The organism is Hyphomicrobium sp. (assembly GCF_019753045.1).
GTDB lineage: Bacteria > Pseudomonadota > Alphaproteobacteria > Rhizobiales > Hyphomicrobiaceae > Hyphomicrobium_B.
In genome coordinates, this window is the sequence record NZ_JAIELN010000022.1 from 1 (window position 1) to 93166 (window position 93166).

The window sequence follows — 93166 nt, forward strand, 5'->3', positions numbered from 1 at the left end:
ACTCCCCCAGCGGTCCGCGCACGCTACATCGAAAGACTGGGGTTTCGCTAGACTTCACTCCTGAACAATAGACACCGGCGAAAATACTGTGCTTCAGTCGTATCCGGTTATCCTTGGAAGGATCGGTGACCCGATCGAATGAACTAGAAAAAGGCACCGACTATTCACAGGTCGGACCTCACTCAACCGCACTCCACGCTCACTGCACGAGAAATGTGAAACATGAAAATGCACGACGCCGACCTGATCCTTTTTCACGGCATGAAGCGCAGCGGCAATCACGCGGTGCTCGATTGGATGATGGACAACGTCCGCGGCATCAAGCACTTCAACAACGTGTTTCCGCTTCGGGTTGAACTAGAACAACCCGGCTCTTTCAAGTTCCCTGTGGTCCTTGGAGATGTCCTTCGCAAGCAGAAGCGGTGGTCGGATTTCTTTGCGAAAGCGCCGGCGCACACGATTTGCAGCATCGAAGACTGGGACTTCGGCCGAAATTACTTTTCAGGCGCAGAGCACACGCTCAACATTTTATTACTGCGGTCGGCTGAAAACCTGTTCTCGAGCCGGATCCATAAGGCCTTCAAGATGCACATGGCGGCTTATCCTCGCGAGTTCGACCATGTGATGCGCCGGGCCATGAACGTATGGGTCGATCACGTGGACGCGTTGCTCGAAAATAGCGGTCGGCCTGATTTCGTGGGCATCGTGTTCGATGATTGGGTGACGAAGCCAGCGTATCGCGATGCAGTCGCCGACCGGCTAGGCTTCAAAGCTGTCGTGCAGCCGAGAGCTTCACGTGCCAAGGAGGGAGGCGGAAGCTCGTTCGACGGTCACGCGGAGGTCGCCGGGACGGACCCAAGCTCGCTCTTGCAGCGCAGTCAGCGGTTGAGCCCTACGGAGCGCGATTTGCTGGCGCAAGTTCTCGCTGACGCGGCCATCGTCGAAGCCCAGCGCAAGTTGAGCGCATTTCTGCAGAGCGAGAAGCACCTCAAGGAGACGTCGAGCACTACCGATCATCAGGCGAATGCGTCCAGAGGTCCGGGAGCGGTCATATCTGCCGTTTTTCCTGCCGTTTTGGCCTACCCAAGCCTTGAAAGCTGGAGCTCGCTGATCATGATTTCCGGATAGAGCGGTGGCCATCACCATATTGCCCGCCGTCAAACGTCGTGACCGAATTGGTCTTGGTTCGAGACGCTGAAATCGCTTCTGCGGACGATGATACCGTTTCCGTCGCCGGAGTACCGGCGAAGCACGGGCGGCGACGCTCCATCGCGCTGATCTCGGCGGCGACGCTGATGTTGTAAGGGCGCTTTATTCGGGACGCTGGGCGCTGATCGGTCGCCTTCCGCGGCGCCACTCTAACCCATTGAAAGCATTGGCTGGGATGCCAGGATTCGAACCTGGGAATGGAGGAATCAAAATCCTCTGCCTTACCACTTGGCGACATCCCAATGCGGAGACGGGGCGATAGCAGTGTTTAGTCCGGGTATCAAGGTGCAGTTGCGGGCGGCCATTTGATGCACAAAGGGAAAACAATGCGATCCCGCGCTGCTCAATCGCAAGTCTGCAATGCGGACGGCATGATGGTCTGCGGGAAGACGTAGCCGCCCTCGAACGTGATGATGCCCTTCACCGTGTCGCTCTTGAAGCGCGCCATCCAGCCATGGATGCCCCGACTGCGAGTGCGTTACGAGGATCGCCGGGCGGATCTTATCGAAGGAGCGCGACGATGGCCTGGCGGCGCCGGTCATCGTGGCCATGCCGACGAAGAGCGCCGCGGTCGCGGTACTCAGACGTGATTTAATAGCGTGTCCTCGTTCGATCCCGAGGTATCTCCCTGTTCCACCCTTTAAAAATGCTGTCCGGGTCGTTGCATGAGGAACCTGCAACATTCCGCGAAGAGGCGCTTGCGGGACGTGATCGGGGTCGCTATAACCCCGGTCTCCCTGGTGCCCCCGCGGTGCCGGGGGAAGCCTTTATTAGGCTGACGGTCGGGCGGAGCGTAGCGCAGCCTGGTAGCGCACTTGCTTCGGGAGCAAGGGGTCGGAGGTTCGAATCCTCTCGCTCCGACCAGTTTCCCTCGAAACCATCGATATGGGTTCGTAAGATCGGCTTGCGGTCCGGGCCTGATGGGCTTTTCGGACTTCATTTCCGTTGTCGAGTTGGGGCTGCGATCCGGCGTCGCGCCGATTGCCTCTCCATCGGTGAATATCCTCATCTCACGATGGCCGGTTCGGGGACGGTCGCCATTTCTCTGTGATATCGTGAAAGCCAGCATAACCGCTTGGCCGCGCTAAGGATCTCGCATGAGGGGGTTGATTTCCCGCCTAGCCCGGCGCCTCAGAGGCTGGCGAAATCCGAGCGTCACGGTTTGCCTGATCATCAAGGATGAAGGCCAGTATCTACCGGAATGGATCGCTCATTATCTCGCTCTCGGGTTCGATCGCATCGTCATCTATGACAATGGTTCCAGGCCCGAGACGCTGGCTGTCGAACGCGTCTGCGCTCAACAGGACACGCGGATCACCGTCATCCCCTGGCCCGATGTTCCGTCGCAATTCTCGCAAATAACGGCTTACGAAGATGCGCTCGCCCGCTCAGCGACCGATTGGATCGCTTTCTTCGACACAGACGAATTCCTCGTTCTCAAAAAGCACGCCTCGATCCAAAGCTATCTCAAATGCGCGCCGGCCGATGCCGGGGCTGTCTGCATCAACTGGGTCATATTCGGCTCCAGCGGAGAAGCTCGTTATCGGCCCGAGTTGGTCGCTCGACGGTTCCGACGATGCTCGCTGACGGCGGACCCCAACCTACATGTCAAATGTATCGTGCGAAAAGCAGGCGCGAATCGCATGTCCCATCCCCACTCGCCCGAACTGAGGAAAGGATTCACATACGTCGATAGCGAGCTGAAACCCATCACGCTCGAACAGCGCGCTTTCAACGCGAACTACACGTATGAAACGGCGCAGCTCAATCATTACGTCTTGAGATCACATGAAGAGTTCCAGTGGAAAATGGAACGCGGGACCGTCGAACCGCGAGAGGGAGGATTCAAGAACCGGAAATTCGCCGACCCCGAATCCTTCTGGGCGAGGCACGATTTCAACGACACCGACGACCGATCGATCGATGTCTGGGTCGACAGGGCGAGCGAACTCCGGTCGAAGTTCAGCAAGGCGCTCGGCGAGCCTGATCATGTCACCGAAGAGCTCGCTGCTCCGATCTCCTCTTAGGTCTTCGGTTCCATTTCGTGCGGCTCTTTCCAGACGGAACCTCTCACTGAGCCAAAAACGCACGCGCGGAGTGATGGACGGGATTTGCCGCCCAATGGCTTGGGGCTCAAAGCGCCGGCGGCAAATTGAACTCTATCGATTCGGCGACGGCTAAAAGCTCCGCTGCACTTGACGCCGATCCTGTCGCTTCGGCGTCGATCCGCAATAATGCTTCGCGTACTTCCTCGACGGTGAATGTCCGCGACGGGCCTTTTGCCGTCAATTTCAGCCGCGAGAGAACGTCGAAAAGTTCGACCTCGTTGGCGATGCGCGTCACCCGGCCGGACGAAAATTCGGAGACATAAGCGCCGGCGGCGCTCGACCATGCCTTGCTCTCGTCGCCAGCGACAATCCAAAACCAGTTTTTGGGCGTGAATTCTTCCATCAATTGTATTGCGCTCCTGTCGCTACGCTGCCCGCCGAGCTTCCAGGGAAATAGCTCGCGCCGCCGCCACCTGTTTCGATTGTCCCGTTTAGTGTCGCTGAATAGCGGAGGCCCGTTGCACTTCCCGAGAACGTCAATGCGCGCATGAGGATGCCGCCAAGCCGCGTCGCCAATACGAACATAGATATCGCAAGCGTGCCCGTGAGCGTGATCGTCGTACTCTCGCATTGGATTTGACTTCCATCAGCCGCGACCGCGAAAGCGCCCGTGTTCCCTGCGATCGTGAAGGCACCCGTGCATTGAATTTTTGCGCCCGGGGCCGTCGCGTTGAGGCAGTAGGTGGCGCAAGCGCCGAAGATGACCGTCCCGAACTGCACCAAACCGGCCATCTGCATCCAAATACCGGAACCGCTTGTGGTCGTTTGCATTGTCACCCGATCGACGGTGAACGGGGCGTTGCCTGTGAAGCACGACGTGCTCGTCGTCGAGATCGTGACCTTCGTGGCGTCGGCACTCGTCGACGTGAAGCGATAGTTGGCCGGTCCGGCCTGCCCGACTTTCTGTCCGACAGTCACACCCGCCGTATACGTTCCGTCGCCGATGCTGACCGTGACCGTGAAGCCGTTGAAGTCGATCGTGCGGGCGACGTTTTCGGCTTTTTGGAGCGTTGCGAATGCGGAGCCTGTCGATAGGCCGTCATTCGTCGAGTCGCTGCCGGTCGTGCTGACGTAGTAAGTCCGGTTGGCTGTCAAAACTTCGCGCGGGCCGCCCAATTGGGGAAACGTGACTTTCCCCGTGGCACGATCGATCTTTATCGCTTCGCGCCACGTCGAGCCGTCGGCGCTGACCTTGAAGTGAAAGTCGTCGTCGCCGGTCAGGCCAATTTCGGCGCGGCCCGAATAGTTCGTTTGATAGAGCTGGCTCGCCGTGTCGCTCGCTGCGGCCTTGTTGATTTTCTGCTGATGCCCGTTGCCGGCGTTATCGAAGAGGCTGGCCGCGCTTTTGATGGCGAGCTTGTTCGTTGCATCCGCGGTCGCGTTGACTCCGATGAGCGGGACATTGCTCATGTCTCGCCACGTCCCATCCTCACGCAAATATCTGGCCGTTCCGGCAGTTGCGCCGGGATCCGGGACAAGACCTTTCTTGTGACTCGCGCCGGAGCCCATGAAGACATCGAGAACCGCCGTTGCCTGCGCCGCGCTCAAGTCTTCCGGCGAACCGCTCCCGGCGCTCGCACGGCCCTTGATCGTGCCTGACGACACATTGGCGAGATTGGAGTTGGTGACGGGTCCAGTGAGGCCGCTGCCGCCGCCTGAACCCGCAAACAGCGACCAGGCCCCGGCGTCGTAGATAACGAGTGCGCCTTCGTCCGCTACCCACGCGATCCAACCGTCCTTCGGTCTATAGAAGGCCCACGCGCCGTCCTGAAATGCTGCGATCTCGCTCGCATGGCCGGACCATGCGCCGGTCGGCGACGCGGCTATCAGGAACCTGTCGCCATTGGTCGGGGCCGACGGCGGCGCCGTCAGCGCCCGGTTTTCGACGGACAGCTGGACGAGGCAATCGAGCGCGCGAATCGCCTCGTTGTGCGTGACATGCTTCTGCGCCTGGGCGGCCAGTATATAGGGCAGTGCGAGGTTCGGCGTATCGTTCATGTTCACGCTAATGTCTGCAACGAGGCTCCCACGCAGGAAGATACGTGCAGGCGAATGGGCGGGGATAAGTTTTTTGGGTGAGTGCGCGGCGCGAGAGTCTTTATTTGGCGCCGGCGACTCCCCTCCGGGGAGCCGGCCGCCGGCGCGGCGTTAAGGCTCGGCCATTGGGCGTGATTGACAGTTTGAGCGGACCTACTAAACCGGGGTCTTCTCGATCTCCCCGGGCCAGAAATCAGACAAGGACTCGCTCGCCAATGAAGTTTCTGGTCACTGGCGTTGCCGGCTTCATCGGCTATTACACGGCGGCTCGTCTTCTCGACCGCGGCGACGAAGTCGTCGGTGTCGATAACATCAACAGCTACTACGATCCCGCTCTCAAGAAAGCGCGGCTGGCGAAGCTCGGCGGCCGAGAGGGCTTTTCGTTCCTGCATCTCGATATTGCCGATCGAGCGCCCATGAATGAGCTGTTCAGGGTGCAGCGGTTCGATAAGGTCATTCACCTCGCGGCTCAGGCTGGTGTTCGCTACGGCAGCGAAAATCCGAGCGCGTATATTGATTCCAATATCGTCGGCACAGCGAACATTCTCGAGGGATGCCGCCATAACGGCGTGCAGCATCTCGTGTTCGCGTCATCGAGTTCGGTGTACGGCGCCAATACCAAGCTGCCGTTCAGCACTCACGACAACGTCGATCACCCTGTGAGCCTCTACGCTGCGACGAAGAAGGCCAATGAGCTTGCCGCGCATGCCTATGCCCATCTCTACCGCCTTCCCGTCACGGGTCTTCGCTTCTTCACGGTCTACGGGCCGTTCGGACGGCCGGACATGGCGTACTTCACCTTCACGCGGAAAATTCTCGCGGGCGAGCCGATCGAGGTTTTCAACAACGGCCATCATGCGCGCGATTTCACGTATATCGACGACATTGTGGAAGGCGTCGTTCGTACAGCCGACCGGATTGCCAAGCCCGACCCGAATTGGAATGCCGCGCTTCCCAATCCCGCCAGCTCGAACGCTCCCTACCGGCTCTACAATATCGGCAACAACAATTCGATCGCGCTGATGGATTTTATCGGCGCGATCGAAAAGGCGACCGGGCGCGAGGCGAAGAAAGTCTTTCTGCCGATGCAGCCCGGCGACGTCGCGAAGACGTACGCCGACGTCGACGATCTTGAGCGTGATGTCGGCTTCCGGCCCTCGACACCGATTGCCGAGGGCATCGGCCGCTTCGTCGATTGGTATCGATCGTACTACGGCGTGTGACGCATCGTTCCAATGTCATCCTCGGGCTTGGGCCGAGGATCCATCTAACAGCAGGCGCAAACTGAACCATGGATCCTCGGCATGAAGCCGAGGATGACAATGTTTGGGGAGACGTGACGTCAGAGGCTGTCTGACAATCCGGCAATCCGGCACGCGATCAGAGGTTCACACCGCCCGAAACTTCGAGGCGCTGCGCTGTCATCCAGCGGTTTTCGTCAGCCAGCAGCGTTGCGATCATCGGTCCGATGTCGTCGGGAACGCCGACGCGCCCCAGCGCCGTCACCGATGCGATGTGCTTGTTGATTTCGGCATTGTCGCGCACGAGGCCGCCGCCGAAATCGGTTTCGATTGCTCCCGGCGCCACGACGTTGACGGCGATGCCGCGCGGTCCGAGTTCCTTCGCCATGTAACGCGTCAGCACTTCGATCGCACCCTTCATCGCGCCATACGCGGCATATCCCGGCATCGTGAAGCGCGCGAGGCCGGACGAGAGATTGACGATGCGGCCGCCATCGGCCATCAGCGGCAGCAGCTTCTGCGTCAGGAAAAACACGCCCTTCAGGTGGATGTTGTAAAGCTGATCGAAGTCGGCTTCCTTCATACTGGCGATAGGCGCATTCAAGCCGATGCCGGCATTGTTCACGAGATAATCGAAATTGTCGCGGCCCCATTTGTGTTTCAGAACCTTCTTGACCTCGGCGGCGAAGGCATCGAACGACGAACTGTCGCCGGTGTCGAGTTGCAGAGCGACCGCCTTGCGGCCGTGCTTTTCGACTTCCGACACCGTCTTATCGGCTTCTGCGCGATTGGAACGGTAGGTGAAGATCACATCGACGCCTCGTTCCGCGAGGCTCGTCGCGGTGTTCTGTCCAAGCCCGCGGCTGCCGCCCGTGACGATGGCGATCTTGGGACCCGATCCGGTTTTTGCCTGTGCCATTGCTTGCTCCTCAAAGGAAAATTTGTGAGCGCACTATCTATGTCGCGAAGGCCGTCTCCTGAATACCGGAACTCTCAAATTTCTTGCCTAATCCTCCAAGCGGGCTTGGGCAGCACGCGCGCCCACTCTATAATAAAGTCCAGTTCGGCATGAGGTTGTGCGCAGAGGAAAGGCTTCGCGATGCTCGATTTGAAGACGGCGCTTAGCAGCTATGCCGATGCGAACGGCGGCGGCGAAGGCGTTTTCGACACGCCGATTCCGGGCTTCACCTTCATGCGCACGAGCCGCGCCACGCTTCCGCGTCACATGGTCTACCGGCCGTCGCTGTGCATCGTCGCGCAGGGCGAAAAGCAGGTTCTGTTCGGCGAAGAGACACTCACCTACGGCGAGATGCAGGCGTTGGTCTTCAGCGTCGAAATTCCGGCACTCGGGTGGGTCTCGAAGGCGAGCGCGGAGAAGCCGCTTCTCGGGCTCATCCTCGAACTCGATCTCGGCATCATGCGCGAGGTGATGGAAGAACTCGAAGCGCCGCCTCAGCCCAATGACGACGGCGGCGTCGGCGTCTTCGTCAGCAATCTGGAAGGACCGCTTGCCGATTGCACGGCGCGGCTCTCACGATTGCTTGCGACGCCGAACGCCATTCCCGTCCTCTATCCCACGATCATGCGCGAGATCTCGTTCTGGCTGCTGACGGGCGAATACGGCGGCGAGTTCTGCAAGCTCGTCTTGCCCAACAGCCGGACGCGGCGGCTCGCTCAGGCGATCCAAGTCTTGCGCGAGGATTTCTCTCGTCCGATCCGGATCGAGCAGCTCGCGTCTGTTGCGCGGATGAGCCCCTCGTCGTTTCATGCGCATTTCAAAATGCTGACATCGATGACGCCGCTCCAATATCAGAAGCAGTTGCGCCTGCTCGAAGCGCGGCGGCTGATGGCGGCCGGCGACATCAACGTGGCGGGCGCTGCGTATCAGGTCGGTTACGAAAGCGCGTCGCAGTTCAGCCGCGAATACGCGCGCATGTTCGGCACGTCGCCGAAGCGCGACGTCGTCGATCTCAAATCTTTGGCGCTCGGGAGTCCGGTATGATGCTTGAAGCGGGCTCTGCGCCAGGTCCGAGATCGTCAGAAAGCGAAGAGGTCATGGCGGCGAACCCGGAGATCAGCACGACGTGCGCCATCGTCGGCGCGGGACCTGCAGGCCTTATGCTCGGCCTCATGCTCGCGCGTGCGGGCGTCGATGTGACCGTCGTCGAAAAGCATGGCGATTTCCTGCGCGATTTTCGGGGCGATACGATCCATCCGTCGACGTTGCAGGTGATGCACGAACTCGGTCTTGCGGATGAACTTCTGAAGCTTCCGCATACTGAAGCGCGTACGCTCCATGCGGAGGTCGACGGCAGGAACATCAAAATCGCGGATTTCTCCTGGCTGCCCACGAAGAACCGCTTCATCGCGTTCATGCCGCAATGGGACTTTCTCGATTTCCTGGCGCGCGAAGCCAAGCGCTATCCGAACTTTCGTCTACTAATGCAGAGCGACGTGACGGACCTCATCATCGAAGGCGACCGGGTCACCGGGCTTCGCGCGACGACAGCCGAGGGTCCGCTGACACTCCGTGCATCGCTCGTCGTCGGTGCTGACGGCCGCAATTCGGTGACGCGCAAGCTTGCAGGTCTCGAAGTCGAGAGCTTCGACAATCCGAGCGAAGTGCTCTGGATGAAGCTTTCGCACGCCGCCGGGGATCCGGCGCAGACCATGGGTCATGCGGGGCCGCGCCAGGGCTTCGTGATGATCGACCGCGGCGAATACTGGCAGTGCGGATATATCGTTCGCAAGGGAACCTATGCGGATATCAAGTCAGCCGGGATCGATGCATTCCGCAAAATGGTCGGGGCGGTGTCGCCGCTGCCGCCGGAACGGCTCGATGAAATTCGCTCGTTCGACGACGTGCATCTTCTGAGCGTCAGGATCGATCGCTTGAAGCACTGGTGGCGGGCGGGCCTTCTCTGCATCGGCGACGCGGCGCATGCGATGTCGCCGATCGGCGGCGTCGGCGTTAACCTCGCAATCCAGGACGCAGTTGCCGCAGCGAACATTTTGACCGCGCCGTTGAAAGAACGCCGTCTTTCCAACGCGCATCTCGCGGCTGTGGAAATGCGCCGCACATTTCCGACGAACGCCACACAAAAGCTGCAACTCATGATGCGCCGAGATCGTAGGAAACGGGAAGCCAAGGAGGCAACGAAATCCGGTCCACCTGGGTTTGTGCTCGGCATCGCCCGATGGCCCATCCTGGCGCATCTTGCAGGCCGTTTGATCGGTCTCGGGTTCCGTCCGGAACATGTGCGAAATCGAACGCGGCATTAACCTGCGTCGAATTTCGGGGTATTCGTCGTTTGCCGGTGTTCCCTATAAGCGGGCCATAATTCAACGAGGGGTCACGGGGTTTGGATTCACTTAATTTCAAAACAGAGATGGCCTTCACCTACGGCGCGCCGTCTCCGATGGGTCCGGGGGTCATCCGTCTCGTCGCCGACAATCCGAGCCCTTTCACTTTCAAGGGCACGAATACCTATCTCGTCGGCTCGACGTCGCTCGCCGTCATCGACGCCGGACCCGATAGCGCCGAGCATCGCGCGGCCATTCTGAAAGCTGCGGGCGGCCGGCCGATCACGCACATCTTCTCGACGCATGCCCATCGCGACCACGTCGACGGCATCGCCAAGCTGCAGGCGAAGACCGGCGCCGTGACCGCCGCCTATGCGCGCGATCCGTCCACGGGGAAAATGGCGCTCGAGAACAGTCCCTCGGGAAGCTACTTCGTCGACTACGACTTCATGCCCGATATCGCGCTCAATGGCGGCGACACGATCGCGGGCGCCGATTGGGCGCTGACGGCGATCCACACGCCCGGGCACGCGCCGGATCATCTCTGCTTCGCGCTCGAGGGCCGCCGCGTCGTCTTTTCCGGCGATCATGTGATGGCGTGGAATACGACCGTCATCGCGCCGCCCGAGGGGCGAATGGCCGACTACGTCGCATCGCTCGAAATTCTGCTCGATCGCAACGACGACGTATTTCTCCCGGGTCACGGCGACCGTCTCAACGATCCGCAGCGGACCGTGAAAGCCTATCTCTTGCACCGGACGTGGCGCGAGAAATCCGTGCTCGATGCGCTAACCGGCGGTGCGACGACTATTCGTCGAATTGTCCCCGAGATTTACCGCGGCCTTGCCCCGCAGATGATCCCGGCGGCGACGCTTTCCGTTCAAGCGCACGTCGAATATCTGATCGAGAAAGGTTTGGTCGCTTCCGATCTGCCTTTGACGCCTGACCGCGACCTTTCTCCGCTTTGAGCTTGTTCTTCTTCTCGACGGCGGCTTTGGTTTCCTTGTCGACGTCGGGAACGGAAGCTTCGAAGCGGCTCGCGACTTCCTTCAGGATCGTGCGCACGTGCGCGGCGTTGCGACCGAAGTCGTTCGAGCCGTAGCGCGACGCCGATCTGATATCGACGCGGGATGAACCGTCCTCGCCCAGCACGCGAATGACGATGTCGTCGACGAGGCCGAGAACGGGCGATTGGTCCGCGAGCTCGATGAAGCCCGGCGCGTCCTGCTCGTCCTCCGGCGGGACTTCGAGGGTCGTCTTCAGCTTGAGCTTGGTCAGCGCCTGCAGCACCAGCTCGTAGCTTTCCTCGGTCGAGCGCGGAAGGATCAGGCTTTTCAGATCGGGATAATGCTGGCGCTGGAGCGCCGCGAACTCGTCTCCCGGATATTCGGTCGGATTGGCGTCGGCCGCGCGCTCATCCTTCGCCTCGGTGAACTCCGGCGGCTCGGCGAGATCGGTCGAGACGTCGTAGATCGGCGGCCACTTGACGCTCATCGCCCAAACGCCTGCCGGAATGGCGAGCAGCCCAAGCGCCACGATCGCGCCGCAGAACACGCGCGCCGCGCCGAGCCTTCCCGTCACCCAGATATCGAGACCGGCGACGAACGCCATCAGGAGCGACAGCGCAGCGCTGAAGATGACGATGTAGGCGATCGTGAGCGCGACCGGCGTCGGCAGCAAATGGAGGCGATGCAGAACCGCCGTCACGAGGGCGGCGACGGCCGCGAACAGGGCGATGCGGCTCGTCCATTTCGCGAGAAATGACGGCGGCCGACCGGCCGCGTAATAGATCCGCGTCGACTGATAGCGGTCGCGCACCCGCCTTCTCGGGCGGCGTTCGTCGATGCGATCCGTTACCATTCAAGCCTCAAAACTCGAACCTCGCCACCGTTCTTCCTTATGGCACAAGCCGCGCCTTTTGTGGTCACTCAAGGATAGAGGCGGGTTTTCTGCCAGGAGTCGCGTGGGGCGTCGCGGCGGAAAACGATGCGGTCGTGCAGGCGATACGGACGGCTCATCCAGAATTCGATCTCCACGGGGAGAACGCGGAACCCCGACCAGTAGGCGGGGCGCGGAATCGAATCTTCCGGGAACTTGGCTTCGAAATGATGAACCTTGGCTTCGAGCACGTCGCGCGACGACAGCGGCCGCGATTGATGCGACGCCCAGGCGCCGATCCGGCTCAGCCTCGGCCGCGTTGCGTAATAGGCGTCGGCCTCGCCGTGTGAGACGAGGGAGACGGGACCGCGAATGCGGACCTGCCGCTCCAAGCTCTTCCAATGAAAGAGCAGACCGGCTTTCGGGTTTGCGAGCAGCTCGCGGCCCTTCGCGCTTTCGAAGTTCGTGTAGAAAACGAAGCCGCGATCGGCGCTCTCTGCGCTATCGAGGCCCTTCAGCAGCACCGTTCTCACGTTCGGCATGCCGCCTGCGTCGACGGTTGCGAGCGCCATCGCGTTCGGATCGTTCGGCTCGGATTTCTCGGCCTCCGACATCCACGCTTCGAACAGCAGGAACGGATCCTCCGCCGCTGAAAAATCCGGCGCCGCGACTGGGGCCGAGCCTTGGGTCGTGCTTGGGGCCGATTGGGAGGCGCTTTCGCTATCACTCATGTTGCATGCTCAATGCTTGATCTTAGTTTCCGCGGCGCGCCGTTACAGCACACAGCGACTGCAGGTGTTCAGTACCTTTTAACCATACTTAGGCAGAGTACCCTTATCGTCCTGTTGGGCGAAACAGAGTTCAGTCCGCGTAAGAAAGTAGCGTCATGTCCACAAATGCGTCTCTTTTCTCACTAGCCGCGGCCGGCGCAACGGCTTTCGCGCTGGTTGCGGCGATTTTCGTACCATACGGGTTCGCCTGGGCCGGAGACCAGCCCCTGGACCGGGCCCTCGCGGCGGCGGCTTGTCCGAAAACCGGCGCGACCGCCGACACACCCAAATTCACGGACATCAAGGTCGCCCTCAACCAGGATGACGAAGATGCGGCGCTCGAAAGCGTGCAGTTCGCCCTGACGGAGGTCGCCGACGGCTCGAGCTATGTCTGGCACCGCGCGCATGGCCGCCTCTCCGGCATCGTCAAACCCATCTCGTCGTTCAAGGACATGCGCGGCAGCGTCTGCCGCCATGCGATGGTCTCGCTGACCGGCCTCGACGCGACGAAGCAGACCGAAATCGTCGCCTGCCGTTTGCCGACGGGCATCTGGCAACTCGAATCCTGATTTTCCCCAGACTTACCAATCCTCCCAAACGAGAATGAAAAAGGCGGCGCAAGCTGCCTTTTTTATTTGGCGCACGGCGGCCGGCTCCCCGGAGGGGAGTCGCCGTGCGCGGGGTTGGGGTGAGAGAGGGTATTGGTGGGGTGATTAAACTAGGTTCAAAACCATCTGCCGCTCTTCAAGTTGTCTCAAAGAGGCTTCGATAACTGCGAGCTGCTTCATGATTTCGGAAAATGGCGGCGGAGTGCCAAACATCATGCCCTTCATTGCCTGATAGTCTACTTCCAGCATCTTTTTGACGGCCTCTGTTGGCACGATTGCAATCGTGTCAGGCTTGGCAAGGTCATAGCGTGCAGCGCCTCCTGGGAAGGTCATCGCAGAATGCGATACGACGTGGGCAAAAAGCTCTGCATCTTTGACAGCTTTTTTGCCGTGTTTGGTCGGTGCTATGCGTGCCACATCATAGAAATGACGAGAATAGCGGTTGGCGTCCATTGGCCTTTTTGATCCATCTTCGTGCGCGCACTTGCTATTGAAGGCGTGTATTGCGACCAATTTTTCAAGCATCGTGCGTTCAGGCTTAATCATCGTAATATTATTGATTCTGAAGTCGAATTTTTGTTTTCCCGTTAATGCGTCCTGGACATATGGAACCACCGACTGTTCTACAATTGGCACCAGTGCGCCACGCGCCCCGCCTTCAATTTTTATTTTCGGTTTCGCATAATCGTCGGCGTCACAGGCTGTCTCGTATGCGACCAACACCGCGCCTTCTGCTTCTTCGTAGGTTACTGTGCAATTCGGCAAAGCCTTGGTGAGCTTTTCGAGCAGCTTCCCTCGCATATGATCAGTGCTCTTGGTTTTCACTTCTTCGAGCTGCTTTTTGCGCTGTGTAGCGGACATCTTCCTATTCGGATCCGTCGGGTCGCTATCACCAGAAATTGCCAATCCGGCCCGTGAAAAGACAATGTCGATATCTTCAGAAAATCTATCTATTAGCCCGAATCCCTTAGATAGTGAGGTCCCACCCTTGAAATAGCATTTGGGCTGATACGGAGGCTCTTTCATCAGGATGTCGAGAACGCGACAGACCCAAAAATCCTTCTCGACATAAGCCGAGCGCAGTCCGCGTTTTTCAGCGACGATTTCGAAAATATCGCGACGGTCCCGTCGCGATATTTTTTCAAACCGCGAGTACTCTTGAGCTTTCATGTCACCGCAAGTGTCAGAACCCTAATGGGTTCACGCAATCTATTAGGAACCCGCTTGCTTTTTAGAGCACGCGCAATATTGGGCGTCATAGAATTGCGTAACTTCTCCACTGCGTCGTCGTCAAGATCGTCGCCAAGCCAATTAAGCGCCTGCACAATAGGCATTGCCGCCGTTCTCCGGAAATCCAACAGCCAAGCAGGTGCGCGCTTCAGCTCGATCGTGCGATTTCCTATCTCTCGCACACGACTTTGACCCGCCGTCAAATATGCCGGCCGCACTGACACCGCGGTCGTGACACCGAGCGCGTTCGCGGCAGCGAGATCGTCCTTCGCGACTGCGCCCAAGGCAGCGGCCACCGCATCTGCCGATGCGGGAACCGCAGTATCGAGAAGCTTGCTGTGCCGAGGGTAATCGTAAAGTCCCCGTGCAATCCGTCGCAATTTTCCTGCCTTCTCAAGCCGCGACAATGCTTGCCACACTGCTCCTTCAGAACCGAGATCGCGAAAATGCGCGGCTGTATACACTCGCGCACCACGACCGTGCCGCGCGACTCTATTCATAATTTTCAAAGCAATACCAGTCATTTGCTTTATCCTACTGCTTTTATTATGTCAGGAATCTATGTTTTTTTCCTTACATCGTCAAGGACCGATCGGACCTGTCCACTGAATGCTCCGCCAATTCCCCCCACTCAAAAAACTTATCCCCGCTCTTTCCGCCCCTCACATAATCGGCTCGCCCATCCGGCAAAGGGCTCGTGCGCAAGGCGTTGCGCCGGGCTCGGGTGGGGCAGCCCGACCCGGGGCGTGACGCGCGCTTCCGGACAAGGCGATCGACCGGTTCGCACAGGGTGAGAAGCCTGTGTGCGGAGCATCCCGCTGACGTAAAGTGATCGCGCTCGAGACCCTGTTCTCGGTCTGTCACGGAGCGGATCGGTTCCGAGACTTCATTGCTGCACGACCCAGCCGCGGAACCCGTCCGCTTCGTGCTTTTTTGATTGCGCACGGCGACTCCCCTCTGGGGAGCCGGCCGCCGTGCGCGCTTGATGTTGCGTCGTTCTTTATTGTGGGTGCCAACGCTCGGCCACCGCGGAGCAGGCCCCGGGGGCGGAAAAGAGACCTACGCGATCAGCGTCGAGAGGAAGCGTGGAAGCTCGGGATGAAATGGTGTCCGGCGCGGCCGCCGGTGACGGCGTTGGCGATGAGCGTTCCGAGAACGGTGACGATGACGCCTATGACGATCTGCGAGAACCAACCCTGCATGGCCCGACAATTCCCGCTCAAACAGCCCATAGCCCCAACTGCGCGTCCGGTGTTCAACCGGCGGCGACCGGGTTTCCGTCGCACGGCACGCGTGCTTTTGCGCGGCCGCGTCGCGGCGGAATTCGGGCGACCCAATTGGCGCGGGCTATTCCGGCTCGGTCTATTCCGGCGCGTCTATTCCGGTTCTGGGGCCGCCGGCTTGCAGACGAGATCGATCTGCGTGCACGTCGCGTCGCGCACGTCGATCAGCGGCTTGCACTCGGCGGTCGACTGCTCCTTCGTACATTTCAGAGCCTTCGCCGTCGCTTCCTTGCAGAGCGCCTTCATGTCGTCGCAGCCGTCGGCGCGGGCCTCACCTCCGCAAAGCGCCAGCGCCGCGATTGCCGCCAGGAGCGGCCGGGACGACTTCGTCTGCATTGCGCGTTCTCCCTCCCGTTGCTGCTCGTCAGCGGAGATTGGATTCGCTGTGCCGTTCAATTCGGCCGGCTGGATCCAGCCGAATGGCCATGCGAGGCATTCGAGCCACTCGCGCGTTGCCATTGACGCTGCGGAATGGGGATAACGCGGGGCGCACTTGCAGAACGAGACAAGAACGTGTAGCGTACATACATGATTTGTACCGTCATTCAGCGGGTTTCCGATCGGTGGTCAGCGTTTCGGCCCACGGTCCCCGCGCAGCCACGGAAGGCTTGAGACGAAACGCGATGCTTACCGAGAAACAGAGAGACCTCCTGCTCTTCATCCATGCGCGCATGCAGGAACGCGGCGTGCCCCCCTCCTTCGACGAAATGAAGGACGCACTGGATCTGAGGTCCAAATCCGGCATTCACCGCCTGATCACGGCCCTGGTCGAGCGCGGCTTCATCCGCCGCCTGCCGCACAGGGCGCGGGCGATCGAAGTGATCAAGCTGCCGGACAATCAGACTGGCGGGCAGACGGGCGCCCCGAATGGCGGGCAGAACGTTGCGGCTAATGCCGGCCAGCCCGCGGGCCACAATTCAGGTTACAGTTCCGGCGCGTCCGTCGCCTCCATGCCGCAACGCGGCGGCTTCCAGCCGAGCGTGATCGAGGGCTCCGGGCCACGGGCGAGCGTTTCTCCCCCGCCGCCGTCGCACATCATCGATGCGCGGACGGTGTCGATCCCCGTCATGGGGCGGATCGCTGCCGGTACGCCGATCAGCGCCATTCAAAACCACACGCACGACATCGCCGTGCCGCCCGATATCCTAACGAACGGCGAGCATTTCGCGCTCGAGGTCAAGGGCGACTCGATGATCGAGGCGGGTATCCATGACGGCGATACCGTCATTATCCGCCGCTGCAATAACGCCGAGAACGGGGACATCATCGTTGCGCTCGTCGAAGGCGAGGAAGCGACGTTGAAGCGGCTTCGCAAGAAGGGCTCGACGATTGCGCTCGAAGCGGCCAACCCAGAATTCAAGACGCGCATTTTTGGGCCCGACCAGATCGATATCCAAGGCCGGCTCGTGGGGCTTCTCAGGCGCTACTGATCTACACCGGGCGCTAGAGCGCCCTACGGGGAGTCGCCGGCCGCCGGAAGAGCATTCGTGAACTCCGTCTCGAAGTCCGGCTCCTCGCCCGGATCGCTCTCCGCAAGCGTTCGCGGCTCGGCTTCGGCTTCCGCGATTGACCGCGATGGCGTCGCGGCCGGTGACGTTGCGCCGGGTGTCTCCAGGATGCGGGGTTTCGGGAGGCCGCCCGGTGTTTTCCTTTCGGGCATGACGCTCCACGGGCGCTCGCCGCGATGGGATGCGACTGTCACAAGGCGCACGCGCGGCTCGGGGTTATCATCGCTTCGATCGATGTAGAGGGCGTAGGCGCCGTTGCGCCAGCGGTCGAAGACGTCGATGACGGTCGCGGGCACCGCGCAGTCTTCGGGCTTCGGATCGTTGATCACCAGCACATCGGCGTTGAGGCAATCGTCGGTCACGGCTGCCGGATGCCGGGCGACTGCAACGGTTGCACCTTTGACGTGGGCAATGCAGCCGACCGCGTCACACGAGAACGCGTCACCGGACTGCGCCTCGCGCGCCGTCCGGCCGTCGCCATCGTATTCGAGCCAGCGATCCAGGTCGTATTTCGCGCCCTTGTTCGGCAGTGCGGAGAGTTTTCCGGACGTATCACGCACGGCGATCAGGCCTTTCTGGCCGATGAGGATATCGGGGCGCGTCATCAAGGGCGCTCCGAGCAGGCCCAGAACGCAGAGCGCAACGCCGAAGAGGCGGATTCGCGTTTGCCAAAGCGAAAGCCAAATTCCGCCGGCGAGCATGAGGATGAACGCGAATGCCGGAATTTCCGGAAGGTGCCCGACGGCGCCGGGCAGCGCGCCGACCTTGTTCGCGCACCAGGCCATGCCTTCGATGCCCCAGCCCATCGGCTTCAGGCCGAACCATTCAAGTCCGAACGGCATCAGCACCATCGCCAGCAGGGCGGAGGGCATGACGATGATGTTGCAGATCGGAATGGCGATCATATTGCCGAGCACGGCATATTGCTGGCTCTGGTGAAAGTTATAGGCAGCGAGCGGCGCGACGGCCACGCTCGCGATGAGCGTCGAGGCGACGATCTCGCCGAAGAATTTCAGCACCTTCATGGCCGGGTGCGGCCTCGACTGACGTCCGAGAAAATTACTCAACGTTTCGTGCGAGGCTATCAGGGCCGTGACCGCGGCAAATGACATCTGAAAGCCGGCGTCCAGCAAGCTTTCCGGATAGACGATGAGGATCAGGAATGCGGCGAGAGCGACGTTTCGCAACGCCAATGCGGGGCGATCGAGAAGGACGGCTCCGAATATGATGAGGATCATCAGGGCCGAGCGCACGGTTGCAAACTGTCCGCCGGAGATCGCGAGATAGGCAATCGCGCTTATTATTCCCAGCGCCGCCGCGATTTTCTTGATCGGCATCGTCAGCGCAATCAGCGGAATGGCTGCGAGCAACAAGCGGACCGAATAGAATACGGCGCCGGCCGCGATCACCATATGCAGGCCCGATATCGACAGGATGTGGAAGAGGCCCGAATTCTTGAAGGCGTCATTCGTCGCTGCGGTTATCCCGCCTCGCTCTCCCGTGATCAGCGCCAGCGCGATCTCGCCGGTCTCTCCCGGTAGCGCCTGGCGAATGCGCGCGGCGATTGCTTGGCGAATGTTTTCGATCGAGCGGCGGTACCACTGCGAAAGAGTGCCTGTATCGCTCTGGCCCTCGATCTGAGGCGCCGCGAACGCATAACCAACGGCGCCGACGGAATCGAACCATGCCGTGCGGGCGTAGTCGAAGCCGCCGGGCAGCGGCGGTTTCGCGGGCGGCGACAGGTTTGCCTTTATCCGGATGAGGTCGCCGGGCGCCGCGGGCGAACGCGCCGACATCGTGCGCACACGAATAACGGCTGGCGTTTGCTCGGGCGAGAGGCCCGCGATGCTCGGCGATTTGATCGTGAGTCGCTGGCCGCGCGGGATCTTCGCTTCCACCATCGTCACGGTGCCGGTGATCTCGACGCCGTGGAGCGCCTTGGTGAGAACCGGCGCACGCACCGCTTCGACGCGCAGTTTTGCGATTGCAAAGCCGGCTCCGGCCAAGACAAAAGCCGTCATAATCGTTGCAGCGAGCGTTCCTCCGCGGACAGTCAGGCGCAAGATGAGCGCCAGCACGAACGGCACGCACGCGGTGATCGTTGCTGGCTCGATGGGTAATGCGAAGTAGGCCGCGATGCCTGCGCCCAGGCAAACCGGAGCCCAAAGAAAAAAGCTTTCACGCTCGGCTTCGAAAAGAAGCGCAGCGCGGCTGATCCCGCGCTCGGGGAGCGCCGGAAATCCGATCTCTCTTGCCGCCTCCCGACCGAATTCCGGTCCCGCCGCCTCGACCGACATGCCCCGCCCAACGCGCTGCCGAAGGCCGGTATTTCCGCCCTCTTAACTTGTCCCACCTCACATGCTACGAGCGGAACCTTATTCCCTCAATGGCAGGCGAGCAAAAAGGTCCAATGTCCGTGACCACTACACCGAGTGCGCCCATCGTACGATTTGCCCCCTCTCCTACTGGGTATCTGCATATCGGGGGGGCCCGCACGGCGCTTTTCAATTGGCTCTACGCCCGCGGCCACGGTGGACGGTTCCTTCTGCGCATCGAGGATACCGATCGCGAGCGCAACAACGAGGCCGCGGTTGCCGCGATCCTCGACGGCGTCAAATGGCTCGGCCTCGACTGGGACGGCAATGTCGTTTCGCAGTTTTCGCGGGCCGACCGGCATCGGGAGGTCGCGAAGGAACTCTTGAAGCGCGGGGCTGCCTACTACTGCTATTCCTCGCCCGCCGAGATCGACGCGGCACGTGAAAAGGCCAAGGCCGAGGGCCGGCCGCAGATCTTCCTTTCGCCCTGGCGGGATCGCGATCCGCAGGATGCACCGAAGGATGTTAAGCCGACGATCCGCCTCAAGGCGCCGCGCGAGGGCGAGACGATCGTCAACGATCACGTGCAGGGCCGCGTCGCGTTTCCGAACAAGGATCTCGACGACCTGATCATTCTCCGGTCGGACGGCAATCCGACGTACAATCTCGCCGTCGTCGTCGACGATCACGACATGGAGGTTACGCACGTCATCCGCGGCGCCGACCATTTGACCAACGCCGCACGCCAGACGCAGATCTATCAGGGCATGGGGTGGACGGTTCCGGAATTCGCGCACGTGCCGCTCATTCACGGTGCGGACGGCGCGAAGCTCTCGAAGCGTCACGGCGCGCAAGGCGTCGAAGAATACCGCGATATGGGCTACCTGCCGGTCGCACTGCGCAATTATCTCGTGCGCCTCGGCTGGAGCCACGGCGATGACGAGATCATCTCGACCGACGATCTTATTCGCTGGTTCGACATCGACGGCATCAACAAGAGCCCGGCACGGCTCGACTTCAAGAAGCTCGACGATCTGAACGGGCACTACATCCGCGCATCAGGGGACGAGGAACTCGAAGCGCACGTGCGTGGAATGCTGCCTCATCTCAATTTTCAGGCGCTCGTGGAAATCCCGTCCGATCCGAAAGCGCCGGCACGCCCCGACATCGCGCTCGCGCGCGAAGTGTTGCGCCAGCTTCCCGCGGTTTCGACGGGCAAGGAACTCGCAGATCTTTTCGCCGCCAAGGGATGGGGAAAATTCACGGCAGCCATTCCGTCTCTTAAAGAGCGCTCGAAGACTCTCGCGGAACTCGTTGGCGGAGCACTGTTCATCGTTGCGGAGCGGCCGCTCAAACTCGAGGATAAGGCAGCGAAGCTTCTCGGACCGGAAGGCCGCGCATCGAACGCCGAGATTCTCAAGCTGCTTTCGGCCGTTCCGGAGCAGGAATGGTCGGCGGCTTTCTTGGAAGCGAAGGTAAAATCCTTCGCCGAGGAAAAGGGGTTGAAACTCGGCAATGTCGCGCAACCGCTTCGGGCGGCGCTCACCGGACGGGCGGTTTCGCCGCCGGTGTTCAATGTCCTCGAAGTGCTTGGCCGCGACGAAAGCCTCGGCCGTATCGGCGACGCCGCCGGTTAATCCGGAATCGCGATCTCTTAACGATCCCTTGCCGCACCGCAAAAAATCCGTTAAATCCTTCAATAGCCGACTGCTTTTTTGAAGGCCGCCGACAGTTCTCCGGGCCGCCGACGTCCTGGTCTATGCGACGGGGAATGCGAAAGTTAACTTCAGACGTCGGCAGTGTCTTCCGGGGCGAAGGTGGCGAACATGAACATTCACGACAAAGCTTCCAAGGGCGGGACCAAGCCGAACGCGACATTGACCGTCGACAACAAGCAGGTCCAGCTTTCGGTGCGCTCTGGCACGATTGGCCCTGACGTCGTCGACGTCGGCAATCTCTACAAAGACACCGGCTGCTTTACGTACGATCCCGGCTTCACATCCACCGCGAACTGCAAAAGCTCGATCACCTACATCGACGGCGACAAGGGCGAGCTGCTCTATCGCGGCTATCCGATCGATCAGCTCGCGGAAAATACCAACTTCCTGGCGGTCTGCTATCTGCTGCTCTACGGGGAACTGCCGACCAACGCCGAGTTCATCAATTTCCGCAAGACCATTACGAACCATACGATGGTTCACGAGCAGATGACGCGGTTCTTCACCGGCTACCGGCGTGACGCGCATCCGATGGCGGTCATGGTCGGAACGGTCGGTGCGCTGTCATCGTTCTATCACGACTCGACCGACATCAACGATCCGGCGCAGCGCGAAGTCGCGAGCCAGCGCATGATCGCGAAGATGCCGACGATGGCGGCAATGGCCTACAAATATTCGATGGGCCAGCCCTTCATCTATCCGCGCAACGATCTCGACTACACATCCAATTTCCTGCAGATGTGCTTCGCCGTTCCGTGCGAGCCCTACATCGTCAATCCGATCATCTCGCGGGCGCTGGATCGCATCTTCATCCTGCACGCCGATCACGAGCAGAACGCCTCCACCTCGACGGTGCGTCTGGCGGGCTCGTCGGGAGCCAATCCGTTCGCGTGCATCTCGGCCGGTATCGCTTGCCTTTGGGGGCCCGCACACGGCGGTGCCAACGAAGCTGCACTGAACATGCTGAAGGAAATAGGCACCGTCGATCGCGTTCCTGAATTCGTGAAGCGCGCCAAGGACAAGTCGTCCGGCTTCCGGCTGATGGGCTTTGGCCATCGCGTCTACAAGAACTACGATCCGCGCGCCAAGGTGATGCAGAAGACCTGCCACGAGGTGCTCGATGCTCTCGGCCACGGAGACGATCCTCTGCTCAAGGTCGCGATGGAGCTCGAGCGCATCGCGCTTCAGGACGAATATTTCATCGAGAAGAAGCTCTATCCGAACATCGACTTCTATTCGGGCATCACGCTCAGGGCGATGGGCTTCCCGGTCGATATGTTCACTGTGCTGTTCGCGGTCGCGCGCACGGTCGGATGGATCGCGCAGTGGAAGGAAATGATCGAGGATCCGGAGCAGCGCATCGGGCGCCCGCGCCAGCTCTACATCGGACCGCCGCGCCGCGATTTCCCGGCCGCTTAATCCGCAACAACCGACAGCACGACTTGGAGCACGACCTGGGCCGCCGCGTCGCTCGGACTCGAGGCGGCGAGGCGAAGCTTTTCGGGCGCCAGGCTTAGTCCATGGAGTTGCGCAGAGCGTGCGTCCGTGTCGCCAAGAAGCGGCTCGATGGCGTTTGCCAGATTTTCGGCCGTGCACGCTTCCTGCAGATATTCGGGATAGACGTTCTTGCCGATCACGAGGTTGGCCAGCACTACGCTCGGCACCTTCAACAGGAAGCGCAGGTTCGACATGATCGCGTCGACCTTGTAGGCAACGACCGTTGGCGTGCCCGCGAGCGCAAGCTCAAGCGTTACGGTGCCCGATGCCGCGAGGGCAGCGCGTGCGAGGCGCATGGCGGCGTATTTATCGTCCGTGTCGACGATGTGCGGTTTCGGCGTCCATGCAGACGTCTTCTCGGCGATGCGATCTCTGAGGTGGCGGACCGCCGGGATAACGACCTCGATCGGACCCTTGGCGGATGAGACGCGCGCGACGGCCTCGCCGAACACGTCGATCAGACGCTCGACCTCTGATGTCCGGCTTCCGGGCAGGACGAGAAGAACCGGTCGATCCTGTGCAATTCCAAGGCGTGACGCGAGGCTCGTCGCATCGGCATTCTGGATCTCATCGAGCTTCTCGATCAGCGGATGGCCGACATATGTGCATGCCGGGCCGCCGAGGCGTGCGTGCGCTTCAGGCTCGAACGGGAGCAGCGCCAAAACGTGATCGACGTACGGGCGCATTTTCTTCGCGCGTCCCGGCCGCCAAGCCCAGACGCTCGGACTGACATAGTCGACGATCGGAATATTCGGCGCACGCTTCCGGATGCGCTTCGCAATCGGGTGCGTAAATTCAGGGCTGTCGATGATGACGACGAGGTCAGGCGCGAATGCGACGGCGGCATCGACCGTCTGATAGACGCGGCGCATGATGCGCGGAAGCTTCGGCAATATGGACAGCGGGCCCATGACTGCCACGTCTTCGATGGGAAAGAGCGAGCGAAAGCCCTGCTCCGCCATTTCCTCTCCGCCGACGCCCGAGAAGTCGATCGGACCTGAATGTTGCTTCTTGAGTGCACCGATCAGCTTGGCGCCCAACGCGTCGCCCGAGTGCTCACCAGCCACGAGGAAGATTTTCAAGGGCTTCGGTCCTGATCCGAGGTTTGAAGTGGCGACAAACATCGCGGACCTGTTTGCCAACTGAATGACTGGGGAAGATTTTTCAAGATGCGAGCCGTTTCCGGTGATCGCTACGCCGATCAGGTGAGCGCTGTGAGCCGCACCGATCAGTGCTTCGTCGAGCCGCTCATCCGATCCGACGACCAGGACGCCACGGCGGCGCGTATTGCTGCCGCGAAGCGTTCGCACGCGTTCGACGACGGTCGTGGGTGTTTCCGAGGCGCCGACTGCGAGGATGCGTCCGCCGTCGATGACGACGGCCGAACTGAGGCCGAACGATGAGAGCGCCGATAAAACGCCGCCCGCTCGTGCGATATCGGCTTCGGCTGAGGGATTGACTGGAAGTTCGCCGACGGCGCGGACGCGGTGCTTCTGAGCTTCCCGTGAGCCAGGCTTGGTTTCCTCGGCCGTGATGCCCTGGACGAATATCCCTCGCTCGTCGGCGAGCGCGATCATCTCAGAACGGTTGGCGGCGAGGACGTGATCGGCCATGACGGCGATGCCGCAAAGCCCGGCTGCGTCGGCCTGGGCGACCGTGTTCGGTCCGATCGCTGGTAGATCGACGCGAAGATCCTGACCGGGCTTCGGACGCTTGACGAGAACGCCGTAACGTTCGCGATCGCCTCGGGCCCGACGCGCTTCGGCGACGCGCTTCAGCATCCGATCGGTTCCCTCGGCGCCTTCAATTGCTTCGATGCGGCCGCGGCTCACGACCACCGCCTGACCGATATCGTATCGGCCGAGTGCGGCGACGAGATCGAAGCCGCGCGCGATGTCTTCGGCGTTCTCGGCCGACGCTGAGGCTTTCGTCAGATTGCCGTCGCCGACGAGCAGCTCCGGCGCGACTTCATCGACGCCGACGATGCGGAGGCCGAGCGCTTCGAATTGGGCCAGAACGCCCCGCAGGACGGCATCATCGCCGCCGGCCTTCAGAAGCTTCACCACTGCCGGCGCGAGACGCAGAAAAGCGAGATCGGGACGCGCCGTCGCGAACGATGGCCGCCCGTAGGCGCCAAGCAGCAACGCGTCGCTGATGCCAGCCCGCCGAAACGCTGCCATCGCGCGTCCGGGCTGAGCCCAGTTGACGACCGTATGTGGAAATGCGCCGAGCGCCGGATCGGCGGCGCCCTCAACCATGACGACGTGAACCTCGCCGCCGCGGCGCGTAACACTTTGGGCGACTTCGAGAGGAAGCGAGCCGGCGCCAGCGATGATCCCGATGCGGTTCATCGGACCGTCCATGGGCGGTTTCAGCTCTCTTCGCCGTTCTTCGGCGTGCACAGTGATCGCTTGCCGCCCTGGCGGATGAACGCGAGGATTTCCTGCACGGAGGCATGGCCCGCGAACTCTTCCGCGACGTCTTCCATGCGCTCGACCAGCGTGCCTTCAGCGGCGAACAGCAGCCGGTAGGCGCGGCGGAGATCGTGAATATCGTTGCGGGAGAAACCGCGCCGCTGCAGGCCGACGATGTTGAGGCCAGAAAGATATGCGCGATTGCCGATCGCCATGCCGTACGGAATGAGATCGTTCTCGAGGCCCGACATGCCGCCGACGAAGGCGTGGTGGCCGACGCGAGCGTACTGAATAACCGCAGCGCCGCCGCCGATGATCGCGAAATCGCCGACGTTGCAATGGCCCGCAAGCATGACGTTATTGGAAAAGATTACCCCATTGCCGACGTGGCAATCGTGGCCGACGTGGCTGTTTGCCAGGAAGGCGCAGCCGTTGCCGACGCTCGTCACCGAGCCGCCGCCAGCGGTGCCCGGGTTCATCGTTACGCCTTCGCGAATGATGCAGTCGGACCCGACGGTCAGCGAGCAGGGCTCGCCCTTGTATTTCAGATCCTGCGGCTGATGGCCGATCGACGCGAACGGAAAAATGCGTGTGCCGGCGCCGATCTCCGTCGTTCCGGCGACGACGACATGGCTCACGAGTTCGACGCGCTCGCCGAGCGTTACCTCGCGGCCGACGACACAGAAGGGCCCAACCTTCACCCCCGCGGCTAGCTTTGCCCCGTCTTCGACGACAGCCGTCGGATGGACTTCCACTTCAGCCATTTTGGCTCGCAAATGCGCGCGCATCGGCGGTGTCTGCCAGCATGGCGCTGATTTCGGCCTCGGCCACGGTTTTGCCGTTGACCTTCGCTTCGCACTTGAAGCGCCAGACGCGGCCACGATTGCGGATCTTGCGCACGTGGTAGTGGAGCTGGTCGCCCGGCAGCACGGGCTTCCTAAACTTGGCGTTGTCGATGCCCATGAAATAGACGAGCTCGGCCTTGTAGTCGTGGCCGACATTCGAAACGCAGAGAGCGCCTGCCGTCTGCGCGAGGCCCTCGATGATGAGCACGCCCGGCATTACGGGAAACTGCGGGAAGTGGCCTTGAAAGAACGGCTCGTTGATCGTGACGTTCTTGACGCCGACGCAGCTCTCGTCGGCATCCATGTCGTACATCCTATCGACCAGGAGGAACGGATAGCGATGCGGCAGGAGCTTCATCACCCGGTTGATATCCGCGGTGCCCAGGGTTTTGACCGCCGTTGCCTTGCCTTCCATCGTCGTGTGCTCCAAAAAATTATGCTCGATCGATCGAGCCTGCCGGGCGTCAGCCTTCTTCAGGCTCCGGCGTCCCGTCCTCATAGCTGCCTTTATCGCGCGCGACGAGCCGCTTGATCATGGCCTGTTCACGGGCGGATTCGCGCAGTGGCTTTGCCGGAGTGCCGAAATAACGGGCGCCCGGCGGCACGTCGTGCGTCGGGTGCGAGGCCCCGCCGACTTGTGCACCGCTTCCGATCTTGATGTGGCCCACTGTTCCAGACTGGCCGCCCATGACGACAAAGTCGCCAAGTTCGGTCGAGCCCGAGATGCCGCACATTGAGACGATCACGCAATGGCGACCGATGATCACGTTGTGCCCGATCTGGACCAGATTATCAATTTTCGTGCCCTCGCCGATGATCGTATCCTTAAGGGCACCCCTGTCTATGGTTGTATTTGCGCCAATTTCCACGTCGTCCTGGACGATCACCCGGCCGATCTGCGGCACTTTCAGGTGACCTGTGCGCCCCATGGCGAAGCCGAAGCCATCCTGGCCGATGCGGACGCCGGAATGGATGATGACCCGGTCGCCGACGAGCGCATGTGTCACGGTCGCCAGCGGGCCGATGAAGCAATCGCGACCGATTGTGACGCGCGCCCCGACCACCGCACCAGCCGCGATTCGCGTTCCCGCCCCGACCTGAGCCTCAGGCCCGATAATGGCGCCAGGCTCGATCATTACACCTGCTTCGAGGACTGCCGTCGGATCGATCGGCGGCGCGCCGGCTGTCGCCACCATCGGCTGCATGGCAGCCGGATAGAACAGCGCTAGGGCGCGGGCAAAGCCATGGTAGGGCTGCTTGGTAATGAGCGCCGTCGTTCCGGCCGGAACGCGGTCCATGATTGCCGGAATGACGAGACAGGCACCGGCCTTCGTCGCGGCGAGCTGGGACAGATACTTCTTGTTGTCGATGAAGGAAATATGGCTCGGGCCTGCTTCGGAAAGCGGGCGCACATCATCGATCTTGACCGCCGGGTCTCTGCCGTTCGCGATTTCCGCGCCCGCAGCCGCCGCGACTTCCGAGAGTGCATACGGCCCGGCACGTTCAAAGAATCCGGGATGCTCCATAACGCCGCCTCCGGTCCGCTTCTGTTTCAGATCTGTCGATGTTGGAAGCGTTGAATGAACGACGCGAGGGATGTTGGCAAGACCCTGACGAAAATAGCCCATTCAACTAGGTGATAACTCAATGAAAAAGAGCGGCGCTTTTGACGCCGCTCTTCAAAACTCAAGTCGCTCGGCCCTTTGGCTCAGACGTTAGAACTTCGTCTGAGCGCCGAAGCGGAAGAACTGCGTTTCGTCGTAAGCCTGCTTCGTCAGGACCTTCGCGAAGTCCATACGCAGCGGGCCGACAGGCGAGTTCCACATCAAGCTGCCGCCGACCGACGAACGGACGGAGTCGCTGTCAGCAAGATCGCCTGTGCCTGCCAGCGCCTTCCTGGCACCGCCCGTCGCGTCCCACAGCGAGCCAGCGTCGGCGAAGACCGCGGCGCTGATGCCGAGATCGTCCGGAACGTATGGGATCGGGAAGCGGATTTCGGCGGTCGCGGCCCAATACTTCTGGCCGCCCAGCGCGTCTTTGTTTTGGGAACCCAAGTCGCGCGGACCATAGCCTGAGCGGTCGAAGCCGCGGACCGTTTCGCCGCCCTTGAAGAAGGCGTCGAGCAATCGGACGTCCTCGCCGCCCCAGCCCTGGATCATACCGCCGATGGCGCGGCCGACGAAGGTGATCTTGTCGGCGATCGGGTAGTAGAAGCGGCCTTCCGCATTGACGCGCCAGTACTGAGCGTCACCGCCGAGGCCAGCGAAGTCGTTGGCGACCTCAATGTAATAGCCGCGGTTCGGGTTCGCCGCATTGTTGCGCTTGTCGTAGCTGATCGTGGTGCCGACCAGCGACGTCCAGTAGCCGGAGTCTCTGCAATTTACTTGGTTCGGATCAGTGCTCGTGTCTCCGCAAGCTTCCTTGATTGCACGCGAAGCATCGTCTTGGACGTTGAAGATTTGGTCACGCGAAATCGAGTACGCCGTCTGCATCCAGAGGCTTTCGGCGATCGGGAAGCCAAGACGGACCTGACCGCCCATCTTCTTCTGTTGGAAGCCGGACTGCTGGATGTAATTAAGCTGCTTGTAGAAGAGATCGAAGCCTGCGGACAGGTTGCGATCCAGGAAGCGCGGCTCGGTGAACGAGAAATCCGCCTGCATACGCTCGAATGAACCTGCGAGTTTCAGTCGAACGAACTGGCCGTTGCCGAACAGGTTGCGCTCGGTGATCGACACGTCGCCGATCACGCCTTCACTCGTCGAATAGCCGGCGCCGAACGAGAGTTCGCCTGTCGACTGCTCTTCAACAACCACATCGAGAACGACGCGATCGGGTGCCGATCCGGGACGCCGCTTGACGTCGACGTTCTTGAACAGGCCGAGCGACTGCAATCGCTTCTTCGCGCGGTCGACCATGAGGCTGTTGAAGGCATCGCCTTCAGCCAAACGGAATTCGCGGCGGATGACGAAGTCTTTGGTGCGTGAGTTGCCGATGATGTTGATGCGCTCGATGTAAACTCGCGGGCCTTCGTCCACAACGTAGGTGATCGCGATCGTGCGGCTCGCGGCATCCGGGATCGGACGCGGACGAACACGCGCAAAGGCATAGCCCTTATCCGCGATGTTGAGCGTCAGCCGCTCGGACGTCTTGTCGATCTGAGAGGCGTCATAGACGGCGCCAGCTTGCGTCAGCAGGTCGCTCGAAAGACCGTTGCCGTCAATGCCGGGCAAAGAGCTTTCGACATTGATTGCGCCGAAAGTATAGGGCTGGCCTTCGTCGATCGCGAACGTGATGAGGAAGCCCGAACCATCGGGATCGATTTCAGCATTCGCAGCCGTGACGGTCGCGTCGGGATAGCCGTTCTTGAGATAGTACTGACGAACGAGCTCGCGATCGAGATTCATGCGGTCAGGATCGTAGACCGCCGTGCCCTTCAGGAAGTCGAACCAGCCGGCCTGCGTCGTCGAGATGACGTCGCGCAGCTGGCTATCGGAGAACGCGTGGTTGCCCACGAAGTTGATGCCCTTGACCTTGGTCGCGTTGCCTTCGTCGATTTCGAAGACGAGGTTCACGCGGTCTTGCTCGAGCTGAATGATTTTCGGCTCGACGCTGGCAGCGAAGCGGCCCTGCCTGCGGTAGACGTCCAGAATGCGCTGCACGTCGCCCTGCGCCTTGGCGCGGGTGAAGACGGAGCGCGGCTTCAGCTGGACTTCACCAGTCAAGGTCTTGGTGTCGACCTCGCTGTTACCTTCGAAGGCAACCTGGTTGATGACCGGATTTTCCTTGACCGTGATGACGACGGTCGAGCCCTTGTAGTCCATCGAGACGTCGGCGAAGAGGCCCGTCCCAAACAGAGCCTTGATCGACGCATCGATCTTGGAGGCACTGTATGCGTCACCCGCACTGAACTGCAGGTACGAGCGCACCGTTTCAGGTTCGACACGCCGGTTACCGACGACTTCGATGTTCTTGATCACGCTTTGGGCCGACGCAGCACCTGAAATCCAGGCGGCGTCACCCATGGCGACCACCGGCGAGAGGACTACAAGCGCCAACGCAAGGCGCAGTCCCGCCAAGATGATCTTAAATTTCTGCATACGCGGAATAGCCCCCGTGTGCCGCCGACCCCCAATTTCACATGCGCGCTGTCGGCGGCAGCGTCACACTCATGCGTAGTGTTGTTTTTCGAGTTTTTCTTGTTCTTGTCGGTCGTTTCTTATGGTCGTTAAGGCTCTTAGTTCCCACCGCAGCCAATCGAAGTCTTCAACTCGGCCCCCCGATTCGAAGACTTAACCTGCTGCGCACCATACCGCTTTTAACGATTCAGAAAGCCTCCGGAAAGTGGTAAGTTTACGTCACTCTACAGGGAATCTGCAGGCGTTCAGCCGGTGCCGACCAAACGTCGCCAAACGTTCAAAATGTCGTTGAAATTCACGAAAACCATCAACATCATCAGGAGCGCCAACCCGACCTGGAAACCCATCTGCTGAAGGCGCTCGCTCGCGGGCTTTCTGCGGATGGCCTCGAACGCGTAGAACATAAGGTGACCACCGTCGAGGACGGGAATCGGCAACAGGTTCAGGAAGCCGATGTTCGCCGAGATGAAGGCGATCCACCGCAGCATCGGCTCAATTCCAAGCTCGGCGACCTTGGCCGTCACCTCGGCCATCATGATCGGACCACCCATTTGCTCGGCCGACTGACGACGCGTGACGATGTCCCGCAGTCCGGCGAGCGTCTGCGATAAATTGCCATAGGTTTCGGAAACGCCGAGCGCCACCGCTTCCGGCAGGCTGACCTGGACCGTCTTGACCTTGTCCGGGGAAATCGCGCGCTGGATGCCGATAAGACCACGCCTAAACGTCCGGCCCATCGCGTCTTTTTGCTCGTCCACGTTTGGCGTCGCGTTGAGCGTAAGCGTGTCGTTACCGCGTTGCACGGTAAACTTCAGCTCTTCGCCGGCGCTCGAGCCCACGATGCGCTGGAGGTCGTCGAACTTGTCGATCTTGGTGTCATCGATCGCGAGGATCGTGTCGCCCGACTTGAAGCCCGCCCGCTCGGCCGGAGAATTGGCGACGACCGCATCAACGAGCGGCGGCAAGATGCGGATGCCGACCGTGGCGTTGATTGCCGAATAGAGCACAATGGCCAGCACGAAGTTGGCGATCGGTCCGGCCGCGACGACAGCTGCACGTGCACCGACGGATTTCGAATGAAACGCCCCTGCCCGCTCGGACGGCTTCAGGTGCTTCTCGCCACCAAAAGACGATGCGTTTTCGTCGTCGATGAATTTGACGTAGCCGCCGAGGGGTATCCAAGCGAAGCGCCAGCGCGTTCCGTGCTTGTCGAAAAACCCAAATATTTCAGGCCCGAAACCGATCGAGAAGGTTTTGACAGTGACGCCGCACCAGCGCGCCACCAGAAAATGCCCAAGCTCGTGGATGAAAACGACGAGCGTCAGCACCAGGAGGAACATGATCCCGTATTGCCAGATCCCACCTGCCAGCGACGACAAAAATTCCATTTGAAAATCCCTTGAGTGCTGAATCGAACAGCGGAAAACCCGACCCTAAGCGCGAGCCGCTCTAATAGCCACTGAGTTTGTCTTCCGACAGATAGCGAGCGAGTTCGTCCACGGCCAGTATATCGTCCAGTGTTTCTGCAGGGCAAATGGCACCCTGACGCTCCGCCGCCTCGAGCGTTTCTTCGACCAGGGCGGCGATGTCCAAAAACTTGATCCGGCGCTCGAGGAAAGCCTTAACGGCGATCTCGTTTGCGGCATTCAGTACCGCGGGGGCCGTGTCGCCTCGCCGCATGGCTGCGCGAGCGACACGAAGGGCCGGAAAACGGGCTTCATCGGGCGGCTCGAACGTCAACGTTGCGAGACGGGCGAGATCGAGCTTTTCAGTCGGCGCGATCATGCGGTCGGGCCATGCCAGTGCAACGGCGATGGGGGTGCGCATGTCGGGCGCGGCCAACTGGGCCAGCACCGATCCGTCGACGTAGCTCACAAGGCAATGAACGATCGATTGGGGGTGTACGATGCAATCGAGCGCATCAACCGAGACGGGGAAGAGGTGAAATGCCTCGATCAGCTCGAGACCCTTATTCATCAGGCTGGCGCTGTCGATCGTGATTTTTGCGCCCATCGACCAGTTGGGATGCTTCAAAGCCTGCTCAGGTGTTGCCGCCGCGATCTGTTCGTGGGTCCAGCTGCGAAAAGGGCCGCCCGACGCCGTCAGAACGATCTTCTCGATCGAACCCGGGTCGGCTCCCGCCAATGCCTGGAAGGCTGCGGAATGTTCGCTGTCGACGGGCAAAAGCTCGGCACCGGACTGGGCGACAGCGGACGTGAAGACGTGGCCGGCGGAGACGAGACATTCCTTGTTTGCGAGGGCTACGCGGGAGCCCTGGGACGCGGCTGCAAATGTCGGCCGCAGCCCGGCCGCGCCGACGATTGCCGCCATGACGCAGTCGGCTGGCTCCAGAGCCGCTTCCACGAGCGCCGAGGCGCCGCCCGCTGTCCTAATGCCGGTTCCCGCGAGTGCCTCCCTGAGTTCGCCCAAGCGGCTTTCATCGCCGATGACCGCGAGCTTGGCTTTGTGAAGTCGCGCGAGGTTGGCCAATTCCTGGGCGTTCGATTGCGCGGTCAGAGCAACGATCTCGAAGCGCTCCGGCGTGCGGCCGACGAGATCGAGCGTGCTCGTACCGATTGACCCTGTCGCGCCGAGAACGGTCAGCCGCATAACCTGAGACGCGGCGGTCGAGCCAAGTCGAGCCGCTGACGCTTTCTCAGGCAACCGGTAAGGAACGCTCGTTGTCACTGCCATTCGCTTAAGACCCGTAGAGAAGAGCGCGCGCCGGCGCATAGGCATCAATCGCAAAGCCGATCAGGGCCGCCAGAACGCTCGCGGTCACGATGCCGTCCATGCGATCCATGAACCCGCCGTGGCCCGGTATCAAGCCGCCCGAGTCCTTCAATCCGAAGTGCCGTTTCAAGGCCGATTCCGCCAGATCACCGCACTGGGCCACCAATCCTGTGGCAAGACCGAGGCCCGCGAGCCAAAGTGCGGAGCCCGAACCGGTGAAAAACGAAAAAAGCAGGCCCGTAAAACCCGCGGCGGTGACGCCGCCGAGAAGTCCCGACCAGGTCTTGTTCGGGGAAATCGCCGGCCAGAGCTTCGGTCCGCCGATTGTCCGCCCTGAAACGTAGGCTCCGATATCCGTTACTGCGACGGCGATCAGAACGAACAGCGTTGCAAGGAATCCCAAAGGTTCGTCCGATCTCAGCCAGATGAGCGCAATAATCGGCAGCGCCGTGTATATCACCCCGGCGCCCGAGAGCCGCGCCCGGCCGGATCCTATTGCAAGGGCTGCGACAACGGCGGCGCCGATTACCGCCGTCAGGACACTCAGGCCGGCCATATCGTTGGTCACAAGGACCGCCGCGAAGAAAACTGCGATGACGTGGACGACGAGGGCGCGATCCGGCATTTCGCCTCGAACGATCCGGCCCCACTCCCAGCTCATCGCCGCCGCAATCAGAAACGTCAGCACGGCAAAGGCGACGGGGCTCCAGTAGAGCATGGCGAACGCAACGACACCGATGGCGACGCCCGACGCGATGCGCAGCCTCAACTCGTGCGGGATGAAATCGAGCGCGCCTCCGAGAAACGGCCTTTGATTGTCGGGATTATCGGCCGGCATTTTCCAAACCCTCAAGCTGTCGAGCGTTTGGACAAGCCGCCGAAGCGACGTTCGCGCGAGCGAAATTCTGCGAGGGCGACTTCGAACGCCGCCTTGTCGAAATCCGGCCAATAACAGTCCAAAAACACAAATTCCGAATACGCCGTCTGCCACAGCAGGAAGTTGGAGAGCCGCATCTCGCCTGACGTCCTGATCAACAGGTCGGGATCGGGAATGCCCGACGTATCGAGAGCATTGGCGATGCGCTCGACGTTGATGTCGGACGGATCGAGTTCGCCCGCCGCTACTTGCTCGGCGAGCTTCCGCGCCGCTCCCGCGATCTCGGTGCGCGAGCCGTAATTGAAGGCGATGACGAGCGTCAAAACATCGTTGCCGCGGGTCAGCTCGACGGCTTCGTCGATCAACGTCGTCAGCTCACTGTCGACGTGCTGGCGCTGCCCGATGACGCGAATGCAGACGCCCGCCTCATGCAGCTCGGCAAGATCGCGGCGGATGAAGCGCTTCATCAGCCCCATGAGATCGTCGACCTCTTCGACCGGCCGGTTCCAGTTCTCGGAGGAGAAGCTGAAGATCGTCAGGTAAGTGATTTTGAGTTCGATCGCGGCACGGACGGCGCGGCGAACGGCCTCGACGCCTTGGCGATGGCCCAGCGCTCTCGGCAGCCCTCGCTCCCGCGCCCACCGCCCGTTTCCGTCCATGATGATCGCGACGTGACGCGGAGGGGCCAGTACGCCGGACCCATCGTCGGTAGGCTTAGCTGCTGGCGCCACTGTCGAATGGCCTCTGGGATCAAAATCTCAAAATCAGTTATACGACTTCCTGCCCCCGAAAGGGCCCGGAGATCAAACCTTCTGAATTTCGGCTTCTTTTGTGATGAGCGTAGCGTCGATCTCCTTGATGAGGCGATCTGTCAGCTCCTGGACCTTTTCGGAATTGCCCCGATGGTCGTCCTGGCTCATTTTGCCGTCTTTCTCAAGTTTCTTAAGAACGTCCATTGCCTCGCGCCGGACGTTGCGGATCGAAACCTTGCCCTGCTCGGCATACTTATGCGCAAGCTTGACCAATTCCTGGCGGCGGTCCGCCGTCAGCGCCGGGATCGGAAGGCGAAGAATCTGGCCGTCCATAATCGGATTGAGACCGAGATTGGCTTCACGGATCCCCTTATCGACGGCCATGACGTTGCTGCGGTCCCAGACCTGAACGCTAATCATTCGCGGCTCGGGCACTGAGACCGTCGCGACCTGATTGAGCGGCATCCGCGAGCCGTAGACCATTACCTGGACAGGGTCGAGCAGGTTGGCGCTGGCGCGCCCAGTCCGAAGCCCTGAAAACTCGCGCTTCAGCGCGTCGATCGAGGCGCGCATGCGCGTTTCGATTTCTTTGATGTCGTGAACTACCGATGCCATTTTCCTATTCCTCCCAGCGCGCGAAACCTCAAACCACAGCTGCCGTCAACGAGGCGGCGCGAGGATGGGTTTTCAGCGGCGTTCAGCCGGCTCCCTCGATAAGGGTCTGGCGAGCTTCTCCGCGCAGAGCTTTCAAGAGATTTCCCGGTTCGTCGATTGAAACCACAATTAGCGGAAGTCCATTATCCCGGGCAAGGGCAATGGCCGCACCATCCATCACTTTGAGATCCTTGGCCAAAACTTCCGAATAGGTCAGCTGGTCGTAGCGGACTGCGTCCTTGTGCTTCTTCGGGTCGGCCGAATATACGCCGTCGACCTGAGTGGCCTTTAGAACCGCGTTACAGTTCATCTCAATGCCACGCAGAACGGCCGCCGTATCGGTCGTGAAAAAGGGGTTTCCGGTGCCGGCCGCAAATATGACGACGTTGCCCCGGCCGAGGTATGCGAGCGCCTTCGGGCGAACATAGCTTTCGCAGACCGTCGGCATCGGAATTGCCGAGAGAACGCGAGACTGGACGCCGCGGTGATCCAGCGAATTCTGGAGGGCCAGCGCGTTCATCACGGTGGCGAGCATGCCCATGTAATCGGCCGTCGCGCGGTCCATCCCCTTGGCCGCACCACTGAGGCCGCGGAAGATATTACCGCCGCCCACGACGATGGCGATCTCGGCGCCTTCGGCCACGGCGGCCGCGATATCGTTCGACAAGCGGTCGGCGACGCCCATGTCGATGCCATAGGGCTGCGCGCCCATCAGAGCTTCGCCGGAAAGCTTCACCAGCAGCCGCTTATACTTGAGACCCTGCGCTCCACGCATCGGCGTCACTCCCATAGGCACTTCTATTGGCACGACAATCTGAAATGGCACAAAAAACGGCCGGTCGCGAGGACCGGCCGGCTGATACCTAACGCTCTGGAGCGATTCCAGCTAGCGTCTACCGGGCCATTTGGCCCGGCGAGAGCTTAGCCGCCGCTTGCGAGCTTGCGGACTTCCTCGCCGAAGTCCTCTTCCTTCTTGTCGATGCCTTCGCCGAGCGCGAAGCGGACGAAGCCTGCGACCTTGATCGGTGCGCCGGCCTTACCCTCGGATTCCTTGACGGCCTGAGCGACCGTCTTGGTGGTGTCGTGGATATACTGCTGCTCGAGCAGGCAGTTTTCCTTGGCGAACGCCTTGATGCCGCCGGAGATGATCTTCTCGAGAACGTCCGGCTTCTTGCCCTGGTTCTTGTCGGCGAGAATGGCTTTCTCGCGCTCGATCACATCGGCCGGCACCTCGGAAATGTCGAGTGCGACGGGGCTTGCGGCTGCGACGTGCATCGCGATCATGCGTGCCAATTCGAACAGCGTCGGCTCGTCGCCGGCACTTTCGAGGGCGACGAGAACGCCGATCTTGCCGAGGCCATCGGCTACGCGGTTATGGACATAGTCGGCGACGACGCCTTCCTTGACTGCAACCGCTGCCGTCCGGCGAACGGTCATATTCTCGCCGATGGTCGCAACGGCTTCCTGGATCGTCGTTTCGACGCTGTTCTTGGTGCCGGGATAAGTTGCAGCCAAAAGCGCCTTGAGATCGCCCTTCGCGGCCGGAGCCAGCGCGGCGATCTCGCGGACGAGCGTCTGGAACTGCTCGTTACGCGCAACGAAGTCCGTCTCCGAGTTCACCTCGACAACGGCGCCTTCGCGGCCCTTCGCGACGATGCCGATGAGGCCATCGGCGGCGACGCGGCCGGACTTCTTCGCGGCCTTCGAGAGGCCCTTCTTACGCAGCCAATCGACGGCGGCTTCGATATCGCCGTTCGTCTCGGTCAGCGCCGTTTTGCAATCCATCATGCCGGCGCCGGTCATATCGCGCAGCTTCTTCACATCTGCAGCGGTGATCGTCGTCATTCTGTCACCTATGAGGTTCGAGGCGCCACGATGGGCGCCTCATATCAGTTCATTCACAGTCGCGCTTCAACAGCACGACAGTTCGATGTCGGACACCAACGCCGGAATTAGACGGTGGCTGCCTCAACGAGCTTCTTGGCCTGAGCGACCCAGTCTTCCTTGGCGATCTGCCCCCTCAGCTTGAGCTGACGGTCCAGCGACTCGACGTAGTCGGGCGTGAGGTCGGCGATCTGCCAGAAGTGGTAGACGCCGGCATCGTTGAGGCGCTGCTCGATCTTCGGATTGATGCCCGTGATCCGCTTGAGATCATCAGCTTCGCCGCGCGGCGCTTCGATGCCCTTGAAGACGACCTTCGGCAGCTCTTCTGCCGGCGGCGTCTCGGATGCACCGACGTCAACGCCGGATGCGCCTTGCGAACGCTCGAGACCGTCGAGGGCAGCGCGAGCCATCAGATCGCAATAAAGGGTGATTGCACGGCCAGCGTCGTCGTTGCCCGGAACCGGATAATCAACGCCGTCCGGATCGCAGTTGGTGTCGACGATCGCGACGATCGGGATGCCAAGCTTGCGCGCCTCTTGGATGGCGATCGCTTCCTTGTTCGTGTCGATGACAACGAGGAGATCGGGCGTACCACCCATGTCCTTGATGCCGCCGAGCGACTGGTTGAGCTTGTCGCGTTCACGCGTGAGGTTCAGGACTTCTTTCTTCGTGCGGCCCTGCGGGTCGGCCAGGATCTCATCGAGCTGGCGGAGACGGCGGATCGACTGCGAAACGGTCTTCCAGTTGGTCAGCGTGCCGCCGAGCCAACGGTGATTGATGAAGTACTGGGCGCTGCGCTTTGCGGCGTCGGCGATGCCATCGGAAGCCTGGCGCTTCGTCGCGACGAAAAGAACGCGACCGCCGCCGGCGACCGTGTCGGAGACCTTGAGCAGCGCCTGATGCAACAGCGGCACCGTCTGCGTCAGATCGAGAATGTGTATTTTGTTGCGCGACCCATAGATGAACGGCGCCATCTTGGGGTTCCAGCGGTGTGCCTGGTGGCCGAAGTGAACGCCAGCTTCCAATAGCTGACGCATGTTGAAGGCAGGAAGTGCCATCGTATCGTTTCCTTTTCCGGTTAGACCTCCGCGAGACTTAAGAAGAGATTTGCTAGCCGTTTCATGGGCTTAGCGCTTCTCCACCGGAGCGCGATACGGGGCTTTTCATCCGTATTGCGCGAGCGTCTCGCGTGTGAGATGGCGGCTATATACGGGGGATTGTCCGAATGCGCAACCCATGAGGATCATTTGGGCGGCCCTTGCATCCGGCGCGGGAGGACCCGCCCGCCCTCCCCTCCAGTTAGCGGCCGAAAAGCAGAACGCACTGCGACCGACCAGCGTGGTTCGGAAGGCAGTGCGTCCATGATTTTTCAGGGCATTTTATCAGCCGTCGCGGATCGCTCCGCTACGCTACCGGCTGCGTCTTCCGGCTTTCGCCGTTACTTGCACTTGCCGTCGAGCAACGCGACAGCCCCGTCCATCGCGTTTGCTTCAGGAGAACCGTCGGCTGCGTTCTGGCCTGCATCCCAGGCGTTCTCGAAATCGTCGCCAAGCGTCTTGAAGTAGCCGTCGATTTCGTCGCCTGCAGCTTCAGCCTTCTTCTCGTCGTCGCCGATCTCGTCCATCTTTTTCGACATCGAACAATAGGCTTTGAGCTTCGCGGGGTCGGATGCGGTCGCCTCGAGGTTTTTCTTGATATCGGGCGCGGCCATTTTCTGGTCGGCGGCGTAAGCAGCGGGGGCGAGCAGCAAAGCAGCGACCAGGGCGGCGTAGAATTTCGACATTTTTGCCTCTTATTTGGCTAGCTCAACAGAGCGGAGCTATGGACGCAAACTGTGTCAGAAGAAGGCAGCGCTTCCGCTACCTTCAATAGAGTTGCAGGCGCTTACCGCCAAGCGCAGTGACGGCGTCCAAAACGGTAGCGGCAGACCCACTTCTGATTGTTTCCGCGGTAGTGCCGCTTGTAACCCCGCCTGTAGTCACGCTTATAGTACCGCTTTTTTCTGTAATCGACGTGTTCGACAACAGATTTCTCGGCGTGAATGCCGATGCCGTTGAGAGTGGCACCGGCCACGCCAGCATTCGCACTGCCGGCAGCACCGAGGGTGATAGTTGCGAGCGTCGCTGCAGCGATCAAGCTCATTTTCATTGATAGGCTCCTATCGAAACTAGACGCGTCTCTCACGTCTGGTCCCTTAACGCCTATCTGAGGACAAAGCCGTCGCTAATTTGATTAAAATCTTCACGGGCCGGAGCGGAACAGCCGATTCGCAACCGCTGGTTTTAAATTTCGATGATTTCCGACACGATTGGCAGCGCTTCAATGCGAAGGGCTTCGCGTGGAGAAACGTCATATCGGCCGGGCAATACGAATTCCATTTCGCGATTGCGATCATCGAGCGCAAGCACGATGCGAATTTCACCACCCCGCGCATTCGGCTTCAAAAATTTTCCGACATCTGAAACGGGCGCAGCTTTTGCGACAACCGACCGGCGATCGAGCACGAGCTTCAGATTGCGCGGAACAGCGGCCGCGGCCTTGTCGAGTTCTTCGATCGATTGCACACGCAGTTTCATCGTGTCGCCGTCACGCTCGGCTTCGACGGAAACAATGACGGGTGTTCCTGGCTCGAGAAGGTGGCGGCTCGCCGCCAGCGTGTCCGAGAAAATGATCGCCTCGAATTGTCCAGTCGCGTCGGAGAATGTGGCGAACGCAAATTTGTTACCTTTCTGGGAGCGCCGCTCGCGGGCCGCGATCACGATACCGGCAAGACGTCCTGCGCTCGCTCCGCGCATCACTAGCGCCTCGAACTCGCTCACCCGTTTGACGCCGAGCTTTCCCAGCACCCGGTCGTACTGATCGAGCGGATGACCGGAAAGATAGAAGCCAATGGCTTCGAATTCAGCCGACAACTTCTCCATGCTGGTCCAGGCGGGCGTCGCCCGCAGCACAAGGTCGGCGGGCTTTCCGCCCGAGCCAAAAAGATCGGTGATGCCCTGCGCTGCGTCGGCGGTTCGGCGCTGAGCGGACGCAAGGATGGTGTCGGCGTTGGCTGCAACGAGCGCGCGATTGGAATTCAGAGAATCGAAAGCTCCGGCTTTGGCCATTGTTTCGACGGCTCTCTTATTCAAAGCCTTGGCATCGACACGGCTCGCGAAGTCGCCGAGGCCGCTATAGAGTCCGCCTGCGGTCCGCTCGCTGACGATCGTTTCGACCGCGGCCGCCCCAATGTTCTTCAAAGCCGCGAGCGAATAGCGAATAGCGCCGCATTTGGAATCGCCGGACGGCGGCTCGACGCCGAAATCGACGCCCGATTGATTGACGCACGGCGGCAGCATCTTAATTCCGGACTTTCGCGCTTCGGACGCAAACATCGCGAGCTTGTCGGTATTGCCCATATCGAGCGTCATCGAGGCCGCGAAGAATTCCTCGCGGAAGTTCGCCTTCAAATAGGCTGTGTGATAGCTGACGAGCGCGTAAGCGGCTGCGTGCGATTTGTTGAAGCCGTAGCCAGCGAACTTATCGACCAGCTCGAAAATGTAGATCGCGTCTTCCTTTTTGACGCCGTTGGCGAGCGCGCCTTCGACGAAGCGGGCTTGCTGCTTCGCCATCTCGGCCTTGTCTTTCTTACCCATGGCGCGGCGGAGCAAGTCGGCTTGTCCGAGCGTGTAGCCGCCCATCACCTGAGCGATCTGAATGACCTGCTCCTGATAGATGATAACGCCGTACGTCTCCTTCAGGATGCCTTCGAGCATCGGATGCAGGCAGTCGACCGGCTCTTCGCCGTGCTTGCGGTTGATGTACGTCGGGATGTTGTCCATCGGGCCCGGGCGATAGAGCGCAACCATGGCGATGATGTCCTCGAAGCGGTCGGGCTTCAGCCGCTTCAAGCTTTCGCGCATGCCCGTACTTTCGAGCTGGAACACGCCGGCCGTATCGGCCTTGGCCAGCATCTCGTAAGCCGGCTTATCGTCGAGCGGCAGCGCCGCCAGATCGATATCGATACCGCGGCCGCGCTTGATCAGTTCGAGTGCCTTGGCGAGGACCGTCAGCGTTTTGAGGCCGAGGAAGTCGAACTTCACGAGGCCCGCCGCCTCGACCATTTTCCAGTTGTATTGGGTGATCGGGAAGTGGGACTTCGGATCGCGATAGAGCGGCACGAGTTCTTCGAGCGGCCTGTCGCCTATCACCATGCCGGCGGCGTGGGTCGAGGCGTGGCGATAAAGGCCTTCGAGCTTCTCGGCGATTTCGAGCAGCCGCGCGACGATCGGTTCGCTGTCGCGTTCTTCCTGAAGCTTCGGCTCGCCGTCGATCGCCTCGCGCAGCGTAACCGGATTTGCGGGGTTGTTCGGCACGAGCTTGCAGAGACGGTCGACCTGACCGTAAGGCATTTGCAGCACGCGGCCGACGTCGCGCAGCACGGCGCGAGCCTGCAGCTTTCCATGCGTGATGATCTGCGCGACGCGATCATCACCATATTTCTTCTGCACGTAGTCGATGACGCGATCGCGCTTTTCCTGGCAGAAGTCGATGTCGAAGTCCGGCATCGAGACGCGCTCGGGATTGAGAAAGCGCTCGAAGAGCAAGCCGAAGCGCAGCGGATCGAGATCGGTGATCGTCAGTGCGTAAGCAACGAGCGAACCCGCGCCCGAACCGCGGCCGGGTCCGACGGGCACGCCGTTGGCTTTCGACCACTTGATGAAGTCGGCCACGATCAGAAAGTAGCCGGGGAACTTCATCTGCGTGATGACGTCTACCTCGTAGGCGAGGCGCTTTTCATAATCCTCGACCGTGAAGCCTTGCGCGGGACCATGCGCATCCAGCCGGCGCTTCAATCCTTCGATGGCTTGGTTCTTCAGCTCTGCGGCTTCAAGACGGAAGTTTTCGATCTCGCTCAAGCTGTCGTCGGCGGCGACAAAGCGCGGTAGGATCGGCTTTTTTCCCTCAGGGCGAAATGCGCAGCGGATGGCGATTTCAACGGTGTTCGCCAAAGCCTCCGGGAGATCGGCGAACAGCGCCGCCATCTCGTCTTCGCTTTTCAGGTAATGCTCGGGGCTTGCGCGGCGGCGATTGTCCTCGACGACGTAGCGGCCGTCCGCGATGCAAAGAAGCGCGTCGTGCGCTTCGTAGTGGCCGCGCACCGCGAAATAACATTCGTTCGTCGCGACGATCGGCAGGTTGCGTGCATAGGCGAGTTCGATGAGCTGCGGTTCGACTTCGGCTTCTTCAGGAAGGCCGTGGCGTTGGAGTTCAACGTAGAGCCGGTCGCCGAAAATCTTCTCGAGCGTCTTCAGCCGTTCGACAGCCTGCTCGTGCTGGCCGTCACGAAGGGCTGCATCGATCGGACCCTGCGGGCCGCCCGTCAGCGCGATGATGCCTCCCGACAGTTCTTCGAGGCGCGCGACTTTGACGTGCAAAGGTTCATCTGCCGACGGCTCGAAATTCAAAGATTTCGAAAGCCGCATGAGGTTGGCGAACCCCTCAGCGTTCATGGCGAGCAGCGCTAGCTTGCCGGCCGGCTTAACGCGCGGCTCATTGCTCATCGCCTTGAGCACAACCGTACCGTTGTCTCGATTGTCCCCAAAATCGATATCGAGCGTCGTGCCCGAAATCGGCTGCACGCCCGCGCCCCACAGCTTTTCAGAAAATTCGAGTGCGCCGAAGAGATTGTTCGTATCGGTCAATCCGAGCGCGGGGAGATTCATCGCAGTCGCGAGTTTGGCGAGCTTCGTTATCGGAAGCGCGCCTTCGAGCAGCGAGTAAGCCGAATGCACCTTGAGGTGAATGAACTTCGGGTTTCGCGCGGGTGGCCGAATCGGGTGTTCCATGTGCCTACGTTATGTACACGACGGCATGCCGCAAGTTAAACGCGCCGGCGCCGCACAGCTCTGAACGAGCCTTTGTCGGCAGACTTGCAAATCCGTGGATTTTCAGCGCGTTTGTGCCAGCGAGATCTCGACAAGGCGGCCTTCATGAACCTGCAGAACGCGGTCCATGCGGCTTGCGAGTTCAAGATTGTGGGTCGCGATCAACGCTGCAACCCCTTGGCGGCGAATGACATCGATCAGCTGACGGAACACATGTTCAGACGTGTGCGGATCGAGGTTTCCGGTCGGCTCGTCGGCTAGCAGAAGCCGCGGGCTGTTCGCCAGTCCACGGCAGATGGCGGTGCGCTGCTGCTCGCCGCCCGATAGCTCGGCGGGACGATGCTCGGCGCGTCCGGCGAGACCTACGCTTGCGAGAAGCTCGCGCGCGTGTTTATCCGCCGCCTTACGGCTCGTGCCGAGAATGAGCTGCGGAATGACGACGTTTTCGAGCGCGCTGAATTCCGGCAACAGCTGGTGGAACTGATAGACGAATCCGATCTCTTTCCGACGGAGCTTCGTGCGCTCGGCTTCGGTGAGCGTCGCGCAATCGTGGCCGTTGATGATCACGCGGCCGCTCGTCGGGGATTCGAGCAATCCCGTTATGTGCAGAAGCGTAGACTTGCCGGCGCCGGAAGGCCCGACGAGCGCCACGGCCTGACCGGGCCAAAGAACGGCGTCGACGCCCGTTAAAACCGTGATCTCCTTTTCGCCTTGGCGAAAGGATCTCGTGACGTTCTCGAGCTGCAGGATCGGCGCGATGGGTGTGGTGTCCATGGGTCTCACTCGTACCGCAACGCTTCAACGGGATCGAGCTTCGACGCTTTCCAAGACGGATAGAGCGTTGCGATGACCGACAGTGCAAGCGCCATCAAGACGATGCCTCCCGTTTCGTGCACATCGATCTCTGCGGGCAGCTTCGTCAGATAATAGACGCTCGGATCGAAGACCGTCGTACCGGAGACCCACGATACGAAGTTCTTGATGTTCTCGATGTTCCAACAGAAGACGACGCCGAGCACCAGTCCGGCGAGCGTGCCGACGACGCCGATGGAAGCGCCGGTGATCAGGAATATCCGCATCACGGCGCCCTTGGTTGCTCCCATCGTCCGCAAGATCGCAATATCGCGGCCCTTGTCCTTCACGAGCATCATCAGGCCGGAAATGATGTTCAGCGCCGCGACGAGCACGATCAGCGAGAGGATGATGAACATGACGTTCCGTTCGACCGCGAGCACGTTGAAGAACGTCTCGTTGCGCTGACGCCAATCGTTGATGGTGATCGACGGCCCCGTCGCCTCCTGGATAAGCCGATTATAACGATCGACATCTTCCGGATTGTCGACGACGACTTCGACGACATCGACTTCGCCGTTCTTCGAGAAATATTTCTGCGCTTCGCCGAGCGGCATGAAGATCATCATGCGGTCGTATTCGGACATGCCCAATTCGAAGATCGAGGTGACCTGATAGGCTTTAGATCTGGGCGCTGTCCCGAACGGGGTTGCAGCTCCGCGCGGCGAGACGAGCGTCACCGTATCGCCGAGACCGACGCGCAACTGGTTCGCAAGGCGCACGCCCATTGCGATGCCGCTCTGACTGTCGAAGCCATCGAGCGTGCCGGCGCGAACGTTGCTGGCGACGAGCTTCAGCGATTTCAAATCGTTCTCGCGCACGCCGCGAACGAGACCGCCGAGCGCCTGCGAGGTCGAGGAGACCATCACCTGGCCTTCGATGACGGGCATCGCCGTCTGGACGCCGGGCACGCGCGAAATCGTGTTGGCGACATCCGTGTAGTCAGTGAAGGGATCGCCGAGCTTCTGGACGATGACGTGGCCGTTGAGGCCCATGATCTTGCCGAACAGATCGTGCCGGAAGCCGTTCATCACCGCCATGACGATAATCAACGTCGCGACGCCGAGCATGATGCCGAGAAACGAGAACCCGGCAATGACGGAGATGAAACCTTCCTTCCGCCTTGCACGCAGATAGCGGCCGGCGATCATCCATTCGAAGGCCGAGAATGGCTTCGTCCCGCTGGACGCTACCCGTTCGCCTGAAAACCCAGCCGACGCCTCGCTGTGCCCTGAAACAGTCATCGTGGCCTCACCGCCGTTTCCCCAATCGCGCGCCGCATCGCAGCTCCCTGTGTCGCAGTTAAGGCCGTTTGACCGTATTCCAGCCGTTTTAGTATGCGCGTGCGATCAGCACGTACTCCTTCGCCGGTTCGCCGGTGAAGAGGCAGGCCCCCGCGACCGCCTCCTGCGCCAGGGGCGCGTTGCGGATGGTGAGCTTCAGGGCCTTCAGCTTATCGGCGATGGCGTCGAGCGCTGCACCTTCCGGACGCGACCAAGGAACGCGTACCCAGCCCTTGAACGCTCCGGCTTCGTCGTCGCCTTCGGCCGCCGGCCCGAAGTACTCTTCGAGTTCCTTGAACGACTTAATGTTCGTGATGATGTTGCTGTCGAGTCGCGCCTTCGCCTCGCTATAGAGCGTCGACTGAATCTCTTTCAGAAGCGCGGGCGCCTCGGCCACGAAGTCGGCGCGAGGCTTCGTATTGGAAATGACTTTGTCGCCGTCGCGCAGGCGGTCGCGGCGCATGAACGTGACGTTGCCGCCGGTCGCATCGCGACCGCCGATCTCGACAATAACGGGGGCGCCACGGCGCACCCAGTTCCAGCGCTTCTCGGCGGATTTCGTCAGTTTCAAATCCACAAGCGTGCGGATGCCGGCTGCCTTCAGCTCTTTTTCGAGCGACTTGCAATATTCGATCAGCTCAGCGTCTTCCGGCTTCTCGCGGAGCATCGGCACAATGACGATCTGGCGCGGAGCAATCATAGGCGGCAGGCGCAGACCATCGTCGTCGCCGTGGGTCATGATCACGCCGCCGATCAGCCGCGTCGAGACACCCCAGCTTGTCGTGTGGCAGTGCGTGAGCGCGCCTTGCGCGTTCTGGAATTGGATGTTCTGCGCTTCGGCGAAGTGCGTGCCGAGATAATGCGACGTTCCGGCTTGCAGGGCTTTGCCGTCCTGCATCATCGCTTCGATCGAATAGGTATTATCTGCTCCGGGGAAGCGTTCGTTCGGCGGCTTCTCGCCCGCCACGACAGGCATCGCCAGCACGTCTTCCGCAAACGTCCGATAAACTTCGAGCATCTTCAGCGTCTCGGCAACCGCATCGTCGCGGTCCGCGTGGGCCGTGTGGCCTTCCTGCCAAAGAAACTCGGTCGTGCGCAGGAACAGACGCGTGCGCATTTCCCAGCGCACGACGTTGGCCCACTGATTCACAAGCAGCGGCAGGTCGCGATAGCTCTTGATCCAGCGCTGGAACGCGTCGCCGATAATCGTCTCCGACGTCGGGCGGACGATCAACGGTTCTTCAAGCTTGGCGTCGGGATCGACCACCAGCTTGCCGCCCTCGTTTTTCAGGCGATGGTGCGTGACGACCGCCATCTCCTTGGCGAATCCCTCGACGTGCTCCGCCTCCTTGGCGATGAAGCTCATCGGGATGAACAGCGGGAAGTAGCAGTTGTCGTGGCCCGTATCCTTGATGCGGGCGTCGAGTTCGGCCTGGATGCGTTCCCAGACGCCCCAGCCCCACGGCTTGATGATCATGCAGCCGCGAACGGGGCTCGTCTCGGCCATATCGCCGTCGCGGACGATCGCCTGATACCATTCCGGGAAGTTCTGCTCGCGGGTGACGGAAAGGGCGCGCTTGCTCATCGTGCGGCCTCCGGCGCATGTGCGCGCTTACGAGAGGGATTGCACGGAAAGCCTTGGGAAATTCGCATTGCGAGCTCGCTCGTTAAATTCGCGCGGGCGAGCCGCGCCTTAAGTCTCTCGGCACTCAGGAATTTAGCCCAAGCCGAATAGCCTTTTCATGCGGGCGTTGCAACGGAGCAAAGCCGGCGCGCGAAGGGTTCAACCTCTGAAAGACTTGCGGCATCGGGCCCGCGCGAGGGACAGGGCGCAATAGCGGGTCGGCGTTGCCCTGGCAATCGGCGGTCACGTCGAAGTTGTGGGCAGTGATGGCCGGGCTTATCCCGATCCTAGATGGCGGATAATCTCAGATATTCGCGATCACTGCGTAGACGCCCGCGAAGGTGACGGCTGCGACCAGCGTGTTGACCCACACAAGCCTGAAGACGTTCATCTTGTGAGGCGCGCTTTCAGGGGTGCCTGGAACGATGTCGCCCGCCTCGTCCTGAGTTTTCGCGAAGAAGGGCAGCACTGCGAACAGCGTGATGAACCAAAGGCAAAAGAACGTTGCCACCGCTACCGACGTACGCATAACACCATCCCTTATTTCCTAGGCATCGCCAGGGCCGGATTCAGATCTCTTTCAGATCTGCCTCAGACCTGCTCCAACTCGACGAGGGTGCCGCAGAAATCCTTCGGATGGAGAAACAGCACGGGCTTGCCGTGTGCACCGATCTTCGGAGTGCCATCGCCGAGCACGCGAGCCCCCTGAGACTTCAACTGGTCGCGTGCTGCGATAATATCATCTACCTCGTAGCATACATGGTGAATCCCGCCGTCGGGGGATTTTTCGAGGAATTTCGCGATGGGGGAGCCTTCACCGAGCGGCTCAAGCAGCTCGATCTTGGTGTTTGGAAGCTCGATGAAAACAACGGTAACGCCGTGCTCTGGCTGAGCGAGTGCGGGACCGACCTTTGCGCCGAGAGCATTTTTATAAACCGCGGAGGCCTTGGCGAGATCTTTGACGGCTATGGCGACGTGGTTAAGGCGTCCAATCATGCTTCGGTCTCCAGCACGGCAAAGGCGGGCAAATTGTTGAGGCGATCAGTTTCTGCCATCCACCACGGAGACAAGCACTTTGACAACCGGTTTCTTGCCCCAGGCCTCGTTGATGGCGGAACGCACTGCGCGAAGCACTGCGTCCTGAACCATGCCGTGGTCGCTGCGCCGTTTCGGCGGAATTGAGCGGAGCGTTCCGTCGATAGCGTCAAGCACGATTTCGCGCATCGATTCGCCGTTGCGGTCGGCGGCCGGAATGCCCTCGAGAACAACGCCCGGTTTACCAACGATTTCGCCGCGCCGCGATAGCGCCATCGCAATCACGGCGATGCCCACGAACGATAGTTTGCGTCGGCTCTTCACCGGTCCTTCGGCGTCCGGAACAATGAGGTTGCCGTCACGATAGAGGCGGCCGACCGGCGCTTGATCGATGACGGCTGCGGGCCCCGGCCACAGCTTCAAGACGTCTCCGTCGACGATCGTGAAAGTTTCGCTGACGCCGCACGAGCGCGCGAGCTTCGCGTGCTCTCTTAGATGCCGCGCCTCGCCGTGCATCGGAATGGCGATCTTCGGACGAATCCAACCGTACATGTCCCTGATCTCGTCGCGACGCGGATGGCCGGTAACGTGCACGAGCTCTTCGCTGTCAGTGACGATATCGACGCCGAGGCGGGCCAGTCCGTTCTGGATGCGCGAGACGGCTTTTTCATTTCCGGGAATGGTGCGCGAGGAGAAGATGACGAGATCGCCCTTGTCGAGCGAGATATCCGGATGTTCGTCTTCCGCGATGCGTGCCATCGCAGCGCGTGTCTCGCCCTGACTGCCTGTGCACAGAACGAGGACCTTATCGCGCGGCAGATCGGAGAACCGCTGCTGGTCGAGATACGTGAAACCCTGCGGGAGGTAGCCCGTTTCGATTGCCACCTCGATGATGCGATGAAGCGCCCGGCCGGCGACGACGAGCGTGCGCCCGGCGGCATGGCCAGCCGCTGCGATCGAGGCAACGCGCGCTACGTTCGATGCGAAGAGCGTAACGGCGACACAGCGCGGCGCGTCGGCGATGAGCTTCCGCAGCGTCTTGGCGACATCAGATTCCGAGGCGGATCTGCCCTCCCTCATCGCGTTCGTCGAATCGCCGACCATCGCGAGCACGCCTTCATCGCCGAGCGCCTCGAGCCTTCCGGCATCGTGCGGACGGCCAACGACGGGCGTCGGATCGAGTTTCCAGTCGCCGGTATGGAAGACGAGACCTGCGGGCGTTCGGATCGCGAGACCATTGGGCTCGGGAATCGAATGCGTGACGCTGACAAATTCGACTTCGAAGGGGCCGGCATTGAAGCGGCCGCTGAGCGGCACTTCCTTGATCGGCAGCGAGAGCGACCCGCCATATTCACCGACCTTCATCTTCAGCATTCCCGCCGTGAACGGCGTCGCGAAGATCGGGCATTCTAGTGACGGCCAGAGATCGATGATGGCGCCGACGTGATCCTCGTGCGCGTGCGTCAAGACAAGGCCGACGAGGTTTTTGCGTTCGGCAGTGATGAAGCGGAGGTCGGGCAGCACGACGTCGGCCCCCGGCTCGCTTTCATGCGGAAAGGTAACGCCCAGATCGACCATCAGCCAGGAGCGTGCTCTCGGCGGCCCGAAGCCGTAGAGATAGACGTTCATGCCGATCTCGCCGAGACCGCCGAGCGCCATGAATACGAGTTCGTCTGGTCTCAAACTTCCCGTTCGCGAAGAGGGTGCGCGTTCGCTCATGGAGTTCCATCGCGCGCAATCTGGTCAACAAGCATGACGTCGCCGTAGCTGATTTCTTTAATGGTGCCACCAACGTCGGCACGCAGCGCGCCGGTTTCGGAAAGCCCTTGATAAGTTGCAGATAAGAGGCCCGCGGCCGTATTTATCGTGATGCGTTCACCAATGGCGCCTGCGCGCTCCATCCACGCCTCGCGGATTGCGGCGAAGCCCTCCCCCGCCTGCCAGCGGCCGAGCCAGAAAGCGACCTTTTCGGAAAGCATCTCAAGGAAGACGAGCGGCTCGGGAGATTTGCCGTGCTGGCTGAGCGCCGTGACGGCACGACCGAGGCTGTCAGGTGCGCTGATCAAATTCAATCCAAAGCCTAATATTGCTAAAAAACCAGGGCCAGCGCGAACGGAAGTGCTCTCGACCAGAATCCCCCCGGCTTTGGCGCTTCCGATCAAAATATCGTTCGGCCATTTGAGGCGAAGTTCGGTTCCCGGCGCAAGATCCATTGTGGCGCGAACGGCGTCTATCACCGCAATTCCAGCGAGTAGTGACAATTGGCCCGCCTTTTCCAGCGGGGCATCGGAGCGGAACGCGACGCTGGCGTGGAGGTTACCGGGCTCTGATACCCAGGCCCGGCCGGAGCGTCCCCGTCCGCCGGTCTGAGTATCGGCGATGACCCATAGGGGAAGCTCCTCGCCGCTCAGGCCGAGACGCATGGCGTCGGCGTTCGTCGACGCAGTCTCAGCGAGATGGACGATGCGCGGCATGACTAGGGATGGGCCGGCACAAGCACCGAAGCTGCAGCCGTTGCCGCGTCGACCACCGTTCCGCCGACGAAGGGCAGAACGAACGCCACAACGAAGGCTGCCGAAAGCGCCATGACTGCAAAGGTCCGGCCTTCAGGCGGCGAAAAGCCCTCCGCCGTCTCGTCGAAGAACATGATCTTCACGACCCGCAGATAATAGTACGCGCCAACGACGCTCGTTACGACGCCGATGACGGATAGCGGATAGAGCCCTGCCTTGATCGCCGGCAGGAAGACGTACCATTTCGCCCAGAAGCCGGCGAGCGGCGGTATACCGGCGAGCGAAAACATCAGAACGGCGAGGATCGTTGCGAACGTGAGGTTGGTTTTCGCGAGGCCCGAAAGGTCGGAGATGCTCTCAACGTTGCGGCCGTTGCGCTGCATCGCGAGGACGCACGCAAACGCGCCGAGCGTCATCGCGACGTAGATCACGAGATAGACGAGTACGCCGGCTGTACCTTCGGTGTTGTTCGCGGCAAGCCCTATCAGGGCGAAGCCGACGTTGCCAATCGAGGAGTAAGCGAGCAGGCGTTTAATGTTGTTCTGACCGATCGCCGCGAAAGAGCCGAGCACCATCGAGGCAATCGCGAGGAAAATGACGATCTGCTGCCACTGTGGCGCAATGCCCGGAAGTGCTGCCTGGGTGAAGCGGAGCAGGAGCGCCATGGCGGCAATCTTCGGTGCGCCGGCGAAGAACGCGGTAACCGGGGTCGGCGCACCCTGGTAGACGTCGGGCGTCCACATGTGGAACGGCACGGCTGCGATTTTAAACGCCAAGCCAACGAGGACGAACACGAGGCCGAAAGTCAGGCCGATATTCGTCGACATTTCCGGGATCGTTGCCGCGGCTGCTATCGTTGCGTAACCCGTCGAGCCCGTGACGCCGTAGAGCATCGACGCGCCGTAGAGCAGCATGCCCGAGGACAATGCTCCGAGGACGAAATACTTGAGGCCCGCTTCGCTGGATTGCACGTCGTCGCGCTTGAACGCGGCGATGACGTAGAGCGCCAGGGACTGCAGCTCGAGGCCGAGGTAGAGCGCGATGAGGTCATTCGCCGAGACCATCATCAGCATGCCGAGCGTCGCGAGCAGAACGAGCACCGGATATTCGAACTGGAGAAGCTTGGCGCGGCCGAAGTTGTCGAACGTCATCAGCAGCGTCAACGCGGCGCCGATGAGGATGACGATCTTCAGGAAGCGCGTGAATCCGTCGGAGACGAACGCTCCGCCGAAAACAAGCGAGCTGCCGCTGCCCTGGAAGACGGCGATGGCGGTCGCGAGCAACAGGCCGATCGAAAGCCACGTCACGGTGCGGCCCGCCGCTTCGCCATTGGATGTAAAGACGCCGAGCATCAGCAGCGAAATGGCGCCGATCGCGAGGATCAGCTCCGGCAAAACGACATTTAGGACCGAGCTATCCATTATTGGGTTCCTTGTGGCGCCGCCGATGCAGCCGCCGTCCCCTGGGCGGATTGATAATTCTGCACGAGGTTCTTCACCGACGTCGCCGTCACGTCGAGGACGGGAGCCGGATAGACGCCGTAGAAAATCGTGAGCAGCACGAGCGGGGCGAGGATCGCGATCTCGCGCGGAGAAAGATCGAGCAAGCCCTTAAGGTTTGCCTTTTCGAGCGCGCCAAAAATGACCCGGCGATAGAGATAGAGCGCGTAGGCTGCCGAGAGGATGATGCCGGTCGTCGCCAGGATCGCTACCCAGGTGTTGGCCTTGAAGGCCGCCAGCAGCGTCAAGAATTCGCCGATGAAGCCGCTGGTCCCGGGCAGGCCGACGTTCGCCATCGTAAAGACCATGAAGGCGACTGCGTATTTCGGCATGCGCTCGACGAGGCCGCCATAGGCCGCGATTTCACGGGTGTGCGTGCGATCGTAGATGACGCCGACACAGAGGAAGAGTGCAGATGAAATGATGCCGTGCGACAGCATCTGGAAGATCGCGCCGTCAACGCCCTGCTGGGTGGCCGTGAAGATGCCCATTGTCACGAAGCCCATGTGCGCCACCGAAGAGTAGGCAATGAGCTTCTTGATATCTTCCTGCACGAGCGCGACGAGCGACGTGTAGATGATCGCGACGATCGACAGCGTGAACACCAGAGGCGCGAGATCGGCCGAAGCGTTCGGGAACATCGGCAGCGAGAAGCGCAGGAAGCCGTAGCCGCCCATCTTCAAGAGAATGCCGGCGAGAATGACCGAACCCGCAGTCGGCGCTTCGACGTGCGCATCAGGAAGCCAGGTGTGGACGGGCCACATCGGCATCTTCACCGCGAACGATGCAAAGAACGCGAGCCATAGCCACCACTGCATATCCGGCGGGAACTTCGTCTGCAGCAGGGTCGGGATATCGGTCGTTCCGGCGTGCCAGTACATCGCCATCATGGCAAGCAACATCAGCACCGAGCCGAGCAGCGTGTAGAGAAAGAACTTGAAGCTCGCGTAGACGCGCCGCTTGCCGCCCCAAACGCCGATGATGATGAACATCGGGATGAGGCCGCCCTCGAAGAAGAGGTAGAAGAGAACCATATCGAGCGCGCAGAACACGCCGAGCATCAGCGTTTCCAGAACGAGAAACGCGATCATGTATTCCTTGACGCGATCCTGGACCGATACCCAGCTCGCCAGAATGCAGAGCGGCATCAGGAACGTCGTCAGGATGACGAACAGCATCGAAATGCCGTCGACGCCCATTTTATATTTCAGCGGACCGAGCCAAGCGTGCTCCTCGACGAACTGGAAGCCCGCCGTGTTCGTATCGAAGTTGATCCAGATGAGAAGCGAGACGGCGAACGTGACGAGCGTCGTCCAGAGCGCAATCCAGCGCGCGTTGCCCTTGGCTTCCGAGTTGAGCGTCGCGATCAGCAGCGCTCCGACAAGCGGCAGGAATGTCGTGACAGTCAGAATGTTGCTCATTTGAGCACCCCGCCAAAGAGCCCGTTGTAGGTGAGCCATGTCAGGATGGCCGCAACGCCGATCAGCATCGCGAAGGCATAGTGGTACATGTAGCCCGTCTGCAGTTTGACGACGCGATCGGTAACGCGGACGACGCCCGCCGCCGTTCCATCGATGGCGCCATCGATGACGGCCCCGTCACCGCCCTTCCAAAGGAAGCGGCCGATTGCAAACGCGGGCCGCACGAAAATCAGATTGTAGAGCTCGTCGAAGTACCACTTGTTCAACAGGAAGAGGTAGAGCGGGCGGAACGCGCGCGCCGTTGCCTCCGGCAGCCAAGGAGCACCGATGTAGTAGACCCAAGCGATCGCAAAGCCCGCGAGCATCGCGATCAACGACGAATAGGGGACCCATCCCGGCACTTCGTGCATTTCGTGCAGGATATGATTGTGCTCGCCGCGGAAAATCGCAGCGCCCCAGAATTCGCTCTGGTCATGCCCCATGAAATACGGCGCGAAAACGAGACCAGCGAGAACGGCTCCGAGCGACAGGACCGCAAGCGGCACCATCATCGTCGGCGGGCTTTCATGGGCGTGGTCGAAGGTGTGATGGTCGGCGCGTGTTTCGCCGTAGAACGTCATGAAGATGAGGCGCCAGGAATAGAATGACGTCATCAATGCCGCGACAACGAGGAGCCAGAAGGCGTAGTTGTTCGGCGTGTTGGCGGCATAGGCCGCCTCGATGATGGCATCCTTCGAATAGAAGCCGGCGAAGCCCGCGAGATGGGGAATGCCGACGCCCGTCAACGCGAGCGTGCCGATCATCATCGCGGCGAACGTCCACGGTATTTTACGCCGGAGGCCGCCCATCGCGCGCATATCCTGCTCGTGATGCATGGCGTGAATGACCGAACCCGCGCCCAGGAACAACAGCGCCTTGAAGAAGGCGTGCGTAAAAAGGTGGAAGATGCCGACGCCGTATGCGCCGATGCCGCACGCAACGAACATGTAGCCGAGCTGCGAGCACGTCGAATAGGCGATGACACGTTTGATGTCGTTCTGGACGAGGCCGACAGTCGCGGCGAAGAAGGCGGTGATGGCGCCGATGAACGTCACGACGATGAGCGCATTCGGCGCCAGCTCGAAGATCGGCGACAGGCGCGCGACCATGAACACGCCGGCGGTCACCATCGTCGCGGCGTGGATGAGCGCGGAGACGGGCGTCGGGCCTTCCATCGCGTCAGGCAACCACGTGTGCAGCAGGAACTGAGCGGACTTGCCCATCGCGCCAACGAACAGCAACAGCGAGAGCGTCGTCAGGATATCGACTTCGTAACCCGCAAAGCTGAAGGTCTTGCCGATGGCGCTCGGCGCTGCTGCGAACAGCGCGTCGAGGTTCACAGTGTGAAAGACGAAGAAGAGGCCGAAGACGCCGAGCGAAAAACCGAAGTCGCCGACGCGGTTGACGATAAACGCCTTGATGGCGGCGGCGTTGGCTTCGGGCTTCTTGTACCAGAAGCCGATGAGCAGATAGGACGCCAGGCCGACGCCTTCCCAGCCGAAGAACATCTGCACGAGGTTGCCGCTCGTGACGAGCATCAACATCGCGAAGGTGAAGAGCGAGAGATACGCGAAGAACCGCGGCCGCGAGTCATCTTCGTGCATGTAGCCGATCGAATAGAGATGCACGAGCGAGGAGACCGTCGTCACGACGACGAGCATGACGGACGTCAGCGTATCGATCTTGAGCGCCCATGAGACGTCGAGTTCGCCCGACGTGATCCAGCGCATCAGGGTGATTTCGCGGGTTTCGTGTCCGAGGCCGACCTGGACGAACACGACCCAGGACAGCACGGCGGCGATCATCAGGAACGCGGTCGTGATGATCTCGCTCGGCCGATCGCCGATGACACGGCCGAACAGCCCGGCAATCAGCGCGCCGGCAAGCGGCAGAAAAACGATGGCGGCGTAAATCATTCCCGCCTCACCCCTTCATCATGTTGATGTCTTCGACCGCGATGGAACCGCGGTTGCGGAAGTAGACGACCATGATCGCGAGGCCGATGGCGGATTCGGCCGCGGCGACGGTCAGCACGAACAGCGCGAAAATCTGCCCGACGAGGTCGCCGTTGAAGTGCGCGAACGCGACGAAGTTGATGTTGACCGCAAGCAGCATCAACTCGATCGAAAGCAAGATGACGATGACGTTCTTCCGGTTCAGGAAGATGCCGAAGATGCCGAGCGTGAAGAGACACGCGGCGACGACCAGATAATGCCCAAGACCGATGGTCATTCCGCAGCCTCCGGATGTTTGGCGGGTGGCGGGATGACCGAGCCGCCGCTCGGGACCTTGACCACTTCAAGGCCGGTCGCCGGCCCCCGCGCGACCTGTGCGCTGATGGACTGGCGCTTGACGTTTTGGCGGTGCTTCAGCGTCAGGACGATAGCGCCGATCATCGCGACGAGCAGGATGAGGCCCGCTCCCTCGAAGTAGTAGACGTACTTCGTATAGAGGATTTCGCCGAGCGCCCGGGTGTTGGTGATGCCCGCCGGCACGGGCGACGTTGGGCTCATCACGGGCGAGACCGCAAGGCCCTTGTAACCGACGAGCGCGAGAAGCTCGAGCAGAACGAGGCCGCCGATCAGAGCGCCGATCTTGGCGTTCTTGATGAAGCCGGCTTTCAGTTCGGCGAAGTCGACGTCGAGCATCATCACGACGAACAGGAAGAGCACCGCAACCGCACCGACGTAGACGATGACAAGCAGCATCGCCAGGAATTCGGCGTTGAGCAGAACGAACAGACCCGCAGCGTTGAAGAACGCCAGAATGAGGAACAGGACGGCGTGAACCGGGTTCCTCGTCAGAATGACCGACGCGCCCGCTGCCACCGCGAGGACAGAGAAGAGATAGAAGAAGAGAGCCGATGCCATCGCCTTGCCTTCTATCGATACTTCGCGTCGAGCGCGATGTTCTTTGCGATTTCGCGTTCCCAGCGGTCGCCGTTCGCGAGCAGCCGGTCCTTGTCGTAGAAAAGTTCTTCGCGCGTCTCGGTCGCGAACTCGAAGTTCGGCCCTTCGACGATGGCGTCGACCGGGCAGGCTTCCTGGCAGAGTCCGCAATAGATGCACTTCGTCATGTCGATGTCGTAGCGCGTCGTGCGGCGGGTGCCGTCGTTGCGGCGCGGGCCGGCTTCGATCGTGATTGCCTGAGCCGGGCAGATGGCTTCGCAGAGCTTGCAGGCGATGCAGCGCTCTTCGCCGTTCGGATAGCGGCGGAGCGCATGCTCACCGCGGAAGCGGGGCGACAGCGGGCCTTTTTCATAAGGATAGTTCAGCGTCTTCTTCGGCGAGAAGAAGTAGCGCATCGTGAGGAAGAACGCCGAGACGAACTCCAACAGGAAAAGCGACTTTACTGCGCGCGCTACGCTCATGAGAGGAAGCCTCCGAATTGGAGCACGGCGGCGGTGATGACGACCATGACGAGCGACAACGGCAGGAACACTTTCCAACCGAGACGCATCAATTGATCGTAGCGATACCGCGGCACCATCGCCTTCACCATGGCAAACATGAAGAAGACGAATACGACTTTGATCAGGAACCAGAAAATGCCCGGGACGGCGTTGAGCGGCCAGATGTCCAGCGGCGGCAGCCAGCCCCCCAGGAAGAGGATGGTCGTCATCGCGCACATGGCCGTTATCGAGACGTACTCGCCGAGCATGTAAAGCAGGTAAGGGGTCGAGGAATATTCGACCATGAAGCCCGCAACGAGTTCGGATTCGGCTTCGACGAGGTCGAACGGCGGCCGGTTCGTCTCGGCGAGCGCCGAGATAAAGAACACGACGAACATCGGGAAAAGCGCGAACCAGTTCCAGTCGAGCAGCGAGTTCGTCAGGCCGATGTGCGTGCCGATCCCGGTCTTCTGCGAGTTGACGACATCGGTCACGTTGAGCGAGCCGACGCACAGCAGCACGCAGATAATGACGAAGCCGATCGAGACCTCGTAGGAGACCATCTGCGCGGCGGAGCGCAGCGCGCCCATGAACGGATATTTCGAGTTCGACGCCCAGCCGCCCATGATGATGCCGTAGACGCCGAGCGACGAGATCGCGAGCAGGTAAAGAATTCCGACGTTCATGTCGGAAATCACCCACCGGCCCCAGCTATTCTCGTTGACGGGGATGACGGCCCACGACGCCAAGGCGCACGTTGCCGTTGCGAGCGGCGCCAGTAAGAAGACGACCTTGTCCGAGCCCGATGGGATGATCGGCTCCTTCAGGACGAACTTCAGAAGGTCGGCGAAGGATTGCAAAAGGCCGAATGGTCCGACGACGTTCGGGCCACGGCGCATCTGGACTGCGGCCCACACCTTGCGATCCATCAAGAGCAGGAAAGCGATGATGACCAAGAGCACGACCAGCAAGAGCAGGGAAAAGCCGATCAGCACCAGCAAGTTCCAGCCGTAGTCGTTCATGAATGTCTGCAGCGTGTCGAGCATGTTCCCTATTCCGCTGCGTTGAGTTTCTGTTGGTGAGACGCCCGAAGCGCGCTCATGCCCGCCATTACGGCGGAAGATCGCGCGATCGGGTTCGTCATGTAGAAGTCAGCGATCACCGGCGCGAACGGCGCTGATGACGGCTGCGCACCGAGTTTGGCAAGCGTCTCGAGCCCGGACACGGCGCGAACTTCGATCGTATCGAGGGCTGCAAGCTGCGGGCTCGTCCGGTACATCGCGGCGCGAAGCTCTTTCAAGCTGTCGTAGGGCAGTTTGCTGCCTGCACGCTCGGAGAGCGCCCGTATAATCGTCCAATCTTCCTTCGCGTCTCCCGGTGGAAACACGGCCTTCAGCGTCTGCTGCGCGCGGCCCTCGGTGTTCACGAAGGTTGCGCTCTTTTCAGTATAAGCCGCGCCGGGAAGAATGACATCAGCCCGTTCGGTGCCTTTGTCGCCATGCGTTCCCTGGTAAACGACGAACGCGGACGGGCTCACTTTCGACAGATCACATTCATCGGCGCCAAGCAGATAGATGAACTCTGAATCGGGCCCGAGAATTCCGGCGACATCCCTGCCGCCCTTCCCCGGAACGAAGCCAAGATCGAGACCTGCGACGCGGGCTGCTGCCGTGTGCAGGACATTGAAGCCGTTCCAGGCTGCGTCTTTCCCGGCAGATGCCGCGAGGAGGATGCGTGCTGCGAGCGACAGCGTAGCGAGACCGTCGGCACGGGCGAAGGCGCCCTGCCCGACGATGACCATCGGCTTGCTCGCGGCCTTCAATGCTTCGGCGAACGGGTGCTTGCCGTTTGCGATCTCGGCCAAGGTTTCTGGCCCGGCGCCCAGATATTCATAAGGGTACGCAAGATCCACCTTGGCGCCGACAAGCGCGATTTTCGTCGGCGCGCTGCGCCAGCGCTTACGGATACGTGAGTTGAGAACCGCAGCTTCGAGACGTGGGTTGGCGCCGACGATCAGGATCGCGTCGGCCTCTTCGATGCCTTCGATGCCGGAGTTGAAGAGATAGCTTGCGCGGCCGAGCTTCGGATCGAGCTTGTCGCCTGCCTGGCGGCAATCGAGAGACGTTGCACCCAAGCGCGTGAGAAGGTCTTTCAGCGCGAACATTTCCTCGGCACCCACGAGGTCGCCCGCTATGGCGCCGATCTTTTCCGGCGAAGCCGCTTTCAATTTCGCGGCAACGAGACCCAGCGCTTCATCCCAGCTTGCGGGTTCGAAGCGGCCGTTCTTGCGGATGTAGGGTTGATCGAGGCGCTGCGTTTTCAGGCCGTCCGCCACGTGACGCGTCTTGTCGGAGATCCATTCCTCGTTCACGGCGTCGTTGTTGCGCGGAAGGATGCGCATGACGGCTGCGCCGCGGACGTCGGCGCTGACCGAGGAACCGACCGCGTCCATCACGTCGACGGTCTCAAACGTTTCCATTTCCCATGGCCGGGCGGCGAAGGCCCAAGGGCGATGCGTCAGCGCGCCGACCGGGCAAAGATCCACGGCGTTGGCACTCATTTCGGAAAGGATGCCTTGCTCGAGATAGGTCGTGATTTCAGCGTCTTCGCCGCGGCCGATCAGTCCGAGTTCCTCGACGCCCGCGACTTCCGTCATGTAGCGAACGCAGCGCGTGCAATGGATGCAACGCGTCATCATCGTCTTGATGAGCGGACCGATGTGCTTTTCTTCGACAGCGCGCTTGTTTTCGGTATAGCGCGAGCCGCCCATGCCGAACGCCATCGCCTGATCTTGCAGATCGCATTCGCCGCCCTGATCGCAGATCGGGCAGTCGAGCGGGTGGTTGATGAGCAGAAACTCCATCACCCCTTCACGCGCCTTCTTCACCATCGGAGAGGCGGTGTTGACGACCTTCGGCGAGCCGTCCCTGTTCGGCGGCAGATCGTTGACGAGCATGGCGCAGGACGCGACCGGCTTCGGCGAACCTTCGACCTCGACCAGACACATGCGGCAGTTGCCGGCGATCGACAGCCGCTCGTGATAGCAGAAGCGCGGAATGACTGCGCCCGCCAATTCGCAGGCGTGCATCAGTGTCGTGCCGTCTTCGACCTCAATCGGCTTGCCGTCGACAATAAGTTGCTTGGCCATCGTTTTTTCCGCAGCCTACTCTGCCGCCATGCGTGAATGTTTTGCCTGGTAATCGTCGATACGTGCTTCGATCACCGAGCGGAAGTTGTTGATCAGGCCTTGAACGGGCCATGCCGCCGCGTCGCCGAGCGCGCAGATGGTATGGCCTTCTACCTGCTTCGTGACATCGAACAGCAAATCGATCTCGCGTTTTTCAGCTTCGCCGCGCTCCATACGCTCGAGCACACGCCACATCCAGCCGGTGCCTTCGCGGCACGGCGTGCACTGGCCGCAGCTCTCATGCTTATAGAAATAGGCGATGCGCCGGATCGCGCCGATGATGTCCGTCGATTTGTCCATCACGATCACGGCGGCGGTACCGAGACCCGAGCCGAGCTTGCCCAGCGCGTCGAAATCCATCGTCACCGCTTCGGCTTGCTCTGCCGTGATGCAGCGAACGGACGATCCGCCCGGGATGACGGCGAGCAGATTATCCCAGCCGCCGCGGATGCCACCGCAATGCTTGTCGATAAGCTCCTTGAGCGGGATGCCCATCTCTTCTTCGACGACGCACGGGCGCTCGACGTGTCCTGAGATCTGGAAGAGCTTGGTGCCGGTGTTGTTCGGCTTGCCAAGGGCAGCGAACCAGGCCGATCCGCGACGCAGGATTTCGCCCGCGACGGCGATGCTTTCGACATTGTTGATCGTCGTCGGGGCGCCGTAAAGGCCGACGTTCGCCGGGAACGGCGGCTTCAGGCGCGGCTGGCCCTTTTTGCCTTCAAGGCTTTCGAGCATCGCCGTTTCTTCGCCGCAGATATAGGCGCCGGCGCCGTGATGCACGAAAATGTCGAAGTCCCAGCCGTGGACGTTATTCTTGCCGATTAGCTTGGCGTCGTAGGCTTCATCGATGGCGCGCTGGAGCGCTTCGCGCTCGCGAATGTATTCGCCGCGCACGTAAACGTAGCAAGTGTGTGCGCGCATCGCGAAGGAGGCGAGTAACGCGCCTTCGATCATAAGATGCGCGTCGTGCCGAAGGATCTCGCGGTCTTTGCAGGAGCCGGGCTCGGACTCGTCGGCATTGATGACGAGATAGCTCGGCCGCGCATCGGCCTTCGGCATGAACGACCACTTGAGGCCCGTCGGGAAGCCCGCGCCGCCTCGGCCGCGCAGGCCCGACTTCTTCACCTCGTCGATGATGTAGTCGTGACCTTTGTCGATGAAGAACTTGGTGCCATCCCACACGCCCCGACTCATCGCGCCTTTGAGACTGACGTCGTGGAGGCCGTAAATATTGCGGAATATGCGGTCGCGATCATGCAGCATGCGCGCTACCCTTTCGGCCTTTTGCCGGCTTTGCTTTCCGGACGCGATCCGGATGCGAGCTTCTGCGCCTGCTCGATCCATTTGTCACGCGTTACGCGTCCCATGAAGCCATCGAACTGGACTTCGAACCACGCGATGTTCTGCGGCGTCCACTTGGCGATCTGATCGAAATGCCAGATGCCCATTGCGCCAAGCTTATCGCGCAGGTCGGCGGTGATACCTGAGATCAGCGTTAAATCGTCGGCCTTGCCGTCGCGCGGCGTTTTCAAAAGCTCTGGCTCGACGGACTGGCTTGCGGCGGCGCCTGCAATCGCCCTGTCGCGGATCATGTCCGCCTTGATCTTATCAAGTTCGCCCGCGGAAAGCGCCTTGCCGCCGCTCCGCTCTTCGAGCTCCTTGACGAGGCCGGCATTCGCCATCGCGGTCAGCGCTGCAGGGTGAACCGGTGGGGGCTTTCCAGCCGCTGCTCCCGGTGTTGCCGGGGATGTTTCGTTGGCCATGTCGGGGGCGCCCGACGTTTCTTCAAAACGCTTCTTCCAGGCGCCGATCGTCGAGCCGTCGTAAAGCGTCGGATCGGTCAACGTGGTCGGGCCGGACACCGGGCAAGACGCAACGCGGCCGATCTGAGATCCGGCCTTCGGTTGCTTACCGGCGAGGAAGCCGTCAATAATCTTGTTCAGCTGCTCTGGCGTCAGATCTTCGAAGGTATCCTTGCCGACCTGAACGACCGGAGCATTGGCGCAGACGCCGATACATTCAACCTCTTCCCACGAAGCCGTGCCATCGGCGTTCAGCGTGTGCGAATGCTCGTCGATCCGGTTCTTGCAAACGGCGATGAGATCGCGCGAGCCGCGGAGCATGCATGGGGTGGTGCCGCAGACCTGAACGTGGAGTTTTGTTCCGACCGGCGAGAGCTGGAACATCGTATAGAAGGTGGCGACCTCGAGGCCACGAATGTGGGCCATTCCCAGCATATCGCAGACAAGTCTGATCGCGGGCTCCGGCAGCCAGCCGCCAGCCTGCTCTTGTGCACGCCAAAGCAGCGGAATGATCGCGGAAGCCTGTTTGCCTTCGGGATATTTCGCGATCACCTCGCTCGCCCACGCTAGATTTTCGGGCGTGAAAGCGAACTGTGCAGGTTGCACTGGATTTAGTCGGCGAACGCCCATCCACGGCTCCTCGAACGTCGGTCGTATGGCGCCGAATACACAACGTGGCCGTGTCACAAACTGTGATTCGGCACGTCGCGCGCAATGTCGACTCTCAGAGTGACATTAAACCCTCAGCCACCAACGCGGTCCAGTACGAGGAATGCCGCGCCAAAGCAAGCATTTGCCGATCCATGAGGGGCATCAAGCGCTGTTCGCAGTGGAGATTTAGGTGCGACGAAAAGCGCGAAGCTATGGAGCCGATTTCGGCGGCGGCGTTGGCGACGTCGCGCCCGCATCCGGCGCGAGAATTCCGCGGCGCTGAAGCGTTTCGGATGGGCGCTCCGTTGCCCACCTGCGTTCGGAAAAGCCGAGTGGCACGGCGAGCCAACCGAGCAGCAGAAGAAACGTAGCGATTGGTGCGAGAAACAGCGCGAGCTGCGAGCCGACGCGGAGGCAACCCGTCCAAATGCCGGCGAACAGCAGACCCAGCGCAATGATCATCCAGCCACCGTCGTCGGCACCGCGCGCCGTCGCGAACAGCAAGCCGGCGAACAACCCGCCAAGCCCGATCAGAACCGGAATGAACGGCATGTCGGCTTGCAACGCGCCCATCGGCCAGCTCCGAGAGCGGGCAAAAAGCCGATAGGTTGCAAGGCTCAAGCCCCAGCCGACGGCGGCGACCGCCAGCAGAAACAAGTTGTCGACCATCGGCGCAGCACCGGGCAGCATACGCGGCTCCTTTGATTTTGACGCTCGGCCCCGCCCGCAATCTGCCAGGGCTTCGTGACAAGCGCCAGCGCGTTTCGCCGCAACTCCGGCCACGATGGCAGGCCGAAACGGATGAACGCGCGATCTCGTTACGGATTGGCGACAAGCCGACCACAAGTGCGCCGCTATGGTGTGTCACCCGCCTAAAAACTGAAGGGGGACAGCCGCTTGCAAGCCGACATCACTATCGTTGCGACCCGCCGGCCCGAACTTCTACGGCAGATGATCGCGAGCTTTTCGAAGAACGTTTTTCCGAGGTTGGAAATCGGCCACGTCTACGCCAACGTGGACCCGGCCTTCGGATCCAAAGACGATCAGGCGGAAGCCGTCCACATCATCCGGCAGCGTTTCCCTACGGCGACGGTGTTCGAGCCCGAGACACCGGGCTTCGGCGCAGCAGTGGTCCGCGTCTGGGCTGCGACCAGCTCCCCTTTCGTGATGCATGTGGAAGAAGATTGGCTCGCCATCAAAGATGCGGGAGATTTCTCCGCCCCCTTCGCTAGCCATCCGAAACTCGCGCAGGTCGTTCTCTCGATGCCCTTCCAAGAAAAGCGGTCGGGGATGCGGCGCAAGTTCCTGTCCCGAAGGTTTATCGGCCTGACGGCCCCATTCACCCGCCAACCGTGCAACCATATCGGCACTTCGCCCGGCATTTTTCGAGGCTCATTCTGCCGCGAGGCGGCTCGAATGATGGACCCGGCACTCGACCCCGAAAAGCAGTTTTGCGGCGGCCACAACCCGCCGCTCGAGCGATACGCGAGAGACTTCGACAGCTTCATTCATTCGCCTGACGGCGATTGTGTTCTCGCCGATCTCGGCCGCGATTGGATGAAGGCGCACGGCCGCCAGAAACAGATCGTCAACGGTGTCGTGACTTGGCCTGAAATATAAGATTCCGCCCCCGCCGGGGATGATCCGAAGCGCTCGCCAGCGCGTTTTGCGGCAACTCCGTCCTGCCGTTACCGAGCTTCGGATTTTGCCTTCAGCGCTTCGTTCATGGCTCGAAAACCGCGCTCCGTGACAGCCAGGACGTTACCGAAGAAGGGGATGAGCATCCCCGAAAACTGTTCCGAGTGCTCGAAGCGGGTGTTCGGACCTTCCGCGCTGAGGGCGAACCGATGCACCCCTACAAAGAGACCCGGAATTGGGAGCGATCCGCGCCAGGAGAAGACCCGCTCGGGCTCGACCTCGACAACGATAGGCCGAAACGTCTGTGCTTTAAGCCCCGGGGGTTCGATACTGACCTCTAGCCTCGCACCCGTTCGCTGTTCACCCTTGATGCTGCGGATGAACGGGTTCCATGCGGGGTAGCCGCCGAAGTCCATCAACACAGACCAGACGCGTGAGGCCGGCGCCGCGATCAAAATCGATGTCTCGATCGCGCGGGCCATGGGCGTTTTCAGCGATCGATTTCGCCGAAGACGATGTCGAGGGATCCCAGGATCGCAGAGACGTCCGCCAACATGTGACCGCGGTTGATGAAATCCATTGCCGCGAGATGCGGGAACCCGGGAGCGCGGATCTTGCAGCGATAGGGCTTGTTCGAGCCGTCCGACACGAGATAGACGCCGAACTCGCCCTTCGGCGCTTCGACCGCGGCGTAGACTTCGCCGGGCGGCACGTGGAAGCCCTCGGTGTAGAGCTTGAAGTGGTGGATCAGCGCTTCCATCGAGCGCTTCATCTCACCGCGCTTCGGCGGCACGACCTTCTTGTTATCGGCGACGTGCGGACCCTGACCGCGCGGCGATTTCAACAGCTCGCAGCACTGCTTCATGATCTTGGTCGATTCCCGCATCTCCTGCATCCGGATGAGGTAGCGGTCGTAGCAGTCGCCGTTCTTGCCGATCGGAATATCGAAATCGAGATCGGCATAGCATTCGTAAGGTTGGGACTTGCGCAGATCCCAGGCGGCGCCGGAGCCGCGGACCATGACGCCGGAAAAGCCCCACGCGAAGGCTTCATCCAAAGTGACGACGCCGATATCGACGTTGCGCTGTTTGAAGATACGGTTTTCCGTCAACAGCGCGTCAATGTCGTCGATGACTTTGTAGAACGGGTCACACCAAGCGTAGATATCGTCGATCAACGCCTCGGGCAGGTCCTGGTGGACGCCACCCATGCGGAAGTATTTGGCGTGCATGCGCGAACCTGAGGCGCGCTCGTAGAAGACCATCAATTTTTCGCGTTCTTCGAAACCCCAGAGCGGCGGGGTCAAAGCGCCGACGTCCATGGCCTGCGTCGTGACGTTCAAGAGATGCGACAGCAAACGGCCGATTTCGGAGTAGAGCACGCGGATCAGCTGGGCGCGGTAGGGCACCTCAAGCCCCAGCAGCTTTTCTGCAGCAAGGCAGAAGGAGTGCTCCTGATTCATCGGGGCGACGTAATCGAGACGATCGAAGTAGCCGATCGCCTGCATGTACGTTTTGTGCTCGATAAGCTTCTCGGTGCCGCGGTGAAGAAGGCCGATATGCGGATCGACGCGCTCCACGACTTCGCCGTCGAGTTCGAGAACGAGGCGAAGCACGCCGTGCGCCGCCGGGTGCTGCGGCCCGAAGTTGATGTTGAAGTTGCGGATTTCAGTCTCGGCCATGGTTCAAACGGTCCCGCGGGTAATCGGTGCAAGTCTGGCGAGCTTCGCCTTGTCGTTCACTCGCTGCTCGAACTTATCCCAGTTGACGACGATACGCTGATGCTCGCCCTCGCCGATTAAATCAATCCCATCATGCGCTTTGACATGAAAGAAAAGCCGGCGACCTGCGACCTTCGTGCACTCGGCGTCGACTGTTACCGTTTGTCCGGGGACTGTGGCAGCGGCGTGTGAAACATTTACGTGAACGCCAAGCGAGCCCTCTCCGTCGTCGAGGTGCGGCGCGATGATGTGCAGGCATGTCCATTCCATCAGCCCGACCATGAAGCCCGTGGCAAAGACGGTCGGCATCAGCTGGAATTCGTGCGCCTCGGGATAGAGGTGCGGCACAGTCTTCGTCGCCGGCACACGATAGGAAAATTGCGTTCTGGCGCCAGCGTGAAGCGTGTCTTTCACGGCCTCAGTCCTTACAGCCGGTCTTTAAGGTTGCGTATCGTAATATAGAGGCTCGAAGCGGTGCCCGCGACCGCAAAGAGACCGAAGAAAAAGCTCCAGAAATGCGGCTCCGTCGTGCGGCCGAACCAGGGATAGAGCAATTCCGCCGCGCCCGAGACGAGGATGACGCCAGCCGGAATGAAGATCGTCCCATAGGGCAGATATCGGCAGATGATGCCCAACGCCAGTCCCGCGACCGCCCGCGGCCAATCCAGAATGAAGGCTCCGACCATGATTGCTGTCGCGATTGCGACGCTGACCTCGAATTGCATTGCGATTCTGGCCCCACGAATAAATCCGATTTCCCGGCCGGCGCACCGTCGAACGGCGGCGACCCGGCTGGAAGCGAAGGTCGCGCTGAACCCATTGCACTCAAGGCCGATTCCCTCTTCGAGTCTTCTCCCTCGAACGACAGCCCGCGAATGCCCGCCATACCGGCGCCAGGAAAACGGGTTCAGAGGCCGTGCGCAGACTTACGACCGCTCACGACTTCGGGCCGGCTTTCTCATCGCCCGGCAGGACGTGGCTCGGGCTTTCCCAAGGGCTCTCGAAATCGAAATCCCGAAATTCCTGAGTCAGCTTCACCGGCTCGTAGACGACGCGCTTCTTCTCGTCGTCGTAGCGCACTTCGACGTAGCCGGTGAGCGGGAAATCCTTCCGTAAAGGATGGCCCTGGAAGCCGTAGTCGGTCAGGATGCGGCGAAGATCTGGATGACCCGTGAAGCGGATGCCGTAGAGGTCGTAGGCTTCCCGCTCGTACCAATTGGCGGCCGGAAATACGTCGTTGACGCTGGCGACCGGCGTCCCCTCGTCGGTCGAAATCTTGACCCGCAGCCGTTGATTGAGGCGCGGCGATAGAAGGTGGTAGACGACGTCGAACCGCTCGGCGCGTTCGGGATAGTCGACGCCGCAGATGTCGATCAGGACCTCAAACTGGCATTTCGGATCGTCGCGAAGCTTCGTGAGGATTTCGACGATGTTTTCGCGGGCAACGGTAATCGTGAGTTCGTCATAGGAGACGCTGGCCTGTCGTAGGGCTCCGCCCGCGATCGCCTTCGCAGTGTCCTGCAGCGCGGTTAACTCCGTCATCTAGCGGCGGTCTCCAAGAATAAGCTCGACTTAGCGCTCGATCGTGCCGGTGCGGCGTATCTTTCGCTGCAGCAACAGAATTCCGTAAAGGAGCGCCTCGGCGGTCGGGGGGCATCCCGGGACATAGACGTCGACCGGCACGATGCGATCGCAACCGCGCACGACAGCGTAGGAATAATGATAGTAGCCGCCGCCATTGGCGCAACTTCCCATCGAGATAACGTAGCGCGGCTCCGGCATCTGGTCGTAGACCTTGCGGAGCGCCGGGGCCATCTTGTTGGTCAACGTGCCGGCGACGATCATGACGTCCGACTGCCGCGGCGACGCGCGGGGGGCGAAGCCAAATCGCTCGACGTCATAGCGCGGCATCGAAGTCTGCATCATCTCAACGGCGCAGCACGCGAGGCCGAACGTCATCCACATCAGCGAGCCCGTCCGGGCCCAGGTTATCAGATCGTCGACGCTCGTGACGAGAAAGCCCTTATCGGCCAGTTCGTTCGAAACGTCGGTGAAGAAGGGGTCTGCGGCGGGCGCTACCAGGCCTGGCGAGCCTTCCTGAGCGCGGTCGAAAACGCGATCCAAGAGCAGGCCACCCGGACGCTCGTCCTTAATGATCACTCCCATTCCAGCGCGCCCTTCTTCCATTCATAGATGAAGCCGATGGTCAGCACGCCTAGGAACACCATCATCGACCAGAAGCCGAATACGCCGATTTCCCTGAACGCGGCGGCCCACGGGAAGAGAAATGCGATCTCGAGATCGAAGATGATGAAGAGAATCGACACGAGATAGAATCGCACATCGAATTTCATGCGCGCATCGTCGAAGGCGTTGAAGCCGCACTCGTAGGCGGACACCTTCTCCGGATCCGGGTTCCGAACCGCGACTAGAAATGGTGCAATCATCAGGGCGCCGCCGATGAACAGCGCGACACCGATGAAAATCGCGATCGGAAGGTAGTGGGAGGTAAGATCCATCATCGCCGTCAATCCGCTAGCGTGGGAGAGTCCGAGCGCTTTCGCAGCTACGGGGGTGTTAACCCACGGCGTTCTAAGGCGCAACTCCCCACCCGCTCCTCTCCATCTGAAGACTATGGGAAGCGCAAGTGCCAACTTTTAGCCCCCAGGCTTAGCACCCGAGCCTGACGGCAATCTGTCACACGGCAGGCGTCGGTTTTCTGGAAGAGGCGCGCCAAATGCGATTTGCCGGTCCGGAGTGCGATCGCACTCGAATCGGCTGCTTCCTTCTGGGACACGCGCGCCCCAACGAGCGCCGTTAACAGTCTGCGCTCTACGGGGTGATCCCAGCGCAAAGCTTCCGCCGTGTCTTCGGGCCGGATCGTACGGTCTCCGTCGCGCCGATTGACCGAAGGAAGACTGCAGTGCGTGCGGGCGAGATCGCAGTGAGATCGCGGGTATCAGAGTTGCTGAGCGGATCGATCCAAACGGCGGGTCTTATTCAACGCGATAAGCGCCGCTACCGGAATAGATCTCATTATTCATTTGCAGGAATAATTCGAATTAGCGGGCGATATCCCAATGCGCGCCAATACATGTTTCGTTAAGCGCTTCTGCCAACCCTGTCGCCGCTTTCCAATGTTCTGAGCAATATTCTTAATACGGATCAACTCCATCAACTTGACCTCACTCGTTCAGCAACCATTCACGGGTGGTGGCGTTTTTTGAAACCACTTATGCAGGGAGCATTTTCATGAGAAATCTGATTTATGCACTTCCCGTGCTCGCCTTGACCGCCTTTACGCCTCACGCGTCGAACGCGGCGGATCTCGGCGGCGAGTGCTGCGAAGGACGTCCGGCCGTTGTCGAAGGTCCGCCGGTCTATCGAGACTATTACGAAGATGAACCCGTTTATTACGGCCGTCCTTATTACGGTCCCGCTTATTACGGTCCGCGATATTACCGGCCATATCCCTACTACGCCGGATATTATCCGTATCGCTGGGGGCCAGGACCTCGCTGGTACGGTGGGCGCGGTTGGTACGGCAGCCGCGGCTGGTACGGTGGCGGCTACGGACATCGCTTCGGCGGTCACCGGGGCTGGCGATGATCCACTTCAGCGAGACCATCTGACCTGGAGGAACTTCCTGCTCTCCATGCCGATCGCGGGCGGCATGGAGATCGTCCGTCACTGGGGCGCACCTAGCCTTTTCTCTTCGTCGCCTGAACTGCGTTTTCGAGCGCCTGCAAAAACTGCGACCGGTCTCGCGGCGTGAACGAGGGATTGAAGCCGCGGCTTTCGCCGGTTTCACGCAGGTGGCGCTGCATCTCCCGCATCGCGACCGCCATGCCGATGTTGGCGTCGCTGAACGTCTTGCCCGTGGGCCCGATACATTGCGCCCCCGCTTTGAGACAGCGGGCGGCGAGCAAAATATCCGCGGTTACGGCGATGTCGGATGGACCGATGCGTTCGGCAATCCAGTCGTCGGCCGCGTCGGGGCCTTCTTGAACAACGACGAGCTTGACCAGCGGGTTCGTTTCAATCCGCATCCAGCTGTTCGACACCATGTGCACGGGGAGCTCGTGCCGCGTGGCGACGCGCACCACTTCTGCTTTCACCGGGCAGGCGTCCGCGTCGACGTAGATTTGCATCGTGCATCATCTTTCCAAGCGCCGCACCGCTCGACTGCGCGCACGGGATTGTTTTATTCACGAGCTGAGCTTAAGCGAGCCGCCAATGCCGAATCGATGTGGAAATGATCCGATCCATCGGGACGGCCTCGCTCTTGCCCAGACTCTCGGGGTACGAGGGAGATATGGACCATCTCTGCGCAACCGGGAACCAAGGGATGTACATTTCGCGCCGTCGCGCACCTGAGTTTCGGGGTAAGCGGACGCGCGGATTCGAATGGACATCCGGGTTTCACGCTTACTCCAAAATGCCCATGGATCGCATGAAAGCGGCGCTGCTCGCAGCGCTCACCTGCCTCGTGCTGATGTCGAATTACAGCCATGCACAGCAACCGGTAAATGCGGAAGCGAAAGCGGCCGCGGGCGCGGCGGCGGGTCAGATCGCCGACTTCTTCGGGGAGGTTGGCGATCAAATCTACGAAGACTGCATCTTCGAATTATCGCAGGAGCAGATTGAAGTTCAGCAGGCGCTGATCCTCGCCTACATCAAGGCTGGGGCCGAGAGTTCGGTCGCGCGGCGTTTAGCAGTGAAGCAAATTCAGCCGCCGAAAGTCTCTGCCAAATGCGAGCAAATCCGGCACCTGCCGAAGGTCGTCGCGCCGGTAGTTCCCGATTTTCAACCCCCGGTCATCCAGAAGCCGACGGTCGCGGTCGTGCCGCCGTCAAAAACGGTGCCTCCGCCGGTCGTCGTCGCGAACAAGAAAACCCTGCCGCAATGGGACTGCGCACCGGGCGTCGATTACGTGACCATCCAGCTCAACGGCTATCCGCGAAAGCTGACGGGGGGCGAAATCTGCAATCCCTTTGATGATGTCGTCCACGAAGTTCCACCCAACGTTCAGCGCTTCCGCCTCGGCTATACGATCCGGACCGGCCGGCTTTTCATCATTTCGGATGACCCGGGCGTACGTGGGCAAACCATCACCTGGGCAATTTCAGGCAGAGACGTGTGCAGGAACAATCCCGATCCCGACTGCCTCGCGACGCGTGCGGTCGGACCGCTGCCGCCGGGAGAATATTCGTTCGGGTCGGATAAGGGCCCGCGCATTACCTGGGGTCCGAAGACAAAGCGCAACGTTGCCGGGATCTACCTGACCAAGCTATGGAACCGGGACAAGTTCAACCTGCAGCAGACGGCTGCAATCCTGGCGCGCGGCAACATTGCCATTCATGAGCGCCTCAAGGGCGAGATGTCGGAAGCGTGTCTCGGGCTCGAGCCGAAGGGCTGGGCCTACGTCGCTTCGCTGATCAAGGAGATGCGGGCAACGGGCGTCAGCGTCTATATCGACGAACCTTATCCGCAGGTCGCTGAAAACCCGCCCATCGTCGTCGCCTCTTCGTTCTCACTCACATCGCTGTTCAAGTGATTCGCAGGACGTCGGGCGGTTAAGGGACGGCCAGTTACTGCGCGCCTTTCAAACACGGTTGTAAGGTCGTGACGGACTGCTCTCGAACTCGCTCCGTCTTTCGTTGAAGCCATCGAGCGTCGAGGTCGTCGCCAGAGATCTTGAGGTGCGGTTAGGTACGGCGATTTCACCGAACGATAGCACCGCGCAAACAAAAGCCGCCGCACGGGGGCGTGCAGCGGCTATTCAGCTGGGCGTTGAGAGAGATCAAACTCCAGCGTCCTCGGCCGCGTGAGAGCGCGGCCGAAAGCTCGTTACGGAAGAAGGTTCACACCTGCCGAGAACACGAACCGATCGTCAGAAAGTCCCCTGTAAATTCCACCTGCGTTGTTCTGGTCGATTGTCGTGCCGGAGTAGCGGAAGTCCATGAAGTATTTGTCGACGTTAACCTTCACGCCGGCGTTCCAGTAGGTGTAGGACTGTTGACCAACCCAGTAGCCCTCAGTGTAGGTACTGTTGGTTCCGGAATCGGAGTAGCCGACCAACCCGGTAAACTGAGGAGCGAACACGCCATACTTCGGAAGATCGTAGGAAACGGAGCCCTCAACCGAGACGTTGCTGGTAGCTGCATAGCCCTGATCCGGCATCAGCCAAACGGTTGCACCCACTGTCAGCCCCTCGCGGAGCTTCGTTGTCGCGCCGATCTTGAATTCGAGATAGGAAGTGTCGAACACAGAGTTCTTTGTGGGGGCGTGATTGCCGTAGAGATAATAAAACGCTGCGAGGTCCCACGATACTGGACCAGTTGTCGGCCGAATGCCGAGATAGATGTCCTGCTCCCAGGGACCCAAACCATTGTCGTACCCGGTGTCTGAGTTCTTATAGTTGATCGATGAGGTCCACAACCCGAGGTACGCTATGCCGTAGGTCAATTCCTGGTAGACGTTGGCCGTTGGGCTATTGTTCGTGTACGAGATGCCGCGGAACAAGTAATCCGAAGAGCCCGTGATTGTCAGCGCGTAGCCGAACTGTCTGTCTTCTGCTGAAGCGATGCCAGCGGTGGCAAACATTGCCAGAGCTGCTGCACATACCCCACCCGTGACTTTGCATCCGAACATCTAAATCCCCTATTCTGCAGAGGAAGCGGCCCCGCGCCCTCTGTCCCCGAATTCACCCATCACCCCGGACTGCGTATCGCCTTGGCGACTCGCCCCAGACCGGACATACTTTTTTGTAATGGTACGGGTGCGCCATTCAATCAAATAGTACGAATGTGCGTTGCACTCGGTACAGAGTGTGACGCCTCTGCAACAAAGCAGGATCTTTTGCCTAAATACCGTTCGGTTTGCCCGCGCTAAGGGCCCAAAAGCAGGTCGCTTTGAGGGGTTGGGAGCGCCGTCACGAATGGGCGCGCAGATCGGGATTGTGCGGAGACGGGCTTGATGACCGCCTCCCAATATGTTCGACTGTGTACAGATTATTAGCGACTCGGGGGTCGCCTCCGATAACGTTCAGCAGTTCTTTTTTTGCCCGCCAGGGCGTCATTTGGTTTGCGCGATAGCCTCTTCTTTCAAGCGGCTTGGAATTAGCACCCGTTTATTTCGCCAAGAGAACAAATGGATCAGTCATTTATTCGACCAGAAGGCGCCACTGCGGTCCTTGACCTGCTGGCTAAAAGCCTTGGCGGCCTGACGCCCGAACTGAGGAAGGCTGCCACGCACGTTCTGGAGCACTCCAACCTCATCAGCGTCAGCTCCATTCGCGAGATGGCCGAGCAGGCGAACGTAAAGCCAAACACCCTCGTGAGGATGGCCCGAACCATCGGCTTTGAGGGATACGAAGATTTCCGCAAGCCATTCCGGGAAAAGGTCATCAAGGGCCAGGAGGATTTCCCCGACCGAGTCCGCTGGCTTCAATCCCTCGCCCAAGACGGCAAACTCGCGGGACTTTATTCCGAGATCGCCACGGCCTCGATCGCCAACATCGAACGGCAATTTTCAGGGACGACATCAATCGCCATCAAGGCCGCGGCAGACGATATCGTCCATGCGCCGACGACCTACGTTTTGGGTACGGGGATGGCCAATTCGATTGCCGCGTACTTTGCCTACATCGCGAGCCTGGCCATCGGCAAAGTCACAGCCATCCCGCGTGACGGCCTACTGCCTACAGATGGTCTGGCGCGGGCGGCGACGAGCGACGTCCTTCTTGCCATGGCATTCAAGCCCTATCAGCACGAAGTCGTCGACGCCGTGGAGTTGGCGGTTTCGCGGGGCATCACGGTCATCGGCATTTCGGACAGCCCTGCCTCCCCCATTCTGACGGGGGCGGGTCACCGGTTTGTCGTTCCGATGATTACGACGCAATTCTTTGCGTCGAGCGTCGCGCTGATGTCGCTTCTGGAGACGATCATTGCATTCGTGATCGCGGCGGCCAGCCCGGAAGCCGTCAAGACCATCGACATGCTCCAGCACCGGCACGAGTTCCATCGCTCTTGGAGCGACGGTGAGCGATGATTGATTTCCGCCGTTGACCGCCGCCAAAGCGCATGCCGGGACCTGACGATTGCCGACTTGGCTAAGCCGTGCGTGCGGCTTCGAACGGAAATCTAAGCTTTCGCGGTGTCGGGATGGTCTTGGGCGGCTCCGCCGAGGATCTCGCCAGGATTGAAGCGCCATCTCCATTCAGAAAGGAAATGGCGCGAGAGACGGGACTTGAACCCGCGGCCTCCGCCGTGACAGGGCGGCGCTCTAACCAACTGAGCTACTCCCGCAATCCAGAAAGTGACGGGCGCCGAAGCGCCCGCCGTCACGACGCTCGGAATACGTGATGGCCGTCCGGCCGTCAAGCCGGAGATCGCATTCCAAAGACAACAAAAAATCGCGGTTTGTCGCGCGGTTGCTCACGTCCGGCCGAGAAAATCCCGCTTGCCTACCTCGAGGCCGTTGTGTCGCAGGATGTTGTAGGCGGTGGTGCAGTGAAAATAGAAATTCGGCAATGCGACGTGGAGCAGGTAATCGCGCCCGCTCAACGTCACATCGGTGCCGCCGAGCTTGAGCGTCAACTGCCTGGTATCGGACCCGTCGAGCTGCTCGGGCTTATACGCGGCCAGGAGAGCCTGGACCTTCGCGACGCGCGCCTTGAGCTCGGGCAGCGTCGTTTCCGTATCGGGGAAACTCGGAACCTCGATACCGGCCAGCCGGGCCGGCGCCGCCTTGGCGAAGTCGGTAGCGAGCTGCACTTGGCGGGTGAGGTTGAACATATCGGGATAGAGCCGCGCAGCGAGCAGCACCGCGATATCAACTTTTTTTGCCGAGGCGTAGGCCTCGGCTTTGTCGAGGATCGCATCGAGAGCGCTCAGCTGCTTCTGAAACGTCGGGATCGCAATGTCGTACATCGAGACAGACATGGGTGTTCTTTCTTCGTTGGACGTGGCGGACGATGGAATACGCGAGTAGGCGCTTCACTTGGGAGGTTTAGTTCGAATTAAAAGATGCGTGGCGACGCGCGCCGAAGCGGGCCGTGGCCATTCGCGCCGCTGTTATCCACCTTATCTGATCGAAGGAACATCCACCTACCGGCCTAGTAACGTGCCGTTGCGCGGTGGAACGCAAAAAGTGTCCGCAATTAGGGGACACATCGCAGCCGACAGCAATTTCATTGAAAACATGGTGGGCGGTGAGAGGGTCGAACTCCCGACATCCTCGGTGTAAACGAGGCGCTCTACCACTGAGCTAACCGCCCGACGCGCCTTTGCTAATCGGTCTGCAAAGGCCTGTCAAAAACAAACACGCGCGCCGCTCACGCGACGCGCGCAAAAAAAATCGCCGATGCGGCCTAGTTCAAGTTCAGCGCGTCCTTAAGACCCTTTGCCGGCGTGAACTTCGGCACGCGCGAAGCCGGGATCTGAATGGTTTTGCCCGTTGCGGGGTTGCGGCCTTCGCGCGCCTTGCGGGCTGCGACCTTGAAGGTGCCGAAATCGGGGATGCGCACTTCGTGGCCATCCTTCATTGCCGCGCGAATGTGCGCGAGAACGGCGTCAACCACGCCACCCGCCTTTTCTTTCGTCAGCTCGCAATCTCTCGCAACGGCATCGATCAAATCTTTCTTGCTCATCTCGTCTTTCCTCTAATGTGGGAGATTGGGTTTCAGCTCAGGGCGCGAGGCCCGAGGCGGCCACATCGGGGAGTAGCCGGCCGCGCATGTCCGGCTAGAAGCGCCCAATCGCCCCTTCCGTCAAGCAGAAATCGCCCGTATTTCCGGACAAAATCACATCAAAGTGCTCAATCGGTTTATAAGAAAATACCCCTGCACGGTTACCGCGCAGGGGCATTTATTTCGATAAATTTTCTGTTCAGGGAGGCTTAGTGGGCGGTGATCCGCGCACTCGCTTTTCCTGACTCTTTCGCCTCGAGCGCCTCGGCTTCCGCCGCCTCGTCCCAGGTAATGGGTTCCGGCACGCGAACGAGAGCGATCTTCAAGACTTCATCGAGACGCGAGACCGGGATGATTTCTATCTTGGTCTGCACCTCGGCCGGAATTTCCGCCAAATCCTTGGCGTTTTCTTCCGGAATGATGACCGTCTTGATGCCACCGCGGAGGGCCGCAAGGAGCTTTTCCTTGAGACCACCGATCGGGAGCACGCGTCCGCGCAGCGTGATCTCGCCCGTCATCGCCACATCCTTGCGGACAGGAATGCCGGTCAAAACCGAGATGATCGCCGTCGTCATTGCGATACCTGCGGAAGGCCCATCCTTCGGCGTCGCGCCTTCCGGCACGTGCACGTGGATGTCGCGCTTCTCGAACAAGCTCGGATGAATGCCGAAGTCGATCGAGTGCGAGCGCACATAGGCGTTCGCGGCCTGAATCGATTCCTTCATCACATCGCGCAGGTTGCCGGTGACGCTCATTCTGCCTTTGCCCGGCATCATGACGCCTTCGATCGTGAGCAACTCGCCGCCGACCTCGGTCCAGGCAAGGCCCGTCACGATACCGACCTGATCTTCGAGCTCGGCTTCGCCGTAGCGATACTTCGGCACGCCGAGGAAGTCGTGGACGTTCTCTGCCGTGACGACGATCGAGGTCTTCGACGACGTCAGGATTTCCTTCACCGCCTTACGTGCAAGCTTGGCGATTTCACGCTCGAGAGAGCGCACGCCTGCTTCGCGCGTGTAACGGCGAATGACTTCCTTCAACGCTCCGTCTTCGACCGACCACTCGCCCTGCTCGAGCCCGTGAGCGGAGTACTGCTCGGGGATCAAGTGGCGCTTGGCGATTTCGAGCTTCTCGTCTTCCGTGTAGCCCGCAAGACGAATGATCTCCATACGGTCCATCAGGGCCGGCGGGATGTTGAGCGTGTTGGCGGTCGTCACGAACATCACGTTCGAGAGATCATAATCGACCTCAAGATAGTGATCGTTGAACGTACCGTTCTGCTCGGGATCCAAGACTTCGAGCAGCGCCGCTGCCGGATCGCCGCGGAAGTCCTGACCCATCTTGTCGATCTCGTCCAAGAGGAAGAGCGGATTGGTCCGCTTCGCCTTCTTCATGGACTGAATGACCTTGCCCGGCATGGAGCCGATGTACGTCCGGCGGTGACCGCGGATTTCCGCTTCGTCGCGAACGCCGCCAAGCGACATGCGCACGAACTCGCGGCCGGTCGCGTTCGCGATCGACTTTCCAAGCGACGTCTTACCGACGCCCGGAGGCCCGACGAGGCACAGGATCGGCCCCTTCAGCTTATTCGTACGCGCCTGCACGGCGAGATACTCGAGGATGCGTTCCTTGACCTTCTCGAGGCCGTAGTGCTCCTGATCGAGGATCGTCTGCGCTTCGGCGATGTCCTTCTTGACCTTGCCCTTGATCCCCCACGGGATCGACAAGAGCCAATCGAGGTAGTTGCGAACAACCGTCGCTTCAGCCGACATCGGCGACATCTGCTTGAGCTTCTTCAGCTCAGCCAGCGCCTTGTCCTTGGCTTCCTTCGACAGCTTCGTGTTCTCGATCTTTTCCTCGAACTCGGCGATGTCATCGCGTTCGTCGGAATCGCCAAGCTCCTTCTGAATGGCCTTCATCTGCTCATTCAGATAGTACTCGCGCTGAGTCTTCTCCATCTGGCGCTTCACGCGCGAGCGGATCTTTCTCTCGACCTGGAGAACGGAAATCTCGCTCTCCATGAGCGTGTAGACGCGTTCCAGCCGCTCGGAGATGCTGGCGGTCTCGAGCACGTCCTGCTTTTCGGAGATCTTCACAGCGAGGTGTGAGGCGATCGTATCGGCGAGCTTCGCGTAGTCCTCGATCTGGCCGACGTTGCTCAGAACCTCGGGCGAGACCTTCTTGTTGAGCTTCACATAGCTCTCGAACTGCGTGACGACGGAGCGCGCAAGCGCCTCGAGCTCGTCCTTAGCGCCCGGAACTTCCGCGACGCGCTCGACTTCGGCCTCGAAGTAATTCGCGTTGGTGGTGTAGCGCACGATCTTGGCGCGCGCGTTACCCTCGACGAGGACCTTCACGGTGCCGTCGGGAAGCTTCAAAAGCTGCAGCACGGACGCGAGCGTGCCGATCTCGTAAATGGCGTCGGGCGCCGGATCATCGTCGCCGGCGTTCTTCTGCGCGGCGAGCAGGATCTGCTTGTCGGCGCGCATGACTTCTTCGAGCGCCGCGATCGATTTCTCGCGACCGACGAAGAGCGGCACGACCATGTACGGGAATACGACGATGTCACGAAGCGGCAGAACCGGAAACAGCTCTTTGCCGCCGGCTTTCTCTTTGGTCTTTTTGTCTTCGCTCATTTCACTACCTATTCGCCGTGCGACGGAAGACTGTCATAGCCTTCCGATGCATTCCACACTCGTTCCACTTAGGAGCCACGCTTCCCGCCCCTTTTTGTGGCGGCGGTCGGCATGCTCGTGAGCGCGAGCGCGGGGTGAGACCCAAGCTCAAGACACCGGTTTCAGGATTCCTCGGCTGGCCGCTTGATGCCATTCCCTCCGAACAAATGGGGACCGGCGTCCCGCAAACAAGTCCCGGGACCAAGCCCCCGGAAGGCCGTTATTGTCGCGATGGGCTAAGCCGTCGAGCCCTTTTCCTCGGCCCGATCGGAGTAAATTCTGAGCGGCTTGGCCGAGCCTTCAACGACTTCCGGCCCAATGACAACCTCTTCAACGCCCTTCAGCGTCGGAAGATCGTACATCGTGTCGAGCAGGATGCCTTCCATGATCGACCGAAGACCGCGAGCACCCGTCTTGCGCTCGATTGCCTTGCGCGAGATCGCCCGCAACGCGTCGAGCGTGATCGTCAGCTTCACATCTTCCATTTCGAAGAGGCGCTGATACTGCTTCACGATGGCGTTCTTCGGCTCGGTCAGGATCTGGACCAGGGCTGCCTCATCGAGGTCTTCCAGCGTCGCGATGACGGGCAGACGGCCGATGAATTCGGGAATGAGACCGAACTTCAGCAGATCTTCCGGCTCGACGTTGCGCAGGATTTCGCCCGTGCGACGTTCGTCGGGTCCCGTGACCTTCGCGGAGAAGCCGATGGAGGAGCCTTTGCCACGACGTGAGATGATCTTCTCGAGACCGGCGAAGGCGCCGCCGCAGATGAACAGGATGTTCGTCGTATCGACCTGCAGGAATTCCTGCTGCGGATGCTTACGGCCACCCTGAGGCGGAACGGAAGCGACCGTGCCTTCCATGATCTTCAGAAGCGCCTGCTGCACGCCCTCGCCCGATACATCACGGGTGATCGAGGGATTGTCGGACTTGCGGCTGATCTTGTCGACCTCGTCGATGTAGACGATGCCGCGCTGCGCGCGCTCGACGTTGTAGTCGGCCGACTGCAGGAGCTTCAGTATAATGTTCTCGACGTCCTCGCCGACGTAGCCCGCTTCCGTGAGCGTCGTGGCATCCGCCATCGTGAACGGCACATCGAGGATGCGCGCCAGCGTCTGCGCGAGCAGCGTCTTGCCGGAGCCCGTCGGGCCAACCAGCAGGATGTTCGACTTCGCGAGTTCGACGTCGTTGTTCTTCGAAGCGTGGTTGAGGCGCTTGTAGTGGTTGTGGACCGCGACGGAGAGAACGCGCTTCGCGTGGAACTGCCCGATGACGTAGCTGTCGAGCACGTTGCAAATCTCTTGCGGCGTCGGAACGCCGTCACGAGATTTCACGAGAGTGTTCTTGTTCTCTTCGCGGATAATATCCATGCACAGCTCGACGCATTCATCGCAGATGAACACCGTCGGACCGGCTATCAGTTTACGGACCTCATGCTGGCTCTTGCCGCAGAAAGAGCAGTAGAGAGTGTTCTTCTCTTGAGCCATTTGTTCTCACCTTCCGTGCAAGACCCATCAATGCGATGTTCTTGCTTTGGCCCGCCATTCACGCCCGGCACTGAGCCGATTCTACGGCGACGTGAACCTCATAACCAATCTGAGCACGCTAACGTTCGCGAGATCAAGATTGGATTAATGGAGCCCAGGCCGCCATGGGCTGCAAGCGGCGCTATTGCCACAGTTGATAAATGATCAGGCAACTACGCCAATTCAATGCGATAATTTACCTAAACGTCCCACTGACGTGCAGCGTTTGTTCTTGTCCGCCCAGGCGCGCGCTCCGTCGAAAGAAGTCTGCGCACGCGCCCGGCGATTTAAGTGTTGTCTCTGCACTCGTCAACTTGACGATTTGCTCTCGAATACGCCGGCGTCGACCTCGTCCCGGTTTTCCAGAACCTTGTCGATGAGGCCGAAATCGCGGGCCTGATCGGCGGTCATGAAGTAATCGCGGTCGAGAGTTTTATCGATCATCTCGTAGGTCTGACCCGTGTGTTTCACATAGGTCTCATTGAGACGGCGCTTCATCTTGATGATGTCCTCGGCGTGGCGCTCGATATCGGACGCCTGACCAGAGAACCCGCCCGACGGCTGATGCACCATGATGCGCGCGTTCGGGAGCGCATAGCGCATGCCCTTCGCACCGGCGCAGAGCAGAAGCGAGCCCATCGACGCAGCTTGACCGATGCACAGCGTTGCGACCTGCGGCTTCACGAACTGCATCGTGTCGTAGATCGCCATTCCCGCCGTCACCACGCCACCCGGCGAGTTGATGTACATCGAGATCTCTTTTTTCGGATTCTCGGATTCGAGGAACAAAAGCTGCATGCAGATCGATGCAGCCATGTGGTCTTCGACCGGTCCCGTTACGAAGATGATCCGCTCTTTCAACAGGCGCGAAGGCAGGTCGTAGCCGCGCTCGCCGCGCGTCGTCTGCTCGACGACCATCGGCCAGAATGTATTCGTCAAAGTACTTACCGGATCGCGCATCGCCTTCGTCTTTCCTAATTTCGGCCGGCCCGTTCAGCAGACCGGCCAGACTCGCACGCTTCAGTCTCTAGCTTTCACTGCTCTGCAGATGAAGGCAATCAGCGTTCGGTCGCTTCTTCGACGGCCTTCAACAATTCGTCCCGCGTGACTTTCTTCTCCACCGGCTTTGCGTTTTCGATGACGTGGTCGATGACCTTGTCTTCGAAGATCGGAGCGCGAAGCTCGGCCAGGGCGCCCGGCGTCTTCTCGTAGTATTCGTAGACCTGCTTTTCCCGACCCGGGTAGCGGCGAGCCTGCTCTACGAGCGCGCGGCGCATCTCGTCCTGGGAAACCGTCAGATTGTTCTTTTCTCCGATCTCGCCGATCACGAGGCCAAGGCGAACCCGGCGTTCAGCGATACCGCGGTACTCGGCGCGAGCCTCGTCCTCGGTTTTGCCTTCGTCGGCGAACGTCTTGTTCGTGGCTTTGAGATTGTTCTCGAGCTGTGTCCATATATTGTTGAATTCGAAATCAACAAGAGAGGCAGGAAGCTCGAACGTGTGCGCCGTATCGAGGGCGTCCAGAATCTCACGCTTCAGCTTCGCCCGCGACGCTTGGTCATACTCGCGCTTGATCTGCTCGGTCACGAAGCCGCGCAGCTGCTCGAGGCTCTCGGCGCCCAGGCCCTTCGCGAAGTCTTCGTCGATCGCCGGTGTTCGGGGCTTTGCGACCGCCGTCACCTTCACGTCGAACTGCGCTGTTTTTCCGGCCAACGCCTGCATCGGATAATCTTCGGGGAACGTCGCGTCCACGACCTTCTCGTCGCCGGCCTTCAGACCGACGAGGCCTTCCTCAAAGCCCGGAATAAACTGCTTTTTCCCGATAACGAGGCTCTGGCCATCGGCGGAACCGCCTTCGAAGGCTTCGCCATCGATCTTGCCGACGAAGTTCATCGTCACGAGGTCGCCCTCGGAGGCTGCGCGCCCGTCTTCGGGATCGTAGGCCGTGTTGCGCTCGGCGAGACTCGTCAGCGCCTTCTCGATTGCGGCATCGTCGACTTCGGCGACGAGGCGCTCAAGCTTCTGCGAGGACAGGTCTGCGAGCGGAATTGGCGGCAGAACCTCGAACGACATTTTGTATGCGAGATCGCCTTCGCCGTTGGCGATCTTCTCGAACGTCTGCTCGTTGAAATCGACAAGCTCGACCTTCGGCTGCTGCGCCGGGCGCTCGTTGCGATCCTTGATGGCCTGAGCGCTCGTGTCGTTGAGCGTCTGCTCCATCACTTCCTGCATCAACGACTTGCCGTAGACCTTCTTCAAGTGCGCCAGCGGGACCTTGCCGCGACGAAAACCTTTGATCTGCACACGGTCTTTGAGTTCATCAAGGCGAGACGTGAAGCGCTCGTTGAGCTCTGCCTTGCCGACAACCACCTCGAGAGTGCGCTTCAATCCGTCTCGTGCCGTTTCCGTGACTTGCATCGCCGTATCCTATTGCAGGTGCATGCCGCTGCACCTCGCCGTTCAACTAATATTTGGGGAGACGCCGGCGCGTCTACAAAGCGCTAACGCCGCCGGCTGCGCAATACCGGTGCGGGCAGACGTTGCCCTCCAGCTATTGCGTTGAATTTGCTACGTTTTTTAAACCACCGCGTGCCGCGGATTCATAACAGTCCCGGGAGGGGTGCCAGCATCGCGCGCCTGGAAGCCTAAGGGAGGCCTTAAACAGCCTTTCAGCGAGATTGGCAATACGCTGTCGCGATTGCTTCAAATTTTGAACCCTGCGCCCGATCGCGGCTCGGAGCCGCGGCCGGCCGGCCTCGTCGCAGCGGGCCATCGAGCAATTTGGGAGATGTACAAATTTTTAGGTAAGACCCAGAGGACACTAGAAATTTTTCGGCAACCTTCACCGTTTCTGATATGTTGTTCATGCACGACAGCGTTTGCATGCATGAGACGGAGTGCCGGCATGACTCTGACACGCAGAGGCTTCATCAAGCTGTCCGGCGCGACACTCGCGTCATCGAGCTTGAGCGCAATGGGTTTCGGAGGGTGTGGCGCTGCGCTTGCCGAATCCGTCCGCCCCTTCAAGCTCGCCGCGGCCAAAGAGACGCGCAATACTTGCACCTACTGCTCGGTCGCCTGCGGCATCCTGATTTACGCCTCGGGTGACGGCGCCAAGAATGCGCACTCCAACATCATGCACATCGAGGGCGACCCGGATCACCCGGTGAACCGGGGCACGCTTTGCCCGAAAGGTTCTGCCCTCCTCGACGTCGTGCATTCGCCCGGGCGGCTGCAGGTGCCGAAATATCGCGCGCCGGGAAGCAACGAGTTCAAGGAAGTTACGTGGGATTTCGCGCTCGATCGCATCGCCCGGCTGATGAAGGACGATCGCGACAAGAATTTCATCGCGAAGAACGAAAAGGGCGAGACCGTCAACCGGTGGCTCACCTCCGGCATGCTGGCGGCATCGGCCTCATCGAATGAAACCGCGCTGCTGACGTGGAAGGTGGCCCGAGCGTTCGGCATGCTTGTCTTCGACAATCAGGCCCGTGTCTGACACGGGCCGACGGTAGCCAGTCTGGCTCCAACATTCGGTCGCGGCGCAATGACCAACACTTGGCAGGATATCAAGAATGCCAACGTGATCATTGTCATGGGCGGCAATGCCGCCGAAGCCCACCCCTGCGGTTTCAAGTGGGTTATCGAAGCCAAGATCGAGAATGCCGCAAAGCTCGTGGTCGTCGATCCTCGCTTTACGCGCACGGCATCGGTTGCCGACTATTACGCGCCGATCCGGCCAGGAACGGACATCGCGTTTCTGTCCGGCGTTATCCGATATCTTTTGGAAAAGGATCAAATTCAGCACGAGTACGTGCGCGCCTACACCAATGCCAGCCTGATCGTCAAAGAGGGCTTCAGCTTCAAAGACGGTCTCTTCAGCGGCTACAATGCCGAGACCCACAGCTACGACAAGACCGACTGGCAATACGAGCTCGACGATCAAGGCTTCGCGAAGATCGACGATACGTGGCAGAACCCGCGTTGCGTCATCAATCTCATGCGCCAGCACGTCGATCGCTATACGCCCGAGATGGTGTCGCGGATCTGCGGAACACCGATCGATAAATATCTGCACGTTTGCCAGCTGATCGCGTCGACATGCCTTCCCGACAAGGCAATGACCAGTCTATTCGCTCTTGGCTGGACACAACATTCCATCGGCTCGCAGAACATTCGCACGATGGCGATGGTGCAGCTTCTGCTCGGCAATATCGGCGTCGCCGGTGGCGGCATGAATGCGCTGCGCGGCCATTCCAACATTCAGGGCCTTACCGACGTCGGACTGCTGTCGAACCAAATTCCCGGCTACCTGACCATGCCGAAGGATCAGGAGCAGACGTTCGACGATTACATGGAAACACGGCAGTTCAAGCCGCTGCGTCCGAACCAGATGAGCTATTGGCAGAACTATCGCAAGTTCTTCGTCAGCTTCCAGAAGACGATGTTCGGAGACGCCGCGACGGCCGAGAACAACTGGGCTTACGACTACCTGCCGAAGCTCGACATTCCGATGTACGACATCATCAAGGCCTTCGAGATGATGGTCCATGGCGAGATCAACGGTTATATCTGCCAAGGCTTCAATCCGCTGCAGGCCTTCCCGGAGAAGAACAAGATCCGGCGCGGATTGAGCAAGCTCCGGTACCTCGTCGTCATGGACCCGCTCGACACGGAGACGTCGCGCTTCTGGGAAGACGTCGGGCCGTTCAATCCGTCCGACCCTGCGAAGATAGAGACGGAAGTCTTCCAGTTGCCGACAACATGTTTCGCTGAGGAAGACGGGACGCTCGTCAATTCGGCGCGCTGGCTGCAATGGCATTGGAAAGCCGCCGAACCTCCCGCCAAAGCACAATCCGATATCTGGATCATGGCCGGCATTTTCCACCGGATGCGCGAACTCTATCGCAAAGAAGGTGGCGCCTTCCCTGATCCCATTCTGAAGCTCACGTGGAATTACACCAATCCCGTCGAACCGAGTGCCGACGAGTTAGCGAAGGAAATGAACGGAAAGGCGCGCGCCGACATCAAGGACGATTCAGGAGCGATCTTACTCAAAGCAGGCCAACAGCTCGACAGCTTCGGACAACTTCGCGACGACGGCACGACCGAAAGCGGCTGCTGGATCTTCACGGGTTCCTACACCGAGAAGGGTAACATGATGGCCCGTCGCGATACGCACGATCCGCGCGATCAGGGCATCACACCGGGTTGGGCGTGGGCTTGGCCGGCCAACCGCCGCATTCTCTACAATCGCGCCAGCGCCGACGTTGCCGGCAATCCGTGGAACCCTGCTAAGCCCATCATCCAATGGAACGGCAGTCGCTGGGTGGGCATCGACGTTCCCGATTACGGGCCGACGATCAACCCGTCGGAAGGCGTCGGCCCCTTCATCATGAACGCGGAAGGTACCAGCCGCTTCTTCGCTCTCGATCAGATGGTGGACGGACCATTCCCCGAGCATTACGAGCCGATGGAATCGCCGGTTGAAAACCTGCTTCATCCGAAGGTTCAGAACAATCCGGCGGCGCGGGTCTTTCCGGACGATCGCGCCGACTTCGGAACGTCTGCCGACTTCCCGTATGTGGGCACCACCTACCGTCTGACCGAGCATTTCCACTATTGGACAAAACATGCGCTGATCAACGCGATCCTGCAGCCGCAGGAATTCATCGAGATCGGAGAAGTCCTGGCGAACGAAAAGGGCATCGCAAACAACGGCTGGGTCCGCGTCAGCTCGAAGCGCGGATACATGATCTGCAAGGCAATGGTAACCAAGCGGATCAAGCCGATGATGGTCGCGGGAAAGGCAACGCACGTCATCGGCGTTCCGCTCCACTGGGGCTTCACGGGCCAGGCGAAGAAAGGCTACGGCGCCAACATACTCACGCCGTCGGTCGGCGACGCCAACACCCAGACACCGGAATTCAAGGCGTTTCTCGTAAATGTCGAGCCGAGCAACGGACCTGAAGGCGAGGTCTGACGGAGTAGCCGATGACGAATTATCAATCGCAGAACTACATCCGTATCTCGGCGACAACGATCACGCCGCCCGCTGCTCGCAATCGCGAAGCGGAGATGTCGAAGCTCATCGACGTCACCCGATGCATCGGCTGCAAGGCATGCCAAGCGGCGTGCATGGAGTGGAACAATCTCAGAAATCCCGTCGGAACGTTTCATGGCACTTTACAAAATCCCATGGATCTCGATCCCGAAACGTGGACGCTCATGCGCTTCACGGAATGGGAGAACGACAAAGGCGATCTCGAATGGCTGATCCGGAAGGACGGCTGCATGCATTGCGAGGACCCCGGTTGCCTCAAGGCCTGCCCTGCGCCCGGAGCCATCGTTCAGTACGAGAACGGCATCGTCGATTTCATCAGCGAGAATTGCATCGGCTGCGGCTACTGCGTGAAAGGCTGTCCTTTCGACATTCCACGCATCAGCCAGGTCGATCACAAGTCGTATAAATGCACGCTGTGCTCCGATCGCGTCGCCGTCAACTTGGAGCCGGCCTGCGTGAAGGCATGCCCGACCGGCGCGATCCTGTTTGGAACGAAGAAAAATATGACGGACTGGGCCGGCGAGCGGATCGAAGATCTCAAGTCTCGCGGCTTTGAAAATGCCGGTCTTTACGATCCACCCGGCGTTGGCGGGACCCATGTCATGTATGTCCTCCACCACGCCAACACGCCGACGATCTACGCCGGGTTGCCCGAGAATCCGACGATCAGTCCGACTGTCGAATTCTGGAAAGGTCTCATCAAGCCGGCGGCGCTCATCGGCGTTGCGGCAGCAGCCATCGCGGGCTTCATGCATTGGGTTGTCGCCGGTCCGAACGAAGTTCAGCCCGAAGATGAAGAGGCAGCCGAGCGCCTCATCGAGGCCAAGGCAGCAACCACCCGACCACCGCCTGATACCGGCGGGAGGCCGCAGCGAACAGAGCCAGTGGAGCCTCCAGTATGACCAGGCCGCCCGGAGCATTGACGCGAAACGATACGGTTACGCGGATCAACCATTGGATCACTGCGCTCTGCTTCATCCTATTGGCGATCTCCGGACTATCGATGTTTCATCCGTTTCTCTATTGGATGTCCGGCCTGTTCGGGAGCGGGCAATGGGCACGGGCGGCCCATCCATGGATCGGCATCGTACTGTTCATCAGCTTTAGCGGTCTGATCATCCAGTTCTGGCGCGACAATTTATGGAACAGAGACGATGTCGCCTGGATGAAGGCGATCGATCGCGTTCTCGCCAATGACGAAGAAGATATTCCGGAAGTCGGGCGCTTCAACGCCGGTCAGAAGTTCGTCTTCTGGTCGATGGCGCTGCTCATTCCGGTGCTCCTCATTACCGGTCTCGTGATGTGGGAAGTGTACTTCGGGACGGCCACGTCGATCCCGACGCAGCGCGCTGCGCTGCTCATTCATTCCATGGCCGCCATCGCGGCGATCATCATATGGATCGTCCACGTCTATGCGGCGATCTGGGTTCGCGGATCGATGCGGGCGATGACCCAAGGTTACGTGACACCGGGGTGGGCTTGGCGTCATCACCGCAAATGGTTTCGTTCGCTGGTGGCTACGGGGTCCAACGGACCAAGGCCGAATGTCACAACGCGAGAGACGCGCGAATGAGGTTGCGTTCATGAAGCAAGGTGGATCGCCGCCAACCGGCAAGTGGATCGGTAACCCGCAGGGCGGCGTAACAACGCCAGAGGCGTTGTTGCTGCCCAATCCGATGTTGCGCTTTTCCGCCACCGCGGATCGGATGAGAGCATTGTCGCCCGATCATCCCATGGCCAAATGGCTGACGTTCATGGCCGATCTTTCGGATGCGCAACACATCGCGGCGACGACGCTCGCGCCGATGCCGCCCATAGACCGCTCGCTGATCGACCGCTCGGTGGCGGGGCGGATTCCGCCACTCGCGGCGGACGGGCATCACCGCAATTCGGCGTGGCGCGACGGTCTCGCGCTCATGCTCGACGCGCTCGAAAGATGTTCGCTTCCCGCGCCCGCTCGCGAGACGATCACCAAAGTGCGCAGCTCGACGACCGATGCAATCGAAGATTTGGCTGATGGTTTCCTTCGCGATACCGTCCGAGGCGCTGATGCCGGCTCCGCGCTCTATGTGGCTGCGGCACTTCAAGTTTATTTCACGCGGCTCGCAGGGTCGCTCGACGCTTCGGCGTTGCGGCTCCTGCCCCAGCGTGGACTTTGCCCGTGTTGCGGTTCGACGCCGGTTTCGGGATTGATCACTGCATCGGGGGACGCGCCCGGAATTCGCTACCTCTATTGTTCCCTCTGCTCGACGGCCTGGAACCACGTGCGCGCAGTATGCATCACCTGCGAGAGTTCCCACAAAGTTTCACTCAAAGAGATCGAAGGCGGCCCGGGCGTCGTCAAAGCAGAGATCTGCGACGACTGCCAGACGTACGCAAAGTTGATTTATCAGATCAAGGATACGAAGGCTGATCCTTACGCCGATGACCTCGCGACGCTCGGCCTCGACATCATGGTCTCCGAAGCGGGTTGGGCACGGCACGCACCCAATCCGATGCTTCTCGTCGGGTAGATCGATCTTACAATTTGAGAGCAGCGGCGATCAGTCCGGCGATGATGCCGAACGCCACGACCCCGCCCGCCACCGTGAGAAGCGTTTTCGTGCGGAACGACCCGCTGACCATCGCAAGAGATGGCAGGCTCACCGGCGGCAGGGTCAGCAACAGGGCCGCCGCGGGTCCCGCCCCCATGCCGAGCGCGAGCATGGCTTGAACGATCGGCACCTCGCCTGCCGTCGGGATCACAAACAGCATTCCGGCGACCGCGAATGCCACGATCCAACCGATGTTGTTGTCGACGGCGGGGCCGATCTCGGGAAATAGCCAAGCGCGGGCTGCTCCGAGCAGCAGGACCAGGATTAAGTATTCCGGGATCAGGCGCACCGACATGCGCACGAAAATTTCGATCCAGCGAACGAACGCGTTCGGGCCCGTCGCTTCCGATGTCGCCGACTTGGCTGTCAGCTCCGCAATGCGCGCTTCGGCTGCCGCGGCCTCGTTCGGCGTTACCATCAGGTTCACAAGGTAGCCGAGACCAAACACCATCGGCACCCCCAAGAGGATGCGCAGGGCTGTCCAATTCCAGCCGAGGACAAATCCCATGAACACCAGCGTCGCGGGATTGAGCACCGTATTGCCGAGCCAAAAGGCGATCGCGGCGCCGGGAGATGCCTGACGTTCACGCATTCCGACGACGACAGGAGCCGCACAGCACGTGCACATCATGCTCGGCACGGAGAGTATTCCGGCGGTCGCAACAGTCCCGAAGCCGGTCTTGCCCAGCACGCGTGCCACCCAATCGGCCGGCAGGAGCGCTTGTATCGCCGAGCCCAGCAAAAGGCCGAGCACCATGGCCTGCCAGATGGATTTGCCGTAAGCCAGGGCATAGCTGAACGCGGCGTCCCACGATGGTGCGGGCGGCGCTGCTGACGTTCCCATCAGTATCGAATTTCCGATCGAATGGTTCGCCGCAGCGACGAATGCGCGGTTATAGTATGGAAACCATTTTACGTAGAAAAGTCCGACAAAAGCCAACGTCAGAAAGATGATCCACCTCAGCGTCATCCCGGATTGGCGAGTGGCGTTCATCCATTCCTCCAACTGACAGTTCGGTTGGCAATGCGGGTGACGTATTTCTGCCGTGGCGTATACGGATCGTCTACCCATATCCTGGCATGAGGCAAACAGTTTTGTGTCATATTCGGTTTCTCATGAACCTGCGCTCCGCAACGAGGCATGAAATATGCTAGGCTCCGTAATTCGCTTGACTGATCTGGCGCATGGCGGCGGCTGCGGGTGCAAGCTCGCTCCTTCCGTCCTGCAGCAGCTGCTCGCCGGGCAGCCAGGAGCCGGTCCCTTTGCGCAACTGCTCGTCGGAACGGAAACCGGTGACGACGCCGCCGTCTGGCGTATCGACGACGATCAATGCGTTATCGCGACGACCGATTTTTTTATGCCGATGGTCGATGACGCGCGCGACTTCGGCCGCATCGCCGCGGCCAATGCCATTTCCGACGTATACGCCATGGGCGGGCGGCCGATCATGGCGCTGGCGATCCTCGGAATGCCGCTCGACAAGCTTCCCGTCGAGACCGTGCGCGAGATCCTTGCAGGCGGCGCGTCCGTTTGTGCGGAAGCAGGGATTCCCGTCGCGGGCGGCCACTCGATCGACACGCCAGAACCGATCTATGGGCTGGCAGTGATCGGGCTCACGAAGCATCAAAATGTCCGCCGGAATTCCGGCGCGATGCCGGGGGACGCGGTGATCCTGACGAAGGGGATCGGCGTCGGCATCTATTCGGCGGCATTCAAGAAGCGCTCGCTGCCCGCGGATGCCTACGCCGAAATGATGGCGTCGACGACCTTGTTGAACCGCATCGGCCAAACGCTCGGCGAGGTGCCGTCTGTGCACGCAATGACGGACGTGACCGGCTTCGGACTTCTCGGTCATGCTCTCGAGATGGCGCGCGGGAGCGGCGTCAGCATCGATATCGCGTATGACCGCATTCCATTTCTATCGTCCGCCGAAGCGTTGACGGAAGCGGGGTTTGCGACGGGCGCATCGGCGCGCAACTGGGCAAGCTATGGGGACGAGGTTGTTTTGCCGGCGAGTCTACCGGCTTATGGACGAACGCTGCTGAGCGATCCGCAGACGTCGGGCGGTCTCTTGATCGCATGCGCCGACGAGCACGCTGAAGATATCCGCAGCACGATCGAAGAAGCCGGTTATCCATCGGCTCGCATCATAGGCATGGTCAGAACCGGCGAACCGCGGATCAATATTTTCTAGCCAGAAGTCCAAGCGCTGTTCACACGCGCTTTTTCGGCAATGTTGGCGGAGGCGAGTGGGAGTCGAACCCACCTGGGACAGGCTCGCTGCCCCACTCGGATTTGAAGTCCGAACGTCCCACCGGGGACGCTTCACCTCCGTGCACGTCAGCGGACGAAAGCACGACACTTCCGAACAAGTCCAGCCGATGGACGTTCATGCGTCGGAGATCGCCCTTGCGCAGCGTCACGCCGTGCCGGTCCAAGAATTCCAGAATCTGGATCGCGACCTTGCGCCCGTTGTCGAGGCGATCGCGGAGTTCCGCAGCGTTGAAGGATTTGCTTTCCGCCCGCGCCGCTATGTCAGCCGCAATGGCCACGATCTCGCGGATGGTCTCGCGCAGGAAGAAGTGGTCGTGCGCCACCTCATCGACCCATCCCAAACGGCCTGCGAGTTTCAGCAGCCGGCGAACATCGCGCTCAGGGCTTCCCGTCGCGGTCGCGATATCGCGCACGCGCGGCGGACGAAAGCGCTCATCGCCACCCAGAAGCTCCGCGGTGGCTATCCAGGCGGTTTCGTCGCCGGGTGCAAGGCGGACGTTGTGGGACGTGAGGCGAACGAATGCGCCGTCGCGTGCGATGCCCCCTGCTTCGGACAATCTCTGAAGCGCCACCGCGAATGCTGCCTTGCCGAGACGCGGCTGCAGCATGAGGCGGAGTTGCTCGCGTCCGATACCCTGGAGATCGGGGTTCGCGGCGTGATACTCGGCGACCTTCTCACTCAGGCTTCCGCAAAAGGACTTCCATCGTAGCGGCGACAGGGCCGTGCGGGTATCGCGGGTTTCCAGGATCATCAGTTCGAGGCCGGACGCGAGCCGTCCCATTTGCGCGATGGAAAGCGCCCTATCGCGTGCGAATGCCGTGAGTTCGACAGAAAACGGCGCCACTTCAAGAAGCGCCGACAGTGACGCCGACGGATCATCGATCGCCATTGCTTCGCGTTGCGCATGCCGCTCTGGCGTTCGCCGCTTTCGGGACGGCGCATGGAGATCGATGAACTTGCCGCCGCCGATGGTGCGTTGCGCGGAGACATCGCGCACCACGAAGCGATCATGCACACCAGCGGCGATCGGCTGATCGAGAACAAGCTGGACGTAGGCTGCGGCTCCGGGCTCAAGAGATTTGTCGTCGAGCAGAACGATACGCGCCCCGACTTCGGTCGCCGCGTGATGCAAACGCACGGGAAACCATTGTCCAATCGGCTTTTCTTCCGATGGCAAGACACGCAACACCGCGTCGATGCGATCTGTCGGCGCGTGAAGCTCCGGATCGAGCACGACGTCACCGCGATGAATTGAATCTTTGGAGATATCTGCTCCGCTCAGGTTGAGCGCGCTGCGGTCGCCGGCTTTTGCGAACTCGGCGGGTTTGTTTTGAGCGTGTATCGAACGGACGCGCGCCGGTAATCCCGACGGACTGAGTTGCACCTGGTCGCCGAGGCGCACGATGCCGGAGAGCACAGTTCCGGTTACGACGACGCCCACGCCGGGCAATGTGAAGACGCGGTCGACCGCGAGGCGAAATCGCCCGTCCGCCGATCGCGCATGGATCACAGAGGCCGCCACAATAAGATAGTCCCGCAGTTCATCGATGCCCTGTCCCGTGATCACCGAGACGGCCATGACATCGGCGTTCGCGAAAGCCGTATCGGCAATCGCCTCTTTGATTTGGCCCGTGACTTCGGCGATGCGCTCGTCGCTCGCGAGATCGGCCTTCGTCACAACAGCGACGCCCTGGCTGATGCCGAGGAGATCGAGGATCGCAAGATGTTCGAGCGTCTGAGGTTTGATCCCGTCGTCGGCGGCAACCGTGAGCAGAGCAAAGTCGATGCCGCTTGCGCCTGCGAGCATCGTGTGCACGAAGCGCTCGTGGCCGGGCACATCGATGAAGCCGAGGATTTGGCCCTCCGGCGAAGGCAGATATGCGAAGCCGAGGTCGATCGTGATTCCGCGCGCTTTCTCTTCCTTCAAGCGGTCGCCGTCGACGCCGGTCAGCGCTTTGACCAGCGCCGTTTTTCCGTGATCGATGTGGCCAGCGGTGCCGATGATCATCTGTTTTGTCGGCTGCGTTGCCCGTTCCCGGATTGGGCCGGGGCGCTGCGGTCGAGCGTATTCAAAACAGATAGAAATGCGGCTTCATCGGTCAAGCATCGGAGGTCGAGAATGAGGGAGCCGTTGTCCAGTCTGCCGATAACGGGGCGAGACAAGCCGCGCAACGCAGCAGCCAGATGCTCGAGCGCGCCGCCGCCGGCGTTCGATGCGATGGCGAGGCCGGCGCTCGGTATCTTATCGAGCGGCAGCGCACCTGAGCCGATCTGGCTTTCGCATTGGCAGATCGTCACGGTGAAGTCTGGTCCGACCGCGTGCCGCACTGCAGGGAGAAGACGCCGCGCTTGATCTTCGATTTCCGAATGCGGGCGCGCAAGCAGCCGGAGCGTGGGCAAGCGTTCGGCAAGGCGATCCGGGTCGCGATAAAGCTTCAGCGTCGCTTCGATCGCCGCGAGGCGGATCTTATCGACGCGCAGCGCGCGCTTCATCGGGTTGCGATTGATCGCTTCGATGAGGGCGCGCTTGCCTACAATGAACCCCGCTTGGGGGCCGCCGAGAAGCTTGTCGCCCGAGAACGTGACCACGTCCGCGCCTTGCGCGATGGCCTCGCGCACTGTCGGCTCCTTCTTCAGGCCATACCGGGACAGATCGACTAGCGTGCCCGATCCGAGATCATTCATCAGCGCGACTTTCGCCTCCGCAGCAATGCGGGCGAGTTCCGTGCCACCGACTTCGGACGTAAATCCGAGAATGCGGTAGTTCGAGGTGTGGACCTTCAGAATGACGCCGGTCGCTTCGGTGAGCGCGGCCGTAT

Annotated in this window: 79 protein-coding genes, 5 tRNA genes and 3 pseudogenes; 20 read left to right on the plus strand and 67 right to left on the minus strand. The window is 60.6% G+C overall.

Annotated features, from left to right (window positions below; translation table 11 throughout):
• Positions 1–222: 222 nt before the first annotated feature.
• Positions 223–1128, plus strand: a complete 906-nt coding sequence (locus K2Q04_RS20065) for a hypothetical protein (RefSeq protein WP_291166884.1) — start codon at positions 223–225, stop codon at positions 1126–1128.
• A 248-nt stretch (positions 1129–1376) separates the two neighbouring features.
• On the opposite strand, the gene K2Q04_RS20070 is transcribed toward K2Q04_RS20065, so the two are convergent.
• Positions 1377–1451: transfer RNA gene (locus tag K2Q04_RS20070), tRNA-Gln, on the minus strand.
• A 545-nt stretch (positions 1452–1996) separates the two neighbouring features.
• Between K2Q04_RS20070 and K2Q04_RS20075 the strand changes: the two genes are divergently transcribed.
• Together K2Q04_RS20075 and K2Q04_RS20080 are read left to right on the plus strand one after the other, a co-directional pair.
• Positions 1997–2073: transfer RNA gene (locus K2Q04_RS20075), tRNA-Pro, on the plus strand.
• A gap of 233 nt (positions 2074–2306) precedes the next feature.
• Positions 2307–3236 (plus strand): glycosyltransferase family 2 protein, encoded by a 930-nt coding sequence (locus tag K2Q04_RS20080; RefSeq protein WP_291166886.1) that lies wholly within the window; start codon positions 2307–2309, stop codon positions 3234–3236.
• A 106-nt stretch (positions 3237–3342) separates the two neighbouring features.
• Here K2Q04_RS20080 and K2Q04_RS20085 read toward each other — a convergent pair whose 3' ends face one another.
• Complete coding sequence (locus K2Q04_RS20085; protein WP_291166888.1) at positions 3343–3660, minus strand: hypothetical protein; 318 nt, start codon at positions 3658–3660, stop codon at positions 3343–3345.
• Complete coding sequence (locus K2Q04_RS20090; RefSeq protein ID WP_291167030.1) at positions 3660–5315, minus strand: DUF2793 domain-containing protein; 1656 nt, start codon at positions 5313–5315, stop codon at positions 3660–3662. The genes K2Q04_RS20085 and K2Q04_RS20090 overlap by 1 nt, the downstream gene beginning before the upstream one ends.
• Positions 5316–5569: 254 nt before the next feature.
• Between K2Q04_RS20090 and K2Q04_RS20095 the strand changes: the two genes are divergently transcribed.
• Positions 5570–6577 (plus strand): NAD-dependent epimerase, encoded by a 1008-nt coding sequence (locus K2Q04_RS20095; protein ID WP_291166890.1) that lies wholly within the window; start codon positions 5570–5572, stop codon positions 6575–6577.
• A 157-nt stretch (positions 6578–6734) separates the two neighbouring features.
• Here K2Q04_RS20095 and K2Q04_RS20100 read toward each other — a convergent pair whose 3' ends face one another.
• Positions 6735–7514, minus strand: coding sequence for an SDR family oxidoreductase (locus K2Q04_RS20100; RefSeq protein WP_291166892.1), 780 nt, complete (start codon positions 7512–7514; stop codon positions 6735–6737).
• Positions 7515–7694: 180 nt separating this feature from the next.
• On the opposite strand from K2Q04_RS20100, the gene K2Q04_RS20105 reads away from it, so the two are divergent.
• From K2Q04_RS20105 to K2Q04_RS20115, 3 genes are all read left to right on the plus strand, one after another.
• Positions 7695–8597 carry an AraC family transcriptional regulator gene (locus tag K2Q04_RS20105; protein WP_291166894.1) on the plus strand — a complete coding sequence of 301 codons (903 nt, stop codon included), beginning with the start codon at positions 7695–7697 and terminating at the stop codon, positions 8595–8597.
• A gap of 53 nt (positions 8598–8650) precedes the next feature.
• On the plus strand, positions 8651–9877 hold the full coding sequence (locus K2Q04_RS20110; protein WP_291167032.1) for an FAD-dependent oxidoreductase: 1227 nt from the start codon (positions 8651–8653) through the stop codon (positions 9875–9877).
• Positions 9878–9984: 107 nt separating this feature from the next.
• Positions 9985–10866 (plus strand): MBL fold metallo-hydrolase, encoded by an 882-nt coding sequence (locus K2Q04_RS20115; RefSeq protein ID WP_291166896.1) that lies wholly within the window; start codon positions 9985–9987, stop codon positions 10864–10866.
• An 88-nt stretch (positions 10867–10954) separates the two neighbouring features.
• Here the strand turns inward: K2Q04_RS20115 and K2Q04_RS22270 are convergent.
• Positions 10955–11758 (minus strand): annotated as a pseudogene (locus K2Q04_RS22270) (DUF1499 domain-containing protein); the annotation flags it as partial.
• 68 nt (positions 11759–11826) lie between these two features.
• On the minus strand, positions 11827–12507 hold the full coding sequence (gene pdxH, locus K2Q04_RS20125; protein WP_291166898.1) for a pyridoxamine 5'-phosphate oxidase: 681 nt from the start codon (positions 12505–12507) through the stop codon (positions 11827–11829).
• 155 nt (positions 12508–12662) lie between these two features.
• On the opposite strand from pdxH, the gene K2Q04_RS20130 reads away from it, so the two are divergent.
• The gene (locus tag K2Q04_RS20130; protein ID WP_291166901.1) at positions 12663–13115 is read left to right on the plus strand and encodes a hypothetical protein; all 453 of its coding nucleotides are present in this window, start codon (positions 12663–12665) and stop codon (positions 13113–13115) included.
• Between the two features lie 144 nt (positions 13116–13259).
• Here the strand turns inward: K2Q04_RS20130 and K2Q04_RS20135 are convergent, their stop codons facing one another.
• The 4 genes from K2Q04_RS20135 to K2Q04_RS20145 all read right to left on the minus strand — a co-directional run bounded on the left by K2Q04_RS20135 (position 13260) and on the right by K2Q04_RS20145 (position 16003).
• On the minus strand, positions 13260–14324 hold the full coding sequence (locus tag K2Q04_RS20135; protein ID WP_291166903.1) for a nucleotidyl transferase AbiEii/AbiGii toxin family protein: 1065 nt from the start codon (positions 14322–14324) through the stop codon (positions 13260–13262).
• A complete protein-coding gene (locus K2Q04_RS22275) occupies positions 14321–14908 on the minus strand; it encodes a DUF6088 family protein (protein ID WP_366935776.1) in 588 nt (195 codons plus the stop codon). Before K2Q04_RS22275 ends, K2Q04_RS20135 begins: the two co-directional genes overlap by 4 nt.
• Positions 14909–15451: 543 nt before the next feature.
• The gene (locus K2Q04_RS20140; protein ID WP_280140547.1) at positions 15452–15586 is read right to left on the minus strand and encodes a hypothetical protein; all 135 of its coding nucleotides are present in this window, start codon (positions 15584–15586) and stop codon (positions 15452–15454) included.
• A gap of 174 nt (positions 15587–15760) precedes the next feature.
• Positions 15761–16003: a hypothetical protein gene (locus tag K2Q04_RS20145; RefSeq protein ID WP_291166906.1), complete on the minus strand. Its 243-nt coding sequence runs from the start codon at positions 16001–16003 to the stop codon at positions 15761–15763.
• A 287-nt stretch (positions 16004–16290) separates the two neighbouring features.
• Here K2Q04_RS20145 and lexA point away from each other — a divergent pair, with 287 nt between their 5' ends.
• On the plus strand, positions 16291–17097 hold the full coding sequence (gene lexA / locus K2Q04_RS20150; protein ID WP_291166908.1) for a transcriptional repressor LexA: 807 nt from the start codon (positions 16291–16293) through the stop codon (positions 17095–17097).
• 23 nt (positions 17098–17120) lie between these two features.
• Here the strand turns inward: lexA and K2Q04_RS20155 are convergent, their stop codons facing one another.
• The gene (locus K2Q04_RS20155) at positions 17121–19472 is read right to left on the minus strand and encodes a ComEC/Rec2 family competence protein (protein WP_291166910.1); all 2352 of its coding nucleotides are present in this window, start codon (positions 19470–19472) and stop codon (positions 17121–17123) included.
• A gap of 113 nt (positions 19473–19585) precedes the next feature.
• Here K2Q04_RS20155 and gltX point away from each other — a divergent pair, with 113 nt between their 5' ends.
• Both gltX and gltA read left to right on the plus strand, forming a co-directional pair.
• Positions 19586–21127 carry a glutamate--tRNA ligase gene (gene gltX, locus K2Q04_RS20160; protein WP_291166912.1) on the plus strand — a complete coding sequence of 514 codons (1542 nt, stop codon included), beginning with the start codon at positions 19586–19588 and terminating at the stop codon, positions 21125–21127.
• Positions 21128–21316: 189 nt separating this feature from the next.
• A complete protein-coding gene (gene gltA / locus K2Q04_RS20165) occupies positions 21317–22627 on the plus strand; it encodes a citrate synthase (protein WP_291166914.1) in 1311 nt (436 codons plus the stop codon).
• Here the strand turns inward: gltA and lpxB are convergent.
• The 35 genes and pseudogenes from lpxB to K2Q04_RS20340 all read right to left on the minus strand — a co-directional run bounded on the left by lpxB (position 22624) and on the right by K2Q04_RS20340 (position 62854).
• On the minus strand, positions 22624–23829 hold the full coding sequence (gene lpxB, locus K2Q04_RS20170) for a lipid-A-disaccharide synthase (RefSeq protein WP_291167034.1): 1206 nt from the start codon (positions 23827–23829) through the stop codon (positions 22624–22626). The two genes, gltA and lpxB, sit on opposite strands and share 4 nt — an antisense overlap.
• 429 nt (positions 23830–24258) lie before the next feature.
• A pseudogene (gene lpxI, locus K2Q04_RS20175) lies at positions 24259–25068 on the minus strand (UDP-2,3-diacylglucosamine diphosphatase LpxI); the annotation flags it as partial.
• An 8-nt stretch (positions 25069–25076) separates the two neighbouring features.
• A complete protein-coding gene (gene lpxA, locus K2Q04_RS20180) occupies positions 25077–25883 on the minus strand; it encodes an acyl-ACP--UDP-N-acetylglucosamine O-acyltransferase (RefSeq protein ID WP_291166916.1) in 807 nt (268 codons plus the stop codon).
• Positions 25876–26379 carry a 3-hydroxyacyl-ACP dehydratase FabZ gene (fabZ, locus tag K2Q04_RS20185; protein ID WP_291166918.1) on the minus strand — a complete coding sequence of 168 codons (504 nt, stop codon included), beginning with the start codon at positions 26377–26379 and terminating at the stop codon, positions 25876–25878. The genes lpxA and fabZ overlap by 8 nt, the downstream gene beginning before the upstream one ends.
• A gap of 49 nt (positions 26380–26428) precedes the next feature.
• Positions 26429–27490 carry a UDP-3-O-(3-hydroxymyristoyl)glucosamine N-acyltransferase gene (gene lpxD / locus K2Q04_RS20190; RefSeq protein WP_291166920.1) on the minus strand — a complete coding sequence of 354 codons (1062 nt, stop codon included), beginning with the start codon at positions 27488–27490 and terminating at the stop codon, positions 26429–26431.
• Positions 27491–27679: 189 nt separating this feature from the next.
• Complete coding sequence (gene bamA, locus K2Q04_RS20195; RefSeq protein WP_291166922.1) at positions 27680–30061, minus strand: outer membrane protein assembly factor BamA; 2382 nt, start codon at positions 30059–30061, stop codon at positions 27680–27682.
• Positions 30062–30345: 284 nt separating this feature from the next.
• Complete coding sequence (rseP, locus tag K2Q04_RS20200; protein ID WP_291166923.1) at positions 30346–31488, minus strand: RIP metalloprotease RseP; 1143 nt, start codon at positions 31486–31488, stop codon at positions 30346–30348.
• Positions 31489–31549: 61 nt separating this feature from the next.
• A complete protein-coding gene (locus K2Q04_RS20205; RefSeq protein WP_291167036.1) occupies positions 31550–32710 on the minus strand; it encodes a 1-deoxy-D-xylulose-5-phosphate reductoisomerase in 1161 nt (386 codons plus the stop codon).
• Positions 32711–32798: 88 nt separating this feature from the next.
• Positions 32799–33671 carry a phosphatidate cytidylyltransferase gene (locus tag K2Q04_RS20210; protein WP_291166925.1) on the minus strand — a complete coding sequence of 291 codons (873 nt, stop codon included), beginning with the start codon at positions 33669–33671 and terminating at the stop codon, positions 32799–32801.
• 11 nt (positions 33672–33682) lie between these two features.
• Positions 33683–34441 (minus strand): isoprenyl transferase, encoded by a 759-nt coding sequence (locus K2Q04_RS20215; protein ID WP_291166927.1) that lies wholly within the window; start codon positions 34439–34441, stop codon positions 33683–33685.
• A gap of 72 nt (positions 34442–34513) precedes the next feature.
• Positions 34514–35077, minus strand: a complete 564-nt coding sequence (gene frr, locus K2Q04_RS20220) for a ribosome recycling factor (protein WP_291166929.1) — start codon at positions 35075–35077, stop codon at positions 34514–34516.
• An 82-nt stretch (positions 35078–35159) separates the two neighbouring features.
• A complete protein-coding gene (pyrH, locus tag K2Q04_RS20225) occupies positions 35160–35891 on the minus strand; it encodes a UMP kinase (protein WP_291166931.1) in 732 nt (243 codons plus the stop codon).
• Between the two features lie 146 nt (positions 35892–36037).
• Complete coding sequence (gene tsf, locus K2Q04_RS20230; protein ID WP_291166933.1) at positions 36038–36961, minus strand: translation elongation factor Ts; 924 nt, start codon at positions 36959–36961, stop codon at positions 36038–36040.
• 107 nt (positions 36962–37068) lie between these two features.
• Positions 37069–38058 carry a 30S ribosomal protein S2 gene (locus tag K2Q04_RS20235; RefSeq protein ID WP_291166935.1) on the minus strand — a complete coding sequence of 330 codons (990 nt, stop codon included), beginning with the start codon at positions 38056–38058 and terminating at the stop codon, positions 37069–37071.
• Between the two features lie 380 nt (positions 38059–38438).
• Complete coding sequence (locus K2Q04_RS20240; protein WP_291166937.1) at positions 38439–38783, minus strand: hypothetical protein; 345 nt, start codon at positions 38781–38783, stop codon at positions 38439–38441.
• 101 nt (positions 38784–38884) lie between these two features.
• Positions 38885–39148 carry a hypothetical protein gene (locus K2Q04_RS20245; RefSeq protein WP_291166940.1) on the minus strand — a complete coding sequence of 88 codons (264 nt, stop codon included), beginning with the start codon at positions 39146–39148 and terminating at the stop codon, positions 38885–38887.
• A 134-nt stretch (positions 39149–39282) separates the two neighbouring features.
• Entirely contained in the window at positions 39283–42828 is a 3546-nt protein-coding gene (gene dnaE / locus K2Q04_RS20250; RefSeq protein ID WP_291166942.1) for a DNA polymerase III subunit alpha, read from the minus strand.
• A gap of 102 nt (positions 42829–42930) precedes the next feature.
• Positions 42931–43641 (minus strand): ABC transporter ATP-binding protein, encoded by a 711-nt coding sequence (locus K2Q04_RS20255; protein WP_092867584.1) that lies wholly within the window; start codon positions 43639–43641, stop codon positions 42931–42933.
• A gap of 5 nt (positions 43642–43646) precedes the next feature.
• Positions 43647–44870, minus strand: a complete 1224-nt coding sequence (locus K2Q04_RS20260; protein WP_291167039.1) for a lipoprotein-releasing ABC transporter permease subunit — start codon at positions 44868–44870, stop codon at positions 43647–43649.
• A 181-nt stretch (positions 44871–45051) separates the two neighbouring features.
• Positions 45052–46587 carry a proline--tRNA ligase gene (proS, locus tag K2Q04_RS20265; protein ID WP_291166945.1) on the minus strand — a complete coding sequence of 512 codons (1536 nt, stop codon included), beginning with the start codon at positions 46585–46587 and terminating at the stop codon, positions 45052–45054.
• A gap of 343 nt (positions 46588–46930) precedes the next feature.
• Complete coding sequence (locus K2Q04_RS20270; protein ID WP_291166947.1) at positions 46931–47155, minus strand: DUF1467 family protein; 225 nt, start codon at positions 47153–47155, stop codon at positions 46931–46933.
• A gap of 62 nt (positions 47156–47217) precedes the next feature.
• On the minus strand, positions 47218–47622 hold the full coding sequence (gene mce / locus K2Q04_RS20275) for a methylmalonyl-CoA epimerase (RefSeq protein WP_291166949.1): 405 nt from the start codon (positions 47620–47622) through the stop codon (positions 47218–47220).
• 45 nt (positions 47623–47667) lie between these two features.
• Positions 47668–49380 (minus strand): ribonuclease J, encoded by a 1713-nt coding sequence (locus tag K2Q04_RS20280; protein ID WP_291166954.1) that lies wholly within the window; start codon positions 49378–49380, stop codon positions 47668–47670.
• Positions 49377–50135, minus strand: a complete 759-nt coding sequence (locus K2Q04_RS20285; protein ID WP_291166956.1) for a biotin--[acetyl-CoA-carboxylase] ligase — start codon at positions 50133–50135, stop codon at positions 49377–49379. Before K2Q04_RS20285 ends, K2Q04_RS20280 begins: the two co-directional genes overlap by 4 nt.
• Positions 50136–50137: 2 nt before the next feature.
• On the minus strand, positions 50138–51595 hold the full coding sequence (nuoN, locus tag K2Q04_RS20290) for an NADH-quinone oxidoreductase subunit NuoN (protein WP_291166958.1): 1458 nt from the start codon (positions 51593–51595) through the stop codon (positions 50138–50140).
• Complete coding sequence (locus tag K2Q04_RS20295) at positions 51595–53094, minus strand: NADH-quinone oxidoreductase subunit M (RefSeq protein ID WP_291166960.1); 1500 nt, start codon at positions 53092–53094, stop codon at positions 51595–51597. The genes nuoN and K2Q04_RS20295 overlap by 1 nt, the downstream gene beginning before the upstream one ends.
• A complete protein-coding gene (nuoL, locus tag K2Q04_RS20300) occupies positions 53091–55049 on the minus strand; it encodes an NADH-quinone oxidoreductase subunit L (protein ID WP_291166962.1) in 1959 nt (652 codons plus the stop codon). Before nuoL ends, K2Q04_RS20295 begins: the two co-directional genes overlap by 4 nt.
• Positions 55050–55056: 7 nt before the next feature.
• Positions 55057–55365, minus strand: a complete 309-nt coding sequence (gene nuoK / locus K2Q04_RS20305; RefSeq protein WP_291166964.1) for an NADH-quinone oxidoreductase subunit NuoK — start codon at positions 55363–55365, stop codon at positions 55057–55059.
• Positions 55362–56003 (minus strand): NADH-quinone oxidoreductase subunit J, encoded by a 642-nt coding sequence (locus K2Q04_RS20310; protein WP_291166966.1) that lies wholly within the window; start codon positions 56001–56003, stop codon positions 55362–55364. The genes nuoK and K2Q04_RS20310 overlap by 4 nt, the downstream gene beginning before the upstream one ends.
• Positions 56004–56014: 11 nt before the next feature.
• On the minus strand, positions 56015–56503 hold the full coding sequence (nuoI, locus tag K2Q04_RS20315) for an NADH-quinone oxidoreductase subunit NuoI (protein ID WP_291166968.1): 489 nt from the start codon (positions 56501–56503) through the stop codon (positions 56015–56017).
• The gene (gene nuoH, locus K2Q04_RS20320; protein WP_291166970.1) at positions 56500–57570 is read right to left on the minus strand and encodes an NADH-quinone oxidoreductase subunit NuoH; all 1071 of its coding nucleotides are present in this window, start codon (positions 57568–57570) and stop codon (positions 56500–56502) included. Before nuoH ends, nuoI begins: the two co-directional genes overlap by 4 nt.
• 5 nt (positions 57571–57575) lie before the next feature.
• Entirely contained in the window at positions 57576–59672 is a 2097-nt protein-coding gene (gene nuoG / locus K2Q04_RS20325; protein ID WP_291166972.1) for an NADH-quinone oxidoreductase subunit NuoG, read from the minus strand.
• Between the two features lie 15 nt (positions 59673–59687).
• On the minus strand, positions 59688–60974 hold the full coding sequence (gene nuoF, locus K2Q04_RS20330; RefSeq protein WP_291166975.1) for an NADH-quinone oxidoreductase subunit NuoF: 1287 nt from the start codon (positions 60972–60974) through the stop codon (positions 59688–59690).
• A gap of 5 nt (positions 60975–60979) precedes the next feature.
• On the minus strand, positions 60980–62143 hold the full coding sequence (gene nuoE / locus K2Q04_RS20335; RefSeq protein ID WP_291166977.1) for an NADH-quinone oxidoreductase subunit NuoE: 1164 nt from the start codon (positions 62141–62143) through the stop codon (positions 60980–60982).
• Positions 62144–62374: 231 nt separating this feature from the next.
• On the minus strand, positions 62375–62854 hold the full coding sequence (locus K2Q04_RS20340) for a hypothetical protein (protein WP_291166979.1): 480 nt from the start codon (positions 62852–62854) through the stop codon (positions 62375–62377).
• 207 nt (positions 62855–63061) lie between these two features.
• Between K2Q04_RS20340 and K2Q04_RS20345 the strand changes: the two genes are divergently transcribed.
• Positions 63062–63784, plus strand: coding sequence for a hypothetical protein (locus tag K2Q04_RS20345; protein WP_291166981.1), 723 nt, complete (start codon positions 63062–63064; stop codon positions 63782–63784).
• Positions 63785–63852: 68 nt separating this feature from the next.
• Here K2Q04_RS20345 and K2Q04_RS20350 read toward each other — a convergent pair whose 3' ends face one another.
• From K2Q04_RS20350 to K2Q04_RS20380, 7 genes are all read right to left on the minus strand, one after another.
• Positions 63853–64284, minus strand: a complete 432-nt coding sequence (locus tag K2Q04_RS20350) for an SRPBCC domain-containing protein (protein ID WP_291166983.1) — start codon at positions 64282–64284, stop codon at positions 63853–63855.
• 8 nt (positions 64285–64292) lie between these two features.
• Positions 64293–65483: an NADH-quinone oxidoreductase subunit D gene (locus tag K2Q04_RS20355; protein WP_291166985.1), complete on the minus strand. Its 1191-nt coding sequence runs from the start codon at positions 65481–65483 to the stop codon at positions 64293–64295.
• 3 nt (positions 65484–65486) lie between these two features.
• On the minus strand, positions 65487–65936 hold the full coding sequence (locus K2Q04_RS20360; protein WP_291166987.1) for a thioesterase family protein: 450 nt from the start codon (positions 65934–65936) through the stop codon (positions 65487–65489).
• 11 nt (positions 65937–65947) lie between these two features.
• Complete coding sequence (locus K2Q04_RS20365; RefSeq protein WP_291166989.1) at positions 65948–66247, minus strand: hypothetical protein; 300 nt, start codon at positions 66245–66247, stop codon at positions 65948–65950.
• Between the two features lie 211 nt (positions 66248–66458).
• Positions 66459–67064, minus strand: coding sequence for an NADH-quinone oxidoreductase subunit C (locus K2Q04_RS20370; protein WP_291166991.1), 606 nt, complete (start codon positions 67062–67064; stop codon positions 66459–66461).
• A gap of 30 nt (positions 67065–67094) precedes the next feature.
• Entirely contained in the window at positions 67095–67688 is a 594-nt protein-coding gene (locus K2Q04_RS20375; protein ID WP_291166993.1) for an NADH-quinone oxidoreductase subunit B family protein, read from the minus strand.
• Positions 67679–68044, minus strand: a complete 366-nt coding sequence (locus K2Q04_RS20380; RefSeq protein ID WP_291166995.1) for an NADH-quinone oxidoreductase subunit A — start codon at positions 68042–68044, stop codon at positions 67679–67681. Before K2Q04_RS20380 ends, K2Q04_RS20375 begins: the two co-directional genes overlap by 10 nt.
• A gap of 730 nt (positions 68045–68774) precedes the next feature.
• On the opposite strand from K2Q04_RS20380, the gene K2Q04_RS20385 reads away from it, so the two are divergent.
• Positions 68775–69131, plus strand: a complete 357-nt coding sequence (locus K2Q04_RS20385; RefSeq protein ID WP_291166997.1) for a hypothetical protein — start codon at positions 68775–68777, stop codon at positions 69129–69131.
• A gap of 92 nt (positions 69132–69223) precedes the next feature.
• Here the strand turns inward: K2Q04_RS20385 and K2Q04_RS20390 are convergent, their stop codons facing one another.
• Positions 69224–69673: a YaiI/YqxD family protein gene (locus K2Q04_RS20390; RefSeq protein WP_291166999.1), complete on the minus strand. Its 450-nt coding sequence runs from the start codon at positions 69671–69673 to the stop codon at positions 69224–69226.
• A 293-nt stretch (positions 69674–69966) separates the two neighbouring features.
• Here K2Q04_RS20390 and K2Q04_RS20395 point away from each other — a divergent pair, with 293 nt between their 5' ends.
• Positions 69967–71079, plus strand: coding sequence for a DUF2778 domain-containing protein (locus K2Q04_RS20395; RefSeq protein WP_291167001.1), 1113 nt, complete (start codon positions 69967–69969; stop codon positions 71077–71079).
• A 293-nt stretch (positions 71080–71372) separates the two neighbouring features.
• Here the strand turns inward: K2Q04_RS20395 and K2Q04_RS20400 are convergent, their stop codons facing one another.
• Positions 71373–72176 (minus strand): TorF family putative porin, encoded by an 804-nt coding sequence (locus K2Q04_RS20400; RefSeq protein ID WP_291167003.1) that lies wholly within the window; start codon positions 72174–72176, stop codon positions 71373–71375.
• 498 nt (positions 72177–72674) lie between these two features.
• On the opposite strand from K2Q04_RS20400, the gene K2Q04_RS20405 reads away from it, so the two are divergent.
• Positions 72675–73574 carry a MurR/RpiR family transcriptional regulator gene (locus K2Q04_RS20405; protein WP_291167005.1) on the plus strand — a complete coding sequence of 300 codons (900 nt, stop codon included), beginning with the start codon at positions 72675–72677 and terminating at the stop codon, positions 73572–73574.
• Positions 73575–73754: 180 nt separating this feature from the next.
• Here K2Q04_RS20405 and K2Q04_RS20410 read toward each other — a convergent pair.
• From K2Q04_RS20410 to tig, 8 genes are all read right to left on the minus strand, one after another.
• Positions 73755–73831, minus strand: a tRNA-Asp gene (locus K2Q04_RS20410).
• Between the two features lie 129 nt (positions 73832–73960).
• A complete protein-coding gene (locus K2Q04_RS20415) occupies positions 73961–74467 on the minus strand; it encodes a DUF1993 domain-containing protein (protein WP_291167007.1) in 507 nt (168 codons plus the stop codon).
• A gap of 260 nt (positions 74468–74727) precedes the next feature.
• Positions 74728–74802: transfer RNA gene (locus tag K2Q04_RS20420), tRNA-Val, on the minus strand.
• Positions 74803–74895: 93 nt separating this feature from the next.
• Positions 74896–75174, minus strand: a complete 279-nt coding sequence (locus K2Q04_RS20425; RefSeq protein WP_092867617.1) for an HU family DNA-binding protein — start codon at positions 75172–75174, stop codon at positions 74896–74898.
• Positions 75175–75422: 248 nt separating this feature from the next.
• Positions 75423–77849 carry an endopeptidase La gene (gene lon / locus K2Q04_RS20430; RefSeq protein ID WP_291167010.1) on the minus strand — a complete coding sequence of 809 codons (2427 nt, stop codon included), beginning with the start codon at positions 77847–77849 and terminating at the stop codon, positions 75423–75425.
• Between the two features lie 275 nt (positions 77850–78124).
• A complete protein-coding gene (clpX, locus tag K2Q04_RS20435; RefSeq protein WP_092867619.1) occupies positions 78125–79375 on the minus strand; it encodes an ATP-dependent Clp protease ATP-binding subunit ClpX in 1251 nt (416 codons plus the stop codon).
• A gap of 348 nt (positions 79376–79723) precedes the next feature.
• A complete protein-coding gene (locus tag K2Q04_RS20440; protein WP_291167012.1) occupies positions 79724–80374 on the minus strand; it encodes an ATP-dependent Clp protease proteolytic subunit in 651 nt (216 codons plus the stop codon).
• A 98-nt stretch (positions 80375–80472) separates the two neighbouring features.
• A complete protein-coding gene (gene tig / locus K2Q04_RS20445) occupies positions 80473–81831 on the minus strand; it encodes a trigger factor (protein WP_291167014.1) in 1359 nt (452 codons plus the stop codon).
• A 487-nt stretch (positions 81832–82318) separates the two neighbouring features.
• On the opposite strand from tig, the gene fdnG reads away from it, so the two are divergent.
• Genes fdnG through fdhE form a run of 4 tightly spaced genes read left to right on the plus strand, consistent with a single transcriptional unit; the run spans position 82319 to position 87990 of the window.
• Positions 82319–85396 carry a formate dehydrogenase-N subunit alpha gene (gene fdnG / locus K2Q04_RS20450; protein WP_291167016.1) on the plus strand — a complete coding sequence of 1026 codons (3078 nt, stop codon included), beginning with the start codon at positions 82319–82321 and terminating at the stop codon, positions 85394–85396.
• A gap of 11 nt (positions 85397–85407) precedes the next feature.
• On the plus strand, positions 85408–86379 hold the full coding sequence (fdxH, locus tag K2Q04_RS20455) for a formate dehydrogenase subunit beta (protein WP_291167018.1): 972 nt from the start codon (positions 85408–85410) through the stop codon (positions 86377–86379).
• Positions 86376–87050: a formate dehydrogenase subunit gamma gene (locus tag K2Q04_RS20460; RefSeq protein WP_291167020.1), complete on the plus strand. Its 675-nt coding sequence runs from the start codon at positions 86376–86378 to the stop codon at positions 87048–87050. The genes fdxH and K2Q04_RS20460 overlap by 4 nt, the downstream gene beginning before the upstream one ends.
• 10 nt (positions 87051–87060) lie before the next feature.
• Entirely contained in the window at positions 87061–87990 is a 930-nt protein-coding gene (gene fdhE, locus K2Q04_RS20465) for a formate dehydrogenase accessory protein FdhE (protein WP_291167022.1), read from the plus strand.
• Between the two features lie 7 nt (positions 87991–87997).
• Here fdhE and K2Q04_RS20470 read toward each other — a convergent pair whose 3' ends face one another.
• Complete coding sequence (locus K2Q04_RS20470) at positions 87998–89065, minus strand: permease (RefSeq protein ID WP_291167024.1); 1068 nt, start codon at positions 89063–89065, stop codon at positions 87998–88000.
• 154 nt (positions 89066–89219) lie between these two features.
• On the opposite strand from K2Q04_RS20470, the gene selD reads away from it, so the two are divergent.
• A complete protein-coding gene (gene selD / locus K2Q04_RS20475) occupies positions 89220–90266 on the plus strand; it encodes a selenide, water dikinase SelD (RefSeq protein WP_291167026.1) in 1047 nt (348 codons plus the stop codon).
• A gap of 43 nt (positions 90267–90309) precedes the next feature.
• Here the strand turns inward: selD and K2Q04_RS20480 are convergent.
• The 3 genes and pseudogenes from K2Q04_RS20480 to selA all read right to left on the minus strand — a co-directional run.
• Positions 90310–90405 (minus strand) — tRNA-Sec (locus K2Q04_RS20480).
• Positions 90406–90525: 120 nt separating this feature from the next.
• Positions 90526–92355: pseudogene (gene selB, locus K2Q04_RS20485) on the minus strand (selenocysteine-specific translation elongation factor); the annotation flags it as partial.
• The coding region (gene selA, locus K2Q04_RS20490; protein ID WP_291167028.1) for an L-seryl-tRNA(Sec) selenium transferase at positions 92352–93166 on the minus strand (815 nt) is incomplete at its 5' end. The pseudogene selB and the gene selA, both read right to left, overlap by 4 nt.

Bases quoted from the DNA above. Each gene is read 5' to 3' on its own strand.
- K2Q04_RS20065 (WP_291166884.1), top strand. From the start codon at position 223: ATGAAAATGCACGACGCCGACCTGATCCTTTTTCACGGCATGAAGCGC.
- K2Q04_RS20080 (WP_291166886.1), top strand. From the start codon at position 2,307: ATGAGGGGGTTGATTTCCCGCCTAGCCCGGCGCCTCAGAGGCTGGCGA.
- K2Q04_RS20085 (WP_291166888.1), bottom strand. From the start codon at position 3,660: ATGGAAGAATTCACGCCCAAAAACTGGTTTTGGATTGTCGCTGGCGAC.
- K2Q04_RS20090 (WP_291167030.1), bottom strand. From the start codon at position 5,315: ATGAACGATACGCCGAACCTCGCACTGCCCTATATACTGGCCGCCCAG.
- K2Q04_RS20095 (WP_291166890.1), top strand. From the start codon at position 5,570: ATGAAGTTTCTGGTCACTGGCGTTGCCGGCTTCATCGGCTATTACACG.
- K2Q04_RS20100 (WP_291166892.1), bottom strand. From the start codon at position 7,514: ATGGCACAGGCAAAAACCGGATCGGGTCCCAAGATCGCCATCGTCACG.
- K2Q04_RS20105 (WP_291166894.1), top strand. From the start codon at position 7,695: ATGCTCGATTTGAAGACGGCGCTTAGCAGCTATGCCGATGCGAACGGC.
- K2Q04_RS20110 (WP_291167032.1), top strand. From the start codon at position 8,651: ATGGCGGCGAACCCGGAGATCAGCACGACGTGCGCCATCGTCGGCGCG.
- K2Q04_RS20115 (WP_291166896.1), top strand. From the start codon at position 9,985: ATGGCCTTCACCTACGGCGCGCCGTCTCCGATGGGTCCGGGGGTCATC.
- pdxH (WP_291166898.1), bottom strand. From the start codon at position 12,507: ATGAGTGATAGCGAAAGCGCCTCCCAATCGGCCCCAAGCACGACCCAA.
- K2Q04_RS20130 (WP_291166901.1), top strand. From the start codon at position 12,663: ATGTCCACAAATGCGTCTCTTTTCTCACTAGCCGCGGCCGGCGCAACG.
- K2Q04_RS20135 (WP_291166903.1), bottom strand. From the start codon at position 14,324: ATGAAAGCTCAAGAGTACTCGCGGTTTGAAAAAATATCGCGACGGGAC.
- K2Q04_RS22275 (WP_366935776.1), bottom strand. From the start codon at position 14,908: ATGACTGGTATTGCTTTGAAAATTATGAATAGAGTCGCGCGGCACGGT.
- K2Q04_RS20140 (WP_280140547.1), bottom strand. From the start codon at position 15,586: ATGCAGGGTTGGTTCTCGCAGATCGTCATAGGCGTCATCGTCACCGTT.
- K2Q04_RS20145 (WP_291166906.1), bottom strand. From the start codon at position 16,003: ATGCAGACGAAGTCGTCCCGGCCGCTCCTGGCGGCAATCGCGGCGCTG.
- lexA (WP_291166908.1), top strand. From the start codon at position 16,291: ATGCTTACCGAGAAACAGAGAGACCTCCTGCTCTTCATCCATGCGCGC.
- K2Q04_RS20155 (WP_291166910.1), bottom strand. From the start codon at position 19,472: ATGTCGGTCGAGGCGGCGGGACCGGAATTCGGTCGGGAGGCGGCAAGA.
- gltX (WP_291166912.1), top strand. From the start codon at position 19,586: ATGTCCGTGACCACTACACCGAGTGCGCCCATCGTACGATTTGCCCCC.
- gltA (WP_291166914.1), top strand. From the start codon at position 21,317: ATGAACATTCACGACAAAGCTTCCAAGGGCGGGACCAAGCCGAACGCG.
- lpxB (WP_291167034.1), bottom strand. From the start codon at position 23,829: ATGTTTGTCGCCACTTCAAACCTCGGATCAGGACCGAAGCCCTTGAAA.
- lpxA (WP_291166916.1), bottom strand. From the start codon at position 25,883: ATGGCTGAAGTGGAAGTCCATCCGACGGCTGTCGTCGAAGACGGGGCA.
- fabZ (WP_291166918.1), bottom strand. From the start codon at position 26,379: ATGGAAGGCAAGGCAACGGCGGTCAAAACCCTGGGCACCGCGGATATC.
- lpxD (WP_291166920.1), bottom strand. From the start codon at position 27,490: ATGGAGCATCCCGGATTCTTTGAACGTGCCGGGCCGTATGCACTCTCG.
- bamA (WP_291166922.1), bottom strand. From the start codon at position 30,061: ATGCAGAAATTTAAGATCATCTTGGCGGGACTGCGCCTTGCGTTGGCG.
- rseP (WP_291166923.1), bottom strand. From the start codon at position 31,488: ATGGAATTTTTGTCGTCGCTGGCAGGTGGGATCTGGCAATACGGGATC.
- K2Q04_RS20205 (WP_291167036.1), bottom strand. From the start codon at position 32,710: ATGCGGCTGACCGTTCTCGGCGCGACAGGGTCAATCGGTACGAGCACG.
- K2Q04_RS20210 (WP_291166925.1), bottom strand. From the start codon at position 33,671: ATGCCGGCCGATAATCCCGACAATCAAAGGCCGTTTCTCGGAGGCGCG.
- frr (WP_291166929.1), bottom strand. From the start codon at position 35,077: ATGGCATCGGTAGTTCACGACATCAAAGAAATCGAAACGCGCATGCGC.
- pyrH (WP_291166931.1), bottom strand. From the start codon at position 35,891: ATGCGTGGAGCGCAGGGTCTCAAGTATAAGCGGCTGCTGGTGAAGCTT.
- tsf (WP_291166933.1), bottom strand. From the start codon at position 36,961: ATGACGACGATCACCGCTGCAGATGTGAAGAAGCTGCGCGATATGACC.
- K2Q04_RS20235 (WP_291166935.1), bottom strand. From the start codon at position 38,058: ATGGCACTTCCTGCCTTCAACATGCGTCAGCTATTGGAAGCTGGCGTT.
- K2Q04_RS20240 (WP_291166937.1), bottom strand. From the start codon at position 38,783: ATGTCGAAATTCTACGCCGCCCTGGTCGCTGCTTTGCTGCTCGCCCCC.
- K2Q04_RS20245 (WP_291166940.1), bottom strand. From the start codon at position 39,148: ATGAAAATGAGCTTGATCGCTGCAGCGACGCTCGCAACTATCACCCTC.
- dnaE (WP_291166942.1), bottom strand. From the start codon at position 42,828: ATGGAACACCCGATTCGGCCACCCGCGCGAAACCCGAAGTTCATTCAC.
- K2Q04_RS20255 (WP_092867584.1), bottom strand. From the start codon at position 43,641: ATGGACACCACACCCATCGCGCCGATCCTGCAGCTCGAGAACGTCACG.
- K2Q04_RS20260 (WP_291167039.1), bottom strand. From the start codon at position 44,870: ATGATCGCCGGCCGCTATCTGCGTGCAAGGCGGAAGGAAGGTTTCATC.
- proS (WP_291166945.1), bottom strand. From the start codon at position 46,587: ATGAGCAAGCGCGCCCTTTCCGTCACCCGCGAGCAGAACTTCCCGGAA.
- K2Q04_RS20270 (WP_291166947.1), bottom strand. From the start codon at position 47,155: ATGCGTACGTCGGTAGCGGTGGCAACGTTCTTTTGCCTTTGGTTCATC.
- mce (WP_291166949.1), bottom strand. From the start codon at position 47,622: ATGATTGGACGCCTTAACCACGTCGCCATAGCCGTCAAAGATCTCGCC.
- K2Q04_RS20280 (WP_291166954.1), bottom strand. From the start codon at position 49,380: ATGAGCGAACGCGCACCCTCTTCGCGAACGGGAAGTTTGAGACCAGAC.
- K2Q04_RS20285 (WP_291166956.1), bottom strand. From the start codon at position 50,135: ATGCCGCGCATCGTCCATCTCGCTGAGACTGCGTCGACGAACGCCGAC.
- nuoN (WP_291166958.1), bottom strand. From the start codon at position 51,595: ATGGATAGCTCGGTCCTAAATGTCGTTTTGCCGGAGCTGATCCTCGCG.
- K2Q04_RS20295 (WP_291166960.1), bottom strand. From the start codon at position 53,094: ATGAGCAACATTCTGACTGTCACGACATTCCTGCCGCTTGTCGGAGCG.
- nuoL (WP_291166962.1), bottom strand. From the start codon at position 55,049: ATGATTTACGCCGCCATCGTTTTTCTGCCGCTTGCCGGCGCGCTGATT.
- nuoK (WP_291166964.1), bottom strand. From the start codon at position 55,365: ATGACCATCGGTCTTGGGCATTATCTGGTCGTCGCCGCGTGTCTCTTC.
- K2Q04_RS20310 (WP_291166966.1), bottom strand. From the start codon at position 56,003: ATGGCATCGGCTCTCTTCTTCTATCTCTTCTCTGTCCTCGCGGTGGCA.
- nuoI (WP_291166968.1), bottom strand. From the start codon at position 56,503: ATGAGCGTAGCGCGCGCAGTAAAGTCGCTTTTCCTGTTGGAGTTCGTC.
- nuoH (WP_291166970.1), bottom strand. From the start codon at position 57,570: ATGCTCGACACGCTGCAGACATTCATGAACGACTACGGCTGGAACTTG.
- nuoG (WP_291166972.1), bottom strand. From the start codon at position 59,672: ATGGCCAAGCAACTTATTGTCGACGGCAAGCCGATTGAGGTCGAAGAC.
- nuoF (WP_291166975.1), bottom strand. From the start codon at position 60,974: ATGCTGCATGATCGCGACCGCATATTCCGCAATATTTACGGCCTCCAC.
- nuoE (WP_291166977.1), bottom strand. From the start codon at position 62,143: ATGGGCGTTCGCCGACTAAATCCAGTGCAACCTGCACAGTTCGCTTTC.
- K2Q04_RS20340 (WP_291166979.1), bottom strand. From the start codon at position 62,854: ATGCTGCCCGGTGCTGCGCCGATGGTCGACAACTTGTTTCTGCTGGCG.
- K2Q04_RS20350 (WP_291166983.1), bottom strand. From the start codon at position 64,284: ATGGCCCGCGCGATCGAGACATCGATTTTGATCGCGGCGCCGGCCTCA.
- K2Q04_RS20355 (WP_291166985.1), bottom strand. From the start codon at position 65,483: ATGGCCGAGACTGAAATCCGCAACTTCAACATCAACTTCGGGCCGCAG.
- K2Q04_RS20365 (WP_291166989.1), bottom strand. From the start codon at position 66,247: ATGCAATTCGAGGTCAGCGTCGCAATCGCGACAGCAATCATGGTCGGA.
- K2Q04_RS20370 (WP_291166991.1), bottom strand. From the start codon at position 67,064: ATGACGGAGTTAACCGCGCTGCAGGACACTGCGAAGGCGATCGCGGGC.
- K2Q04_RS20375 (WP_291166993.1), bottom strand. From the start codon at position 67,688: ATGGGAGTGATCATTAAGGACGAGCGTCCGGGTGGCCTGCTCTTGGAT.
- K2Q04_RS20380 (WP_291166995.1), bottom strand. From the start codon at position 68,044: ATGATGGATCTTACCTCCCACTACCTTCCGATCGCGATTTTCATCGGT.
- K2Q04_RS20385 (WP_291166997.1), top strand. From the start codon at position 68,775: ATGAGAAATCTGATTTATGCACTTCCCGTGCTCGCCTTGACCGCCTTT.
- K2Q04_RS20390 (WP_291166999.1), bottom strand. From the start codon at position 69,673: ATGCAAATCTACGTCGACGCGGACGCCTGCCCGGTGAAAGCAGAAGTG.
- K2Q04_RS20395 (WP_291167001.1), top strand. From the start codon at position 69,967: ATGGATCGCATGAAAGCGGCGCTGCTCGCAGCGCTCACCTGCCTCGTG.
- K2Q04_RS20400 (WP_291167003.1), bottom strand. From the start codon at position 72,176: ATGTTCGGATGCAAAGTCACGGGTGGGGTATGTGCAGCAGCTCTGGCA.
- K2Q04_RS20405 (WP_291167005.1), top strand. From the start codon at position 72,675: ATGGATCAGTCATTTATTCGACCAGAAGGCGCCACTGCGGTCCTTGAC.
- K2Q04_RS20415 (WP_291167007.1), bottom strand. From the start codon at position 74,467: ATGTCTGTCTCGATGTACGACATTGCGATCCCGACGTTTCAGAAGCAG.
- K2Q04_RS20425 (WP_092867617.1), bottom strand. From the start codon at position 75,174: ATGAGCAAGAAAGATTTGATCGATGCCGTTGCGAGAGATTGCGAGCTG.
- lon (WP_291167010.1), bottom strand. From the start codon at position 77,849: ATGAGCGAAGACAAAAAGACCAAAGAGAAAGCCGGCGGCAAAGAGCTG.
- clpX (WP_092867619.1), bottom strand. From the start codon at position 79,375: ATGGCTCAAGAGAAGAACACTCTCTACTGCTCTTTCTGCGGCAAGAGC.
- K2Q04_RS20440 (WP_291167012.1), bottom strand. From the start codon at position 80,374: ATGCGCGATCCGGTAAGTACTTTGACGAATACATTCTGGCCGATGGTC.
- tig (WP_291167014.1), bottom strand. From the start codon at position 81,831: ATGCAAGTCACGGAAACGGCACGAGACGGATTGAAGCGCACTCTCGAG.
- fdxH (WP_291167018.1), top strand. From the start codon at position 85,408: ATGACGAATTATCAATCGCAGAACTACATCCGTATCTCGGCGACAACG.
- K2Q04_RS20460 (WP_291167020.1), top strand. From the start codon at position 86,376: ATGACCAGGCCGCCCGGAGCATTGACGCGAAACGATACGGTTACGCGG.
- fdhE (WP_291167022.1), top strand. From the start codon at position 87,061: ATGAAGCAAGGTGGATCGCCGCCAACCGGCAAGTGGATCGGTAACCCG.
- K2Q04_RS20470 (WP_291167024.1), bottom strand. From the start codon at position 89,065: ATGAACGCCACTCGCCAATCCGGGATGACGCTGAGGTGGATCATCTTT.
- selD (WP_291167026.1), top strand. From the start codon at position 89,220: ATGCTAGGCTCCGTAATTCGCTTGACTGATCTGGCGCATGGCGGCGGC.